Origin of the sequence: Novosphingobium indicum (genome assembly GCF_014645195.1) — a bacterium.
Taxonomy (GTDB): Bacteria; Pseudomonadota; Alphaproteobacteria; order Sphingomonadales; family Sphingomonadaceae; genus Novosphingobium; species Novosphingobium indicum.
Genome location: NZ_BMLK01000014.1, coordinates 57672 through 147680, shown reverse-complemented (window position 1 = coordinate 147680; position 90009 = coordinate 57672). Strand labels below are relative to the sequence as shown.

The 90009-nt window shown below is 64.4% G+C and carries 72 protein-coding genes (1 of these 72 cut by a window edge); 30 read left to right on the top strand and 42 right to left on the bottom strand.

The window, feature by feature from the left end; genetic code table 11:
• The coding region (locus tag IEX64_RS24450; RefSeq protein ID WP_229710446.1) for a hypothetical protein at positions 1–424 on the top strand (424 nt) is incomplete at its 5' end.
• A gap of 38 nt (positions 425–462) precedes the next feature.
• Here IEX64_RS24450 and IEX64_RS15450 read toward each other — a convergent pair.
• From IEX64_RS15450 to fdhD, 4 genes are all read right to left on the bottom strand, one after another.
• On the bottom strand, positions 463–1101 hold the full coding sequence (locus IEX64_RS15450; protein WP_188820954.1) for a YqiJ family protein: 639 nt from the start codon (positions 1099–1101) through the stop codon (positions 463–465).
• Positions 1101–1808, bottom strand: coding sequence for a hypothetical protein (locus tag IEX64_RS15445; protein WP_188820951.1), 708 nt, complete (start codon positions 1806–1808; stop codon positions 1101–1103). Before IEX64_RS15445 ends, IEX64_RS15450 begins: the two co-directional genes overlap by 1 nt.
• 179 nt (positions 1809–1987) lie before the next feature.
• The gene (locus IEX64_RS15440; RefSeq protein ID WP_188820949.1) at positions 1988–3205 is read right to left on the bottom strand and encodes a toxic anion resistance protein; all 1218 of its coding nucleotides are present in this window, start codon (positions 3203–3205) and stop codon (positions 1988–1990) included.
• A 159-nt stretch (positions 3206–3364) separates the two neighbouring features.
• Positions 3365–4153 (bottom strand): formate dehydrogenase accessory sulfurtransferase FdhD, encoded by a 789-nt coding sequence (gene fdhD, locus IEX64_RS15435; protein ID WP_188820947.1) that lies wholly within the window; start codon positions 4151–4153, stop codon positions 3365–3367.
• Between the two features lie 492 nt (positions 4154–4645).
• Here fdhD and accD point away from each other — a divergent pair, with 492 nt between their 5' ends.
• The 9 genes from accD (at position 4646) to IEX64_RS15390 (ending at position 15188) form a co-directional block, all read left to right on the top strand.
• Positions 4646–5494 (top strand): acetyl-CoA carboxylase, carboxyltransferase subunit beta, encoded by an 849-nt coding sequence (gene accD, locus IEX64_RS15430; protein WP_188820945.1) that lies wholly within the window; start codon positions 4646–4648, stop codon positions 5492–5494.
• Positions 5491–5955: an acetyl-CoA carboxylase biotin carboxyl carrier protein gene (gene accB, locus IEX64_RS15425; protein ID WP_188820944.1), complete on the top strand. Its 465-nt coding sequence runs from the start codon at positions 5491–5493 to the stop codon at positions 5953–5955. Before accD ends, accB begins: the two co-directional genes overlap by 4 nt.
• 14 nt (positions 5956–5969) lie before the next feature.
• Positions 5970–7319 carry an acetyl-CoA carboxylase biotin carboxylase subunit gene (gene accC / locus IEX64_RS15420; protein WP_188820942.1) on the top strand — a complete coding sequence of 450 codons (1350 nt, stop codon included), beginning with the start codon at positions 5970–5972 and terminating at the stop codon, positions 7317–7319.
• A gap of 139 nt (positions 7320–7458) precedes the next feature.
• Positions 7459–8406 (top strand): acetyl-CoA carboxylase carboxyltransferase subunit alpha, encoded by a 948-nt coding sequence (locus tag IEX64_RS15415; protein WP_188820940.1) that lies wholly within the window; start codon positions 7459–7461, stop codon positions 8404–8406.
• Between the two features lie 242 nt (positions 8407–8648).
• On the top strand, positions 8649–11294 hold the full coding sequence (locus IEX64_RS15410) for a DUF1592 domain-containing protein (protein WP_188820938.1): 2646 nt from the start codon (positions 8649–8651) through the stop codon (positions 11292–11294).
• Entirely contained in the window at positions 11291–12646 is a 1356-nt protein-coding gene (locus tag IEX64_RS15405) for a DUF1552 domain-containing protein (protein ID WP_229710444.1), read from the top strand. Before IEX64_RS15410 ends, IEX64_RS15405 begins: the two co-directional genes overlap by 4 nt.
• A complete protein-coding gene (locus IEX64_RS15400; RefSeq protein WP_188820936.1) occupies positions 12639–13982 on the top strand; it encodes an ankyrin repeat domain-containing protein in 1344 nt (447 codons plus the stop codon). The genes IEX64_RS15405 and IEX64_RS15400 overlap by 8 nt, the downstream gene beginning before the upstream one ends.
• Before the next feature lie 28 nt (positions 13983–14010).
• Entirely contained in the window at positions 14011–14487 is a 477-nt protein-coding gene (locus tag IEX64_RS15395; protein WP_188820934.1) for a c-type cytochrome, read from the top strand.
• Positions 14488–14504: 17 nt separating this feature from the next.
• Positions 14505–15188 (top strand): cytochrome b/b6 domain-containing protein, encoded by a 684-nt coding sequence (locus IEX64_RS15390; RefSeq protein ID WP_188820932.1) that lies wholly within the window; start codon positions 14505–14507, stop codon positions 15186–15188.
• Positions 15189–15211: 23 nt separating this feature from the next.
• Here IEX64_RS15390 and IEX64_RS15385 read toward each other — a convergent pair whose 3' ends face one another.
• From IEX64_RS15385 to IEX64_RS15365, 5 genes are all read right to left on the bottom strand, one after another.
• The gene (locus tag IEX64_RS15385) at positions 15212–16624 is read right to left on the bottom strand and encodes a uracil-xanthine permease family protein (protein ID WP_229710433.1); all 1413 of its coding nucleotides are present in this window, start codon (positions 16622–16624) and stop codon (positions 15212–15214) included.
• A gap of 35 nt (positions 16625–16659) precedes the next feature.
• On the bottom strand, positions 16660–18021 hold the full coding sequence (locus tag IEX64_RS15380) for an 8-oxoguanine deaminase (RefSeq protein ID WP_229710430.1): 1362 nt from the start codon (positions 18019–18021) through the stop codon (positions 16660–16662).
• A gap of 28 nt (positions 18022–18049) precedes the next feature.
• Positions 18050–19162, bottom strand: coding sequence for a purine nucleoside permease (locus IEX64_RS15375; protein ID WP_188820928.1), 1113 nt, complete (start codon positions 19160–19162; stop codon positions 18050–18052).
• Between the two features lie 65 nt (positions 19163–19227).
• On the bottom strand, positions 19228–21729 hold the full coding sequence (locus IEX64_RS15370) for a TonB-dependent siderophore receptor (protein ID WP_229710420.1): 2502 nt from the start codon (positions 21727–21729) through the stop codon (positions 19228–19230).
• A gap of 154 nt (positions 21730–21883) precedes the next feature.
• Positions 21884–23386 (bottom strand): adenosine deaminase family protein, encoded by a 1503-nt coding sequence (locus tag IEX64_RS15365; RefSeq protein ID WP_229710417.1) that lies wholly within the window; start codon positions 23384–23386, stop codon positions 21884–21886.
• A gap of 312 nt (positions 23387–23698) precedes the next feature.
• On the opposite strand from IEX64_RS15365, the gene IEX64_RS15360 reads away from it, so the two are divergent.
• From IEX64_RS15360 to IEX64_RS15350, 3 genes are all read left to right on the top strand, one after another.
• Positions 23699–24640, top strand: a complete 942-nt coding sequence (locus IEX64_RS15360; protein WP_188820924.1) for a LysR family transcriptional regulator — start codon at positions 23699–23701, stop codon at positions 24638–24640.
• 85 nt (positions 24641–24725) lie between these two features.
• Positions 24726–25259: a phosphoribosyltransferase gene (locus IEX64_RS15355; protein WP_188820922.1), complete on the top strand. Its 534-nt coding sequence runs from the start codon at positions 24726–24728 to the stop codon at positions 25257–25259.
• A gap of 30 nt (positions 25260–25289) precedes the next feature.
• Complete coding sequence (locus tag IEX64_RS15350; protein WP_188820919.1) at positions 25290–25868, top strand: LOG family protein; 579 nt, start codon at positions 25290–25292, stop codon at positions 25866–25868.
• A 153-nt stretch (positions 25869–26021) separates the two neighbouring features.
• On the opposite strand, the gene IEX64_RS15345 is transcribed toward IEX64_RS15350, so the two are convergent.
• The 19 genes from IEX64_RS15345 to IEX64_RS15255 form a co-directional block, all read right to left on the bottom strand.
• Complete coding sequence (locus tag IEX64_RS15345; protein ID WP_229710415.1) at positions 26022–27140, bottom strand: nucleoside hydrolase; 1119 nt, start codon at positions 27138–27140, stop codon at positions 26022–26024.
• Positions 27140–28156, bottom strand: a complete 1017-nt coding sequence (locus IEX64_RS15340) for an adenosine deaminase (RefSeq protein WP_188820917.1) — start codon at positions 28154–28156, stop codon at positions 27140–27142. Before IEX64_RS15340 ends, IEX64_RS15345 begins: the two co-directional genes overlap by 1 nt.
• Entirely contained in the window at positions 28153–29439 is a 1287-nt protein-coding gene (gene guaD / locus IEX64_RS15335; protein ID WP_188820915.1) for a guanine deaminase, read from the bottom strand. The genes IEX64_RS15340 and guaD overlap by 4 nt, the downstream gene beginning before the upstream one ends.
• A 265-nt stretch (positions 29440–29704) precedes the next feature.
• Complete coding sequence (gene xdhC / locus IEX64_RS15330; protein ID WP_188820913.1) at positions 29705–30622, bottom strand: xanthine dehydrogenase accessory protein XdhC; 918 nt, start codon at positions 30620–30622, stop codon at positions 29705–29707.
• Positions 30619–32928, bottom strand: a complete 2310-nt coding sequence (xdhB, locus tag IEX64_RS15325; RefSeq protein WP_188820910.1) for a xanthine dehydrogenase molybdopterin binding subunit — start codon at positions 32926–32928, stop codon at positions 30619–30621. Before xdhB ends, xdhC begins: the two co-directional genes overlap by 4 nt.
• Entirely contained in the window at positions 32921–34345 is a 1425-nt protein-coding gene (gene xdhA, locus IEX64_RS15320; RefSeq protein WP_188820908.1) for a xanthine dehydrogenase small subunit, read from the bottom strand. Before xdhA ends, xdhB begins: the two co-directional genes overlap by 8 nt.
• On the bottom strand, positions 34342–35538 hold the full coding sequence (locus IEX64_RS15315; protein WP_188820906.1) for a urate hydroxylase PuuD: 1197 nt from the start codon (positions 35536–35538) through the stop codon (positions 34342–34344). The genes xdhA and IEX64_RS15315 overlap by 4 nt, the downstream gene beginning before the upstream one ends.
• Before the next feature lies 1 nt (position 35539).
• Positions 35540–35875, bottom strand: coding sequence for a hydroxyisourate hydrolase (gene uraH / locus IEX64_RS15310; RefSeq protein WP_188820904.1), 336 nt, complete (start codon positions 35873–35875; stop codon positions 35540–35542).
• A complete protein-coding gene (gene uraD / locus IEX64_RS15305; RefSeq protein WP_188820902.1) occupies positions 35872–36315 on the bottom strand; it encodes a 2-oxo-4-hydroxy-4-carboxy-5-ureidoimidazoline decarboxylase in 444 nt (147 codons plus the stop codon). The genes uraH and uraD overlap by 4 nt, the downstream gene beginning before the upstream one ends.
• Positions 36312–36692 (bottom strand): oxalurate catabolism protein HpxZ, encoded by a 381-nt coding sequence (hpxZ, locus tag IEX64_RS15300; RefSeq protein WP_188820900.1) that lies wholly within the window; start codon positions 36690–36692, stop codon positions 36312–36314. Before hpxZ ends, uraD begins: the two co-directional genes overlap by 4 nt.
• An 81-nt stretch (positions 36693–36773) precedes the next feature.
• Entirely contained in the window at positions 36774–37679 is a 906-nt protein-coding gene (gene puuE, locus IEX64_RS15295) for an allantoinase PuuE (protein WP_229710454.1), read from the bottom strand.
• Positions 37680–37869: 190 nt separating this feature from the next.
• Positions 37870–39111, bottom strand: coding sequence for a pyridoxal-phosphate-dependent aminotransferase family protein (locus IEX64_RS15290; protein ID WP_188820898.1), 1242 nt, complete (start codon positions 39109–39111; stop codon positions 37870–37872).
• A complete protein-coding gene (locus IEX64_RS15285) occupies positions 39101–40363 on the bottom strand; it encodes an allantoate amidohydrolase (protein WP_188820897.1) in 1263 nt (420 codons plus the stop codon). The genes IEX64_RS15290 and IEX64_RS15285 overlap by 11 nt, the downstream gene beginning before the upstream one ends.
• Before the next feature lie 250 nt (positions 40364–40613).
• Positions 40614–42191, bottom strand: a complete 1578-nt coding sequence (locus tag IEX64_RS15280) for a gamma-glutamyltransferase family protein (RefSeq protein ID WP_188820894.1) — start codon at positions 42189–42191, stop codon at positions 40614–40616.
• Positions 42192–42201: 10 nt separating this feature from the next.
• Positions 42202–43143 (bottom strand): 5'-methylthioadenosine/S-adenosylhomocysteine nucleosidase, encoded by a 942-nt coding sequence (locus IEX64_RS15275; protein ID WP_188820892.1) that lies wholly within the window; start codon positions 43141–43143, stop codon positions 42202–42204.
• Positions 43143–44486, bottom strand: a complete 1344-nt coding sequence (locus IEX64_RS15270) for an NCS2 family permease (protein WP_188820969.1) — start codon at positions 44484–44486, stop codon at positions 43143–43145. The genes IEX64_RS15275 and IEX64_RS15270 overlap by 1 nt, the downstream gene beginning before the upstream one ends.
• 39 nt (positions 44487–44525) lie before the next feature.
• Entirely contained in the window at positions 44526–45884 is a 1359-nt protein-coding gene (locus tag IEX64_RS15265) for an AtzE family amidohydrolase (RefSeq protein ID WP_188820890.1), read from the bottom strand.
• Entirely contained in the window at positions 45881–47020 is a 1140-nt protein-coding gene (locus tag IEX64_RS15260; RefSeq protein WP_188820888.1) for a bile acid:sodium symporter family protein, read from the bottom strand. The genes IEX64_RS15265 and IEX64_RS15260 overlap by 4 nt, the downstream gene beginning before the upstream one ends.
• Before the next feature lie 241 nt (positions 47021–47261).
• A complete protein-coding gene (locus IEX64_RS15255) occupies positions 47262–47723 on the bottom strand; it encodes an Lrp/AsnC family transcriptional regulator (protein ID WP_188820887.1) in 462 nt (153 codons plus the stop codon).
• A 123-nt stretch (positions 47724–47846) separates the two neighbouring features.
• On the opposite strand from IEX64_RS15255, the gene IEX64_RS15250 reads away from it, so the two are divergent.
• From IEX64_RS15250 to IEX64_RS15235, 4 genes are all read left to right on the top strand, one after another.
• Complete coding sequence (locus IEX64_RS15250) at positions 47847–48899, top strand: Leu/Phe/Val dehydrogenase (RefSeq protein ID WP_188820884.1); 1053 nt, start codon at positions 47847–47849, stop codon at positions 48897–48899.
• Positions 48900–49003: 104 nt separating this feature from the next.
• Positions 49004–50386 (top strand): class II fumarate hydratase, encoded by a 1383-nt coding sequence (gene fumC, locus IEX64_RS15245; RefSeq protein ID WP_188820882.1) that lies wholly within the window; start codon positions 49004–49006, stop codon positions 50384–50386.
• Positions 50387–50639: 253 nt separating this feature from the next.
• Positions 50640–51572 carry a formylglycine-generating enzyme family protein gene (locus IEX64_RS15240; protein ID WP_188820966.1) on the top strand — a complete coding sequence of 311 codons (933 nt, stop codon included), beginning with the start codon at positions 50640–50642 and terminating at the stop codon, positions 51570–51572.
• Positions 51573–51702: 130 nt separating this feature from the next.
• Positions 51703–52071 (top strand): hypothetical protein, encoded by a 369-nt coding sequence (locus tag IEX64_RS15235; protein WP_188820880.1) that lies wholly within the window; start codon positions 51703–51705, stop codon positions 52069–52071.
• A gap of 91 nt (positions 52072–52162) precedes the next feature.
• On the opposite strand, the gene maiA is transcribed toward IEX64_RS15235, so the two are convergent.
• The 4 genes from maiA to phhA form a co-directional block, all read right to left on the bottom strand.
• Positions 52163–52804: a maleylacetoacetate isomerase gene (gene maiA / locus IEX64_RS15230; protein ID WP_188820878.1), complete on the bottom strand. Its 642-nt coding sequence runs from the start codon at positions 52802–52804 to the stop codon at positions 52163–52165.
• 16 nt (positions 52805–52820) lie between these two features.
• Entirely contained in the window at positions 52821–53390 is a 570-nt protein-coding gene (locus IEX64_RS15225) for a VOC family protein (protein ID WP_188820876.1), read from the bottom strand.
• Positions 53391–53507: 117 nt separating this feature from the next.
• A complete protein-coding gene (hppD, locus tag IEX64_RS15220; RefSeq protein ID WP_188820874.1) occupies positions 53508–54647 on the bottom strand; it encodes a 4-hydroxyphenylpyruvate dioxygenase in 1140 nt (379 codons plus the stop codon).
• Positions 54644–55519, bottom strand: coding sequence for a phenylalanine 4-monooxygenase (gene phhA, locus IEX64_RS15215; protein ID WP_188820872.1), 876 nt, complete (start codon positions 55517–55519; stop codon positions 54644–54646). Before phhA ends, hppD begins: the two co-directional genes overlap by 4 nt.
• 107 nt (positions 55520–55626) lie before the next feature.
• On the opposite strand from phhA, the gene IEX64_RS15210 reads away from it, so the two are divergent.
• The gene (locus IEX64_RS15210; RefSeq protein WP_188820870.1) at positions 55627–56088 is read left to right on the top strand and encodes an Lrp/AsnC family transcriptional regulator; all 462 of its coding nucleotides are present in this window, start codon (positions 55627–55629) and stop codon (positions 56086–56088) included.
• 18 nt (positions 56089–56106) lie between these two features.
• On the opposite strand, the gene IEX64_RS15205 is transcribed toward IEX64_RS15210, so the two are convergent.
• The 3 genes from IEX64_RS15205 to IEX64_RS15195 form a co-directional block, all read right to left on the bottom strand.
• A complete protein-coding gene (locus tag IEX64_RS15205; RefSeq protein ID WP_188820868.1) occupies positions 56107–60852 on the bottom strand; it encodes an NAD-glutamate dehydrogenase domain-containing protein in 4746 nt (1581 codons plus the stop codon).
• Positions 60853–61092: 240 nt separating this feature from the next.
• A complete protein-coding gene (locus tag IEX64_RS15200; RefSeq protein ID WP_188820865.1) occupies positions 61093–62001 on the bottom strand; it encodes an ROK family protein in 909 nt (302 codons plus the stop codon).
• Entirely contained in the window at positions 61998–63068 is a 1071-nt protein-coding gene (locus IEX64_RS15195; RefSeq protein ID WP_229710448.1) for a glycoside hydrolase family 68 protein, read from the bottom strand. Before IEX64_RS15195 ends, IEX64_RS15200 begins: the two co-directional genes overlap by 4 nt.
• A gap of 227 nt (positions 63069–63295) precedes the next feature.
• Between IEX64_RS15195 and IEX64_RS15190 the strand changes: the two genes are divergently transcribed.
• The 3 genes from IEX64_RS15190 (at position 63296) to msrA (ending at position 66535) form a co-directional block, all read left to right on the top strand.
• Positions 63296–64618: an MFS transporter gene (locus IEX64_RS15190; RefSeq protein ID WP_188820861.1), complete on the top strand. Its 1323-nt coding sequence runs from the start codon at positions 63296–63298 to the stop codon at positions 64616–64618.
• A 49-nt stretch (positions 64619–64667) separates the two neighbouring features.
• Positions 64668–65738: a LacI family DNA-binding transcriptional regulator gene (locus IEX64_RS15185; protein ID WP_188820859.1), complete on the top strand. Its 1071-nt coding sequence runs from the start codon at positions 64668–64670 to the stop codon at positions 65736–65738.
• A gap of 119 nt (positions 65739–65857) precedes the next feature.
• A complete protein-coding gene (gene msrA, locus IEX64_RS15180) occupies positions 65858–66535 on the top strand; it encodes a peptide-methionine (S)-S-oxide reductase MsrA (RefSeq protein ID WP_188820857.1) in 678 nt (225 codons plus the stop codon).
• On the opposite strand, the gene IEX64_RS15175 is transcribed toward msrA, so the two are convergent.
• The 5 genes from IEX64_RS15175 to IEX64_RS15155 all read right to left on the bottom strand — a co-directional run bounded on the left by IEX64_RS15175 (position 66532) and on the right by IEX64_RS15155 (position 75029).
• Positions 66532–67719, bottom strand: coding sequence for a BaiN/RdsA family NAD(P)/FAD-dependent oxidoreductase (locus IEX64_RS15175; RefSeq protein ID WP_188820855.1), 1188 nt, complete (start codon positions 67717–67719; stop codon positions 66532–66534). The genes msrA and IEX64_RS15175 overlap by 4 nt on opposite strands.
• A gap of 58 nt (positions 67720–67777) precedes the next feature.
• Positions 67778–69427: an NAD(P)/FAD-dependent oxidoreductase gene (locus IEX64_RS15170; protein WP_188820852.1), complete on the bottom strand. Its 1650-nt coding sequence runs from the start codon at positions 69425–69427 to the stop codon at positions 67778–67780.
• Between the two features lie 178 nt (positions 69428–69605).
• Positions 69606–71396 carry an acyl-CoA dehydrogenase C-terminal domain-containing protein gene (locus IEX64_RS15165; protein ID WP_188820850.1) on the bottom strand — a complete coding sequence of 597 codons (1791 nt, stop codon included), beginning with the start codon at positions 71394–71396 and terminating at the stop codon, positions 69606–69608.
• Positions 71397–71571: 175 nt separating this feature from the next.
• Entirely contained in the window at positions 71572–73896 is a 2325-nt protein-coding gene (locus IEX64_RS15160; protein WP_188820847.1) for a 3-hydroxyacyl-CoA dehydrogenase/enoyl-CoA hydratase family protein, read from the bottom strand.
• A complete protein-coding gene (locus IEX64_RS15155; RefSeq protein WP_188820845.1) occupies positions 73896–75029 on the bottom strand; it encodes a thiolase family protein in 1134 nt (377 codons plus the stop codon). Before IEX64_RS15155 ends, IEX64_RS15160 begins: the two co-directional genes overlap by 1 nt.
• 211 nt (positions 75030–75240) lie before the next feature.
• Here IEX64_RS15155 and IEX64_RS15150 point away from each other — a divergent pair, with 211 nt between their 5' ends.
• From IEX64_RS15150 to IEX64_RS15115, 8 genes are all read left to right on the top strand, one after another.
• Positions 75241–75675 carry a DUF2147 domain-containing protein gene (locus tag IEX64_RS15150; protein WP_188820843.1) on the top strand — a complete coding sequence of 145 codons (435 nt, stop codon included), beginning with the start codon at positions 75241–75243 and terminating at the stop codon, positions 75673–75675.
• Between the two features lie 45 nt (positions 75676–75720).
• A complete protein-coding gene (locus IEX64_RS15145; protein ID WP_188820841.1) occupies positions 75721–77019 on the top strand; it encodes an OmpP1/FadL family transporter in 1299 nt (432 codons plus the stop codon).
• Entirely contained in the window at positions 77019–78719 is a 1701-nt protein-coding gene (locus tag IEX64_RS15140) for a long-chain-fatty-acid--CoA ligase (protein ID WP_188820839.1), read from the top strand. The genes IEX64_RS15145 and IEX64_RS15140 overlap by 1 nt, the downstream gene beginning before the upstream one ends.
• A gap of 53 nt (positions 78720–78772) precedes the next feature.
• Entirely contained in the window at positions 78773–79177 is a 405-nt protein-coding gene (locus tag IEX64_RS15135; protein ID WP_188820964.1) for a MerR family transcriptional regulator, read from the top strand.
• Complete coding sequence (locus IEX64_RS15130; RefSeq protein WP_188820837.1) at positions 79170–80045, top strand: acyl-CoA thioesterase; 876 nt, start codon at positions 79170–79172, stop codon at positions 80043–80045. The genes IEX64_RS15135 and IEX64_RS15130 overlap by 8 nt, the downstream gene beginning before the upstream one ends.
• Before the next feature lie 165 nt (positions 80046–80210).
• Positions 80211–80789: a hypothetical protein gene (locus tag IEX64_RS15125; RefSeq protein ID WP_188820835.1), complete on the top strand. Its 579-nt coding sequence runs from the start codon at positions 80211–80213 to the stop codon at positions 80787–80789.
• Entirely contained in the window at positions 80786–82120 is a 1335-nt protein-coding gene (locus IEX64_RS15120) for a PepSY-associated TM helix domain-containing protein (protein ID WP_188820834.1), read from the top strand. The genes IEX64_RS15125 and IEX64_RS15120 overlap by 4 nt, the downstream gene beginning before the upstream one ends.
• A gap of 121 nt (positions 82121–82241) precedes the next feature.
• Positions 82242–83474, top strand: coding sequence for a dipeptidase (locus IEX64_RS15115; RefSeq protein WP_188820832.1), 1233 nt, complete (start codon positions 82242–82244; stop codon positions 83472–83474).
• A gap of 6 nt (positions 83475–83480) precedes the next feature.
• On the opposite strand, the gene IEX64_RS15110 is transcribed toward IEX64_RS15115, so the two are convergent.
• Positions 83481–85466 carry a tetratricopeptide repeat-containing sulfotransferase family protein gene (locus IEX64_RS15110; protein ID WP_188820830.1) on the bottom strand — a complete coding sequence of 662 codons (1986 nt, stop codon included), beginning with the start codon at positions 85464–85466 and terminating at the stop codon, positions 83481–83483.
• A 91-nt stretch (positions 85467–85557) separates the two neighbouring features.
• Positions 85558–88212 (bottom strand): TonB-dependent receptor, encoded by a 2655-nt coding sequence (locus IEX64_RS15105; protein ID WP_188820828.1) that lies wholly within the window; start codon positions 88210–88212, stop codon positions 85558–85560.
• Positions 88213–88576: 364 nt separating this feature from the next.
• On the opposite strand from IEX64_RS15105, the gene IEX64_RS15100 reads away from it, so the two are divergent.
• A protein-coding gene (locus tag IEX64_RS15100; protein ID WP_188820826.1) for a BCCT family transporter crosses the window boundary here: on the top strand, positions 88577–90009 show its 5' portion. Its footprint extends 154 nt past the window's final position; the window shows 1433 of its 1587 coding nt (coding positions 1–1433); the start codon lies at positions 88577–88579; its stop codon lies beyond the right edge, outside the window.

Sequence of the window (90009 nt, the reverse complement as noted above, 5' to 3'; positions counted from 1 at the left end):
CCCACGAATGCGCCAACTACTTCAAATCATGCGGGTACGAACCAGAATGATCGAAAACCGCTCTAATGATCAATTGGCGAGAGCCGCCGCTCTCCGGCGATTTGCCGAGTTGATCAAAAAGCGTCAACCGCTTTACAGCCTGACCGCTACCGATTCGAAAAATTGCCGAAGCAAACTCAAGTGGTTCTTCAAAGGTAGAAGCTGGAAAAGACCGTTGCGAACGCCTTTTCTTCAATGCCGTTTCGGTCTTGGAAGTGCCCTTCCCATCACCTACTTCAGACTTAATTTCGGCTGCGTTACTCGGTTTTCGTGCCATGTGCCGCCCCATTATTGCCAGAGCAACATATACAGTCACTTGCGGCAATCAACTTTTGCGGTCACAGCGCCCTTGCGATGGCAATTATTTAATGCCCGTATCAATTGAGACTAACGTGGCGGTTCACGCCTTATTCCTGGGATCGCTCAATCCAGCCGCGGCAGGTAGTGATCGCCGCGCGCGATGGCCTTGAACAGCTCGCCCTCGCGCCGCACGATCAGCACTTTCTCGCTCTGCACGAAACGCTGGTCCGCGTTGTCGGGCTCGAGCATCACGTAGTGCGTCTGGCCGAAATGGTCGGTCACCTTCGCCCGCGCCGGATTGCCCGCAGAGGCCGTGCCGATGACCACTTCCGCCTCGCGACCGACTAGCGCCGAGACGTTGATGGCGGTGGTCTCGTCCTTGGGCAGCATACGTCCCAGCGGGCGGGAAATGGCGCCGGTGGCGGGGAGCGACACGAACGCGGAGCCCGCGCTCACCAACCATGGCGACCACGCCGCGCCAGTGAGCGCTTCCAGAAAGTGTTGCCCGGCCAGCCCGATCACGCCGAAAAGCGAGAGCAGGATCATCAGCCACATCATGAACGGCACGCGGCCGATGCCCAGCAGCGAGAGCAGTCCGGCATCGACGCCCATGTCGCCATCGACGTCCACATCCACGTCGACGTCGGTATCCGCTCCCAGCATGTCGCCGAGGCCGATTACCTGCAGCAGCGCCAGCAGCGCAACGACGGCCAGTGCGACCGAGAACGGCAGCCCTTCCGGCTGCAGCGCCAGGTCGAACATCAGCCACGCTCCCGCGCGTCGACGTACTTCGTTTCAAGGAAGCGGTTACGCGTCGCGAGACCGTCGATATCGTTGCGCGAGAGGTCGACGCTCATAGCCTCGATCTCTTCGGAAATGACGCAAAGGCCATCGACCAGTTGCTCGGACGGCGTGGTGCCACCCGTACCCGGCTTGCTGCGCAGCGCGGGCGGAATGCGGGTGTAGCTGTCCACCAGTCCGGGCAGATGCTCGGACAGCAGCTTGCGCACCTCGCGCGCGGCGGGGCCGGTTTCTTCCAGCATGGCAAGCTGCGGCGCGATCTGTTCGAGGCGCACACCGATCATGTCGATGGCATCGATCGCGGCATTGGGCAGCGCGCGGCGCTTTCCTTCCAGCCACAGTTCAGCCGAACCGGCCAGTTCGGTCAGACTTGCACTTTCAAGGTCACCGGCATTGGTACGCGGCGTGGCGGGATAGACGGCCAACAGCGTGAAGACGGCAATGCCCAGCAGGATCGACAGAACCGTCGCCATGAACGGCAGGCCGCCCAGCGCCAGCGCGGTCACCAGCGTCGCGATCCAGATTCCGGTAAGTGCCAGGAAAGCGCGGCGCAGGCGGCGCAGGCGGAAACGCCAGCGCTCCTTGCGCGCCTCGTACAGACGCGCGGCGCGCTGCCGGCGGGCGGCACGGACGATTTCCTGGGATATGCGGGCGGGCGGGTGTGCCATTGCTATACAGCCTCCACCGGGAAATCCTCCCTGTCGCGCAGCGATGGGGAGGGGGACCGCCCGTGTAGCGGGTGGTGGAGGGGTAAGCCTCCCTCCGTCAGCGACTGCGTCGCTGCCACCTCCCCATTCCGCAAGCGGAACAGGGAGGATTTGAGGATCGTGCGGGTCGTTGCCATCGGTTACTGGTCCAGCGACTCCAACAGGTTCCGGGCGGCGGTGTCATCACCGGCAGCGATGCCTTCCGACTGGCCCTGCGCGCGGGCGATATAGGCCTTGGACTTGCCGATCTCGCCTTCGAGCGAGGTGACGGTCTGCTTCATGGAATCGAGCGCCTTGAGCTTGAAGGTGTCGATCGAATCCATCGTGTCATAGATGTTCTGGAACGCGCGGCTCAGCGTCTCCAGCGGGATCGTCGCGCTGGCGGCCTGCTCGTGGATGCGCGCGGTGTTGTCCTTCAGCATCTGGCCTGTGCTGTCGATGATGTTCGCGGTCGTGGTGTTGAGCGCGGTGATCTGGTCGAGCACCAGCCGCTGGTTGGCCATCGCCTGTGCCACCGTGACCGCCGTGCGCAGCGCGCCGACAGTGGTTGTGGAAGCGCGGTCCACGCCCTTGATCAGTTCGACATTGTTCTTCTTGACGAGATCGAGCGCGAGGTAGCCCTGCACCGAGACGGCCATCTGCGTCAGCAGGTCCTGCGTGCGCTGACGCACGTAGAACAAAGCGGATTCGCGCACGGCCTTTGCCTTCGCCGGATCGGTGTGGTCGAGATCCTCGGCCTTCTTCTCCAGCGCCTCGTCGAGCGCCTTGGACATGAAGACCATCTGTTCCAGCTTGCCCATGGCCGCCCAGAGGTTCTGCCGTTCGACATCGATGGCGGCGTTGTCCATCAGCAGTTCGTCCTTGCCGCCCTGCAGGCGGGTGAGGATCGCGCTGATGTGGCCCTGCGCGCTCTGGTAGCCCTCGAAATAATTGCGCAGCTTCGATCCGAACGGAATGATCCCGAAAATCTTGCGCTTCGAAAGCAAGTCGCCCTTGGTCGAGGGATCGAGGTCCTCGACGGTGCGGCGCAGCTCGGCAAGGTCGGCGCCGACGCCGGTGTCCTTGTCCATCGCCCGGATCGGCCGGTCGAGGAAGCGGTTGGAATGGCCCGCGGCCTCGGCGATCTCGCGCCGACCCATGTTGGTGATCTGATCGACGCGGCGGCCGAACTCGGGCGAATTGGAATCCTGCGTCACCAGATCGTCGACGAATTCGTCAACCCGAACCTGCAGCCTGGTCTTCTGATCCTCGTCCACCGGCACGAGCCCTGCGGCGCGCTCGGGCTGAACGGCCGGCACGGGATCGGGCGGAGTCAGCTTGAGCTCACTCGCGGTATCCTGGTCGGTCATCACGGCCATGCTGGGAAATCCTTGTCTTTCAAAACCCCGGAACGGGAAGAAATCTAAGGTTGACCGCCAAGGACTACAAGCAAAACCGGGGCCATGCCCGGCGACTGCTCGACGAAGGCCCGACGGGGATCGACAATCGGGCAGAAAACGCCCCTTCCTGGGATAGGATCACACCAAAAGCATGGAATCGTCACGCGCCACGACCGCGAGCGAGAGCCCGACCGCCTTGGCCCGCCGTACGGCGAGATCGGTGGGCGCGGAGATCGTGACCAGCAGAGGACAGCCCGCGCGCACCGTCTTTTCGACCAGTTCGTAGGAGCAGCGCGAAGTCATGATGATGAACCCGGCGGCGGGATCGCCTCCCTCGCGCGCCAGATGGCCGACCAGCTTGTCGAGCGCGTTGTGCCGGCCGACGTCCTCGCGCACGGCCAGCACCGCGCCGTCTTCGCTGCAGAAGGCAGCGGCGTGGGTGGCCCGGGTCTGGCGGCCGAGCGGCTGACGGTCGCGCAAGGCCCCGAGTGCGCGGCCGATGGCTTCGGGGCTGGCCTCGCTGCGGCGCTGCAAGGGCGGGAGCGGCCGAAGCGCGGCCTCCACACCCTCGATCCCGCAGATGCCGCACGAACTGTCGCCCACCCGGCGCCGTGCGCGTTCGAGAATGGGACCGAGCCGGTCGGCAGGCAGATTGACGCGGGCGACATGGCCGCTGCCCCATTCTCCGCTCTCGACTTCATGCAGCACCACCTCGCCAACCTCGTCTGCCGCGGCCAAACCCTCGGCCATCAGGAAGCCGGTAACGAAGTCTTCCAGATCGATCGGCGTGGCCATCATCACGGCATAGGCGATGCCGTTGGTCTCGATCGCGACCGGCGCCTCGATGGGAATGGAAAGCGTTTCGTCAGCATCGGACGGCGCGCCATAGGCACTGCGACGCACCTCTATTTCAAATGTTCCGTCCATGATTTCCGGCTGTTCCAGCGCGCTGCTCCTGCTCGACCCCGGTCCGCTTTTGCGGCGGTGCGCCCGGTTCCATAACGCGCGAAACGCAAAAGGTCATGCGGGCGGTCGGCAGGCCCCTTGCCGGAGGGCCGGTGAGAGATTTTTTACAACGATGCGAGGCAAGCCCGGATTTTTCCGTTTGTATCCGAAACCTCAACAATCGGCGCATTTTGTTCCATATGGACCCCAAATCCACATACATTTTGACAAGCCTCATCGCTACAGCGCTACGCCCCAGCGATGGGCTCGCGCCTCAGTTGCCCACAGATGAAGCCAATTTGGCTTGCGGCAGCGAACCCGTTTCCCCTAAACGCGCCCCTCATTCCGGCCGTGCGCACCAGAACAAAGGGGCATGCAGGTCGCCATCCGGAATAGTTCGGGACCGCGCTTTTCGGGACGGTCTCACGGCCCGTCATGCAGACCGGTCCGTTCAACGAGATAGGTACGCATCACATGAGTTGGCTCAGCAAGGTCCGCAATTCGCTTTCCAGTCTGGCGAAGCGTGACACGCCCGACAATCTCTGGATGAAATGCCCGAGCTGCAGCCAGATGCTGTTCGCGAAGGACTTCGAAGCCAACCTCTCCGTCTGCCCGCATTGCCAACACCACGGCCGCATCGGCGCCGAGGCGCGCTTCGACCTGTTGCTGGATGCAGGCTACACCGTGCTTTCCACGCCGAAAGTCCCGGAAAACCCGTTGGGCTTTCGCGATACCAAGAAATATTCCGACCGCCTTCGCGCCGCCCGCGCTAGCAATCCTTATCCCGACGCGTTGACCAACGCCCTCGGCACTATCGAGGGCATGAAGGCCGTGCTTGGCGTGCAGGACTTCAAGTTCATGGGCGGCTCGATGGGCATGGCCGTAGGCGAGGCTTTCGTGGCCGGCGTCGAACGCGCCATTGCCGAGAAGTGCGGCTATGTGATCTGCACCGCGGCGGGCGGCGCCCGCATGCAGGAGGGCATCCTCTCGCTGATGCAGATGCCCAAGACCACCGTGGCCACGCGGCGCCTTGCCGCCGCCGGCCTGCCCTACATCGTCATCCTGACCGATCCCACCACCGGCGGCGTCACCGCGAGCTATGCCATGCTCGGCGACGTGCAGATCGCCGAACCGGGCGCGCTCATCGGCTTTGCCGGCCAGCGCGTGATCCAGGATACCATCCGTGAAAAGCTCCCCGACGGCTTCCAGCGCGCCGAATACCTGTACGACCACGGGATGGTCGACATGGTGGTCCACCGCAAGGACCTGAAAACGACGCTGGCAACGCTGCTGGGCTATCTCAACCGAAAGGAAGTTGCGTGAATATCGATAGCGCTCTGGTTCGCGAGCTGGCCGAACTGCTTGCCGAAACCGGCCTCTCGGAAATCGAGGTGGAGGACGGCGACCGCAAGATCCGCGTCAGCCGCCAGATGGTGCAGCAGATGGCGGCGCAATATGCCGTCGGCGCGCCCGCCATGCCGATGGCTGCCCCGGCAGCGGCACCGGTCGCCGCCGCTCCGGCAACCGAAGCCGCAACTGCCGCCGCTCCGGTCGATGCCGTGAAGTCGCCGATGGTCGGCACCGTCTATCTTGCCCCCGAACCCGGCGCCGCCGATTTCATCTCGGTCGGCAAGGCAGTGAAGGAAGGCGACGTGCTGTTGATCATCGAAGCCATGAAGGTGATGAACCAGATCACCGCGCCCAAGTCCGGCACGGTTACCGCCATTCTCGTCGACAACCAGCAGCCGGTCGAATTCGACCAGCCGCTCGTGGTGATCGGCTGAGGGCGGAGCGCTTCATGGCCATCAAACGCCTCCTGATTGCCAACCGCGGCGAAATCGCCCTGCGCATCCACCGCGCCGCGCACGAGATGGGCATCGAAACGGTCGCGGTGCATTCCACCGCCGATGCCGATGCCATGCATGTACGGCTGGCTGACCATGCCGTGTGCATAGGCCCCGCCTCGGCCTCGGACAGCTATCTCAATGTCGCAGCGATCATCTCGGCGGCCGAGATCACCGACGCCGACGCGATCCATCCCGGCTATGGCTTCCTCTCCGAGAACGCGCGCTTCGCCGAGATCGTCGAGAGCCACGACATCGCCTGGGTCGGCCCCAAGCCCGAGCACATCCGCACCATGGGCGACAAGGTGGAAGCCAAGCGCACCGCCGGAGCGCTGGGCCTGCCGCTGGTGCCCGGTTCGGACGGCGCAATCGAGGACTTCGCCGAAGCGCGCGCGCTGGCTGAAAAGATCGGCTATCCGGTGATCATCAAGGCTGCCTCCGGCGGCGGCGGTCGCGGCATGAAGGTCGTGAACTCGGCCGAGGAACTCGAAAGCCAGATGGGCCAGGCCCGCTCGGAAGCGAAAGCGGCTTTCGGCGATGCCACCGTCTACATGGAAAAGTACCTCGGCAATCCGCGGCACATCGAATTCCAGGTCTTCGGCGACGGCAAGGGCCATGCCGTGCATTTGGGCGAGCGCGACTGCTCGCTGCAGCGCCGCCACCAGAAGGTGCTGGAAGAAGCCCCCTCGCCTGTCATCACGCCGGAAGAACGCGAGCGCATGGGCGGCATCGTCGCCAAGGCGATGGCCGACATGGCCTATCGCGGCGCGGGCACGATCGAGTTCCTCTGGGAAAACGGCGAGTTCTACTTCATCGAGATGAACACCCGCCTACAGGTGGAACATCCCGTCACCGAAGCGATCACCGGCGTCGATCTGGTGCGCGAACAGATCCGCATTGCCGCAGGCAAGCCGCTCTCGTTCACGCAGGACGAACTCGAGTTCAAGGGCCACGCGATCGAATGCCGCATCAATGCGGAAGACCCGTGGACCTTCGCCCCCTCACCCGGTCTCGTGAGCAGCTACCACGCGGCGGGCGGCATGAACGTGCGCGTCGATAGCGGGCTCTACGCCGGATACCGCATCCCGCCCTACTACGATTCCATGATCGGCAAGCTGATCGTCTCCGGCCGCACCCGCGAAGGCGCGATCCTGCGCCTCAAGCGCGCGCTGGAGGAAATGGTGATCGAAGGCGTGAAGACCTCGATCCCGCTGCATCAGGCCCTGCTGGAAGATCCCGAATTCAACAGCGGCGATTACACCATCAAGTGGCTCGAGGAGTGGCTCGCCAAACGCGCGGGCTGATCGGAATGACACTAACCTCTCCGTTCGTGTCGAGCAAAGTAGAGACACCTGGGCGCCAGCGGTTCTCGACTTCGCTCGAACCGAACGGAGGTTGGATCTGGCCCGATAGCTCGGCCAAGACACGACGGACTAGATACGCATGACTTCGTTCCTGGACTTCGAAAAGCCGATTGCCGAACTGGAAGCGCGCATTGCAGAACTGCGCGCCACGGCCGACGGCAGCGACCTCGACATCGGGGCGGAGATCGCCAAGCTCGAAAAGAAGAGCGCGGCGATGCTGACCGGTACCTATGCCAAGCTTTCGCCCTGGCAGAAGACGCAGGTCGCCCGCCATCCGCAGCGCCCGCATTTCGTCGACTACATCCGGCTGGCCTTCAACGATTTCGTGCCGCTCGGCGGCGACCGCCTTTATGGCGAGGATGCCGCGATCATCGGTGGTCTCGCCAAGCTGGACGGGCGCAAGATCATGGTGATCGGCCATGAAAAAGGCCAGGACACCGCCAGCCGCATCAAGCACAATTTCGGCATGGCCAAGCCCGAAGGCTACCGCAAGGCGATCCGCCTGATGGAAATGGCGAGCAAGTTCGGTCTGCCGGTGGTGACGCTGGTGGATACCGCCGGTGCCTTCCCCGGTGTCGAGGCCGAGGAACGCGGACAGGCCGAAGCCATTGCCCGCTCGACCGAGGCCTGCCTTGGCCTTCAGGTGCCGATGGTCGCCGCAATCGTGGGCGAAGGCGGCTCGGGCGGCGCCGTTGCCATCGCCAGCGCCAACCGCGTTCTTATGCTTGAGCATTCGGTCTATTCGGTGATCTCACCAGAGGGCGCCTCCTCGATCCTGTGGCGCACGCCGGACAAGGCCGCCGACGCTGCCACGGCCATGAAAGTGACCGCGCAGGACCTTCTCGACCTTGCGGTGATCGACGGGATCGTGCCCGAACCCGTCGGCGGCGCCCATCGCGATCCCGCCGGAACCGCCCGTGCCCTCGCAGATGCGCTGGGCCGCGAACTGGCCGCGCTCGACGGCAAGGATACCGCCGAGATCGTGCGCCAGCGCGAAGAGCGCTTCCTCGCCATCGGGGCTCTCTGAGACTACGCCTTCGGCTCGCTTTCAGCGGCTTCAGAGAACCGACGTAGGCGCTGCGCCGCGCCGAACCCGTCGCAATTCCGAAGGGCGTGCGAATTATCCGCACACGTAACGCGGATATTGGCAATGGACGCAACACCACCCAACCGATAGTCAAAAGGCCCGACAGTCCCTTGCGCCTTGCAAGGGCATGGCAGTTCGCCCGCGAAGTGGTGGCGAACCGGCGAACGGGGTCGAACTATTCCATGAGCCTGAAACGGCGTCTTCCCATCGGCAGTGGCGTGCTGGCAGCCAGCGCGCTGATCACGGCTGCCACGGTCTATGCTTCGCAGGACAGCGGTGCGGACCCGGCTCGTCCGGCACCTGCGCATTCCGCCACGGCACTGGCGCAGGCCGAAATGATCGAGCCGATGCTCGATAAGTACTGCTCGCGCTGCCACAACGACTTCGACATGGTCGCGAACCTGTCCGTCTACGATCTCAAGGCGGAAGACCTGCGGACCGGTGCCCATGCCGAGGAATGGGAAAAGATCCTGCGCCGCGTCGCGGCCGGAGAAATGCCGCCGCATTCCAAACCGCAACCCGATCCCGCCATGCGCGCCGCCTTCGTGCAGTGGCTGGACAGCTCGCGCGCGAGCTATGCCGCCGCCAATCCCGATCCGGGCCACGCGACGATCCGCCGCTTCAACCGTTACGAATACGCCAATGCGATCCGCGACCTGCTCTCGCTCGACGTCGATTTCAGCCGCGAGCTGCCGCAGGACAATTCTGGCTACGGCTTCGACAACATCGCCGATGTGCTCACCGTCTCGCCGACGCTCATGGAGCGCTACGTCGCGGTAGCGGGCAAAGTCGGGCTACTGGCGACCGGACTGACCTCGCGCCGCGAGTTCGTGACGACCTACCAGGTGCCCAAGGACGGCTCGATCAAGAACTCGGGCGTGCCGGCCTACAACCTGCGCGCCAGCGCGGAGCTGCCGCTGGGATCGCGCGGCGGCGGCGCGTTCAAATATTTCGCCCGCTACGACGGCGAATACGAAATCGCGGCCTGGCTCAACTCAAATACCAACAACGAAACCGACCGGCTGACGGAAGACCGCTACAGCGTGCGGGTGCCGATGAAGGCCGGATCGCACCTCGTGGGCCTCTCGTTCCGCCGCCAGCTCTGGCCCGACGAGAGCGTGCAGACGCTGCGCAATTCCACCGACTATGTGCCGCTCCCGCTCGACAAGCCGACAATGCTGCCGCTTGACGTGTGGATCGATGGCGAGCGGGTGAAGACGGTCGAAGTCCCCTCCTACCGGATGCACGAGCGTTATTCGCAGCGGAACTTCCCGCGTGACGTGCTGCAGATCGACGTCGCGGGTCCATACGAAGCAACCGGCATTCCCGATACGCCGAGCCGCCGCACGATATTCCTGTGCCAGCCGAAACGCACCTCGCAGGAAGAGGCCTGCGCCCGCAAGATCGTCTCCACCCTCGCCCGCCGCGCCTGGCGCCGTCCGGTCGGTGCGTTCGACATTGCCCCGATCATGGGCATCTATGCACAGGAACGCGCCGTCTCGGACTTCGAACACGGTATCGAGGCAGCGCTGGAAGCAATCCTCGTATCGCCCGAATTCCTGTTCGTGGTCGAAAGCGATCCGGCCGGCAGCCTGCCCGGCAGCGTCCATACGATTACCGATCTCGAACTCGCCACCCGGCTCTCGCTGTTCCTGTGGAGCAGTATTCCCGACGAGCGGCTGCTGGCGCTGGCAGAGAAGGACAAGCTGAGCGAGCCCGCGGTGCTCGATGCCGAAATCGCGCGGATGCTGGCCGATCCCAGGGCCGCAGCGCTGACCGACAATTTCGCGGGCCAGTGGCTCTACCTGCGCAATCTCGACCAGCAGCGGCCGGACATCGATGTCTTTCCCGATTTCGACACCCGGCTGAAACAGGCGATGGATACCGAAACCCGGCTATTCTTCGCCAATGTGCTGCGCGCCAACCGGCCGCTTACGGACTTTCTCGAAGCGGACTATACCTACCTGAACCAACGGCTTGCCGAACACTACGGCATTCCCGGCGTGGTCGGCACCGCGTTCCGCAAGGTCGATCTCGATCCGTCCTGGCACCGTGGCGGCCTGCTGGGCCAGGCGAGCATCCTCACCGTCACCTCGTATAACAACCACACCTCGGTAGTGCGGCGCGGCAAATGGATACTCGACAACATTCTCGCCTCGCCGCCGCCGCCACCGCCCGCCGACGTCCCGGCGCTCAAGACCGAGCAGGATGGTCGGGTGCTGAACGCACGCGAGCAGCTCGAACTGCACCGTGCCAATCCGACCTGCGCGGCCTGTCATGTGAAGATGGACCCGCTCGGCTTCGCGCTGGAGAACTTCAACGCCGTGGGCGGTTGGCGCACTATGGATGCGGGCCAGCCGATCGATGCCGGGGCCGTCCTGCCCGATGGCACCAAGTTCTCGGGCATCTCCGGCCTCCAGGCGATCCTGATGGACCGCAAGGACGAATTCGCCCGCGCCTTCACCGAGCGGCTGATGACATACGCGCTCGCGCGCGGCATCGGTCCGCAGGACATGCCCTCGGTCCGCGCGATCGCGGGCGATGCTGCTGCCGACAACTACCGCGTTCGCACGGTGATCAAGGGCATTGTCACCAGTCCGGCCTTCACCAAGCGCAAGACGCCTGAACCCTTCAAAGCCGCTTATGCCGCGCCCGCAAAGTTTCCGCTTCCCAACAAAACCCGTCACCCCCGCGAAAGCGGGGGCCCCGCTTTCTCTTCTTCTACCGCCACAGAAACAAGCGGGGTCCCCGCCTTCGCGGGGACGACGAGTAGGGTAGATGCGGTCAAGCGCGTTGAGCCCGCAACTGCAGGAAGGCCCGTAAATTGAGGATCACCCGCCCAGCCTTCTCCAATCGGCCCCTATCCCGCCGCACCATTCTGCGCGGTGTCGGCACGGCCATGGCGCTGCCGTACCTTGAAGCGATGATGCCGAGCGCGCATGCCGCCGACGTGGCGCAGCGGCCCAAGCGGTTGCAGGTGTTCTACACACCCAACGGCATGACCATGCCCGAGTACCGGCCGACCGGCGACGGCGCGGACTTCACGCTTCCCGCGACGCTCGAACCGCTCGCGCCGCATCGCGAGGCGATCACCGTGATTACAGGCCTCGGCCATCCGCAGGCCGCCGCCATGGGTGACGCACCTGCCGGTCATGGCCGCTCCTGCCCCGCCTTCCTCACCGGAGCCCATGCCCGGCAGACCGAGGGCACCGACATCCGCTGCGGCATCTCGATGGATCAGGTTTTCGCCGCGCATCTGGGCGATGCCACGCAGATCCCCTCGCTCGAACTGAGCATGGATCAGGCGAGCATGGCGGGCAGCTGCGACATCAACTACTCGTGCGCCTATACCAACGGTATCTCGTGGCTGACGCCCACCGTGCCGCTGCCCGTCACTGCCAACCCGCGCGCGGTATTCGAGCGGCTGTTCGGCGACGGCGAAGTGCTCGACGAGAAGAGCCGCCTTGCCCGGCTTCGCAAGCAGGCCTCGATCCTCGACTACGTGATGGAGGATACCGCCCGGCTTTCCGGCAAGCTGGGCATGGCGGACCGCCACAAGCTGGCCGAATATCTCGATGCCACCCGCGCCATCGAGAAACGCGTCCAGCGCGCGGAGGCCTCCCCGCCCAGCCCGCAGGCCAAGGCGATGAAGCAACCCGCCGGCATTCCCGACGACTTCGCCGAGCACATGAAGCTGATGATCGATCTGCAGATTCTCGCGATGCAGGCGGACATTACCCGCGTCGGCACCTTCATGGTCGGACGCGAGATTTCGAACCGGACCTATCCCGAGATCGGCGTGCCGGATTCGCACCACATGCTCAGCCACCACGGCAAGAACCCGGACAAGATGGCCAAGCTGGCGCTTATCAACCGCTATCACATGACCTTCTTCGCCTACATGCTCCAGCGCATGAAGGACACGAAGGACGGCGAGGGATCGCTGTTCGACCGCACGCTGGTCCTGCGCGGATCGGCCTTCGGCGATTCCAATGACCACGACTACATGGACCTTCCCGTCATCGTCTCCGGCGGACTGGTGAAGGGCGGACGCCACATCAAGGTGGAGCACGGCACTTCGATGTCGAACCTGCTGCTGGCGGGGCTCAATCTGCTCGACGTGCCCGCAACCTCGTTCGGCGACAGCACCGGCCCGCTACGGGAACTGACCGATGCTTAGGGCTGCTGCGTACTTGCTGGCAGCCACGGCGATGGCTTCGGCCGCGTCGGCCAAGCCTGCAGGCCCGGCGCCCGATCTTGCCCGCGCCATCGCTGCCGATGATCTCGCCGGCGCCAGGGCCGCGCTTACCACGGGTGCGAACCCGAATGCGGTTTTCGGTTATGGCGAAACCGCGCTTGCCCGCGCCGTCGAGACACAGGACGCGGCCATGGTGTCGCTGTTGCTCGGGCATGGCGCAAAACCCGATACGGCGGATGCCAGGGGCTTCACGCCCCTGATCCTCGCCTGCGAGCGCGGCAATGCGGAGATCGTCTCCGCCCTGCTCGATGCCAAAGCCAGCGTGAATACAGCCGCCCCCGATGGCACCACGCCATTGGCGGTCTGCGCCCGGTTCTCGAAGCCTGCCACTGTCTCGCGGATGCTGGCGCTGGGCGCGAAAACCGGCGCTGCGGATGGGCGCGGCCAGACGCCGCTGATGTGGGCGGCCTCCTCGGGCAATGTCGAGGCCATGGCGGCACTGCTGAAAGCAGGTGCCCAGATCGACAGGACGACCGGGGCCGGGTTCACGCCGCTGTTCTTCGCCATCAAGAGCGGCGTTCCCGCCGCGACGCAGCTGCTCCTCGACGCCGGCGCGGACGTTGCCCATCGTGGCCCGGAAAACACCGGCGCATTGCAACTGGCACTCTACCAGAAGAACTGGCCGGCGGCCGCCATGCTGATTGAGCGCGGCGCGGCCGATCTCACCGAACGCGACCGCAACGGCAACCAGCCGCTCCACGCCGCCGCAGCCGGGGGCGACGGCGAACTGGTCGCTCTGCTGCTGGAAAAAGGCGCCGACCCCAACGGGCTCACGGGTCCTTCGCGCATCACCTGGGTGACCGAGGCCAACTTCGGAATGCCGCCCCCACCCGTTCCCCCCACGCCGCCGCTACTGACGGCGGCCGAGCATGGACAGGCGGATGCAATGAAGATTCTGGCAGACGCGGGGGCGGACAAGGCCTTCGTCGCCGAGAACGGCAACAATGTGGTCGTCGCCGCCGCGCACAGTCACAGTCCGATCGCGCTCGAACAGGCGCTGGCTATGGCGCCCGATGCCAATGTCGCCGATGCGCAAGGCAACACGCCGCTGCATGTCTTGCTCATGGGCGGCTTCCATTCCGACCTGCGGGCCATGTTCAGCGTCCTCGCCCGTCACGGAGCACGCACGGATATTCCGAACGAAAAGGGCCTGACGGCTGCACAGTTCGCCGAAAAGGGGCTGACAGTCGTACGCGAAGCCTATCAACAAGCCTTTGCGGATACCGCATCTCCCATGGTAGCCGTTTCACACGATTGAATTTCCCATCGCAGGACAGGATCGACCCATGACACGAACCAGGACCCTCGCCCTCGCCGCTGCCGGCGTCCTTGGCCTCGCCGCCGTAGCCGGAACCGGCACGCTAGCCAGTGCCGCGCCTTCCGCCAGCACCGTCGTCGCCACGCGGCAGGCGAACTACAAGAAGATGGGCGCTGCGATGAAAACACTGAAGGACGAACTGCAGGGCAGCGCCGACAAAGACAAAATGGTCGCTGCAGCCCGCACGCTCGCCGCCACCGTGCGGGTTCAGAACAAGCTGTTTCCCGACGGAAGCGGCCCCTCGTCTGGCGTAAAAACCGATGCGCTTCCAGCCATCTGGACCAACCGCGACGCTTTCAACGCCGACATGCAGAAGGCCATCGCAGAGGCCGACAAGCTGGTCGCCATTGCCGGCTCAGGTGACAAATCCGCGATAATCGCGCAGTTCAAGGCCACCGGCGCGACCTGCGGCGGCTGCCACCGCCAGTTCCGCGCCGACGACTGACAGGAGCCATCGCAGCGATGAGCGAGAGCGTGACCACCACGGGTTCCACCCGGATCTGGGACCTGCCCCTGCGGCTGTTTCACTGGCTGCTGGTCGCGCTCATCGCGTTTTCCTGGTGGAGCGGCGAGGAGCATTACATGGAGTGGCACCGCCTCTCCGGATACGGCATCCTCGCCCTGCTCGTGTTCCGCCTCTGGTGGGGCTTCACCGGATCGCGTACGGCGCGCTTCAGCCAGTTCGTGCGCGGCCCCGGCGCCGTGCTCGCTTATGCGAAGACACTCTTTTCACCCTCGCGCCACACCGCCGACGGCCATAACCCGCTGGGCGGCTGGAGCGTGATTGCGATGCTCCTTGCCATCGCGGCGATGGTGGTCGCAGGCCTGTTCGCTGTGGACGTGGATGGCTGGGAATCGGGCCCGCTCGCCTATTGGGTGAGCTTCGAGCAGGGCCGCAGCGCTGCCGAGTTCCACGAAACCGTGTTCAACGTGATCATGGCGCTGATCATCCTGCACGTCGCCGCGATCGTCTTCTACCTCGCGGTAAAGCGCATGAACCTCGTGCGCCCGATGATCACCGGACGGCGCGCCAAGTCGGCGGAAGAAGCGGTCGAGGACGCCCGTTGGTCGCCGGCTATGGCACTGATCGGCATCGTCATCGCAGCTGCTGTCGCCTGGTTCGTATCGACCGGCTTTCGCTTCTAACACGAACCGAGTTTCCGTCGGGTTCAGGTAGCAGCTTCCACCTCCCCGTCGCGCCCCGGCACCAGCAGGTTCAGCACCACGGCGCTAACGGCCGCAGGCAGGACCCCTGAGCCGAGCAGGACCCGCAAGGTCTCCGGCAAGTGCTGCAGCGCAGCCGGTTCCAGTTGCAGACCCAGCGCCAGCGACAGCGAAACCCCGAAGATCAGCATGTTACGCTGCGTCCACTCGACATTAGACAGCATCGAGAGCGCGGCCGAAGCGACCATGCCGAACATCACGATCACGCCTCCGCCCAGCACCTCGATGGGAATGGTCGTCACCAGTGCACCGATCTTGGGGACCAGCCCGCACAGGATCAGGAACACCGCTCCGACCGTCACGATATGGCGGCTCATCACGCCGGTAATCGCAATCAGGCCGACGTTCTGACTGAAGCTCGTGTTGGGCAAGGCGCCGAACACTGCCGCGACTGCCGTGCCGACACCGTCGGCGAACGTCGCACCGGACAGTTCCTTGTCAGTCGCCGGTCGTCCGGCTCCACCCTCGCAGATGCCCGAGACGTCACCGACGGTCTCTATGGCGGAGACAACACCCATCAGGCAAAATCCAAGGATCGCCGAAGCGGAGATAGCAAAGCCGAAGTGGAAGGGCCGGGGCACCATGAACCAGCCGACGGTTTGGACCGGCTCCAGCGAGACCTTGCCCATCATCGCCGCCGCGGCATAGCCAACGCACAGCCCGATCAGCACCGAGGCCGTCGACCAGATGCCGCGCGCAAAGAAGCTCAGCGCCAGCGTGGTTCCGGCGACGACGGCCGCCAGCAGCCAGCTTTCGCCTGAGCCGTAACTGGGCGTCCCCGCTGCCGGGACGCCGCCAGCCGCGTACTGTACGCCCACGCGCATGAGCGACAGACCGATCATCAGCACGACGAGACCCGTCACCATCGGCGGCAGTGCAAAACGGATGCGGCCGACGAAGAAGCTCAGCACCATGTGAAACAGGCCACCGAAGATTGCCGCGGTCGTGAGCGCCGCCATCGCTGCAACACCCTGCCCGGCGACGATCGGGATCATCACCGGCAGGAACGCGAAACTCGTTCCCTGCACGATCGGCAGCCGCGCGCCCATGGGACCGGCGCCGATCGTCTGGAAGAGAGTGGCAATACCGGCGAACAGCATCGACATCTGGATCATGTAGATCAGCGCGCTGGTATCGGGGGAACCGTATCCGAACCCGGCAGCCCCCGCGACGATGATCGCGGGCGCCAGATTGCTGACGAACATGGCCAGCACATGCTGGATACCCAGCGGGATGGCCATGGCCATGCCCGGAAAGTAGTCCGGATCGCGCGCCTGCTCGGGAGACATCACCCCGCGGTAGGACTTGGCCGAAGGGATCGGTCCGCCCTCTTCGAGAAGCTGCGGTATCGCGGTCATCGACATTCCTTCGCCAGAGGGGGTGTGCGTTTCGCTCATGCCAGTTCCATCAGACGCGAAAGCGAACGGTTCGCGGCTTCGATCACCCGCCCGCGCTGGAGCGTGACGAGATCGCCGTCTCGCACCACAGCGCGCCCGTTGACAAACACATCGCGCGCGCCGGAGGGCGGAGAGAGCAGCAGCCCGGCCACCTTGTCCCACGCGCCCAAGGACGGAATGTCACCAACATCCCACAAAACGAAATCGGCACGCTTGCCGGGCTCCAGCGATCCGCAATCGCTGCGCCCGAGCACTTGCGCCCCGCCGCGCGTCGCCAGCCACAGGGCTTCGCGCGGATCGAAGGTGTCGGCACCGTTCTGCACACGCTGAAGCAGCATCGCCTGCCGGGCTTCCTGCAACAGGTGCCCGCTGTCGTTAGAAGCCGAGCCATCGACACCGAGCCCCACCGGCACCCCGGCATCGGTCATGGCGCGGATAGGCGCGATTCCCGAGCCGAGCCGGCAGTTCGAGCAGGGACAATGCGCAACGCCGGTGCGGGTCCGGGCGAACAGACCTATCTCCTGCGGATCAAGCTGCACGCAGTGGGCGTGCCAGACGTCAGGCCCGGTCCAGCCCAGATCCTCGGCATACTGACCGGGCCGGCAGCCGAAGCGCTCCAGCGAGAAGGTAACGTCGTCGGCGTCCTCGGCCAGGTGGGTGTGCATCATCACCCCCTTGTCGCGGGCCAGCAGCGCCGCCTCGCGCATCAGGTCGGTGCTGACCGAAAAGGGCGAGCACGGCGCCACCGCAACGCGCAGCATCGCGCCATCGCCGGAATCGTGGAAAGCATCGATCACGCGGATCGTATCGGCAAGGATGGCCTCCTCGTCCTCGACCACGCTGTCGGGCGGCAGGCCTCCCTTGCTCTCGCCGACGCTCATCGAGCCGCGCGTGGCGTGGAACCGCAGGCCCACTTCGCGTGCGGCATGGATGGAATCGTCGAGCCGCACGCCCTCGGGAAAGAGGTAGTGGTGATCCGAGCTCATCGTGCAGCCCGAAAGCGCAAGTTCGGCCAGGCCGAGTTGCGTCGCCGCGAATACGTCTTCGGGCCGGTACTGCGCCCAGATCGGATAGAGCCGCTTGAGCCATCCGAACAGCGAGACGTTAATCGCCCCGGGCAAGGCGCGCGTCAGTGTCTGGTACAAATGATGGTGCGTGTTGACGAGACCCGGCGTTACCACGCAGCCACGCGCATCGATCACTTCGGTCGCTTCATCGGCCAGCGGGGCCAGTTCGGCACTCGTGCCTACCGCTTCCACCACGCCGTCGCGAAACGCCATGGCACCACCGGCAATCTCGCGCCGCGTATCGTCCATGAGGACGAGGCAATCGGCATTGCGGACGAGTGTCAGCCCCACGACAGCGCCTGCCTCGTCCCCCGCGCCATCAGGGTGTCGCGTTTTCGTAAGTGGACCAGTTGTCGAGTATCTCATCCACGACCTTGGAACCCACGGTATAGAGGTTCTCGACCGCGGCCTCGAGCCCGGCATAGCCCTCGTTCTCGCGCAGCAGATAGGTGGCCGGATCGATGCCCGGCGGAGGCATCGTGTAGTTGCTGCCTGCGCGCATCACCAGCACGCGGTCGCGGTCCACCCGGCCGATGTTGTCGAGGTAGGTCACCGCCTGAAGCACGCCGGTATCTTCCATCGCAGAAGTCACGAACTCGCCCCTGCCGCTCGTCCAGTAACGGACCCAGGCATTGGCCCAGTCGGTCATCAGCTTGCCGTGCCAGAAGGTCATCGCCGAGAGCTGCTCGCCTTCCAGCACGAACGGCGGTTCCTGCGCCGGCGGATAGTCGGAGAACTGCGCCCGCTCGGCGGCAATGGCCTCGGAATCGGGAAGCTCGATATTCTTGGTGAGGTTGTAGGCCCACGCTTCCAGCGAGGGGTTGATCTTGAACATCTCGCCGCCCGAAGGATCGGGCTTGCCCTTCATGTCGTTCGGGCCGTTGGTATGGCGCGGGAAATAGCCGAACTTCCAGTCCGCCGGGATTTCGCGCGGATCGATCTCGTGCGCGAGATCTCCGTCGATCACGTAGCGCGCCCAGGCGACCGAACCGATCGAAGCATCTTCCGGATCGATCCCGGCAATGCCGGCAACCAGCCAATAAGCCTTGGTCAGATCGAAGCGCGGGTCGAGCCCCAGCGCCATCGTCGCAGCGGTCGAGCGTGCGGTGCCGATGCCGGTCACCATACCCAGAACCTGCGTTTCGGGATTGTAGTAGAGATCGTGAAACGATTGCGGGAACGGGATGCGCATGGTCAGCCCGCGGCGCTCTTTCCAGAGCTGGAATTCGCCCGCTACGTCACCCTCGTCCTTGCCGATCTCGAACAGCGAGACGACCACGACCTTTACCGGAAGTGGTGTTTCGCAAGGTTCGCCGGGCTCGCACTCGGAAATATCCGGCACCGCCACCGGATCGGCATGAGCCGCTCCGCCGGACAGACACAGGGCCAGACAGGCCCCGACGATGACGGCAGCGCGGTTCAGAAAGTGCATGGAATACCTCTTGGGGAAACGAAGGGCGCCAGCATATACCAGCGCCCTTCTCTCGGTGTGAGGACTTAGAACTTGTAGCTTACAGTCGCCTGGAAGCTACGCGGCTTTTCGGGAAGTGCGATCGTCGAACCGAACAGCTCGGTGAAGTTCGCGCGGAAGTACTTTTCGTTCGTTGCGTTCTTCACGACGAGACGGAACAGCCAGTTGTCCGTCTCGTAGGAAGCGCCCAGATCGACGAGCGTATAGGCCGGCAAGCTCACGACCTGCGACTGCCCGGAGAACACTTCCTCCACGTGAACGATACTGCCGCTGAGCGCGATACCATTGTCGAACGCATAAGTGGCGGTAGCCGAGTAGAGATTCTCCGGAATACCGGCACGCTTGGCGCCGTCCTTGCTGGTGATCAGGTGCAAGGCACCCGGCTGGCCACCGAAGATCAGCGACGGATCGTTCAGGCTGGTGAGGTCTTCTGCGCCAAGGAAGCTGAAGGCCGTACCCGCTTCGAAGAACGTCAGGTTGACGACCTCGGTATGGGTATAGGCAGCGGTGATCAGCAGGTGCTCGTCGACCGACCAGCGCATTTCCGCTTCCCACCCCGTGGTCTTCACCGACTGGTTCACCGTCGAAGACTGGATGTTACGGTCGGTACGCTCCTGTTCGTAGTAGGAAACCGCCGCGTACAACGCTTCGTTGAGGAAGCTGCCCTTGATGCCGCCTTCGTACATTCGCGAAGCAGTCATGAACTGCCCGGCCGCGATATCACCTGCAGCGATTTCCGAGCCCTGCCCCGCGATCACCGTCGACTGACGAGATGCCGTGACATAGGGGATGACGCCGAATGGCAGCTTGTACGAGAGGCTGGCAGTCCACGACCAGTCACCCTGACTGCCCGACGCGGAAACGACGTCCGGCGTGTTGTTCATCTTCGCGGGGTCGTAAGTCGACTTCGCTTCGATGTGATCGTAGCGCAGACCCAGAACCACGTTGAGGCCGAAGTTGAAATCGAGGTCGGTAAGGCCGGCGATACCGTAGTCGGTATAGTTGCCCCACAGATAGTTCGAGTAGTCGCAATCGCACTCGGTCGAGAGCAGGCGATCCGACAGGGCATCGTAGCCCTTCGTCAAGTCGACGCGGTGGAAGTATTCGTAGTTGAAGTCGTCCCCGTGGAAGAAGTCCGTGTAGCGGATCGACGGAGAGAACTGGAACGAGAACTTGCCGGCGTTGTTCTCGAACGTCTTTGAAACGACGATCTTGTCCTCGATCACGTAGGAATCGTGGAACTGCGAGAAACCGTAGGAATTCTCGTTGAGGTTCACGATGCCGTCGTAGAAGAGCTGGTTCTTGATCATCAGGCCACTGTCGGCTTCATAGACGATGTCGAAGTAGGCGGTCTTGGCGGTGTTGTTCAGCAGGTCGTTCTTGCCGGTCAGGACCTTCCTGCGGCTGAGCTTGGTCGTGCCGACATTTGTAAGACCAAGCCACGGATAGTTGGTCGCAAAACAGGCATCGTTGAGACTTGGACCGGGGAACACGCTGCCCCCGCCGCAACCGAACGAACCGAACGGGTTGAAATCGCCGATCGCGGCGAATTCCTGCTGCGAAAGCTGACCGTCTTTGACGCCATCGAAGGTCAGATTGCCCGCGGCATCGCGCATGGCACCATCAACCTGCTGGGCGTCACCGGTAATGTACGTGCCGTTGTCGACAAGGTCCTGGGTCAGACGGTTCCAGCCGCCGTTCTGCTGGCCGCGGAAGCGGTGGTACATGCCGCCGAATTCGATCCGCAGGTTATCGGTAACATTGGTGTCGAACGCAGCCTGCAGGATCGTCTGGTTGGTCGACATGTTGTCGTAGTAGCTGCCGGAGTCCTCGACCTCGGCATAGAGGCTGTAACCGAGCTCGGCCTTCCCCATCCGGATCGGGCCGCGCAGTTCGCCCCTGAGGACACTCTTGTTCCAGCTGCCGGTGGTGTAGCTCAGCTCACCTTCAGGGCTGGACAGCAGCGTACCATCCTGCACGCGTGCCGACTTCGGCACGAAGTTCATGTAGCCGCCGGTCTTGGACGGACCGTAGATCGGCGATGCCGGGCCACGAACGATGTCGACGCGCTCGGATGCCGCGATCGGCGTCGGATAGTTGCCCGGATTGTCGAGACGGCGAACGCCGCGGAAGTAGACTTCACCCGGCGTACCGCGAATGTCGAGCGCGCCGCCGACACCGAAGAAGGAGTTGGTGAAGGTACCCGGCGCCTGCGCAACCAGATCGTAGATGTCGGTAATGCCGAAGCGCTCGATCTGCTCCGAGCTGATCGTCGAGGCCGAGCGCGGCGTTTCAACGATGGTCTTGTCGAACCCGAATACCGAGCCGACGTTCTCGATCGGCAACGCCCCCAGCGAGCCGGTGACAACGATCTCGTCAGGATTGGGTTCTTCGTCTGCAGCAAAGGCCGGCGACGTCAGCGCCGTACAGCAAAAGAGACTGGTCGCGGCCGCCAGCAGCGGCTTGCGAAATCGGTTGCGCTGCATTCCCGCGAACGCGTGCGCGTCTTCGAACTTGTTATTGACCATCGTGAATCACCCCGTTTTTTAGCGCGAACGGAACATTCTCCGTTCTTTCGCCCCTCATTCGAATTGTGATCACCTCTCCCGCATGAGCGCCGTTCTGTGTGCAGCGCGATTGTCCATGCGTGTCATTCAGACCAAGACTTGAGCTTGCGACCTCCTAGGACCCTTGGGATTGTCTGAAGCGGTCGAGGCTGTGCTCGAACCGGTCGAAACGGCTTTCCAGATCGGCCTGCAGGCGGGCCTTTTCACTGGATGCGAGGAAGGACTGGCAGCGCCTGTCAGCCAGCGCAGCGGTACAGGCAGATACCGGCATTTCCGCCCGAGCATCGCGCCAGAAGCTGGCGCCGGGAATGAAGGCATATTCAAGGCTGGCGCGGGCCAGATCCTTGAGCTCGGCGTAGCCCAGCCCCTGTTCCATGGCAGCCCGGCGATATTCGTTGGTCATGTCCGAGCGCAGCACGCCCTCGTCGTCGGTCGAGAGCACCACCGGCACGCCCATGCTCCGGTAGAGGGTGATGGGATGCTCACTGCCCTCGGCGCCGAGAATGACGGCATTGCTGGTGAGATTGACTTCGACCGCAATGCCCTCACGCGCCATGCGGGCCAGCGTTTCGGGCGCCGCGTCCTCATAGGCGATGTCGGTGCCATGGCCGATGCGCCGCGCTCCCGAATCCACGGCGCGGGCGATGTGATCGCTAAGGTCCTTGGGACGCACCAGCCCGAGCGTGAGTTCGCCGGCGTGCATGCTCACGCTAACGGCAGGGTATTTCGCTTCCAGAAAGCGAAACATCGCCATGTGCAGGCCATAGTCGCGCAGCGCCACGGGATCGTCTTCGGGCATGACGATGTTGACGCCCACGAAACGCGGGTCTCGATCCGCAAGCGCGAAACCGGCGATCAGTGAGCGGAAAGCGACTGCCGGCGCCATGCTGCGCCATGCAAAGGTGAGATAGTGCACGGCGACGTCGCAGCCTGCTGCCGCATCTTTCGTGCCGCATGACAGGTCCTGCCGGGCATCGGCCTCGACCCGATCGACCTCAGCCATGGCCTTGCCCAGCAACCCGCGAACCGTGCCGATCTCTCGCGCATAGACCGCACCCAGATCGCCCTCGTCCAGAGGCTCGTCACCGCCGGCCATGGCATATTTCACCAAAGCCGGCGGATTGTTCATGAGCTCCAGGTAGCTGACGTTGTTGCGCGCGGCGCTCTGGCGCGTGGCGGAAAGCCAGCGGCCGGGATCGAGAGGGAAGGCAGCGCCGAGTTTGTCGAAGCTGGAGAAGAACTGGGTATGGCCGGAAACGTCGTCCGCCCCCACGCCCCGCTGATGGCCGCGCGTGGAGAGGGAATCGATCAGCGCGGCGTAAGCGAAGGTTCGATCTTTCGCCATGGTTGCCAGCTTCCGCTCGGCCGGGCACGGCGCAGCCACGATGCGTTCGATCTTCTCGTCCGCACACATGCCTTCCGCCGCAGCGGCTTCGAGAAAGTCCTCGGCATAGATGCTGCCGCCGAGGTGGTTGTGCAGGTCCCCGCCCTTGGGCATTGCCTGGAGGAACATGCGCAGCTGCGCTGCATTGCCGGACATCTCATCGAACAGGGCGGAAGCAGCCGCTTCGCTTTCGGCGTCGGCGCTGGCGATGGAAGGAGAAACCAGAAGAGCCACACAGCCCAGCGCCCATGCGCGCAGGCATGCCTTTGGAAGGCGCTGTGTAAGGCTCGTCAACATTCCCCATACCCCGCAATCGGAAATCCGCGCCCTTCCCGTGCTTTCCCTGCACGACAGAACACGCCCTTCCGAACCGAACGTTCGGCAAGCGGCCGGCATCCGTCACGGGGAGAGATCGTGACATTGGATGCCGGGCCTGCCGCACCTTTCGGTGTCATCAAAAGTGGTAGGCACTTGACTTGGTGCGAGCAAACGCAATGAATCCCACGGTGCGTTGCAAAAATTAGAGCGGGTCAGAAAGACAGCATCATGCCGGCGTTTTCGCGTTTCCTTCGTTACTTCATGGCCGTCGGTCGGCTGGGCTCGATCCGCAAGGCGGCCGACGAACTCAATGTCTCCGCGTCCGCCATCGCCCGGCAGATCCTCAACGTGGAAGCCGAAATCGGCACGCCGCTGTTCGAGCGACTACCCAGCGGCCTGCGATTGACCGCCGCCGGCGAAATCATGATGGCGGCCGGCAATCGCTGGGAAAAGAACATGGTCGATGTTCGCGCCCAGATAGAGGACTTGCGCGGGCTGAAGCGCGGCCACGTGGAAATGGCCATCATCGATGCGCTGGCAAAAGGCCACATCCCGGCCGCGATCCGTTCCATCCAGAGCCGCTATCCCGGCATCAGCGTGGGCGTGAAAGTTCTCGAGAACGACGAAGTCCGAAAGGCCGTCGCCAGTGGGGAAGTCGACTTCGGCATCCTGTTCGAACCGCAATCCTACCGCGACCTGTCGGTGCGCGCCTTCGTGGAAGTCGTGCTCGGCTTCGTTACCCTGCCCGACCATCCGCTCGGCCAGCAGCGCGAGGCGCGCTTCTCCGCCTCCACGGGCATGCCTGTGATCGTGCCGGCCGAACCGCTCGCGGTCTGCCAGCAAGTCGCGGTGCTCGAAGGCGCGACGGGCATGGAACTGGAACGCAAGGTAAGCTCGGACAACATCCAGATGATCACGTCGCTGGTGCTCGAGGGCGTCGGCATCGGCGTACTGACATCGCTCGACGTCATCACCGAAGTGAAAGCCGGCCTGCTTTCCTTCACACGCATTTCCGACGCGCTGCTGAGGCCGATGACGCTGGCGCTTTGTACCAACTCGGCGCGCAACCCGTCTTATGCGGCCAGCATCGTGCTCGGCGAAATCGAGAACGGCTTTGCGCAGCTCAGCTATCCCGTCTCGATGCAGATGCCCGAGGAAAACGGCAGCTGAAGCGCACCGCTGCAATTGCGCATCGCGCATGGCGGCATATAACCGAGGGTTCTTCCCAACATCTGCCGCACAGGATTCGCGACCGATGAGCCAGACCGCCGAACCCGAACTTCACTACCTCGAATACTACGAGGACTTCCTCGCCAAGGTCCGCATCCTCTCGCGCAAGGTGCGCGAGAGCGGATGGATGCCGGACTTCGTGATCGGCGTGGGACGGGGCGGCCTGGTGCCGGCAGTCTATATCTCGCACCAGCTCGAACTGCCGATGCTTTCGATCGACCACTCCTCGAAAGTACCCGGCTTCGCCGACGAGCTGCTGGCCAAAGTCGCTGGGATGACGGCCGAGGGCAAGCGCATGCTCTTCGTCGACGACATCAACGACAGCGGCGGCACCATCGACTATATCCGCGGCCAGCTCGCCGAAAGCGGATGCGACAGCACCAATCTGCGCTTCGCCGTGGTGATCAACAACCAGAGCTCGAAAGTCGAAGTCGACCTGTGGGCCGACATGATCGATCGCACCAAGGACAAGCGCTGGTTCGTCTTCCCCTGGGAATCGGTCGGCACCAAGGACAGCATCGTCGAGGAAGCGCTGTCTGTGCCTGAACGGCTTTCCTGACCCCCCTCTCTTACGAAAGAAACACCCCCCATGCGCATCTGCGTCTACCTCGGCTCCTCTCCGGGCCGGAACCCTCTCTATCGCGAAGCCGCCGAGCAGTTCGGCACCCTGCTCGCCCGGCGCGGCATCGGCCTTGTCTATGGCGGCGGCGAAGTCGGCCTGATGGGCGTGATTGCCGATGCCGTATGCGCGGCGGGCGGCGAAGTGATCGGCGTCATCCCCGAGGCGCTGCGCGCGCGAGAGAAGGATCATCACGGCATCACCGAACTGCACGTCGTGAAGACCATGCACGAACGCAAGGCGATGATGGCCAAACTGGCGGACGGCTTCGTCACTCTGCCCGGCGGCATCGGCACGTTCGAGGAAATGTTCGAAGCCTGGTGCTGGGCGCAGCTGGGCTATCACCAGAAGCCGGTCGGCCTGCTCAACGTGGGTGATTTCTATGACGGCCTCACCCAATTCATCGACAAGATCGTGGAGGAAGGCTTCCTGCAGGAACGCCACCGCGCGATGCTGATGATCGAACGCGAACCCGAGGCCCTGCTCGACCGGATGACGCACTACATGGCACCGGAAACCGAGCACTGGTTGGGCGAAAAGGACCTGTGACCATCACGACGCGGCACATCGCCGAAACCTGCGTGGAGCGGGAATTCGCCGACGCCGGCGAGGCCATGCGCCTGGCCGGTGCCCTCTAGCGCATCCGCTGCAGGTCTTCGATAAGGCCGGTCCAGTCGAGAGCCTCTCGCCATTCCGCGGCGTTTACTCGTCGCTCTGCGCGCCCTGCTGCATCGCCTCGACCATCACCGCTTCGAGCCGCACCGGATCGATGGCGCGCACGACATAGGCCTTCTGCTCACCGAGGTCGGGCTGATAGTGCTCGCGCCAGCTCAGCATATCGCCATAGTTGGCACCGAACTGCGTGTTGTAATCGACGTAGAGATCTTCCGCATTCGTCACCATGGCGGGATCGAGCACATACCCGGCCGCGATCTCATCCCACAGCGGAAAGCCGGGTTCGAGGTCGGAGACAAAAGCGGCCACGTCAGGCTTTGCGGCCTTGGCCACCCGTTCCAGCAGGGTGCGCGTGCGCTGGGTGGCGGTCGAGGGGTCGACGGGAATGATCGTCAACTTGCGCCAGGGACTGCGTGAAACGATGCTCGCAGACTCGGGATCGAAGCGGGCGTTGAATTCACGGCGTGGAGAATTGGCGAATTCGCGCGCGAACTCCTGCGCCTGCTGATCGTCCAGTACCTGATGCGGGTTGAGACTGCCGCCCATGTAGACCAGCTCTCCCACCAGTGAGGCGAATTGAGGATCCAGCCGCTGCGCCAGGGCCAGATTGGTCAGCGGTCCGCAGGCCACGATGGTAATCTCGCCCGGGTACTGGCGTACCATGCGAATGAGGAAGTTGGCCGCGATCTCCGGCGAGGGCTTCAGGGTGGGATTGCCGCCGGGCAGGTTCACCGGATCGTCGGGTCCGTAATAGGCCGGGGTCGTCTGTGCCGTGGGTTCGACCCACTGCTTCATCCACGCGCCTTTCCACGTGAGCTTGCCGTAGATCGCTTCCCAGCGCTTGGTCAGCGCCTCGGAGTTCAGCAGCGGATAAGTGGCACCCTGCGCCACCGGAACATCGGGCCGGCCTGCAATCTCCAGACCGCGCAGCACCATCGCCGTCGCCCGGTTCGCCCATGTGTTGCCCGAGACCGTCGTAATCCCGACGACCTCGACCTCACTGCTTTCCAGCAGCATGAGGTGCATGAGTTGAAAGCCCTCGTCATCGATGATGACCTTGCGGGGGCCGTCCGCGGCATGGGCGGTGCCCAGTGAAAGGACCATGGCAACCCACAGAGCCAGCAGTGTCCGCATGATCCGCAGCATCAACCCTGCGCCTCCACGTAGGCATCGAGCTTTTCCAGATGTTCGGCAATCGCCTTTGGCGGCAGGAACGATCCGGTAAAGCTGTTGCGTGCCAGCGTCACGATGGCTTCGCGATCCAGGCCCCGCGCCTTGGCCACGGCGCGGAAGTTGTCGCCGATATAGCCGCCGAAATAGGCCGGGTCGTCGGAATTGACCGTGGCCTTCAGGCCCAGCGCCAGCATCCGGTCGACAGGATGGTCGGCAAGGTCGTCGACGACGCAGAGCTTGAGGTTGGACAGCGGACAGACCGTCAGCGTCATACCCATCGCTGCCAGCCGCGCGACCAGGTCCGGGTCTTCCAACGAGCGGTTGCCGTGATCGATCCGGTCGACGTGCAGCAGGTCTAGCGCCTGATAGACATATTCGGGTGGCCCTTCCTCTCCGGCATGGGCGGTGATCTTCAGCCCCTTGGCGTGCGCCGCCTCGAAGACCTGCGCGAACTTCACCGGCGGGTGGCCGACTTCGGAACTGTCCAGCCCGACGGCTTCGATTTGGTCGAGCCAGGGTTCTGCCATCGCCAGCGTATCGAATGCCGCCTCTTCGGAGAGGTGCCGCAGGAACGAGAGGATGAGCTTGCTGGTAATACCGTGCTTCGCCTCCGCCTCGGCCATGCCCGAAAGCAGGCCCTCGATCACGTCGGCAAAGGGAATGCCCCGATCCGTGTGCGTCTGCGGGTCGAACATGATCTCGGCATGGACGACGCCGTCTGCCGCAATGCGGTCGAAATAGGCGGCGGCGAGATCGTGAAAATCCTGCCGCGTGCGCAGCACATTGGCCCCGGCGTAGTAGATATCGAGAAAGTCCTGCAGGTTCGAAAAGGCATAGGCTGCCCGCACATCCTCCACCGAGGCATAGGGGATGTCGATGCCGTTGCGTTTCGCCAACTCGAACATCAGTTCGGGCTCAAGGCTGCCTTCGATGTGCAAGTGCAGTTCGGCTTTGGGCAGGCCGGTGATGAAGCTGTCGAGATCGGTCATGAACTGGTCCTTTGCCAAGCGCATTGGCCCAGCACATACGTTCGCGCAACCACGCGATCATCGCCGAGGATCTGCATGGCGAAAAGACGCTCGGCGAGGTCTGCCTCAAGGGTTCGCCGCGCCAGCAGCGGCGTGGCGGCGCAATCGAGCACGACAAAGTCTGCCTCCTGCCCCGGCTCAAGCGCACCGACCTTGTCCGCGATATGAAGAAGTGCGGCGCTGCCCGCCGTCGCCAGGTAGAGCGCCCGGAACGGATCGAGCTTGTCCTCGCGCGCCAGCGCGGCCTGATAGGCGAGCCCGGCCGTATAGAGCATCGAAAACGATGTCCCGGCACCAATGTCGGTGCCAAGCCCCAACCGCACCTTGTGCGCGTCCGCCTTGCCGAAATTGAAAAACCCCGAGCCGAGAAACAGGTTCGAACTCGGACAGATCGCAATGCCCGCGCCGCTTTCGTGCAGCCGACCGCACGCGCGGTCCGACAGGTGGATGCCGTGCGCAAAGACCGAACGCGGCGTAACGAGCCCGAAGCGGTCGTATGCGTCGAGATAATCCACGGCATCGCTGAACCGCTCTTCGACCGCGGCGCATTCACGGACGTTCTCGGCCAGATGCGTGTGCATCAGCACTTCGGGATGCTCGGCCAGCAAGGCCCCGGCATCGGCGAGTTGGGCATCGCTCGACGCGAGTACGAAACGCGGAGTAATGGCATAGCCAAGCCGGCCATGCCCATGCCAGCGCCGGATCAGCGCTTCGGTCTCGGCGCGGCCCGAGGCAACGGTATCCTTCAGCCCTTCCGGCCCCAAGTCCATCAGTACCTTGCCCGAAACGATGCGCATGCGGCGTTCCAACGCGGCTTCGAACAGCGCATCCACCGACTGCTCGTGCACCGTGGGATAGACTAGCGCGCTGGTCGTCCCATTGCGCAGCAATTCATCGAGAAAGAAGGCCGCCACGCCATCGGCATACGCCTTGTCTACGAACGCTTTTTCCGCAGGGAAGATGTGCCGGTCGAGCCAGTCGAGCAATTGCTCCCCATGCGAGGCGATACGGTCGGTTTGCGGATAGTGGACATGGGCGTCCACAAAACCGGGCACGACGAGTCCCGGCAGGGTTTCAACCTCTATTCCCGCGTACTGGTCCGCCAGATCGGCATAGGGGCCACGGGCTATGACGATGCCGTCCTCGATAACAAGCAGTCCATCCGGCTCATGCCGCACGGCATCGGGCGCGTCGCGCGGGTCCTGCCCGACCGAGAGCAATTCGGCGCGGTAGGCACGAATCATTGCACCACCTCCTCAAGAAGGTGGTTCACGCGGCGGCGCGGAGACGCGGAGGGAAAGAGGATTTTGTGCACGCAGAGACGCAGAGGCGCAAAGATGTCGCTCTGCGCCGAAGGCGTCATCCAATATTCCGAGATTGCGTCAAACGCACCGCATGAGGGAGATAGCGGCTTCGCCGCAAACACGCCCCCTCTGCGCCTCCGCGTCTCTGCGTGACTTACTATCCTCCGCGTCGCCGCGCCTCCGCGTGAAACGAAAAAGCCGGCCATCACTGCCCCCGCAACTGCAGGAGCTGCGCCAGTACGGCGATAGCGATCACGTCGGGTTCCTTGCCCACTACGCCGGGCACACCGATGGGTGTGGTCAGGCGCGCCAGCGCTTCTTCCTCGATCCCGTCTGCCTTGAGACGCGAGCGGAAGCGGGCAATCTTGGTAGAAGAGCCGATCAGGCCCACGAAAGCAACGGGATCACGGCTGAGCGCGGCGAGCGTGAGGTGATAGTCCAGCGGGTGATCGTGCGTGAGGATCGCGATCGCCGCATCGGCAGGGGCTTCCTCGATGCAATGCGCGATCTCTTCTTCCGGCATCACCGTCACGCCATCGATCTCGGCCATTTCGGGCCGCGTATCGAACCATGCAAGCTGGAGCGGCAGACCGGTCATGTGGCGGGCTATGGCCTGCCCGACATGCCCGGCCCCGAACAGGTAGACCGGACGCAGGCGCTCCCCCACCGGCTCGACAAAACGCGCGCCGACATCCGGCCGATCACCGCGCGCGGACTGCCGCGTTGCCGTTTCACGCTCGAATACGGTGCGAGAAATCGTGCCGTCGTGCAGCACGGTTTCCAGCATTCGCCCCGGCTCGGCATCGTGCAGCCAGTCCAGCGCGGCAGGATCGACATGTTCGATCAGCAGCCGCACCCGTCCGCCGCAGCATTGGCCCAGCAGCGGACCGAGCGGATAGTCCTGAATGCGCCAGGCACCTTGGGGAAGGCCAAGGATCGCGCGCGCCTGTTCGACCGCGCGGAACTCGAGCTGTCCGCCGCCGATCGTGCCCTGCTGTCCCTCCGCCGTGACCAGCATTCGTGTCCCGGCCCCGCGCGGCGCGGAGCCCTCGGTCGCGAGCACCGAAACCAATGCGCACGGCTCAGGACCCAACCTGCGGAGCCATCCAACCCACTGCGTCATGGTGCCCGGTGCCCGGTAATGGCCTTGAGGATACGCTCGGGCGTCGCAGGCGCATCGAGCTGCGGCAGGTCGGCCTTCCCCGGCGCAGTCGCGGCAATCGCCCGATTGAGCGCGGAGAATACCGAGATCGCCAGCATGAACGGCGGCTCACCCACCGCCTTGGAGCGGTTGATCGTCGGTTCGACATTCTCGCCATCCCACAAGGTGACGGTGAAATGTTTCGCCCGGTCGGAAGCCGTGGGGATCTTGTAGGTCGCGGGCGAGTGTGTGAGCAGGCGGCCCTTGTCGTCCCACACCAGTTCCTCGGTGGTGAGCCAGCCCTGCCCCTGCACGAAGCCGCCCTCGATCTGGCCCATGTCGATCACCGGGTTCAGCGACCGGCCGACATCGTGGAGGATGTCGACCGCCAGCACCTTGTGCTCGCCGGTCAGCGTGTCGATGGCCACTTCGCTCACGGCCGCGCCGTAGGCGAAGTAGTAGAACGGCCGTCCGCGATGCGTCGCCCGGTCATAGGCAATATCAGGCGTTGCGTAAAAGCCGGTGGAGGACAGCGAGATGCGGCCGACATGCGCCTTGCACGCGGCCAGTTCGAAGGAAATCGTCTCGGTGCCCACCAGAATGCCGGCGGGGGTAAACTGCACCTCCGCCTCGTCGCAATTGTGCGTGCGGGCGAGGAAGGCGATCAGGCGCTGACGGATGGTCATCGCCGCGTTGTAGGCAGCCATGCCATTGAGATCGGCCCCGGAGCTGGCCGCCGTGGCCGAGGTGTTGGGCACCTTATCGGTCCGCGTCGCCGTGATCCGCACTTGCGAGAACGGCACGCCGAAAACGTCCGCCACGACCTGCGCGACTTTGACATAGACGCCCTGCCCCATCTCCGTGCCGCCGTGATTCACCTGGATCGAGCCATCGGCATAGACATGCACCAGCGCCCCCGCCTGATTGAGGTGGGTAGTGGTGAAGCTGATCCCGAATTTCACCGGTGTGAGCGCAATGCCCTTCTTGATGACAGGATTGACCGCGTTGAACGCCTCGACCGCCGCAGCCCGCTCGTCGTAGCGCGCGGTTTCGCGCAGGCGGGCGATCATCTGCGGCGCGATGTTGTCCGCCACCTTCATCCCGTACTGGGTGACGTCGCGGCCCGGCCCGTAGAGGTTGGCAAGGCGCACGTCGAGCGGGTCCTTGCCGAGCCTCGCTGCAATGTGATCGATGATCCGCTCTATCGCCAGCATGCCCTGCGGCCCGCCGAAGCCCCGAAAAGCCGTGGCGGAAACGCTGTTGGTCCGCAGCCGCTCGGAGACTATCTCCACATCGGCAAGGTAATAGCAGTTGTCCGCATGGAACATCGCGCGGTCATTGATCGCGGGCGAAAGGTCCTCGGTCGCGCCGCAGTCCGACGCCAGATGCAGCGACAGGGCCAGCAGGTGCCCTTCGTCGTCATAACCGACCTTGTAGGAGACCTCGAAAGGGTGGCGCTTGCCGGTCAGTACCATGTCGTCATCGCGGTCGCAGCGGAACTTCGCCGGCAGCCCGGTCTTGTGCGCGACCAGCGCCGCGGCGGCGGCGAACAGCGAGGCCTGTGTTTCCTTGCCACCGAAGGCGCCGCCCATGCGCCGCACCTCCACCGTCACGTCGGCCGAGCTCAGGCCAAGCAGATCGGCGACGAGGTGCTGAATCTCGCTCGGGTGCTGGGTCGAACTGAGGATATGCACCTGCCCGTCCTCGCCGGGCGTTGCTACGGCCACTTGGCCTTCAAGGTAGAAGTGATCCTGCCCGCCCATTGTGAAACCACCCGAAAGGCGGTGGGGGCAGGACTCCAGCGCCTTGGCCGCATCGCCTCGGGCCATGTGCTGGGTTGTCTCGATCAGCGAATCCGCCGCGCGCGCTTGTTCGACGGAAAGCAGCGCAGGCAGCGGCTCATATTCGATCTTGCCGAGCCGGGCCGCCGTGCGCGCCGCGCGCTGGCTGGTCGCGGCGACGAGGAAAATGGCCTGTCCATGAAACACCACTTCCCCGTCGGCCAGCAGCCGGTCGTCGTGCGCGACCGGACTGACATCATTGGGGCCGGGAATATCGGCAGCCGTGTAGACCGCCACGACACCATCGGCGGCCAGAACCTCCGACAGGTCCATCGAGACGATCCGGGCGCGTGCCATGCTGCTCTGTCCGAAAGCGAGGTGCAGCATGCCCTGCGGCTCGGAAACGTCGTCCGTATAGCGCGCCTCGCCGGTGACGTGCATGTGCGCGCTGTCGTGCGGGTGCGAGGGCTTCTCGAGCACCTTCCAGGCGGGATCGCGCTCAGCCATCGAGAGCCTCCAGATCGAGCACGGAAATTGCGGTGCCCTGCTCGCACAGCCACAAGCGGCGCAGCAGGTTGGCTGCGGCTTCCAGCCGATAAGCCGACGATCCGCGCACGTCGCTGAGCGGCGAAAAATCGCTTTCAAGAGCCTGCGCCGCCGCTTCCATCGTCTCCTGCGTGAAGTACTGGCCAACCAGTGCAGCCTCGCAAGCCGCAGCCCGCTTCGGCGTTGCCGCCATGCCGCCGAAGGCCACACGCGCAGACGTGATCGTGCCCGCATCGACGGTGAGCGCAATGGCGCCGCAGACCGCGGAGATATCGCTGTCGAACCGGCGCGAGAGCTTGGCGATATGGATCACGACGTCAGGGCCGGGCTTCGGAACCCGAACGGATTCGACGAATTCGCCCGGCTGGCGGTCCTGCTTTCCATACTCAAGGAAGTAGTCCTCAAGCGGCATCGTTCGCCGCCCCTTGGCGCTACGCAGGGTCAGTTCGGCGCCCATAGCAATCAGCGCCGGAGGGCCGTCCCCGATAGGCGAGCCATTGGCGATATTGCCGCCGACCGTGCCGGCATTGCGCACCTGCAGGCCGCCGATCCGGCGCACCAGTTCGCCAAGGTCGGGATGCAGCCGCGCGAAGGGCGTGTGGGCATCGGCATAGCGAACGGCCGCGCCTACCATCAGCCCATCATCGGCTTCCTCGATAGCTGCAAGGTCTGTCACATCGCCGAGGAAGATCACGGTCTCGAGCGTCTTCAGCCCCTTGGTCACCCACAGGCCGACATCGGTGGCGCCGGCGACCATGCGCGCATCGGGATGCTCTGCAAGCAGGTCCGCCAGTTCCCCGCAAGTCTTCGGCGCGAACCAGCGCCGGCCTTGCCATTTCCCCGACGCGCTCTCGGCACCCAGTTCGGTAAGCTGCGCGGCAAGCGCGGCATCGTCGCGCGGGAGGCTACTCACCGTCTCGCCCGCCTCCAGAATCGGACCATAACCGGTGCAGCGACACAGGTTGCCCGCAATCACGTCCGCAACGGGCAGATCGGACCCCTTGGCGCCGATGGCACGGCCATAGAGCGACATGACGAACCCCGGCGTGCAAAAGCCGCATTGCGAGGAACCATTCGCGGCCATGCACACCTGCAACGGATTGGGCGCGTCCTGTTCCTTGAGGCTCTCGACCGTCAACAGCGCCTTGCCATGGAGCATCGGCAGGAACTGAATGCAGGCGTTCACCGAACGCCAGACCACGCTGTCTCCCGACGCTTCGCCGACCAGCACGGTGCAGGCCCCGCAGTCGCCCTCGGCGCAGCCTTCCTTGGTGCCGGTGCGGCGCATCTTGTAGCGCAAGTGATCCAGCACGGTTGCGGTCGGATCGACTTCGGCGAGTTCGACCATTTCGCCGTCGAGAATGAAACGAACACTCATTGCGGCGCTCCCTGTGCGATCCATTCACCCAGCTTGCGGCGTTCCTCGTCGGTCATTCCGGTCGCATTCCCCAGCGGCATCGTCTGCGAGTCCACCGCCACACGCCTGATCCTGTCAGTCACTGCATGGACATGGTCGTAGCTATTCAACTCGACGCCCAGCGGCGGGGCGGAGAAGGCTTCGTTCGGGGGGTGTTCGGCATGGCAGCCCACGCAGTGCTTAGCCAGTATGGGCTCTACGTCGCCATAAGTCAGCTTCGTATCCGAAACCGGCTTTGCCGCCCCAGCCTTCTCAACCGAGACATAGGTCACGCTCACCAGCGCCAGAGCCACTGCCAGGGCAATGGCGCCCCCCGTCCGTCGGCCAAGGTGGCGCAAGTTGAAGACGTGCCGCACTGCGACGCCGGTCATGCCCAGCAGCGCGAGCACCAGCCAGGGACGTTCCGCACCGTAAGTCATCGGGTAGTGGTGGCTGATCATGATGAACAGCACCGGCAGCGTCATGTAGTTGTTGTGGAGCGAGCGCTGCTTGGCCTCCAGCCCCAGCCTGGGATCAGGCTCCTCGCCAGCCTTGAGCGCGGCGACGACCTTGCGCTGGTTGGGAATGATCACGAAGAAGACATTGCCCACCATCGCCGAGCCGACGATCGCACCGATATGCAGATAAGCCCCGCGCGAATTGAAGATCGCATCGAGGAATATCGCAATGCCGAGCAGGAACGCAAACCACACCGCGCCCAGCACGCGGTTGTCGCGCCCCAGCGCGGACTTGCAGGCGAGGTGATAGAAGAACCAGCCCACGATGAGCGCGCTCATGCCGATGATCGTGGCATCTTCGCCCGAAAGGTTGGCCTTGGCCGGATCGACAAGGAAATTCCTCGCACCGACGTAATAGACCAGCACCAGAAGCGAAAACCCGCTCAGCCAGGTGAAATAGGATTCCCATTTCGTCCAGTGCAGCTCTTCCGGCAGCGCCTCGGGCGCGGTCTGGTACTTCTGCGAATGGTAGAAGCCGCCGCCATGGACGGCCCAGTCCTCGCCGGTCACACCTTCGGGCGCGGTGCCGGGCTTGGGCTTCTTCAGCCGCAAGTCGAGCCCTACGAAATGGAACGACCCGCCGATCCACGCGATGCCGGCCGTCAGGTGCAGCCAGCGGAACGCGAGGTTGAGCCATTCTGTCAGATCGAAGTGCAAATCAGCTGCCCCGGTAGGTCGAATAGGAGAAGGGCGAGACGAGCAACGGCACGTGATAGTGTCCGCCGCCCTCGGCCATGCCGAAGCCGATCGTCACTTCGTCGATGAACGGCGGCTCGGGCAGCTCGACACCGGCGGCGCGGAAATAGGCCGCGACGCTGAAATGCAGCGCGTACAGACCCGCCGGCAAGGGACCGGGGACGAGATCGGGACAGCGGCCATCGGCATTGGTCATACCGCAGGCGATCTGCCCGTCAGGCCCGACCAGCGCAACGGAAAGCCCCGCCGCGGGGCAGCCGTGCATGGTGTCAAGGACGTGCGTGGAAAGCGTGTTCATGCCGCCTGGTCCTCCAGCCGCAGCCGCACGATCTCGCCGATCTGGCCGAGCGCGGTTTCGATCTCGGCTTCGCGGTCGTTGCCGAGCCGGGCTTCCATCGCCGCGAGAATCCCGGCCTTGTCCGTCAGGCGCACGCAGATGATGAAGGGGAAGCCGAATTTCCCGCGGTAAGCGGCATTGAGCGCGTGGAACTGCTCGTATTCCTCGGGCGTGAGGCGGTCGAGGCCGGCGCTCGCCTGCTCGGAAGCGCTGGCATCGGTGAGCGTCCTGTCGATCGCCGCCTTGCCCGCGAGTTCCGGGTGGGCGCGGATCAGCGCGAGCTGTTCCTCGCTCGTCGCGTCATACATCACCGCCATGAGATCGGCGTGGCGGTTGCCGCTCGAAGCGCGCGCATCGGCGCGTTGCTCGACCCAGGGGCTGTGTTCGAAGAGCGCGGTCACGAAGTCGTCCCCTCGAGGCTTACGTGAGCGGAGACGACTTTCCAGCCATCCACAAACTTGACCCAGCTCTGCGTCTGGCGGCCGCGCCGCTCGGAGCCTTCGCGGAAGAACTCAGCGTCCGCCGTGGCGAAGCTGTCGCCATAAACGGTAATCGCCACCTTGCCGAGCTTGCGCTGCGGCGAGCCGCCGCGGCCCTTGCGAAATTCGCGGATGGCCTCGATCCCGTAAAGCACTTCGCCCACGCCGTAGCGGTTGGTGGTGGGGGCATCGTGGAACAGCGCGTCCATCGCCGGGATGTCGTCCTCCATCAGCGCGCGCTCGTATTCGTGGAACGCTTCGGTGACTTCTGCGTGAAGGACGGGATCGTCGATCTTCATGCCATCACTCCTTGGCTCGCACGTTCAAAAGAAAGCTGGATCCCCGCCGTCGCGGGGATGACGAAGTCAGGGTTGGACAGGCTACGCACCGGCATAGGGATGCACCTCCATCCAGTGGCGGGCGATGTCGATCCGGCGGCAGACCCAGGCGTCGCCGCTGGCCGTGACATGGTCGAGGAAGCGCGCCAGCCAGCGCGCGCGGCCGGGCTTGCCGGCGATGCGGCCGTGGAGGCCCACCGACATCATCCGCCCGCCTTCCTCGCGGAGCTGGTCGAAGGTATCGCGCATGTGGCGGAAGAACTGCTCGCCTTCGGTGAAGCCATTGAGCGCGACGATCTTCATGTCGTTCACGTCGAGCGTATAGGGCACGATCAACTGCGGCCTGTTACCGCGAAGATGGCCGTGCTTGTTGTCCCAATAGGGCAGATCGTCGGCATAGCTGTCCGCATCATAGACAAAGCCGCCCTCTTCGGCGACCAGCCGTGCGGTGTTCGGCGAGGTGCGCCCCTGATACCAACCGAGCGGGCGTGAGCCGGTGAGCTTCTCGTGGAGCGCGACGGCCTCGGCGATGTGGGCGCGTTCGACGTCCTCGGGCACGTACTGGTAGTCGATCCAGCGCAGGCCGTGGCTGGCGATCTCCCAGTCGGCGGCCTGCATCGCCGCGACCGCCTTTGGGTTCATCTCCATGGCCTTCGCGACCCCGAACACGGTGACGGGCAGGCCGCGCTCGGTGAAGATCCGGTGGAGGCGCCAGAACCCGGCGCGGCTGCCGTATTCGTAGAGGCTCTCCATCGCCATCGCCCGGTCCGGGTGGCTACCCGCACCGACCATCTCGGACAGGAACGCCTCGGAGCCCTTGTCGCCATTTAGCACCGAATTCTCGGCGCCTTCCTCATAGTTGATGACGAACTGCACCGCCACGCGCGCGCCGTCCGGCCACTGCGGGTCGGGCGGGGTCTGGCCGTAGCCGACGAGGTCGCGGGGAATCATGCTCATGCGCCTTCCCCCTCGATGGAAGGATAGCGGAGCTTGCGCCCGCAGGGTGCTAGCGCAGCTTGGTTGGGGGTGAAAGCGCCTGGACGAGAGTTCACCCCCAACCAACTCCGGCTAGGGGTCTGCGACCCCAAGCCTGCGTATCCTTCCCCCATCGAGGGGGAAGGGAAAGGTGCCTGTTGCCTCATCCTTCCCACGCCTTGATCGCCGCCGGCACCGCCTCGCCCATGGGGAGCGCGAAGCCCTCCATGCGCAGGCAGGCTTCGAGCGCGGCCAATGTCAGCAGCACCTTGTGCTTCATCGCGTTGTAGCCCATCGCGCCGAGGCGCCAGATTTTGCCCTGCAGCGGACCGAAGGCGGTGCCGATCTCGATCTCGAACAGTTCGCGCATGGCCTTGCGCACCGCCTCGCCGTCGACGCTGTCGGGAATGTAGACGCCGGTGACGTTGGTCATGCGATGGGCATCGTCGCCGAACACGGTGAGGCCCATCGCGCGCAGGCCCGCTGCCATTGCGGCGCCGGCACTGGCATGGCGGGCAAAGCGCGCCTCCAGCCCCTCACCGAGCGCGACGCGGGCACATTCGCGGGCCGCATAGAGCATCGATGTCGCTTCGGTATGATGGTTGAGGCGTTTTTCGGACCAGTAATCCATGATCATGGCAAGGTCGAAATAGTTGGAGCCGATGCGCGGCCCCTTGCCGTCGGCGAGGCCATCCATGCGGATGCCCGCCTCGGTATGGCGGCGCGAGAAGATATGCTCGGCCGCGCGGTCCGAAATCGTGATCGGCGCCGAACCCGAAGGCCCACCGAGGCACTTCTGCAGGCCCCCGGAGACGACATCGATACCCCAGCGATCCGCCGCGACTTCCATGCCGCCGAGGGTCGCCGTGGCATCGACATAGCTGAGCGCGCCTGCCGCCTTGCACAATTCGCCCAGCCCTTCGAGCGGTTGTGCCATGGTGGTCGAGGTATCGCCGTGAATGGTCGCAACGAGGCGGGGCGAGGTGCGTTCGATAGCCGCTGCGATCGCCTCCATCGGCACGACTTCGCCCCAGGGTACGTCCACCGTCTCTATCCTGGCCCCGATCCGGGTGAGGATTTCCGTCAACAGCAGCCCGAAACGCCCGAAGTTGACGACCAGCACGGTGTCGCCCGGCGCCACCATCGAGACCAGCGCTGCCTCGATCCCGGCGCGCGCGGTGCCGTCGATCAGCATTGTCCACTGGTTCTGCGTGCCGAAGATCGGGCGGTACAGCGCCATGATCTGGTTCATGAACCCGGTCATTTCCGGGTCGAACTGGCCCAGCAAGTCGGCGCTCATCGCGCGCAGAACACGCGGGTGCGCGTTGATCGGGCCCGGGCCCATCAGCAGGCGCTGCGGCGGGTCGATCTCGCCGAAGAGAAGAGGATCGAGTTCAGGCGGCATTGCGGTCTCCGGCGCGCGTTCCCAGGCGCTCGATGAAGCCGAGCATGACCTGAAGCGCGATTTCCACGTCCTCAGGCTCGACATGCTCGGCGGGATTGTGGCTCACGCCGCCCTTGCAGCGGATGAACAGCATGGCGGTGGGGCACAGCACGGCCATGTTCATGGCATCGTGTCCCGCCCCCGAAACAAGGCGCCGTACCGGCTGGCCGGCGCCGATCAGCGCCTCGTCCATCAGGTCCATCAGGTCTGCGTCGCAGGGGCTGGCGGGAAGGTCGTGGACGCGCTCGACGGAGATCTCCAGATCGCGGGCTTCGGCGATTTCGCTCAGGCGGGCGAGGATGGCCTCGGCCACGCAGTCGCGCCGTTCCTCCTTGCCCGAACGCACATCGATGGTGAAATGCACAGCACCGGGGATGACGTTGGGCGCGCCGGGCATGGCCTCGATCACACCGACCGTGGCGACGACATCGGAATTGTCCCCCCGCGCGATCTGCTCGACAGCCAGAACCATGGCCGCCGCCCCGGCGAGCGGATCACGGCGCAGGCGCATCGCGGTGGTTCCGGCGTGCCCGGCCATGCCCTTCACTGTAACAGCATAGCGCAGCTGCGCGGCAATGCCGGTGACGGTACCCACGGCCAGACCATCGGCCTCCAGCACCGGCCCTTGCTCGATGTGGGCTTCGAGGTACGCCTCGATCGAGCCCGGTTCGCGGGCGGCAGTTAAGTATTCAGCAATGCCGCCCCCACAAACGGAGGAAAGAGCTTGCTCCAGAGTGACACCCTCCGCATCGGCCATGTCCAGCGCAGACACTTCCAGCGTCCCTGCCACAGCCCGGCTGGTGAGCATGGCGGCCGGAAAGCGCGAGCCTTCCTCATCCCCGAAAGCGTAAATCTCGATGGCAAACGGCATGCGCCGCCCCTGCGCGTGGAGCGCGGCGACGCACTCGATGCCGAGCATGATGCCGAGCGGCCCGTCATATCGCCCGCCGTCGCGCACGCTGTCCAAGTGGCTGCCGATAACCAGCGCAGGCGCGCCAGGGTCGCTGCCCTCGTAGCGACCGACGAGGTTGGCGGCAGCATCGCGGTACGCAGCCATCCCTGCCGCCTCCATCCAGCCGGCAATCTTCTCCTGCGCTGCCGTGTAAGCAGGAGTGAGGTAAGCCCGGTAGAGCCCGTCGGCCATGTCACTGTAGGGCGACACACCCAGCGCATCGCAGCGCGCAACTGCACGGGCTCCGCCTAGCCCCGTCATGCCGTTGTCCTTTCGTGGAAAAGCTCACGCGGAGGCGCAGAGACGCGGAGAAGAGATAAGGTTCGCGCAAAGGCGCAAAGGCGCGAAGAAGATGGTTTGGCGGCGAAGCCGCTTTCCATCCAATCGCTCGCGTTTGACGAAATGGTTAGACGATCAATTGCGCCTGCGGCGCTGCACGACGCCTTCGCGCCTTTGCGCCTTTGCGCGAACCCAGAATCCTCCGCGCTTCCGCGCCTCCGCGCGAACCAAATCACCATGTCGCCACGCCTCCATCGCTGCGCGGATCGGTGGCGCCTTCGAACGCACCGTCCGCCAGCCGCACGACCGCGCCGGCATGGCCCATCGTCGCGGTCAGCGGGCCGACGCGTTCCACATCGTGCCCGGCCTCAGTCAGTTCGGCGTAGAGCGCCTCGTCGAAACCATCTTCCAGCTTGAGCGTGGTCGACTGTTCGCCCCAGGTGCGGCCGAGCAGCCAGCGCGGGGCGCTGATCGCGTCCTGCAGGTCGACACCAAAACGGGCATAGCGGCTGAAGAGCGCGGCCTGCGTCTGCGGCTGGCCCTCGCCGCCCATCGTGCCGTAGGCCATGACCCGGCCATCATCGAACACCGCGAGCGCGGGGTTGAGCGTGTGGAATGGCTTGCGGCCGGGCTTGAGCGCATTCCAACCATCCTCGGCGAGGCGGAAGGAACTGCCGCGGTTCTGCCAGGTAAGCCCGGTCTGCGGCAGGACGAGGCCCGAGCCGAACTCGAAGTAAGTGGACTGGATACAGCTCACCACCCGCCCCTCGCTGTCCGCAGCACCGAACCAGCAGGTATCGCCCCATTTCGGCGGCTGCGGCCATGGCAGTGCCTTTGCCGGATCGATGCGCGCTGCCAGGGCATCGAGCGCACGGGCATCGTCGAGCAGGAACTGGAAGTCGTAATCGGTGTAGGCCGGATCACCGACGTGCGCGTCGCGCAGCAGGAAGGCCTGCTTGGTCGCCTCGACGAGGCCATGGACATGGTCGAACCCGTCTGCCGACGCCGCTTCCAGCCGGTCGAACAGGGCAAGGATCAGCAGCGATGCGAAGCCCTGCGTGGGCGGCGCGCTGTTGTAGAGCCGCGCGCCGGTGATCGGGACATGCAGCGGAGCAGGACGCGTTGCATAATGCGCTGTCAGATCGGCCAGCGTCACCGGACTACCCAGCGCTTCCAAGTCCTCGGCGATCAGCGCGGCAAGGTCCCCGCCGTAGAAGTCATCAAGGCCATTCGCCGCGAGCATCCTCAGAGTGGCGGCGAGTTGCGGCTGGCGCAGCACATCGCCTTCGGCAAGGGGGCGCCCCTCGGGTTGGAAGATCGCGGCATAGGCGCCGGGTTGCGGGCGCAGCTCTGGCCCTTTGGCTTCGGCAATCGCCGCACCGCCGCTGGTGACCGCCACACCCTCCTCGGCATGGCGGATAGCATCGCGCAGCAGGCGATCGAGAGGAATCGTGCAGGATTCGTCCTCCAGCACGGCTTCCCAGCCGGAGATCGTTCCGGCCACGGTGTTTGCCGCCAAGGGCCCGCGATTGGGCACTGCATCGAGCCCTTCGTAGAGCGCAAGGTCCGCTCTGGCCGCTGCGCCGCCGCAGCCGTGGACCGAATGCACCCGGCCCTCGGGCTCGCGGATAACCCAGAAGCCGTCGCCGCCGATCCCGGTCATGTGCGGATAGACCACGGCCAGCGTCGCAGCCACGGCGACACAGGCCTCCACGGCGGTGCCGCCGTCCTTCAGGACGTCGCACCCCGCCCGCGCCGCCAGATGGTGCGGTGCGGTGACCATTCCATGGGTTCCGGTGACGGTCTTCATCCCCGCTTCCTCAATCCGGCAGCGCCGCCAGGAAGGCGCGCACGACATGTGCCGAATTCACCGAGGCGAGATGCTCGAAGGTATCTTCCATGTTCTTCTCCCGATCACCGCCGGCAAGGTCCGACAGGCTGCGAAAGATAATCGTGGGCACCTGATTGGCATAGGCGACTTGCGCTACCGCCGCACTTTCCATGTCGAGCACGCGCGCCTTCCACGCGTGGTGCAGGTACTCGCGGAACTGCGCATTGTCGGCGAAGACGCCTGCGCTCACGCCCGTACCGCCGACGACCACCTTGGGCGCCTTATGCAGGCAAAGCTCGGTATCGGGCAACTGATGCGGCGACGGCGGGACGCAGCGCTCCATGGTGATGGTCGGCGCGATCTGGCGCGCGATGTCGAGAAGCTGCGGGTCCATCCGGAAGGTGTAGTGCCGTTTCGGCGCCTCGTCCGCATTGCCGACGCGCGTGCCGCGCGGGTACATGAAATTCCAGTTCACCGGCGCTTCGGGATCGACGGGCTCGGGCGACTTCCAGCCCTCATCGGCTTTCCGGGCGAAGTTCACTTCCAGATACTGCCCCCAGTTCTCGGCCACGATGACGTCGCCGATGGTCAGGCCGGGATCGACGCCGCCGGCAATGCCCGAAAAGACGATACGCTTGACCGTGAAATGGTCGAGCACGAGCTGCGTGTTCATCGCCGCGTTGACCATCGACACGCCGCTCTGCATCAGCAGCACGGGTTTCCCCTCCAGCGTGCCGGTAAGGTAGGTCCCGCCGTTGAGTTGGTACTCCTGCGGCTCCTCGACGGCGTGAACGAGCGCGTTCCATTCGGGGTAATAGGCCGTCATCACCAGCGTACGCGGGGTCGCGTCGAGTTCCTCCGCCAGCGCCGGAGCCGAGACGAGCGCGAAGAGCGCGAAGAGCGCGGCATGGCAAAGCGCGACAAGGCGCATCAGGCAGCTCCCATCCAGACGAAGCGGACCACGAAGAGCAGTGCGAGCACGAGCAGGAACCAGTCGGTCTTGGTGATCGTCCCGCGCACGATCTTGAGCGCGGCATGCGCGGTGATGCCGAAGGCGAGGCCATTGGCGATCGAGAATGTCAGCGGGATCATCGCCACGGTCAGGAAGGCGGGGATGGCCGAGAGCGGGTCTTCCCATTCGACTTCGGTCAGCGGCAACAGCATGAGACCACCGACGATGATGAGTGCCGGCGCGGTCGCCGCGAGCGGGATCACCTGCGCATAGGGCGCCACGAACATCATCGCGAGGAAGAGCACGCCGGTGACGACGGCAGTCAGGCCCGTGCGCCCGCCTGCCTGCACACCGGCCGCACTCTCGACGTAGCTGGTGACCGTGCTGGTGCCGGCCATCGAGCCGACAATGGTCGCCGTCGCGTCGGTGATCAGAATGCGGTTGAGGCGCGGGATACGGCCATTCTTGTCCATGAGCCCGGCCCGCTTGGTCACCGCGACCAGCGTGCCGATATTGTCGAACAGGTCGACGAAGAGGAACACGAAGAGGATTTCGAGCAGGCCCAGACCATGGCTTCCGGTCAGACCGAACACGCCGCTCAGATCGAGCTGGAAGGCGGTGCCGGTAAGCGCTTCGAGCGAATAGGGCTCGGGGCTGACCGAAACCATGCCCATGGCCCAGCCGGCCAGCGTGGTCACGACAATGCCGATCAGCATCGCCCCGCGCACGTTCCACACGCTCAGCGCGCCGATCACCACAAGCCCGAAAATTGCCAGCGCCGCGCTCGGGTCCTTGAGGTTGCCGAGCGCCACGAAAGTCGCCGGATTGGAGACGACGATGCCGGCATCCTTGAAGCCGATGAAGCCGATGAACAGGCCTATGCCGCCGGCGACCGCTGCGAACAGGTAGTGCGGGATCGAATTGACGATCAGCTGGCGTACGCCGGTCAGCGTCAGGATCAGGAAAGCCACGCCCGAAATGAACACGCAGCCCAGCGCAACCTGCCAGGGCACGCCCATCTGCTGCACGACGGTATAGCTGAAATAGGCATTGAGCCCCATGCCCGGTGCAAGCGCCAGCGGGGTGTTGGAAGCCAGCCCCATCAGGATCGAGGCAAAGGCTGCGGCGAAGCACGTCGCTGCCGCCACGGCGGCTACCGGCAGGCCCGCGCTGCCCAGGATCGCCGGATTGACCAGCACGATGTAGGCCATGGTCAGGAAGGTCGTCACGCCCGCCAGCACTTCGGTACGCACATTCGTGCCGCGTTCGCTCAGCGAAAAATAGCGCTCAAGCCTGCCCGAAGGGGGCGGCGCTTCGGGCATCTGATCCATCGTTTCTGTCTGCGTCACGCGTCTGTCCCCCTAGACCGCCACTGGCGGCGTCCCTGCCACGATAGTTTCCGCCCCCGCAGGCGGTGTCGATCCGATAATGCCCCGTTGTTCCAGTTGCATGGCAAAGCGGAACAGGTCCGCCTCGCCATTCGGCCGGCCGATCAGCTGCAGTCCCAGCGGCAAGCGCCCGGGACGGTAGAGCGGAACCGCGAGAGACGGCAATCCGGTGAACGTGATCGGCTGGGTATGAATGCCCAGATCGGCCCGCGCCGGGACCAGCTTGCCATCGATCTCGATACGCGGATCGTCGACCGGCGGCGCGACGCAGGGCGTTGCCGGCGCCAGCAGCACGTCGAAATCGGCAGTCAGCGCCAGAACCTGCGCGCGATATCCGGCACGAAAGGCTTGCGCTTCCTCGTAGAGGTCCGGCGGCAGCAAGGCGCCCGCGATCAGCCGGTCGCGCGTCGCCGGATCGAATGCCAGTGCATCCTTCGCCAGCGCCTCGCGGTGAAGCGCGCCGCCCTCGCAGGCGGTGATGAGGAAAGCCGCCGAGCGGGCGCGAGCGATGTCCGGCAGCTCAATCAGCGGCGCGTCGGGCGCAATGGCGTCGATGGCGGCGAGTTGCTCAGGATCGGCATTTTCGCGGAAGCGGCCGCCGAGCCGCGCGATCCGTTGCCGCGGCCCCTCTTGAGCGGCCGCGTGGCCGGATAGCACTTCCCAGATGCACGCCATGTCCGCCATGGTCGTGGTGAAGGGCCCGATATCGTCGAAGCTCTTGGCGAAGGGAAAGACGCCTTCGAGCGGCAGGTCCGCATGCGTGGGCTTGAGCCCGTAGGTTCCGGTCAGGCTGGCAGGGACGCGAACCGATCCGTTGGTATCGGAGCCCAGCGAAAAAGGGAGCAGCCCGGCGGCGACAACCGCCGCCGAGCCGCCCGAGGAGCCGCCAGCCAGGCGGGAGGGATCGTGTGGATTTCGAGTGGTGCCATGGGCCGCGTTGATCGTCGCGAAGCCATAGGCGAACTCGTCCATGTTCAGGGTCGCGACCAGAACCGCACCGGCATCGCGCAGGCGCGCGACGGCTTGGGCATCTTCGGTCGCGGGAGGTGCGTCGGCGTAGATCGTCGAGCCTGCCGTGGTGGGCAGACCGGCGACATCGAACAGGTCTTTCACGCCATAGGGCACGCCGGCAAGCGTACCGGGATCGGTACCCTCGGCGACCAGCGCATCGATCCTGGCAGCTTCCTCGCGGGCCCGCTCTTCCAGTACGCGGGTGACGGCCAGCAGCGGGGCAGCACGCGCGGCGATATCGGCAAGGCAGTCTTCGAGCACCTGCGTGGCGCTCACTTTGCCGCTGCGCACAGCGGCGGCGATTTCCAGCGCAGCTTTCACGAGCCCTTCCCCCGCATACGGTCGGCATGGCTGGACAGCAGCGCGAGATTGGCGGCGATACCCGGCGCACAAGGCTCGGGAATGGGCAGACCGACGGCTTCCGCAGCGGCGGCGATCTCATCGGAGGTTTGCGGGATGCGTGCGGGCGCAGCGCTATTCGGCGCCTCGGCCTCGCCCGCGAACCGTGCCGCGAGCCAGGCACAGACGAAAAGCTGGAGCTGGTGGAAGATCATCAGGGGCAGCACGATCATGCCCACCTGCGCCGGGGCGAAAAGGGCGCCGGCCATCGGCACGCCGGAAACGAGGCTCTTCTTGGAACCGCAGAACAGCAGGACGACGGCATCCTCGCGCGGCAGACCGGTCGCGCGCGCCAGCAGCGCGTTGACCCCCATGATGAAGGCCAGGATCACGGCGCTGATCAACAGAAGTTCGAGCAGGTCCGAAAACTCCAGAACCTGCCAGATGCCGTTCACCACGGCCGCACTGAACGCGGAATAGACCACGAGCAGGATCGATCCGCGATCGACCGGCATCAGGATTGCCTTGTGCCTGTCGATCCACTTGCCGATGATCGGCCGCAGGAAGTGCCCGGCGAGAAACGGCACCAGCAGTTGCATGACGATGCTGCGCACCGCGCTCCAGTCCCCGCCCTGCCCGGTCCGCGCAGACTGGATGAACACGCCGACCAGCAGCGGCGTCAGCAGAATGCCGAGCAGATTGGAGAGCGAGGCACTGCACACGGCGGCAGCGACATTGCCGCGCGCCATGGCAGTAAAGGCAATCGAGGACTGCACGGTCGAAGGCAGCAGCGTGAGGAACAGCACGCCCGACAGCAGCAGCGGATTGATCCAGCCTTGCGCCAGCCGCTCGGTCACCAGCCCCGCGACCGGAAACAGCAGGTATGTCGAGGCCAGCACCATCAGGTGCAGCCGCCAGTTGCCGATACCCTTTACGATCGCTTCGCGCGACAGCTTGGCGCCGTGGAGGAAGAACAGCAGCGCAATCGCCGCATCGGCCAGAATGTCGAACCAGCCCGCCGCCGCGCCGCGTACCGGCAACAGCGATGCCGTCGCGACGACGGCGATCAGCCACAGTAGAAACGGGTCTACGGAAGGAACAAACGGCGCACGACGCATGGATACCCTACCTGCCGCCTAGCCCCCTATCGATCAAACGCAATGATCCGCACGGATCGTTGCAAAAATCAGGTCGCCACTCGCCTCCTGACGGAATTCATCGCAGCCCTGACGATCCAATCCCCGTCGCCCCCGCGAAGGCGGGGGTCCCGCTTCCTTGTCGACGCGGTATGCGCGGTGAGAATAGAAGAAAAGCGGGTTCCCCGCCTTCGCGGGGATGACGAATTTGGGTGGAGGTGGCCTAAATCGGCAGCGCCGTCGTCGCCTTGATTTCGGACAGCGCCACGGTCGAGGTGATTTCCTGCACGCCGGGAAGCTGCGAGAGCTTTTCGAAGAAGAACTGCTCGTAGGCATTGATGTCCTCGGCCACGACGCGGATCATGAAGTCCACCGATCCCATCAGCACGTAGCAGTCAAGCACCTCGGGATATTCGCGGATCTTGGCGGCGAATTCGTCGAGGTTGGCACGGCCATGGGCGTTCAGCTTGACCTGCGCGAAAACGTGCGCGTTCATCCCCACCTTGTGGCGGTCGACAATGGCGACGCGGCGCTTGATGAAGCCTTCGCGCTCCAGCCGATCGATACGCCGCCAGCATGGCGAGGCAGACAGCCCTACCCTCTCGGCGATCTGCGCGGTCGTCTGGCTGGCATCGCGCTGCAGCTCGCGAAGAATTTTTCTCTCATATTCATCAAGTCCGGTCATTTCATTCTCATAACATGCACAATAAGAATGGTCTTTGCGAAAATTGGGCCGCAGGCTCGGAAATGAGGTGAGAAATCTCTCTGCCATGCTGCGATTATAGTGGGACCGAGAAGGAGTTCTGAAATGGTCACCGCCGCCCACCGCATGATGCCGCCGATGGAATATGTCCGCCTGCACGACGAAGCCGCCGGGCTCGACGGGGTGATTGCCATCCATTCCACGGCACGCGGGCCGGCTGCCGGCGGCTGCCGTCTCTGGACCTATCCCGATGCCAATGCCGCCATGGTCGATGCCTTCCGCCTTGCCGAAGGCATGAGCTACAAGAACGCCATGGCCGAACTGCCCTTCGGCGGCGGCAAGGCCGTGCTGCGCAGGCCTGCCGGCGATTTCGACCGCAGGGCCCTGTTCGAAGCCTTCGGTGCCGCCGTTGCAAGGCTCGATGGCCGCTACGTGACCGCCGAAGACGTCGGTACCAGCGTTGCCGACATGGAATTCGTGGCCAACAAGACGCGCCATGTCGCCGGCCGTACCTCGCGTCCGGGCTTTGCCGGCGGCGATCCCTCGCCCTGGACCGCGCTCGGCGTGTTCGAGGCGATGAAGGCCGCCGTGCAGTTCCGCTTCGGCAGCGGCCTTTCGGGCGTGACCGTGGCGGTGCAGGGCGTGGGCAATGTCGGCGGCGACCTCTGCCGCAGGCTGCATGAAGCCGGCGCACACCTGATCCTGGCCGACATCAACGCCGAACGGTGCGCGGCCCTCGCCAGGGAATTCGGTGCCGAGGTCGCTTCCATCGACGAGATTGCGCAGGCAGAAGCCGACGTATTCGCCCCTTGCGCCCTCGGCGGCGCGCTGAACGAAAAGAGCGTGGCCGGTCTGAAGGCCGGGCTGGTCTGCGGCGCGGCCAACAACCAACTGGCCGAACCGGGCATTGCCAAGGCGCTGCTCGAACGCGGCATTGCCTATGCGCCGGACTATGTCGCCAACGCCGGCGGCATCATCAACGTATCCGCCGAATACCTCGGCGAAAGCGTCGAGGACGTGCGGAGCCGCGTGCTCAAGATCGGGCCACGCACGGCCGGCATCCTTCAGGCAGCGGCGCGCGACAACCTCCCGCCCTCGGTCGTCGCGGACCGCATGGCCGAACAGCTGATGTCGCGGCCTGTCGCCAAGGTTGCCTGACACCCGGAGCTTTCGCCTCCCCCCCTGCCCCTGCGCGGAACAATGGCGTTCCCGGCTTCCTTCCGGTAACCCGAAGTTCCCCAGCCACAAGAGAGGCGAAAGCGATGGACATGCGCCGCGAATCCGACAGTATTGGCGAGATCGACGTACCCGCAGACGCCTACTGGGGCGCGCAGACCCAGCGCAGTATCGAAAACTTTCCCTTCGGCGATACCGAACGGATGCCGATGGCGATCGTTCACGCCATGGCGCTGGTCAAACAGGCTGCCTCGCGGGTCAACCGCCGCCACGGGCTCGACGCGCCGCTGGCCGACGCCATCGAGCAGGCCGCCGGGGAAGTCGCGCAAGGCCGGCTGGACGACCAGTTCCCGCTGGTGATCTGGCAGACCGGCAGCGGCACCCAGACGAACATGAACGTCAACGAGGTAATCGCCGGGCGCGCCAACGAGATCCTGACCGGGCAGCGCGGCGGCAAGGCGCCGGTCCACCCCAACGATCACGTCAACAAGAGCCAGTCCTCCAACGACAGCTTCCCCACCGCGATGCACGTGGCGGCCGCGCTTGCGGCCACGCACGATCTGGTCCCCGCCATGGAACGGCTGGAAGGCGCGCTGCTGTCCAAGGCCAAGGCGTGGGAAGAGATCGTCAAGATCGGCCGCACCCACCTGCAGGACGCGACACCGGTCACGCTGGGCCAGGAGTTCTCCGGGTACTACGCGCAGATGCGGCTCTCGCGCACGCGCACCACGCCGCTGATCGAGCATGGCCTGTGCCGACTGGCGCAGGGCGGAACGGCAGTCGGCACCGGCCTCAATGCACCGGAAGGCTTCGGCGAGGCCTTCGCGGAAGAAATCGCCAAGCTCACCGGTCTGCCCTTCGTCACTGCGCCCAACAAGTTCGAGGCCTTGGCGACGCACGATACGCTGGTGGAGTTTTCCGGTCGCCTGAACACGCTGGCGGTCGCGCTCAACAAGATCGCCAACGACATCCGCTGGCTCGCGTCCGGCCCGCGCTCCGGCCTCGGCGAACTGGACCTGCCCGCGAACGAGCCGGGCAGCTCGATCATGCCGGGGAAGGTCAATCCCACCCAGTGCGAGATGCTGACGATGGTCGCCGCGCAAGTGATCGGCAACCATCAGGCGGTGACCGTGGGCGGCATGCAGGGCGCGTTCGAACTCAACGTGTTCAAGCCGCTGATCGGCGCCGCGGTGATCCGCTCGATCCACCTGCTCTCCGTCGGCATGACCAGCTTTACCGAGCGCTGCGTCGAAGGGATCGAACCCAACCGCGAGCGGATCGCCGAGCTTGTCGAGCGTTCGCTGATGCTGGTCACGGCGCTGGCGCCCGAAATCGGCTATGACAATGCCGCGAAGATCGCCAAGCACGCGCACGACACCGGCCAGACCCTGCGCGAGGCGGCGCTGGAGCTGGGGCTGGTCGATGCCGCGACATTCGACCGCGTGGTGCGCCCCGAAACAATGGTGTGATCGCCCCTCCCTTGATCGTCATTGCGAGGAGGCGAAGCCGACGCGGCAATCCAGAGCCTGCGAAATCCGCCCTGGATTGCTTCGCCCTGCGGGCTCGCAATGACGAAATAGGTGGAACAGTCATCGTCACCATGGTTCCCCTGAGCTTTCCCACTTCGCCCGTTCCGCCTATGACGCCCTGATTGCCGCCAATCCAATGAGGCCGATGTTGGAAGACCTGAACCCCGCCACGACCGCTGCCGTCACCGAGGGCATGGTCTTCGTGCCCGGCGGCACCTTCACCATGGGCTCCGAGCAGTTCTACCCCGAGGAAGCGCCCCTGCGCCGCGTGGCGGTGGACGGCTTCTGGATCGACGAGACGCCCGTCACCAACCGGCAGTTCGCCCGCTTCGTCGAAGAGACCGGCTATACAACCGTGGCCGAGATCGTCCCCGATCCGAAGGACTATCCCGGCATGCTGCCCGAGATGGCCAAGGCGGGATCGCTCGTATTTCACAAGACCGCGACGCCGGTTGATACGTCAGACCCGAGCAACTGGTGGCGCTTCGAGTTCGGTGCGGACTGGCGCCATCCGCTCGGCCCGGATGCCGACATCGATGCGCTGGACTTGGGGGACCATCCCGTCGTTCAGGTCGCCTATGCCGACGCCGAAGCCTACGCGAAGTGGGCGGGCAAGGACCTGCCGACCGAAGCCGAGTTCGAATATGCCGCACGCGGCGGCCTCGAGGGCAAGGAATACGCCTGGGGCGACGAACTGGCGCCCGATGGCGCAATGCTGGCAAACTACTGGCAGGGCCTGTTCCCCTTCGCCAACCAGTGCCTCGACGGGTGGGAGCGCACCTCCCCGGTCAGGAGCTTCCCGGCCAACGGCTTCGGCCTCTACGACATGATCGCCAACACCTGGGAATGGACCCGCGACTGGTGGAGCGACAAACCGGAAGTCGCGAAGAAGAAGACCAGCGGCTCATGCTGCACCCTCAGCAACCCCCGCGGCGGCAAGCTGAAAGGCAGCTTCGATCCGTCCCAGCCCGGCGTGCGCATCGGCCGCAAGGTCCTCAAAGGCGGCTCGCACTTATGCGCAGCCAACTACTGCCAGCGCTACCGCCCGGCCGCGCGCCATCCGGAGATGGTGGACACAGCGACCAGCCATATCGGCTTTCGCTGTGTGGTGCGCAGTCGCGGGTAATCCAACATCGCCCCCGTTCGTGTCGAGCGAAGCGTCGATCCCCATAGCCGTTTTCACGATTTTAATCCGGAAGCTTCCTTTCCGAAGGGGCCGACATTGCCGACGTTAGGATTTGAGCTACTGAACGCTGATGGAACACGCTCTACTTGTCTCATTTCTCGAAGGGGAGACGACACCGCAGGACTTCACATTTGCTATTCAAGAGGAGGTTGATGCTTGCGAAAAAGGCTTCCGGTCCCCCGCTAACACCGGCTACATCATCATAACGGATGGGCCGCTAACAACTGTCACACGCAAGCACATGAAACGCCTGCTTCAGTGTATGTTTGATGAGAGCATCCTTTGGATGTCCGCGAACTACACCGGCGACTGCCTCATGATGAGCGATGATTTCGAACCTGAAGATGATGAGGTTGCAGAGGCAATCACCTTCGTTGCGGACGACAGTCGACCACCAACCCCCGAAGAGACACGAGCGGCAATAGAAACCTTGGCTTGATCTCCGTACCCCCGACATTCCGGCCGTTCGACGGCCTGTTCGGCCATACCGAAATCCGACCATCATTCAGGATTAAATGGCTCCACGCCGCCTAAGCCTGTTCCGGACTATCCGGCTGGTTATCCGGATGCGCCGCCACGAAAGCGGGGTGCTTCAGACACGCGGCCTCGATCCGCGTCATGTGCGGCATGGCGGAGAGGTCGAAATCGAACCGGCGCGCGTTGTAGAGTTGCGGGATCAGGACGCATTCGAACAGGCCCGGCGCATCGAACAGGTAGTCGTGGCTGCCCAGCGCGGAGAGGCGCGCTTCCAGCGGAACGAGGGTCTTCAGCAACCAGTGGCGATACCAGGTGTCGATCTCGTCCTGCGAATGGCCGAGGTCGGTCTTGAGATACTTCAGCACCGGCAGGTTCAACGGCGCATGCAGTTCGGTCGCGATCGCCAGGCTCAGTTCGCGCATGGTGAAGCGGTCTTCCACGTCCGCCGGCAGTAGCGCGCGATCGGGATAGCGCTCGTCCAGCCATTCGAGGATCGCCATCGACTGGGCATAGACGCGTCCGTCCGCTTCCAGCGCCGGGACGCCCGCGAAGGGATTGAGCTTGCGATAGGCCTCGCTGCGCTGCTCGGCTTCGAGCAGGTTCACCGGCACGATCTCGTAATCCAGTCCCTTGAGGTTCAGCGCGATGCGCAGGCGGTAGCTGGTGGAGCTGCGGTAGTAGGCATAGAGGCGCATGGGGCTGGCTTCCCGGTCAGGTTTCGGCGGCAATCTTCTCGTGCAGCCACGCCGCATGGCGCGGAGCCTTCTTGGTGCGCGACCATTCCTCGAGCATGTCCTCGGCCACGTCCTTGAGGCTGCGCATCTGGTCAGGCGTACCGAACTGCCACGCCAGTTCAAGGCGGTGGCCGTTGGGATCGAAGAAATAGATCGACTTGAACACGCCGTGATGCGTCGGCCCGACCACATCGAGGCCGCGCGCCTCGGCGCGGGCCTTGGCGGCCAGCAGGCTCTCCTCGCTGTCAACCTTGAAGGCGATGTGCTGCACCCAAGCCGGCGTCGCCTCGTCGCGGCCCATGTCGGGCGCGTTGGGCAGTTCGAAAAAGGCCAGCACATTGCCGCCGCCGGCATCCATGAAGATGTGGATGTACGGGTCCGGCTCGCCGGTCGACGGAACCTCGTCCTCCGCGATCGCCAGCATGAAGTCCATGCCGAGCACGTCGCGGTAGAACTCCACGGTCTCTTTCGCGTCTCGGCACCGGTATGCGACGTGGTGGATGCCGCCCAGCACGGGCGCGCGGTCCGCTGCAATGCCTTGTGTCATACTTGCCTCTCCATAATCGTTGGAGCCCGCCAGACCGCGACCCGGAAAAAAAGCACGGCCGGGCGGGCTCCGGGGCTGGCTGCACCTGGGCGCAGCCCCGCCCCCCAGTCGGTGATCTTATTCCGCGGGCTCTTCCACTCCCTCGACCTCGCTCGGGACAGGCTGCAGCACGCCGCGGCGAACCTGATCGCGCTCCATGGATTCGAACAGCGCCTTGAAGTTACCCTCGCCGAACCCTTCGTCGCCCTGACGCTCGATGAACTCGAAGAAGACCGGGCCCACCTGCGCTTCCGCGAAGATCTGCAGCAGCAGGCGCGGTTTGCCGCCGTCTGTGGTGCCGTCGAGCAGGATGCCGCAGGCCTTCAACTCGCTGACCGGCTGACCATGGCCCGGCAGGCGCTCGTCGAGCATGTCGTAGTAGGCTTCGGGCGGCGCGGTCATGAACGGCACGCCCAGCTTCTTCAGGCGGTCCCAGGCCTCAAGCAGGTTGTCGGTGATCAGGGCGATGTGCTGGATGCCCTCGCCGTTGAATTCGCGCAGGAACTCCTCGATCTGGCCTTTTCCGCCCTCGCCCTCTTCGTTGAGCGGGATGCGGATCTTGCCGTCGGGCGCGGTCAGCGCCTTTGAGGTCAGGCCGGTATATTCGCCCTTGATGTCGAAGTAACGGATCTCGCGGAAGTTGAAGAGCTTCTCATAGTAGTCAGCCCAATAGGCCATGCGGCCGCCGTAGACGTTGTGGGTGAGGTGATCGATCCGGTCGAAGCCCGCGCCCTTGGGGTGACGGTCCACGCCCGGCAGGTATTCGAAATCGATGTCATAGATCGAGAGGGCCCCCTCGCTCTTTCCGTTCCCGCCGTCGCGCTCGTAACGGTCGATCAGGTAGATGATCGAGTTGCCGATGCCGCGAATGCCGGGCAGGCGCAGTTCCATCGGGCCGGTCTCGACCTGCACCGGCTCAGCCGAGCGTGCGAGCAGTTCGTCATAGGCCTTGCGCGCGTCGCGCACGCGAAAGCCCATGCCGCAGGCCGAGGGGCCGTGCTCGCGGCTGAAGAACCAGGCCGGGCTGTGCGGCTCGTAATTGGTGATGAAGTTGATCTCGCCCTGGCGCCAGAGCTCGACGTCCTTCGAGCGGTGGCGTGCGATCTTCGTGAAGCCCATGGCTTCGAAGATCGGCTCCAGAACGCCCTTTTCAGGCGCGGAGAATTCCACGAATTCAAAACCGTCGAGGCCAATGGGGTTTTCGAAAAGATCGGTCATGCAGGTGCTCCGGAAAGGGTGATGGGGTGTTCGCCGGGCAGGCTTTCACCCGCCGACAGTGCAGGCGCATCGCGCCATTTTTCGTAGACCGGCCCGAAATCGAGGCCGACCAGATCGTCGATGAGCTGGGGCAGGCTTTCGAGCACGAAATAGGTCTTCTGGAAGTCGTCGATCATGTACCCGGTGCGCATCACGCGGACAGGGTCAAACGGCAGGCGCAGAACGTCCGGATCTTCGATCGAATAGACGGTTTCGGACGCCGAGGAGATGATCCCGGCGCCAAAGACCTTCAGCGCATCGCCTTCGCGCGTGTCTTCTCGCACCAGGCCGAATTCGATGGTGTACCAGTAGATCCGCGCCAGCATCGCCAGTGCGTCCATCTCCATCGCCCGCGCTCCGGCCTTGCCGTAAAGCTCCAGAAAATCGGCAATCGCCGGATCGAGCAGCATCGGCACGTGGCCGAAGAAGTCGTGGAACACGTCCGGCTCGACGAGATAGTCGAGTTCGTGCTCGTCGCGGATCCAGCGCGTTACCGGAAACCGGCGGTGCGCCAGATGATCGAAGAACACGTCGTCGGGAATGAACCCGGGAACCGCCACGAGCTGCCACCCGGTCGCCGGACCGAGAATGGCATTGGCGTCCTCGAAGCGCGGGATGACATCGGCGCAATCGAGCCGGGCAAGGCCCTCGCGGAATGAGGCGCAAGCGTAACGGGCGACAAGGCCCACCTGACGCGCATGGAGGCGGCGCCAGCGATCGTGCATCTCCGAGGTATAGGCATCCCAGTCCTGGCCGACGGTATAGTCGGCAGCAGCACCTTCGTATTCTCCCCGAAGGCCGCTTGTGCTTGTTTGCGTACACGGCTTCTTCATGATGCAGACAATACCACAAGCCGTGCTCGATTATCGTGCGTTTACGGCATATCAATCGAGTGATATTGGTGGATTTCACTATCCAAGATCAACATTTTAGGTGATCCGTGCCACTGGACGAATTCGACCGCAAGATCATCCATTCCCTGCAGGAAGACGCAAGGATGCCGGTGGCACAGGTCGCCGAACGCACCGCGCTCTCGGCCACGCCGGTCAGCCGTCGCATCAAGCGGCTGGAGGACGACGGCGTGATCCTTGGCTATCAGCCGGTCCTCAATGCCCGCCGACTGGGCTTCGAACTCGATGCCTACGTGCTCATCAATCTCGACGGGCACAGCGACGCGAACATCTCGCGCTTCGAGCAGGCCATTCAGGACAATGCCTATGTCATCGCCTGCCACGCGGTGACGGGCGACATGGACTATCTCGTTCACGTCATCGCCCGCGACGTCGAGCACCTCTCGCAGATCACGCTCAAGTCGCTCGTGCGCATACCGGGCGTGCGCGACGTGAAGTCGATCATCGTCCTTGAAACGATCAAGGACGCGCGGGCCCTGCCTCTCGAATAGAAGCCGGGCCCGCCGCCGTTATCGTCCCAGCAGGTTGCGGGCCTGACTGGCGATCTGCGCCAGCATGGCCGGGCTGATCGTCACCGCATTCTCGGCACGGTGAACCATCGAACGGAACGCGGCGATCGAGGTCATGTGGGTGCGCCCCCATTCCTCGGCCGCGGCCAGCGGGTTCTTCTTGCCGAGCCGGGTACCGGCCAGCCGCTTGAGGAAGTCGAGCCGCATCTGCTGGAAATCGCGCGCGAGCCCCGCCACCAGCAGCCGCTCCCACGGATCCGAGGGACTCATGATCGACGCGCTCGCCTGCGCCCAGTCGAGCCCAAGCCCGGCACCGATGCGGGTGAAAGCAGCCACCAGATCGCGCGGCGCGATCCCGGTTTGGGCGGAAAGATCGGCAATGCCCACAGCCCCGTCGAGATCGAAGAGGTTGCCGACGCTCTCGACCACGTCCTCGGGCACACCCATCTCGCGGAAGCCATCCCGCAGCGAAAGCGAGTGCGCCAGTGTGCGTTCGCCGAGCAGATCCACCGTATCGATGGACAGCGCAGCGATACCGTCCTTCAGGCGGTTCTGCAGATCGCACGGTGCAAGCTGACCGGCGCCTGCGCGCAGCAGGTCCGCCATGTGCCCGCGCACGGCAATCGCCACGCGCCCGAACAGCTTGATGCGTGCGGCTTCGGGCATCTCGGCGGTTTCGAGGCGTTCCCACAGGGCATCGAGGCCGAACAGCCGCTCGGCCAGCGAGAATGCTGCCGCGACTTGTGCCAGATCGGCGCCTTCCTCTTCCGCCAGTTCGAAGGGATGGACGATGCCCAGCCGGTTGACGATGCGATTGGCAAGCTGGGTAGCGACGATTTCGCCGGCCAACCGGTGGCCCTTGATGAACTTGGAAAACTTGCTCTGCATCGGCTGCGGGAACGCTTCCAGCAGCATGTCGACCAGACTGTCGTCGCCCGGCAGATCGCTGTGCTCGATGGCATCCTGCAGCAGCAGCTTGCCGCTCGACAGCAGCACGGCGAGTTCGGGCCGGGTCAGCCCCCGCCCGTCCTGCGCGCGGCGCGCCAGCGCTTCGTTGTCACCAAGGCCTTCGGTACGGCGATCGAGATGACCGCCTTCCTCCATCATCTCGATCAGGCGGATGTGCGAGGGCATGGCCTCGGCGCCGCCCCGCTCGGCGATCGACAGCGCCAGCGCCTGCAACCGGTTGTCCTCAAGCACCAGCGCAGCGACCTCATCGGTCATCTCGCGCAGCAGCTCGACGCGCTTCTTCTCCGACAGCTTGCCGGCGCGGCGCGCGGCGGCGAGGGCGATCTTGATATTGACCTCGTTGTCCGAGCAATCGACGCCCGCCGAGTTGTCGATGAAATCGGCGTTGATCCGGCCGCCCTGCCCCTGCCGGCCCTTGAGCGCGAATTCGATGCGCCCGGCCTGGGTCACGCCAAGGTTCGCACCTTCACCGATGACCTTGACCCGCAGTTCATCGGCACTGACGCGCAGGGAGTCGTTGGTCGGATCGCCGACAGTCGCGTTGTTCTCGGTGGAAGCCTTGATGTAGGTGCCGATGCCGCCGAACCAGAGCAGATCGACCGGCGCGCGCAGGATCGCCGAGATCAGCGAATCCGGATCCATGTGCTCGGCATCGATGCCCAGCGCTTCACGGATTTCGGGCGTCAGCGGTATGGACTTCATCGTGCGCGGAAACACGCCGCCGCCCTTCGAGATCAGCGACTTGTCGTAGTCTTCCCAACTCGAATGGGGCAGGTCGAACAGGCGCTTGCGCTCGGCCCAGCTCTGCTCGGGCACAGGATGCGGATCGAGGAAGATGTGGCGGTGGTCGAAAGCGGCAACCAACTTGATTGCCTGCGACAGCAACATGCCGTTGCCGAAGACATCGCCCGACATGTCGCCGCAGCCTGCCACGCGCACCGGATCGGTCTGTACGTCCATGCCCAGTTCGAGGAAGTGCCGCTGCACCGAAACCCAGCCGCCGCGGGCGGTGATGCCCATGGCCTTGTGGTCGTATCCGTTCGATCCGCCACTCGCGAAAGCATCGTCGAGCCAGAAGTCGCGTTCGGCAGCGATACCATTGGCAACGTCGGAGAAGCGCGCGGTGCCCTTGTCCGCGGCCACCACGAAATAGGGATCGTCGCCATCGAGCACCTGAACGCAGGTGGGATGGATCACCTTGCCATCGACGATGTTGTCGGTGATCGAAAGCAGCGTGGAGATGAATATCTCGTAGGCAGCCTGTCCTTCTGCAGCCCAGCCGGCGCGGTCCTGCGCGGGATCGGGAAGCTGCTTGGGATAGAAGCCGCCTTTCGCGCCGGTCGGCACGATGACTGCATTCTTGACGCGCTGCGCCTTCATCAGGCCGAGGATCTCCGTGCGGTAGTCGTCGCGGCGGTCGGACCAGCGCAGGCCGCCGCGCGCGACCGGACCGGCACGCAAGTGGATGCCTTCGACCCGGCGCGAATAGACGAAGATCTCACGCCACGGCACGGGCTTGGGCAGACCGGGAACGAGCGCGGAATCGAACTTGAAGGCCAGTGCCACCTGCCCGGCAGGTGCAAAGGCGTTGGTGCGCTGCATCGCCAGAACGAGATCGCGGTAAGCGCGCAGCAACCGGTCGTCGTTGATCGCGCCGACACCGGCGAGGCCATCGCGAATGGCGTCTTCCGCAGCCTGTTTGGCTTCGACGCGATCGCCGGTGAAGGTCGGATCGTGGATCGCCCGGAACAGGTCGATGAGCGCGACAGTGACCGAAGGCGCACCCTGAAGCGCATCGACCACGGTCGGAATGCCGAAGTGCATGCCCGCCTGCCGCAGGTAGCGATACCAGGCGCGTAGCCAGTTCGCCTCACGCTTGGAGAGCCCCAGCGCGGGGACGAGCCGGTTGAACGCGTCGTTTTCGTTGACGCCATTGAGCACGCCGCACAGAGCGTCCTGAATCATCGGTGCCAGGTTCAGCACGGCTTTGGCATTGGTGCCCACCGGAAGCGCCAGCGTGAAATCGTGGATGGTGCCGATGCGGCCTTGATCCAGAACCGTCGGCACTTCCTCGAGAACGCGGAACCCGAAGTTTTCCAGCGCCGGAACCGCATCCGAAAGCGGCAAGTGGCCATGCGCTTCGTAAATCTTGAGGCGCAGGCGCCCCGCTTCATCGTCCTCGCGGGAATAGAGGCGCGCGTCGCGGTGACCGATCTGGTGCTCGCTGTCGGCGGCATCACCGACCACGATCTTGCGCATATGGCCGATATCGATCGCGGCTTCGGCAGGACCATAGTCGGAATGGTAGGCCAGCGGGAACGCGTCGGCATAGCGCCCTGCCGCAGCGGCGGCGCGCGCCGGTTCGAGCGTCTGCGCCAGCGCCGCCTCGACAGCCTCTGACCAGCCACGCAGCATGACCTGAAGCTGATGGTCGAGTTCGTCCTCGTCGGGCTCGTGAACGCCCTCGCGAATGTCGACGGTAAAGCGCAGCATGGCAAGATTGCCGGATTCGACCTGCAGGCTCCAGTCGAGTGTCGGCGCGTCCGCGGCCTCCTCGATCATCGCCTGAATGCGCTTGCGCATCACGGTGGAGACATTGTCGCGCGGCATCCACACGAACACGAACAGGTGTCGCATCAGCGGCGCGCGCGCGATAATGAGGCGCGGGCGCGGACGATCGACCAGGCTGATCATCGTCGTCGCCAGACGCTCGACATCGCTGCCCCCCAGACCGAGCACGAGGTCATGCGGCAGACTCGTCAGGGCATGGGCCAGAGCCTTGCCGGAATGGCTGACCGGATCGAGGCCCAACTTGCCGGTAAGATTGGCAAGCTGGCGACGCAGACGGGGAACACGATCAGGCGGTGCGACCAGCGAGGCGCTGGTCCAGACACCGGCGTGGACCGATAGCGCGGTTACCTGACCATTCTCGATGACGGGAATCAGGAACAGGTCAAGCGGCACCCGGCGATGGACCGTGCCCATCTGGTTAGCCTTGATCACCATCGGCGCACGCACTTCGCCGGCTGCGACTTCGGCATCGAAAGCCTCGAAAGCGCGTTGGTAGCTGATATCCGAAAGCAGTTCGCTCGATCCGCGCCGGCATATGCCGAGCCGCTGCGAACGGCTGCCGTCGCGCTTGCGCGTGACGTGGCCTAGCTGCGTGAGCATGCCGCCGGCGAACCAGTGCAGCAGCTCCGCCCCCTCTTCATCGGTGACGGCTTCGGCATCGATCTGCATCGCCTCGACCATGCGCGGCCAGTCGGTGACGGCAAAGCGCACATCGGTGAGCGTGGATTCGATGGACTGCAGCAAGGCGCGGCGCTGGCGGGCGTCGATGCGCGGCGTCTCGATGTAGATCATCGATTCCCGATGCGTGCCCTCGGCGCCGATTTCGGGAATGGCAACCAGCGCGCCCTTCGCGTCGCGCTCGACCGACAGCACCGGGTGGGCGAGCGAGTCGATCACCAGCCCGGCCTCGGCAATCGCCGCGGCCACGGAGTCGACCAGAAACGGCATGTCATCGTTGATCAGGGCAATGCGGAGCAGACGGCGCTCTTCACTGGTCGACGCCATCTCGATCACGGGCTCGCCGGGCTTGCGGACCTTTCCGGCGGCCAGCAGAAAACGGGCGGCTTCCTCGACCCATTGCGGATCTGCGGGACCATCCCCGGGAAGCATCGTGTCCTGGATGCGCTGCTCTATGGCCGCCTGAAGCGCGGAGGCGGAGCGCCCACCTTTCTTCGTGAGGTTGGAGGTCAGTCCGTCAGCACTCATTGTTCTCTCCGCGATCCTCTCCACCCGCCACATCCGTGGCATGGTGCGGTAACCTGCCCCCTACTACCAGACGGGGGCGAATAAACGACCCGGCATCCACGGACTTACTTCGCCTTGCCGTGAAGATGCATAAGAACTGACAACGATGCGGCGGTCCAACGGTTGCCTCGCGGCGGTCTCGCACTCGCACTGAAATTTTCACCATGATGTAACATGCTTTTCAGCGCGCGCAATATTAGTTCAACGATCCGTAACACCTTCGAGCGTCGCAGCGCGCTCGGCCAGGATCAGCGAGCCCATCGGCCCTGCGTCATCGCCCAGCTGTGGCGGCACGATCATCCTCGCCAGTGCGTCGGGCGAGCAGTCGCGCAGGTACCCCTGAAGAATGTCGGGCAGCCGGAAAACGGCATCGACGAGCAGATGCGGCTGCTTGTTCGCGGCACCACCACCCACGACAATGCGATGCGGCGACAGCGTCAGCACCAGCATGGCGAGCAACTCGGCCAGATCCTGTGCTACCGGCGCCCACGCGGGATCGTCTGCCATGACTGACGAGGGGTGCCGCTCGAAGCGCGCCTCCAGCGCCGGGCCGCTCAACAGTCCTTCGGCGCAATCCCCATGAAAGCGGCACACGCCTGAAAAGCTGTCTCCGGCCATCCGGCGCAGCCGGACATGGCCGATTTCCGGGTGCAACATCCCGTGGACCGGCTCACCGTTCACCAGCACACCGCCGCCCAGTCCGGTCCCGATCGTCAGGTAGATCATTACCTGGCAGCCGCGGGCTGCGCCGAGACTCCATTCAGCGAGGCCCGCGCCATGCACATCGGTGTCGAGAGCAATCGGCAAGCCCAGAGCCTGCACGATGGGCCCTATCACCGACGCCCCCGTCCAGCCCGGCTTGGGCGTGTCGAGCATCATTCCAAAATCCGGCGCCTCACGCGAAACGCGGATCGGCCCGAAACTGGCTACGCCAATCGCCTTGAGCGGTTCCAGCTGATGCCACTGGGCTATCGTCTCCACCGCCTGCGCGAGCGTGTGCTCAGGCACGGTCGTCGGAAATTCCACACGATCCCGAATGACACCGGGACGGCCACGCACGACTATCGTCTTCGTTCCGCCCAGTTCGATACCGACATAGGTTGCGTTCATGCATACCCGTCTGCCAGCGTCGCAACATCGCCATCAAGCTGCAATTGCAGGAAAGGTGCGAACGTCCCGCCGAAATGCCTGCGCCCCTCCGGCTTTTCGCGAGCCAAGGCATCCTTGATGCCCCAGTAATCGACGAAGCCGCCCACGCTGAGATCAGGCAAGACCCACCAGCTATAGCACTGGAACGGCTCCGTCTCAGGATTGGCAAGGACCAGGCCGTGACCGTTCAGCAGCCGCCAGGGACCAAACAGATCATCTGCCACAGCTCCATAGAGCCCGGTCGGTGCATCGATACCGGGCGCAAAGGCAAAAGCCTGGGTCGACCAGAACAAGTAACAACGCCCCGCATGCTCGATCAGATGCGGCCGCTCCAGCTCGTTGTTGGTGCCCACTGCCTCCACAAGGGGCGCCTGGATTCGAAACATACCCTCGCCGTCGCGCACAGCGCAGCCGATCACCCCGTTGTGGCTATCCCTGCCTTCCGCGGAAGACGCGGTGAAGAGCAGACAATCCACTCCGGTCGATGTGCGGCAGAAGCCGGGATCGCGGAAGGCCTTTATCTCACCGATGCGGCCAGTCGCCTCGTGCTCGTCCATGTAGACAACGCCGTCGGGCCGGACGACCTCGACAGGTTCGGACCAGTCCGAGAAGGCCTCCACGCTGTCCTGCAATTGCGCCGTGGCGGCGAATATCCGCTGCAGGAAAGAGGGAGCGACTTCGCCGCGCGCGCCTGTCGCCGTGAAATAGAGCGTGACGTCCTGCCCATCGGTCACCGCACAGCCGGACCATTCCCTGCTGCCGGGCGTGAAGTCCATCGGGAAAGTAGCCCCAAGGTGCTCGAAGCGCCCTCCGATACGGTGGAAGTGGTGAATGCGGGCCACCCCGTGGCGCACTTCGGGATCGTCATGGACCGGCGCCGCAAGCGCAAACCACAGTTCGCCGCCGCGCCAGGGGAAAGGACTCCCCTCCGCAGTGGCCATCGGCCATGCGTCCCACACATCGACATCGGCAGACGCACGCAGGACGTGATCCTGACCTATCACCGGAGCCCGCTGGCATGCAGTCATATCCAGCAAGGCAAGATCGCACGGGCGCCAGCGCAAGGGCGCGGCAGAGGACTCAGGGAACCGGGGGGAGGTCATGAAAACCTAGTACAAACGATTGTTTGCACTTTGAAGTGAAAGCTCTGCAACTTTTTGTCACACAGTTTTCGATACCTACGCGTTGGGCCGACCTTGAGCGAAAGCCATGGAGAGAATAGAACGGCCAACAACAATAAATGGGAGAGCGCCGGATGCCCGTGCCTTACAAGCCGCGCCTCTCGCTTCTGCGCATCATAGAAATGAACGTGGGCTTTTTCGGCCTGCAATTCAGTTTCGGACTGCAGCAAGCCAACATGGGGCCCATCTACGGGTTCTTGGGCGCCGATGAAGCGACCATGCCATTACTGTGGCTGGCCGGCCCGGTTACCGGGTTGCTTGTGCAACCGGTGGTCGGCGCGATGAGCGACCGTACCCTTTCCCGGCTTGGGCGCCGCACCCCCTACTTCCTGATCGGCGCCGTAATCTGTTCGCTGTGCCTGTTCGCTATGCCCTATTCGTCGACGATCTGGATGGCGGCAGGGCTGCTCTGGCTGCTCGATGCCGGCAACAACGTGACCATGGAGCCGTATCGCGCCTATGTCGCGGACAGGCTCTCGCCCGAGCAACATGCGACCGGGTTCCTGACCCAAAGCGCCTTTACCGGATTCGCGCAGACGCTGTCCTATCTCGCGCCGTCTCTTCTGACGGTCGTGATCGACCGGGAACTACTGCATACGAATGGCATTCCCGTAATCGTTCGCATTGCATTCGTAATCGGCGCGATCCTTTCGATTTCAACCATCCTCTATTCGGTGCTGCGCGTGCCCGAACTGCCGCTGAGCGAAAAGCAGCGCACCCGCATAGCTGCCAGCCCGCTGACCCCGAGGGAAACCCTGCGCGAAATCGGCAGCGCCTTCATGGAAATGCCAAGGCCCATGCGGCAACTGGCGGTCGCCATGCTCTGCCAATGGTACGCGATGTTCGTGTACTGGCAGTACATCGCCTTTGCCCTATCCCGCTCGCTCCACGGCACCGCGGACACGTCCTCTCCCCAGTTCCGCGAGGCCGCGCTATCAGCCCAGCAACTGGGCGCCGTGTACAACGCAATTGCGTTCGTGGCCGCACTCGGTCTCATCCCCATAGTCAGGCGGCTTGGCGCGCGGCGCGTTCATGCGGTGTGTCTGGCTGCCTCTGGTGCAGCCATGCTCACGATCCCGGCGACCGGGTCCTTCACCCTGCTTATGTTCGTCATGGTCGGCATCGGCCTCGGCTGGGCCGGCATGATGGGCAACACCTACGTCATGCTCGCCGATTCGATCCCGCCCGCCAGGACGGGGGTCTACATGGGGGTTTTCAATATTTTCATCGTGGTTCCGATGCTCGTCGAGACCGTAACCATGCCTCTGATCTATCGGCCGCTGCTCGGCGGAGACCCGCGCAACGCCTTGATACTGGCCGGTGTCCTCATGCTTCTAGGTGCCGTCGCAACCCTTCTGGTAGCGGCCGGAGACCCACCCGAACGGTCTGGTAGCTAACTGCACAAGAAACTTCCGCCCGCCGATTCAAGCTGTTAAGAACAAAACGATGACATCGGGGATAGAAAACGGGAACGGAAACAACGGCGATCCGGATAGTACGGGTGCGCCTGTGAAAGTGCGCACGCTTGCCGACCTCGCCCGACTGGCCGGTGTCTCTGCAGGAACCGTGTCGCGCGCACTGGCCGGGAAGTCTCTCGTCAACGCCGAAACGCGCGAACGCATTCAAGCTCTCGCCCGTGAGCACGGCTTCCGCCCCAACCAGATGGCGAGCAAGCTGCGGTCTCGTCGTACGGGTGTGATCGGGGTGGTCATTCCGCTCGGTCACGAAAAGCGCCAGCAGATTTCCGATCCGTTCTTCCTCACCCTCCTTGGCCATCTGGCAGACGAACTGACCGAGCACGGGTACGACCTGATGCTCAGCCGCGTGATCCCGGACGGGACCAGCGACTGGCTGGAGCGGATGACCGGCTCGGGCATGGTCGATGGCGTTCTGCTGATCGGCCAGTCGGATCAGTTCGACATCATCGAAAGCGTGGCAGAAAGCTATCGCCCTCTGGTGGCCTGGGGAAGCTGGCGCGACAACCAGGTTCACTGCGCCGTGGGAACCGACAACATCGCTGGTGGCCGGATTGCGGCAGAACACCTGATTGCCGGGGGCGCGCGCAATCTGGCCTTCATGGGTGAAACCCAGGGGATAGAGATCGACGAGCGTTACCAGGGCGTCGCCGCCGCTGCGACCGAGGCCGGGGCTTCGCTGGTGCATATTCCCATCAGCCTCGCCAGCGCTGAAATGGGCGAGCAGATCAAGGCCGCGACTGCGAACAGCGATCGCGCCATCGACGGCGTCGTGGCTGCGTCCGACCTTATCGCGATGAACGTGCTTCACTGCCTTCGCGATAAGGGCCGCAGCGTACCCGATGAAGTTCAGGTCGTCGGGTTCGATGACCTGCCGCTCGCCTCGCTCACCATGCCGCCGCTTACCACGATCCGGCAGGAAATCGCGGAGGGGGCCAAGGCCATGGTGCAAAAGCTCAAGGCCAAGATCGAAGGCGAAGACACAGACAGTCTGCAGATGCCGCCGCGCCTCATCGTGCGCGGATCGACCCGCTCAAACTGAGTGCAGGCTACCCGCAGGCATTGCCCCAATTGCAACCTTGCCGCTCCCTCGTGAACGGAGCGTAACCTGGCACTATCCCCGAACGAACACCACATGGTAGTGAAACGGGAGAAGCAGCTATGAAATTCCGCCCACTTCCGATCGTGGCCCTGAGCTTTGCCGGCGCCCTTGCCATCGCCGCCGGAAGCGGCACGCTATCGGCGGCGAAACCGCGCGATGTCGCAAACTTTCCTTCGCCCCCCGCCACCAAGACCACGCCCGAGGGCAATCAGGTCGCGGTCCTGGCAGGCGGGTGCTTCTGGGGCATCGAAGGCGTGTTCGAGCATGTGAAGGGCGTGAAGTCGGTGGTGTCCGGCTACGCGGGCGGCACCAAGGCCAACGCCAGCTATTCCAAGGTGTCCTCGGAAAAAACCAGGCACGCCGAGGCGGTGCGCATCGTCTACGACCCAGGCAAGGTGAGCTACGGCACCCTGCTCAAGATCTATTTCTCAGTCGCACACGACCCGACCCAGGTGAACCGGCAGTATCCCGACACCGGTCCAAGCTATCGTTCGGCCATCTTCCCGCAAAACGCGGAGCAGCGGCGGATCGCCGCAGCCTACATCGGCAAGCTGAACAAGGCCAAGGCCTACAGCAAGCCGATCGCGACCAAGCTGGAGAGCGGCAAATTCTACCCCGCCGAAAGCTATCATCAGGACTTCATGCGCAAGAACCCGAACAACGGGTACATCGTGCGCTACGACAAGCCCAAGATCACCGCGCTCAAGACAACCTGGCCGTCGCTCTATCGCCGCTAGAGAGCCAGCCCCGCGGCCCTTGCGCTCGCCCAGGCCCACTGGAAGTTGTAACCGCCCAGCCATCCGGTGACATCCACCGCCTCGCCGATCGCGTAGAGCCCCGGCACCGCGCGCGCTTCCATCGTCTTGGACGATAGCCCGCCAGTTTCGATTCCGCCCGCAGTGACTTCCGCCTTGGCGAAGCCTTCGGACCCGTCCGGCACGAACGGCCAGCGGGCCAGCTTCGTCTCGGCTGCGGCCAGCGCCTTGTCGGAGAGATTGCCGAGATCGCCCGAGATGCCCAGTCGCTCGCACAGCACTTCGGCCAAACGGTCGGGCAGAGCCTCGGACAGGACCTTGCGCAGCGTCGTACGGGGGCGGTCGCGTTTGGCTTCTTTCAGCCAGCCTTCCGCGCAATCCGGCAGCAACTGCGTCGTCACCGTATCGCCGCGCTGCCAGTAACTGGAAATCTGCAGTATCGCCGGCCCCGATAGTCCCCGATGCGTGAAGAGTGCGGCCTCGCGGAACGCCGCCTTGCCCTTCTCCTTGCCACCGATGCGCGCGATGACCTCGGTCGAGACGCCCGAGAGATCGCGGAACAGCGCTTCCTCTCCCGGTAGCGTCAGCGGCACTAGCGCCGGGCGCGGTTGCACCACCTTGAGCCCGAACTGGCGCGCGAGATCGTAAGCGAAGCCCGTCGCGCCCATTTTCGGGATCGAAGGCCCGCCCGTGGCGATGACCAGCGCGGGCGCGGTCGCCTCGGTTCCTCCATAGGTGACGCGGAACTGCCCGTCGCTGTGCACCACATCGCGGATCGCCTCGCCGCATTGCAGATCGACGCCGCCCTTGCCGCATTCGTCGAGCAGCATGGTCACGATCTGCTTCGCGCTATCGTCGCAGAATAGCTGGCCCAGCGTCTTCTCGTGCCAGGCAATGCCGTGGCTTTCGACCAGCGCGAGAAAGTCTGCCGCCGTGTACCGGCTGAGCGCGGACTTCGCAAAGTGCGCATTCTTCGAAAGGTAGCGATCCGGCGCAGTGTGCAGGTTGGTGAAATTGCAGCGCCCGCCGCCGGAAATCAGGATCTTCTTGCCCGGCCTGTCGGCATGGTCGAGCAGCAGTACACGCTTGCCGCGTTGACCGGCCGTGGCGGCGCAGAACAGCCCGGCGGCTCCGGCGCCGAGTACAATAGCGTCGTATTCCATCATGCCCAGCGCCATTCGCCCTTCGACAAGCTCAGGACGAGCGGAAGAAGAAGGGTTGTTTTCATTCTCCGCTCAGGCTGAGCTTGTCGAAGCCCGGCACCAGTTCCAGCGCCAAGGCCTCCGCCACGCGAATGCCATCTACGGCAGCCGACAGAATGCCGCCCGCATAGCCTGCGCCCTCGCCCGCCGGATAAAGCCCCCGCGTATTGAGGCTCTGGAAATCGCGGCCACGGGTGATGCGCACCGGAGAGGACGTACGCGTCTCCACACCAGTCATCACCACGTCGGGATGATCGTAGCCCGGCACCTGCCGCCCGAAAACCGGCAGCGCCTCGCGGATGGACTCGATCACGAAGTCGGGCAGGCACTGCTTGAGATCGGTCAGGTGCACGCCGGGCTGATAGCTGGGCGTCACTTCACCGAACTCGGCGGAAGGCTTGTCCTCAAGGAAGTCGCCCAGCTTCTGACCGGGCGCCTTGTAGTTGGAGCCACCCGCCTTGAAGGCCAGTTCCTCGAACTTGCGCTGAAAGGCGATGCCCGCCAGCGGATCGCCGGGGTAATCGCGTTCAGGATCGATATCGACCACGAGGCCCGAATTGGCGTTGAACTCGGCGCGCGAATACTGGCTCATGCCGTTGGTGACGACGCGGCCTTCCTCGCTGGTGGCGGCGACCACGCGCCCGCCCGGGCACATGCAGAACGAATAGACCGTGCGGCCATTGCTGCACTTGTGCGAGAGCGAATAGGCCGCCGCGCCGAGGATGTCGTTGCCTGCGTTGGGGCCATAGCGGGCCTTGTCGATCCAGCTTTGCGGATGTTCGATGCGCACGCCGATGGCGAAGGGTTTGGCCTCGATGTGCACGCCGCGATCGCGGAGCACATGGAATGTGTCACGCGCCGAATGGCCCACGGCCATGATCACGTGGCTGGCGGGCAGGTATTCGCCGGTCGAGAGATGCAGCCCGGCCAGACGGCGGGTGCCATCCTCGCCCTCTTCCACTTCGAAGTCCTCGACGCGGGTCTGGAAGCGGTATTCGCCGCCAAGCTTCTCGATCGTCTCGCGCATCGACATGACCATGGTGACGAGGCGGAATGTGCCGATGTGCGGATGCGCTTCGGTGAGAATGTCGTCGGGTGCACCGGCCTTCACGAATTCGGTCAGCACCTTGCGACCGAGATGGCGCTGGTCCTTGATACGGCTGTAGAGCTTGCCGTCGGAGAACGTGCCCGCCCCGCCTTCGCCGAACTGCACGTTACTTTCCGGATCGAGCACCGAGCGGCGCCAGAGGCCCCAGGTATCCTTGGTCCGCTCGCGCACGGCCTTGCCGCGTTCGATGATGATCGGCTTGAAGCCCATCTGCGCCAGCACGAGTGCGGCCAGCAGGCCGCAGGGTCCGGCGCCGATCACCACCGGGCGCGGGCCCTCGTAGCCATCAGGCGCGCGCGTGACGAACTTGTAGGAGGTATCGGGCGTGGGCCGGACGTGCGGATCGTCGGCGAAGCGCGCGAGCACTTCGGCCTCGTCGCGCACGATCACGTCGAACGAATAGACCAGCTTGATCGCCGCCTTGCGCCGCGCATCGTTGCCGCGCCTCGCCACGGTCAGGCGTTCGAGATCGCCGGGCGCAATGCCCAGCCGCTCGCAGACCGCCTGTTCGAGGTCGGCAGGCGTATGGTCGAGCGGAAGCGCAAGATCGGTCAGGCGAAGCATGGCGCGCCTTTAGCGGTGATTTGGCCGGGGCGCTATCGTTCCTTCATCCTCCCTGTCGCGCAGCGATGGGGAAGGGGAACGCCGCGCAGCGGTGGTGGAGGGGCACGAAACCCCTCCGTCGTTCGCTGCGCGAATGCCACCTCCCCATTCCCCCTGGGAACAGGGAGGACTGGATGGTTCAGAACGCGTCGGCTTCCAGCTCCATCATCGAGGCCTTGCCCGACTTGATCGCCAGGAACGCAGCGGTCGCCTGCGGCAGGATGCGGTCGAAGTAGAAGCGCGCCGTGGTGATCTTGGCCTTGTAGAAGGCGGTTTCCTCGCTGCCTTCGGCCAGCTTGGCCTGTGCCAGCAGGGCCGCCTTGGCGAAGCAGTAGCCCATGGCGACGAGACCCAGCAGGCGGGTGTACTCGGTCGCGGCGGCAGCGGCTTCTTCCGGGTCCTTCATGCCCTTTTCGGCAATCGTCGCGGTCGAAAGCTGAAGCGCGCCAAAGGCCTTTTCCAGTCCTTCGATCATCTTGCCGAACGTCTCGTGCTCCTTGTTCGCCTCGATGAACTGCGAGACGGGGTGGAAGAACGAGCGCAGGTAGCGGCCCATATGCGCGGGCAGCTTGCGGCCGACGAGGTCGAGCGCCTGAATGCCGTTGGTGCCTTCGTAGATCATGGCGATACGCGCATCGCGCACGTATTGCTCCACGCCGCTCTCGGCGATGTAGCCGTGACCGCCGTAGCACTGCACGCCGAGGTTCGCCGTCTCGAAGCCGAGATCGGTGAAGACGGCCTTCACCACCGGCGTCATCAGCGCGATGAAGTCTTCAGCCCGCTGCTTCACTTCGGGATCGGTCGAGAACTTCTCGGCATCGAGCGCGCGGCTCACCCAGCCCGACAGCGCGCGGCAGCCTTCGTTGTAGGCGCGCATGGTCATGAGCATGCGGCGCACGTCGGGGTGAACGATGATCGGGTCGGCCGGGCCGTCCGGGTTCTTCACGCCCGACAGCGAGCGGCCCTGGACGCGCTCCTTGGCGTACCAGACGGCGGACTGATAGGCTGCCTCGCCCACGCCAAGTCCCTGGATGCCCACCGAGACGCGCTCGGTATTCATCATCTTGAACATGGCCTCCAGACCCTTGTTGGGCTTGCCGACCAGCCAGCCGACGGAATCGTCGAAATTGAGCTGGCAGGTGGCCGAAGCCTTGAGGCCCATCTTGTGCTCGATGGCGGCGACCGAAACGCCGTTGGCTTCACCGGGCGTACCGTCGTCCTTGGGCAGGTACTTGGGCACGAGGAACAGGCTGATGCCCTTCACCCCGGCAGGCGCATCGGGCATGCGCGCGAGAACGAGATGGATGATGTTCTCGGTCAGGTCGTGCTCGCCGGCCGAGATGAAGATCTTGCCGCCGGTCAGCTTGTACGAGCCGTCATCCTGCGGCACCGCTTTGGTGCGCAGCATGCCGAGGTCGGTACCGCAATGCGCCTCGGTAAGGCACATGGTGCCCGACCATTCGCCGGAGACCATCTTGGGCAGGTAGGCCTGCTTGAGCTCGTCGCTGGCATAGGCTTCCATCGCGGTGGTGCCGCCATGGGTGAGGCCTGGATAGAGGCTGAACGAGAGGTTGGCCGAGCAGATCATCTCCTCGGTCATCTTGTTCACCTGCTCGGGCAGGCCCTGCCCACCCCATTCGGGGTCGGACGCCAGGGCGCACCAGCCGCCCTCGCGGAACAGATCGTAGGCTTCCTTGAAACCCTTGGGGGTGCGCACGCCGCCGTTTTCAACGGTGCACCCCTCAATGTCGCCCGAGCGGTTGAGCGGCAGGAGCACTTCCTGCGCGACCTTGGCCGCTTCTTCCAGCACGGCATCGACGAGATCGGGCGTGAATTCCTCCAGCGCCTCGAGATTGCCGAAACCGTCATCGTTGTGAAGCTCGTGCAGCACGAACTTCATGTCGCGCAAAGGTGCTTCGTAGACCTGCATTGTCACTCTCCTCGCGGGCGTCGCATCTCGAATTCCAATCCGTTCGTCATTGCGAGCCCGAAGGGCAAAGCAATCCAGGGCGGTATACGCCCAATCTGGATTGCCGCGCGGCTACGCCGCTCGCAATGACGAAGGTTGGGTGATCAATAGCTGTCGTGCCCGTTTTCCTTTTAAATCAATTCCGCAGCGGCTTGCCGGTTTCCATCATGTGCTCGACCCGGGCGACGGAGCGCGGCTCGCGGACCAGCCGCATGAACGTTTCGCGTTCCAGCTTGAGCAATTCCTGCTCCCTCACGGTATCGAGCGGATCGGCATCGCCGCCCGTCAGCACCGCTGCCAGAGCGTCGGAAACGACCATGTCGTATTCGGTCGCCTTGCCCTGCTTGCGGAAGCCCTGCGCTGCCATGCTCAGCGCCTCGCGGCCGCTGGGCCCCGGCAGACGGAATTCCGGCGCTTCGGGCGGCGTGTAATCATCCACCAGCGAAAGCGCCTTCTGCTTGGCATCGTAGAGCAGACGGTCGCGGTTCATGGTGATCCCGTCGTCGGGGCGCAGGAACAGCATTTCCTTGGCCTGCGCGGCAGACTTGGAGACCGTGGCGGTCGAGACCGTCTCGAACACCTTGGCGACCAGCGGCATCGGCCCACGCGGCATCATCTTGGCATTGCGCGCGCGATCCAGCATCTCGCCATTGCCGCCCCAACCCGGCACGAGACCGACGCCGCATTCGACGAGGCCGGTGTAGAGCTCGGCATGGGCCTGGATCGCGTCACAGTGGAGCAGGATCTCGCACCCGCCGCCGACCGCGAGGCCGGCCGGGGCGCCCACGACCGGGAACGGCGCGTACTTAAGCCCCTTGTAGGCCATCTGCCCGCCCGCGACGAGCTTCTCGATCTCGCTGTAGGCAGCGATATTGAGCGCAAAGAGCGCAAGACCGAGGTTGGCACCCGCCGAGAAGCTGTCGGCGTCGGTATAGACGACCAGCGCCTTGTACTGCGACTGCACCAGCGGAATGGCCTTGACGATGAGCTTCATCACCTCGCCGTCGAGCGCATTCATCTTGCCGGTGAATTCAAGGCAGGCCACACCGTCGCCTACATCCCACAGCGCCGCGGAGCCGTTCTTGAGGAGCGGCTTGGAAGAGAGCTTCACATCGGCAAGGCGCAGCACACCTTCGGGGCGAACCACATCGTGGTATTCGCCGTCGAGCCCGAGGAACTGGCGCTTGCCATCCTCGATCCGGTAGAACGTACGCTCACCGGCAAGCTTGAGGATCTCCGGCACCGGCTGGCCTTCGGCTTCGAGCCGCTCGGTCAGATACCTGGCGCCGAGCGTGTCGATCATCTCGAAGGGACCGGCCTTCCAGTTGTAGCCGAGCTTCATCGCGTCATCGATGGCGACCACATCGGCGGCGGCCGACGGCACGAGGCTGGCGGCATAGGCCAGCGTCCCGCCAAGGACGGCCCAGGCGTAGGCGCCGATATCGCCCTTGCTCTCTACCAGCGCCTGCAGATCACCCTTCGCGGCGCGACCCGAAGGACCGCGGGGGCTGATCTTTTCGCGATATTCGCCGGTCTGCAAGTCGATGGCTTCCTTGCGGCGGCCCATCTCCTTGTTCAGGCGGTAGAATCCGCCCTTGCCCTTGCGACCGGTATAGCCGTCGGCGATCATTTTCTCGATCAGCGGCATGGTGCGCGCGATCGCGTGATAGGGATCGTCCTTGGGCAGCGTCGAGGTGAGGCTCGCCTGCAGGTGCGGCATCAGGTCGATGCCGACCAGATCGACAAGGCCGAAGATGCCGGTCTTGGGTACGCCCATCGGCTTGCCTACGATGGCATCGGCGAGTTCCACGGTCAGCCCCATGTCGAACGCGGCATTGATGCCGAGCTGGATCCAGTAGGTGCCGATGCGGTTGGCGATGAAGCCGGGGGTGTCGTTGGCCTGAACCACCGTCTTGCCCATCGCGACGTCGGCGAACTGCTCGACCTTCGCGGCGACAGCGGCGTCCGTATCGCGACCGGTGACGATCTCCAGCAGGCGCATGTAACGCGGCGGATTGAAGAAGTGCGTGATCAGGAAGTCGCGCTTGAACGCGTCCGAGCGTCCCTCCACGAGGTTGGCGAGCGGGATTGTCGATGTGTTCGACGAAACCGCCGTACCGTCGCGCTTCACCGCTTCGAGCTTGGCGTAGAGGCCCTGCTTGATGTCGAGCCGCTCGATCACCGCCTCGATCACCCAGTCGCACTCGGCGACCTTGTCGAGATGGTCTTCGATATTGCCGGTCTCGACCAGCCTGGCCGCGCTCTTGCTCATGAAGGGCGCAGGCTCGGTCTTGAGCATCTTCGCCACGGCGCCTTCGGCGATGGCGTTGCGATTGCTGCCTTCCTTGGGGACGATATCGAGCAGAACCACCGGCACGCCGGCATTGGCGACCTGCGCGGCGATGCCGGCACCCATGGTGCCCGCACCGATCACGCAGACCTTGCGGATCGTATCAGCCATCACACCGCCTCCAGCACGGTGGCAATGCCCTGTCCGCCGCCAATGCACTGGCTGGCGAGCGCATATTTGCCGCCTTCACGCTTGAGCAGTTCCGCCGCCTTGCCGACGATGCGCCCGCCGGTCGCGCCGAGCGGGTGACCGATGGCGATGGCGCCGCCGTCGATATTGGTCTTGACCGGATCGAGACCGAGATCCTTGATGCAGGCAATCGCCTGCGACGCGAAGGCCTCGTTCAGTTCGACAACGTCGAGATCGGCGGCGGTGATGCCGGCACGCTCCATCGCCTTCTGGCTGGAAATGATCGGGCCAAGGCCCATCGTCTCGGGCGCGCAGCCGCTGATGCTGACCGACTTGATCCGCGCCAGTATCGGCAGGTCGTGCTTGCGGGCATAGTCCTCGGTGGTCACGAGCACGGCGCTCGCGCCGTCCGTGAGCGGCGAAGAGGTGCCGGCAGTCACCGTGCCGTTGGCATCGAAGGCAGGCTTGAGGCCTGCCAAGTCCTCGGCCGTCGTGCCCGGACGGATCGCACCGTCTTCGCTGACGGTTCCGCCCTTGGTTTCGATCGGGACGATCTCGTCCGTGAACTTGCCGGCTTCGCGGGCCGCGGCGGCGCGCTTCTGGCTTTCGACGGCAAGCGCTTCCTGTTCGCTGCGGCTGATCTCATACTTGGCCGCGACATTCTCGGCGGTCTCGCCCATGCTCATGTAGACGGCGCTCTTCTTGGCCAGTGCCGGGTTGGGCATGGGGTTGAAGCCCATCATCGGCACCCGGCTCATCGATTCGACGCCAGCGCAGATGAACGCCTCGCCCGCGCCTAAGGCGATCTGGCCCATGGCGTAGTGAATGGCACTCATCGAAGAGCCGCAGAAACGGTTCACCGTCATGCCGCCCACCGAAATAGGCAGGTCCGCCAGCAAACCGATCAGGCGTGCGACATTGAGGCCCTGCTCGCCTTCGGGAAACGCACAACCCACGACGAGATCCTCGAGGTCAGCGGGATCGACACCGGTCTTTCCGATCAGCCCGCGAATCACCTGCGCGGTCAGGTCGTCGGGACGAACCCGCGCCAGAGCGCCCTTGTTTGCCAAATGAAACGGGGAACGGGCGTAGCCCGCGATCACGATGCTTTGCATGCATTCTCTCCATCCGCGGAAACGGCGCAGACATTCATGCGCCGGATCGTCGCTGTGCTCAAATTCTTCCCTATAGGTGCAATTCTTTCCCTATACGTCAAGCAAATTTTGGTCTAGGAACGCGACATCAGCCCCCGGCCGAGCATCCTCTTGCGATCGCTCCGGACCGGAAAAACAGGGGTCAAGGAGAGAGAAGATTGAAAGGTCGCTCATGACATTACGCAAACCCGCAGGCGCGGCTTTGGTTGCCGCTGCCGCGCTCGCAAACCCGGCTTTCGCGGCCAGCCCGGACTCCGTGCTGGGCAAGTGGCAGACGCCCACACGTCATAGCGTGGTGGAGATCTCCCGCTGCGGCGAATCGATCTGTGGAACACTGATCAATTCGGATGGCATTCGCGAAAATCCCGACCTGCGCGATGTGAACAACAAGGATGAAAGCAAGCGTTCGCGCCGCGTGAAGAGCTTGAAGATGCTCGGCGGTTTCGAGCGCGACGACGACAAGTGGACCAGCGGCTGGGTCTACAATGCGGAAGACGGAGGCACCTACAAGGCAACGATAACCCCCACAGGCACCAACACCCTCAAACTCAAGGGCTGCATCGTCTGGCCCCTGTGCAAGACGCAGACATGGACCCGGATGCCATGATCGTGCGTTGCACCCGATACGAATGACTTTGGGAGATACCAAAAAATGAAAAAGATTTACGGTCGCATACTTCTCTCCGGCACGGCCTCTGCCCTCGCCCTCGGCATGGCCGGAGCCGCCCATGCCCAGGCTTTCTACCTTCAGGAACAATCGGTCCGCGCACAGGGCCGCGCCTTTTCCGGTGAGGCCGCGGACACCGGTGTCGATTCCATCTGGTGGAACCCCGCTGCCATCGCCGGCATGGAAGGCGGCGAGGCTGCCGTGCATGCCAGCGCCATCCTGCCGAGCGGCAAGGTTTCTGACCAGGGTACGGTCATCGTCCGCCCGGGCCAGGCGCCCGCTTCGGTCGGCGGCGATCCGGTTGAGAAAAACCCGATCAACAACGGCCTTCTGCCCTCCGGCGCGGTCGCCTATGGCTTCGGCAAGGTCGCGGTCGGCCTCGCGGTCACTTCGCCCTATTCGTTCACCACGAACTACTCGGCTGACAGCTGGGCCCGCTACACGGCGGACAAGACCAAGCTGCGCACCATCGACATCCAGCCGACGGTCGCCGTGGAACTGTCCCCGGGCCTGAAGCTCGGCGCTGGCCTCAACATCGAATATGCCGACGCGACGCTCAGCAACGCGCTGCCCAACCTCTCGCCGCTGCTGGCAGACGGTCACCAGAAGCTCTCGGGCAACGGCTGGGATTTAGGCTGGTCGGTCGGTGCGCAGTACCACACCGGTCCGCTGTCGCTCGGCCTCTCTTACAAGTCGAGCGTCGAGCACACGCTGAAAGGTGAAGTGGAAACAACCGGCCTGCTCGGACCGCTCGCGGGCCAGAACGGCACTATCGCCACCAAGGCCAGGTTCTCCACCCCCTGGCAGGCCGTGGGCAGCATCCGCTACCGTGCCACCGACAAGCTGACTCTCAACGGCCAGGTCGTGCGCTACGGCTGGAGCGAGTTCGACAGCATCGATCTGGGCGACCCGCTCAATGTGTCGATTCCGGAGAACTACAAGAACAGCTGGAGCTACGCCGTCGGCGCCGATTACATGGTGAGCCCGCAGTGGACGGTCCGCGCCGGTGTGCAATACGCCGGAACGCCGACCCGCGACGGCGAGCGTGACGCGCGCGTGCCGGACTCGGATCGCTGGAACTTCTCGGCCGGCACCAGCTATGCCGTCAGCGACGCCTTCACCGTCGATGCGGCGGCCTCGTACATCTCGTTCAAGGACGCCTCGATCGACCGCACAACGGCTGCCTACGCCGGCACGCCGGTACAAACGCCGATCCTGGTGGACGGCACGCTCACAGACGCATCCGCGCTGGTCTTTTCGCTCGGCGCCCGGGTGAAGTTCTGATGAGCGGCGCGGCGACGATCGGCGGTAGCGACCGTCCGGCATCCTCCTCCTCCCATCAGCCGGAAGAGATGCCGCCGATCGCGCCGCGATTACTTACCGATCTGCTCGACCACGCGGTCGAGCGGCACGGGAAGTGGCCGGCCGTGGATTTCATGGGCCGGCAATGGACTTATGCCGAGATCGGCGAGCTGGCGCGCAAGGCGGCGCGGGGCCTGCAGGATCTCGGCGTAACCAAGGGTACCCGGGTCGGCCTGTGCCTGCCCAATACGCCCTACTACGTCGTATGCTACTTCGCGATCCTGCGGGTCGGCGGCGTCGTGGTGAATTTCAACCCGCTCTACACCGAGCGCGAAATGGCCCACCTCGTCGAGGATTCGGGCGCCGAGGTGATGATCACCTCCGACCTTGCGCTTTCGCTGCCCAAGGTAACGCCGCTGGTCGGCACGGCGAACCTGAAGCGCGTGGTGGTGTGCCCGTTCGCGGATGCCCTGCCCGGCATGAAGCGCCGCGCCTTCCTGCTGTTCAAGCGCAAGGACATCGTCGAGGAGCCGCATGATCTGCGCTTCGTGCGCTTCCTCGACCTGATCGAGCGGGAGGACGATCCCGATCCGGTCGAGCGCGATCCCGACGATCTGGCGGTGCTGCAATATACCGGCGGCACCACCGGCGTGCCCAAGGGCGCCATGCTCACCCACGCCAACCTCGCGGCCAATTCGGCGCAGATGATTTCCCATGTCGGCCACATGCCCGACGAGCAGGAGCGCACGCTGGGCGTGCTGCCGCTGTTCCACGTCTTCGCGCTGACGACGGTGCTCAACTACTCGGTCGATACCGCTGCGGAGATGATCCTGCTGCCGCGCTTCGAGATGAAGTCGTTCCTCGCGACCGCGCGGCGTACCAAGCCGACGCAGTTCTTCGGCGTGCCCACGCTCTACACGGCGCTCAACCACCAGGACCTCAACGGCGAGTTCGACAGCGTGCGCGTCTGCATTTCCGGCGGCGCCCCGCTGCCGCTGGAAGTGCGCAAGGCTTTCGAAGAACGCACCGGCGTGCGTGTGGTCGAGGGCTATGGCCTCTCCGAGGCGAGCCCGATCATCGCCTGCAATCCGCTCGAAGGCACCGTCAAGGACAACTCCTGCGGCCCGCCCTTCCCCGGCACGGCGCTGGAAATCCGCGACCCCGACGAGCCCACCCGCCTGTGCCAGCAGGGCGAAAAGGGCGAGGTATGCGCGCGCGGCCCGCAAGTGATGAAAGGCTACTGGAACCGACCCGAGGAATCGGCCCGCACTTTCATCTACGGCGCGCTGCGCACGGGAGACATTGGCTATCTCGACGAAGACGGATATCTCTTCCTCGTCGACAGGATCAAGGACATGATCCTGTGCGGGGGCTACAACGTCTATCCGAGGATCATCGAGGAAGCCATCTACGAGCATCCGATGGTCGCCGAGGCCGCCGTGATCGGTGTGCCCGACGAATATCGCGGCCAGTCCCCCAAGGCATTCGTGACTCTGCACGAGGGGGACATCTTGAGCGAAGAACATCTGCTGGACTTCCTGCGCGAGCGGCTGAGCAAGATCGAAATGCCGAGCGCCATCGAATTTCGCGACAGCCTGCCCAAGACCATGGTCGGCAAGCTTTCCAAGAAGGAACTGGCCGCAGAGGAAGCCGCGCGCAGGGAAGCGGGACAGGGCGCGTGAGCGAAGGCGCCGCCGCTTCACCTTCGGCCACCCCTGCCCCGGACAACCCGCAAATGCTGGGCATCCAGGATGCGGCGAAGATGCTGGGCGTCACCATGCGCACCTTGCGCTTCTATGAGGACAAGGGCCTGATCGCGCCGCAGCGGGTCGGCACGACGCGCATCTATTCGCGGCGCGAAATCGGCCGGATGCAGCTGATCCTGCGGGGCAAGCGGCTTGGCTTCTCGATTCGCGAGATCAAGGAATTCCTCGACCTCTACGAGGTCGATCCCGAGCATGTGGAACAGGTGCGCACGCTGCGCGTCAAAGTGAACAAGCGGATCGGGGAACTGCGCCAGCAAAAGCGTGCGATCGAGCAGACGCTGGAAGAATTGCTCGTCATCGACCAGCAGGCCCAGGACTGGCTGAACGACGCTCCCGCCACCGAGGCCAACGGCAAGGACATGACCCGTGACTGATCCCCGACAGGCCGCCGTGGAGGAGCTGCACGAACTTCTCGCCATCGAGGAAATCGACACCGATTTCTACCGCGGCCCGGCCGCTGCGGAAGGGCCCGGGCGCGTGTTCGGGGGACAAGTTGTCGCCCAAGCCCTCTCCGCCGCAGCCCAGTCCATGCCCGAAGGTAAACAGGCCCATTCGCTCCACGCCTATTTCCTGCGCGCCGGGGATACGACCCGCCCCATCATCTACCGCGTGTTGCGCGACTTCGATGGCGGCAGCTTCGCCAACCGCCGCGTGGTGGCGATGCAGGGTGGTCTGCCCATCCTCAATCTCGCCGCCTCATTCCACCGCCCTGAGGAGGGCTTTACCCACGCGGCGAACATGCCCGACGTGCCGGGTCCGGAAGCCTGTCCCGACTTCGTCAGCGCGCTTGGGGCCTCTGGGCAATCCATACCCGCCGCAATGCTGGACAGGCTGGCAGCGTTCGATGTGCGCCCCGGGCCGCCCTCGCCCGACGGGCACGGCACGGGGATGCCCAGCCAGTTCCTCTGGTTCCGCCTCGCCCGGCCGATGGATTCCGAAGACCCCGCCATGCAGCGCATCGTCCTCGCTTACGCCAGCGACTTCGCACTGGTGACGACGGCGGTCGTTCCGCATCCGGTCAGCTTCTTCTCGCCCAAGCTTCAGGTCGCCAGCCTCGACCATGCCGTGTGGTTCCATGCGACGCCGCAAGTGGGCGACTGGCTGCTCTATGCCATGGACAGCCCCTGGGCCGGCCATGCACGCGGTTTCGCCAGAGGCTCTATCTTCGACCGTGCGGGTAACCTTGTCGCCAGCATCGCGCAGGAAGGCCTGTGCCGCGTGGTCGACGCCAAAAAGAACTGACCCCGGCAGCCGAAACCCACCCCAAAATCCGCGTTTCCTTCAAGTCATTCTTGATAATGCAACTTACTCGCATTACACGGTCGCCGCAGCAAGGGGATCGGTTATGCAACTCAGCCACTTCATCAAAAGCGCCCGCGTGGCGCCTAGCAGGCGCGACCGGAAGCTGTGACGGACACCCTGCTCCTGACGGCCGCCTGCATCGGTTCCATCGGCGGCGTGGCAACGCTGCGCTACGCCTGGGCTCAGCCCCGACGCTCGAACGTGTTGAATGCGGCAAGCTGGCTGCTTCTCCTCACCGCGACCATTCTCGCGTGGGACACGGCAGGCGCCTGGGGGGTATCGATTGCGTCCCTCGCCGCTATGACGGCAGCGTTCGTTGCGCTGGGCTGGGCCGCCGCGACATCGGCTCCGGCAAAGCAGAAGGCCTCCAACCGGCGCGTGCGGATGCTGCCCGAACAGGGTGAGCCGCTCCGCATCGGCGCCCGGATCACCACGTTCCTGCTGGTCGCCATCGTAGCCGCTCTGCTGTCGGTGGCCTTGGCCATCGCCATCGGTCACGCCGCGCGGCTGGGCGGATGGAGCGAGGCGAACAGCACGGTCGTGGCCTTGGCGAGCATGCCGCTGATCTGGGCGGTGCTCGCTTTCTTCATGACCATGCAGACGCGCCGCAGCGCCCAGATCCAGGTGCTCGCGCTGGCCGGGCTGCCTGTCGTGCCGATATTGGCTCTCGGAGTTCTGTCATGAGCGCAAGCCCGGAACCTTCGACCGTCAAACGCGCGCTCGCGAGCCACGCGGCTGTCGGGCTGATTGCAGGCGCCCTGCTCTACCTTATCTGCCTGACCGGCACGGCAGCCGTCTTCTACGCCGAACTGCAGCGCATCGAACAGCCCGACGCGCCCGAGATGGCCCATGTCGCGCCGCAATCGGTGCAGCGCGCGGTGGAAGCCGTCCTTGCCAGCGAGAAGCCGACGACCGAACACCTCTACGTTCACCTTCCCGCCCACGATCTGCCGCGCACCACGATCACGACCGACAATCAGGCCGTGCACGTAAATGCAGACGGCACGCTTGCAGGACCGGAAGAGATCGCCTGGTCGGACTTTCTGGTCGCGCTCCACTATGCCCTCAACGTGCCGGGGATCGTCGGCGTCGCCGTAGTCGGCGCGCTGGGTGCCATGATCCTGACGCTGGCGATTTCGGGCGTCGTTGCGCATCCGCGCATCTTTCGGGATGCCTTTCGCCTGCGGGCCCGCGATCCCGGCGGGATCGGCCTCGCCGACTGGCACAACCGCCTCAGCGTCTGGACGCTACCCTTCTCCATTGCGATTGCCCTGACCGGCGCGATCATCGGCCTTGGCTCGCTCACCGCCTATGGACTGGCCAATGTCTATCACGATGGCGACGTGGAAGCCGTCTATGCGCCGATCTTCGGACAGGAAGGCGAGGAGGACATGTCTCCCGGCCCGGTTCCCAATGTCGCCCGCGCGCTGGACTACATGCAGGCGCACTACCCCGCCGTCACGCCAACCTACGTCTTCGTCCACGAACCGATGACGCAGGGACAGGCGGTCCAGATCTGGGCCAAGCATCCGCGTCGCCTGATCTTCGCCGAATATTACCACTTCGATGCCAGGGGGGCCTTTCAGGGCACCTCCGGCCTGTCCGACGGCGAGACCGGCAAGCAATTCGCCGCCTCGCTCTACGACCTGCATTTCGGCACCTTCGGAGGCCTGACGGTCAAGCTCGCCTACGTGCTATTCGGTGCCGCGCTCACCGCGATCTGCGCGACCGGGATCTACATCTGGCTCGGCAAGCGCCGGCGCCGCGGCCACGACGAACCGCGCCTGTACAAAGCCTGGGATGCCGTCGTGTGGGGATCGCCGCTTGTGCTGGTCCTGACGCTCGTCATGCGGCTTGCGCTGGGTAACGCCGTTCCCTTCGTTCCCGTGTTCTGGATCGGGTTCGCGCTGATCGTTGCCATGGCCCTGCTGCCTTTCGCACCCGAACGCTTTCGGCGGTGGCTGCTGGGCCTTCTGGGCATGGCCTGCGGCGCCGCGGTGCTCCTCGCGATCTGACCGCCAGAGCGCCTCCGCAGCCGGGGTAGCGCGAAGAGATCGACATTGGCCGCACCATCGATATCTTCGCGCCCTCCCCTCGCGAACGCCCGGTTCGCAATTTCTGCGGAGTAGAGACCCGATGCGAACAGCGGCTCTTCGATTGATGGCAGGCGCGGCGCTCCTGTTTCCCTTACAGGTCGCCCATGCCGCCGAGGACATGCCCTCGGCCGAGGTCATGGCCTTCCAGCGCGAGATGATCACGCTCGACACGCATCTGGACACGCCCGAATCCGTCGATCGCCCCGGCTGGTCGATCATGGAGCGGCACGACATGCGCGAGGACTACACGCAGGTCGATCTGCCCCGCATGAAGGACGGCGAACTGGATGGCGGTTTCTGGGCCATCTACACGCCGCAAGGCCCGCTGGGCGCAGAGCACTACGCGAAGGTACGCGACTTCGCGGTGCTGCGGGGCCTGTCGATCCGGCTGATGATTGCCGCGAACCCCGAGCAGTTCGCACTGGCTCTGACAGCGGACGATGCCGCGCGCATCAATGCCGAAGGCAAGCGCATCGTCTACATGAGCATCGAGAACGCCTACCCGCTGGGCGAGGATGTCTCGATGCTCGACCTGTTCTACAAGATGGGCGTGCGCGAGACGGGCTTCGCCCACTTCGGCAACAACCAGTTCGCCGACAGCTCGACCGATCCGGACGGAGCCAAGTGGCACGGGCTCAGCCCGCTCGGAGAGAAACTGCTCGCCGCAGCCAACCGGCTGGGCATGATCATCGACGGCTCGCATTCGAGCGACGAGGTGCTCGACCAGCTGATTGCAAAGTCGACCACCCCGGTCGTGCTCTCGCACTCGGGCTGCAAGGCAATCTTCGATCATCCGCGCAACGTCGATGATGACCGCCTGCGTGCGCTCGCGGCCAAGGGTGGGGTCATCCAGATCAACAGCTACGGGGGCTATCTCCGCGCCCGCAGTCCCAATCCCGAACGCGCCGCAGCCTACAGGGCGCTTTCCACCGAGATGGGCGAGGAGGCGACCATGACCGCCGAGCAATGGGAAGTGCTTCTCGCCAGGCGGCGCGAAATCGACGCTCGCTATCCCGACACCGACCGCGCCACGTTCGATGACTTCATGAAGCACCTGCTTCATGCACTCGATGTCGTCGGCCCGGACCATGTCGGCATCGGCATGGACTGGGATGGCGGCGGCGGTGTGGTCGGGCTGGAAGACGTCAGCGATCTTCCCCGGATTACCGCAGCCCTGCTCGACGCCGGCTACAGCAAGGAAGACATCGCCAAGATCTGGGGCGGCAATGTGCTGCGCGTCATGCGTACGGTCGAGGCCTCAGCGGAGCGCTGACGCCGGTCAGGGCGCCAGATCGCCAAGCGCATCGCGCAGCGGCTGCAGCCAGGCCTCGTAGGGCTTCCACGCATCGACCCCGGCGCGCGAGATCGGCTGGCGGACCTGTTCCGAACTGGCCGTGCGCACCGCGCGATCGGTCTTGTGGAAGTCCATACAGGCCTGATCGAACGGCACGCCGATATAGTCGAGCATGCGCCGCACCTGCCCTTCGAGATCGTCGATCACGTCCTCGTGCTGAACCCGCAGCACCTTGCCAGGAAGCACCGCATCCCAGTGGTCCATCAGCTTCACGTAGTCGGCATAGTAGCGGCCGACTTGCTCCAGACCGTAGGTAAACTCCTGCCCTTCGGCGAAGAGCTGCTTGAAGCCCGAGAAGCAGCAGTCCATCGGCGTGCGGCGGGCATCGATGATCCTGGCATTGGGCAGGATCAGGTGGATCAGGCCGATGTGCCGGAAGTTGTTGGGCATCTTGTCGATGAACAGCGGCGCGCCCTGACGGTGGATGCTGGTGCTCTCGATGTAGCCCTTGCCCATGCCCGCGAGCTGTTCGCCAGTCAGGTCGTGCAGGATCTGCGGATAGCGTGACTCCCCCGCCCGGCGCCCGCGCAGCCGGTGGGCCAGCGCCAGAATGTCGGGCAGTTCCAGCGTGCCATCGATCATCGGATGCGAGGCGAGGATCTGCTCGAGCAGCGTTGATCCCGCGCGCGGCAGGCCGACGATGAAGATCGGATCGGGCGCGGGATGGCCGTTTCCGGCGTTCTTCTCGAAAAGTTCGTCGGTGCAATGCTGCGCCTGCGCCGCCAGTTCCTCGCTCATGCGGTCGGCGTCGTAGCGGGTCTGCCGGCGCTTGAGGGCATTGCCTTCATCGTAATAACGGAAGGCCTGCGCATAGTCACCCGCATCCTCGCTGGCCTTGGCCATCGCGAAAGTCAGGTGGACGCGGTCCATGAACGCCAGATCGCTGCAGCCAAGCTGGGTGCGCATAGCTTCGAGGTCGGCGGGATCGAAGCGCCATGTCTTGAGATTGGCGAGCGCATACCAGGCATCGCCGTGATCGGCCTTCGCGGCAATCGCAGCGCGATAGGCGGCAACGGCCTCGTCCCCGCCCCGCGCGGTCTTGAGCGCATGGCCCTTGCTGGTCAGCGTGGCCGGATCGCCCGGTACCTTGTGCAGCACCTTGTCGAACAGGGCAAAGGCCCGCTCGTAGTCGCCCGTCTGCATCGCCTCGATGGCAAGGTGCGAGGCGAACAGCGGGTTTTCCGGATCGCGCGCATAGAGCGCCTCGGCCTGTTTGAGCGCGCGAGCGAACTTCTGCCGCTTGCGCAATGTCTGGATGTAGTCGAGCCGCAACTGCATATTATCGGGCGCGAAAGCCACCGCGCTTTCGAGCAGGAATTCGGCATCGTCGAGCACGCCCAGCCGGCTGCCGATTTCCGCCAGCAGGCGCATGCCCTCTACATCGCGAGGATGCTGACGCAGGTAGTGGCGACAGATTTCCTCGGCGCGCAGCAGGCGGCCTTCGTGCAGATGATTGGACACGGCGAGCAGTTCGCGCGGCAATGCGGAAACCCGTTCGGCCTGCGCCCGTGCCGTGGCGGCTTCGGCTGGGCGACCGGTCTGCGCATAGAGATCAACCTGCGCGCGCCAGCTGGCCTCGAGCACCGGATTGTAGCGCACGGCCCGGGCATAGGCGGCTAGTGCGCGTTCGACCTGGCCCTGCGCCCGCGCCAGATGGCCGCGTTCCTGCCAGCACCGCCCGTACTCGGGCATTACCGCGCCCAGCCGATCGAGACACTCGGAGGCTTCCTTGAACCGCTCCAGATAGCGGCAGGCGACGGCGGCCAGATAGAGCGCCTCGGCATTCTCCGGCTCCTGCGCGAGGATCGCCTGCGCACCGGCATGGGCATCTTCGAACCTGCCTCCCCGCAGGGCATCCTGTGCAGCGGCGAGCGTCTCACCCTCGGGGCGCGTCTGATCTGGATCGGCCATCGTTCTTCCTTGCCGCAAACGGGAAGCGGCAGGCAAGGCCCCCCGACCCTGCCTGCCGCCCGATTTTCGTCAGCGTGACGAATGTACCGGCTTAGTAATGCCAGCCCACACGCATACCGACCGTGAGCGGACGGTTGGTGGTGATGCGGGCACGGTCGTAGTAGAAGTTGCCCGAGACCTGCGCGCGCTTGTCGGTCAGGTTCTCACCGTAGACCTCGAAGCTCCACTGGTCCTTCTTGATGCCGGCCGACAGCGAGAACGTCGTGTAGCTGTCGAGCTTCAGACGGTTGATGTCGATGATGTCGGTGTACTTCGAACCCGAGTACACAGCCTGCGGCATCACGTGCGCGACCATGCCGGAATCGCCCAGATCCCATTCGTAACGCACGCGCAGGTTGCCCTGGAACTTCGGCGCATAGGCAAGGCTGGAGCCCTTGGTCACGTCGTTCGTCGGCGTCAGCACCTTGGTGATCTTGGTGTTGAGGAACGAGAACGCGCCTGCAACCGTCAGACCCGGCACGGCGTAGGGTGCGAAAGTAAAGTCACCCTCGACACCGAAGATGCGCGCATCGGCCGCGTTGTCCGAGAAGAACAGGTTGACGATGCTCGTGTCGAAGATCGTCGTCTGCAGGTTCGAGATGTCGACGTAGTAGGCGCTACCATTGAAGCGCACCTGACGGTCGAAACCTTCGGTCTTCCAGCCGAACTCGTAGTTCTTCACTTCGTCGGTATCGAGCGCGAAGGGCACCGTGAAGTTGCCCGACGGCGCGACGGCACCACCCGGACGGTTGAGCAGACCCGGCCGGAAACCTTCCGAATAGGTCATGTACAGCATCACGTCTTCGACCGGCTTGAAGGTAACCGTGCCCTTGAAGATCGTGCCGCTGGTCTTCGCCTTGTCCGGAGCGGACAGGGCGTTGAACACCTGGGTCGCCTGGGCCTGGCTCAGGCCGGCAGCCATGATGTCGTCGATGCTGTCGCCCTGATTGAAGGTCTGACGCAGGTCGGGGTTGCACGAACCGATGAAGGTGTACTGGCCATCGCCGTCGTAGAGATCGGAGATGTTGGTGCCGAACGCGTCCTGGTCGCTGCCGTAGGAGTTACAGAACGAGGAGTTCGCGCTACCGGCCAGATCGACCTTCACGTCGTAGTAACGCGCGCCGAGAGTCAGCGTCAGCACGTCGGGAACGACGTCGAAGGACGCTTCACCGAACAGACCGAACTGCTCGTCGGTGCGCTTCACGTCGTTGCGGAAGATGCCGCCCGGCGGGAACGGCCCCGCATCGCTCTGCCACGCGCCCGGGAACGGATAGTTGTCCGGGAAGCCGTTGAGGCCGAACAGGTCGATGTACTGGCTGCCGGGATAGATGAAGTCGTTACGCTCTTCGAGCGTCAGCTTCGAGTAGAAGCCGCCAGCAGTGACGCGCCAGCGGTTTTCCTGCGGCGTGCTGAAACGCAGTTCCTGCGTGAACTGCTGCGTCTCGCTGTGCGAGGTCACGTAGAGGTTCGGAGCCTGGCAGGTACCCGAAGGATCGGCCGAGCCCGGGTACGACACCGAACCGTCGCATATGTAGTACGGCAGGTACTGACCCACGAAGAGATAGTCGGTGTAGTCGACCTTCTGGTCGGTGCGGCGGTCGGTGTAGGCGCCGGTGTAGACCACATCGAGCATCGCCAGACGGCCCTCGACGGTCCATGCGGTGTTCGAGAAATCGTCCTCGAGACGGTCATCCTCGAAACGCTGGACCGACAGATCGTCGAGCCCCAGTTCCGGATCGGCGAAGAAGACACCGTCCGATTCCACGCTCTGCCGGCTGTGGGCGACCGTGACCTTCCAGTCCGGGTTGATTTCCCACAGCGCGCTGACGCGGAAGCCGGCATACTGGGTGTCGTTGAAGTCCTTCTGGACCAGACCGGTGTTGTCCGCGGCAATGAAGTTGACGTTGGACAGGTCGGCACCAGCCTGGAAACCGGCGCGCTGCGAGCTGACGGGAACGCCATTGTCGCGGATGGTGCCAGCCGGACGGAAGCGCGCGCTTTCAGCAGCGGTGCGGGTGCCATGGACATTGTCGATGTAACCGCCCCGGTCGTCGAGATAGACGACGCCGCGCACGGCCAGCGTATCGCTGACGGGCACGTTGAGCATGACTTCGCCCTTGTAGCTCGGCTCGCCCTTCCTGGTGAAGGACACGCCCGCCTTGGCCGACGCGTCGAAGCCGGCAAGGTCGGGCTTGTTGGTGATCAGGCGAACCACGCCGGCCTGCGAGCTGGCGCCGAACAGCGTGCCCTGCGGACCGGCGAGAACCTCGATGCGCTCAAGGTCGGCGGCATAGACGTCGAGGTTGCGGCCCGGCTGCGAAAGCGGCTGCTCGTCGAGGTACATGGCGACGTTGGGCGCGAGACCGGCGACACCGGCCGTCGTCAGGTTCGGCGTCGTCGAGGCGAGGCCGCGAATGTAAATGGTGCTCTGGCCCGGGCCCGAACCGCCGGCCGTCAGGCTCGGCAGCTGCTCGAGATAATCGTCGAAGGTATCGACGCCCAGGTTGTCGAGTTCCTCACCGCCGAGCGCGTTGACCGACAGCGGAACGTCCTGCAAGTTTTCGGTGCGCTTGGTCGCGGTCACGACGATTTCGACGACACCGCCCTTGCGTTCTGCCGGTGCGGCATCCTGCGCGTGGGCGGTGCCGGTCGCGGCGATAGCGATTGCCAGCGCGCCGATCGACGCGCCGCTGCAATGCTTGAACATGTTCTCTTCCCCTGTGTTGACTACGGGATGCGCCTGACGCGCACGCGCCAGACGGCGCTTCGACGTTGCCGAAACGCTCTAGATACAGAGCCTGGAAACGAGTCCAACCCCGGCTCGACGCGCCCGTTAAACAATCAATTTCAAAAGCGCCAGCCCGTCATTGGTGTGATGCGACATGAAATTTGAGACGTTGCATAATCACAACACCCAACATATTCACCTATAGAAATCCGCACCATCCACATAATGTCATTTCTGATTAGGATTTACTCATTCACAACTCATTTTCTGTATTTGATTATTATTTCAAATAACAAATAAAGCCGCAGTAACAAAAGCGTCATTTTCTTGGGGTCTCATCGGGATGGCAAGTCAATCCAACAATGCAGCAAGTCCCGTTGCGGACTTCAAACCGACCGTATTCTTCGGAGCCATCGCTGCGATAGGGGCGCTGATGGCGTTTGCGCTGCTCAACGCCGATGTCGCGGCCGAGCGATTTGACCAGATACAATCGTTTGCCACACACAACTTCGGCTGGCTGCTGGTCGGAACGGCCAACATCATCCTGATTTTGTGTGCCTATCTCGCGTTCACCCGGCTGGGCGACATCAGGCTGGGCGGTCCGACTGCACGGCCCGCCTATGCCGCAACCAGTTGGTTCGCAATGCTGTTCAGCGCCGGAATGGGTATCGGCCTGCTGTTCTACGGTGTGGCCGAACCGGTCCTGCACTTTTCGAACCCGCCGATTTCCGCCTTCTCCGACCCCGGCGCCACCCTGCCGCAAGGCCTCGCGCGCAATGCACAGCACGCCATGGGGCTGACATATCTGCACTGGGGCCTGCACGCCTGGGCCATCTATGCCGTGATCGGCCTCGGCCTCGCGTTCGTGGCCTACAACAAGGGGCTGACCCTCAGCATCAGCTCTTTCCTTCGTGCTGCTTTCCCCCGCGTACCGATCTGGCTCGTGGACGCGATCGACGTGCTCGCCATAACCGCCACCGTCTGCGGCGTTGCCGCCTCGCTCGGCTTCGGCGCCTCTCAGATCAATGCCGGGCTGGAATTGCTGTTCGGCGTGCCCGAGACCGGCCTCGTCAAGGCGATCATCATTGTCGTCGTCACCGGGCTTGCCACGCTGTCGGTGGCGCTCGGGCTGGACGTCGGTATCAAACGGCTGTCCGAAGCGAACATGGCACTCGCCGTGGGCCTTGCCCTGTTCGTGCTTATCGCGGGCCCGACCGTCTACCTGCTCGACAGCTTCATCCAGAACCTGGGCTACTACGCGCAGCGCTTCATCTATCTTTCGACCTGGACGGAAAGCTATACCAGCGAGGACTGGCAGAGTTCGTGGACGCTGTTCTATTATGCCTGGTGGATCAGCTGGTCGCCGTTTGTCGGCATCTTCATCGCCCGCATTTCCTATGGCCGCACGATCCGCGAGTTCATCGCCGGCGTGCTGCTGGTGCCGAGCCTCTTCACCTTCGCGTGGATGACCATCTTCGGCGACAGCGCCCTGCACATCGAGCTGTTCGGCGCGGGCGGGCTGTCCGAGGCGGTGAACGTCTCGATGCCGGACGCGCTTTTCGCCTTCCTCCATCACTTCCCGCTCAGCCAGATCATGTCCGGGCTGGCGGTCGTGATCGTCGCGACCTTCTTCGTGACCTCGGCGGATTCCGGCGCGCTGGTGACGGCAATGATCGCTTCGGGCGGCCACCACGAAGCCCGCTTCGTGCCGCGCGTGACCTGGGCCATATCGATCGGTGCCCTGTCCGGAGCGCTGCTCTATGCCGGCGGCCTACA

What these genes read in the sequence shown, in the direction of transcription:
- IEX64_RS15145 (WP_188820841.1), top strand. Translation starts at nt 75,721, where the DNA reads ATGAAAAAGATTTACGGTCGCATACTTCTCTCCGGCACGGCCTCTGCC.
- IEX64_RS15235 (WP_188820880.1), top strand. Translation starts at nt 51,703, where the DNA reads ATGGAACACGCTCTACTTGTCTCATTTCTCGAAGGGGAGACGACACCG.
- IEX64_RS15185 (WP_188820859.1), top strand. Translation starts at nt 64,668, where the DNA reads ATGACATCGGGGATAGAAAACGGGAACGGAAACAACGGCGATCCGGAT.
- IEX64_RS15395 (WP_188820934.1), top strand. Translation starts at nt 14,011, where the DNA reads ATGACACGAACCAGGACCCTCGCCCTCGCCGCTGCCGGCGTCCTTGGC.
- IEX64_RS15195 (WP_229710448.1), bottom strand. Translation starts at nt 63,068, where the DNA reads ATGACTGCATGCCAGCGGGCTCCGGTGATAGGTCAGGATCACGTCCTG.
- IEX64_RS15205 (WP_188820868.1), bottom strand. Translation starts at nt 60,852, where the DNA reads ATGAGTGCTGACGGACTGACCTCCAACCTCACGAAGAAAGGTGGGCGC.
- guaD (WP_188820915.1), bottom strand. Translation starts at nt 29,439, where the DNA reads ATGATTCGTGCCTACCGCGCCGAATTGCTCTCGGTCGGGCAGGACCCG.
- IEX64_RS15105 (WP_188820828.1), bottom strand. Translation starts at nt 88,212, where the DNA reads ATGTTCAAGCATTGCAGCGGCGCGTCGATCGGCGCGCTGGCAATCGCT.
- IEX64_RS15345 (WP_229710415.1), bottom strand. Translation starts at nt 27,140, where the DNA reads ATGCTGCGGATCATGCGGACACTGCTGGCTCTGTGGGTTGCCATGGTC.
- IEX64_RS15400 (WP_188820936.1), top strand. Translation starts at nt 12,639, where the DNA reads ATGCTTAGGGCTGCTGCGTACTTGCTGGCAGCCACGGCGATGGCTTCG.
- fdhD (WP_188820947.1), bottom strand. Translation starts at nt 4,153, where the DNA reads ATGGACGGAACATTTGAAATAGAGGTGCGTCGCAGTGCCTATGGCGCG.
- msrA (WP_188820857.1), top strand. Translation starts at nt 65,858, where the DNA reads ATGAAATTCCGCCCACTTCCGATCGTGGCCCTGAGCTTTGCCGGCGCC.
- IEX64_RS15410 (WP_188820938.1), top strand. Translation starts at nt 8,649, where the DNA reads ATGAGCCTGAAACGGCGTCTTCCCATCGGCAGTGGCGTGCTGGCAGCC.
- hppD (WP_188820874.1), bottom strand. Translation starts at nt 54,647, where the DNA reads ATGACCGATCTTTTCGAAAACCCCATTGGCCTCGACGGTTTTGAATTC.
- IEX64_RS15140 (WP_188820839.1), top strand. Translation starts at nt 77,019, where the DNA reads ATGAGCGGCGCGGCGACGATCGGCGGTAGCGACCGTCCGGCATCCTCC.
- accD (WP_188820945.1), top strand. Translation starts at nt 4,646, where the DNA reads ATGAGTTGGCTCAGCAAGGTCCGCAATTCGCTTTCCAGTCTGGCGAAG.
- IEX64_RS15340 (WP_188820917.1), bottom strand. Translation starts at nt 28,156, where the DNA reads ATGACCGATCTCGACAGCTTCATCACCGGCCTGCCCAAAGCCGAACTG.
- xdhB (WP_188820910.1), bottom strand. Translation starts at nt 32,928, where the DNA reads ATGGCTGAGCGCGATCCCGCCTGGAAGGTGCTCGAGAAGCCCTCGCAC.
- IEX64_RS15390 (WP_188820932.1), top strand. Translation starts at nt 14,505, where the DNA reads ATGAGCGAGAGCGTGACCACCACGGGTTCCACCCGGATCTGGGACCTG.
- IEX64_RS15290 (WP_188820898.1), bottom strand. Translation starts at nt 39,111, where the DNA reads ATGCCGCCTGAACTCGATCCTCTTCTCTTCGGCGAGATCGACCCGCCG.
- IEX64_RS15285 (WP_188820897.1), bottom strand. Translation starts at nt 40,363, where the DNA reads ATGACGGGGCTAGGCGGAGCCCGTGCAGTTGCGCGCTGCGATGCGCTG.
- IEX64_RS15280 (WP_188820894.1), bottom strand. Translation starts at nt 42,191, where the DNA reads ATGAAGACCGTCACCGGAACCCATGGAATGGTCACCGCACCGCACCAT.
- IEX64_RS15450 (WP_188820954.1), bottom strand. Translation starts at nt 1,101, where the DNA reads ATGTTCGACCTGGCGCTGCAGCCGGAAGGGCTGCCGTTCTCGGTCGCA.
- IEX64_RS15350 (WP_188820919.1), top strand. Translation starts at nt 25,290, where the DNA reads ATGCGCATCTGCGTCTACCTCGGCTCCTCTCCGGGCCGGAACCCTCTC.
- IEX64_RS15155 (WP_188820845.1), bottom strand. Translation starts at nt 75,029, where the DNA reads ATGCAAAGCATCGTGATCGCGGGCTACGCCCGTTCCCCGTTTCATTTG.
- IEX64_RS15170 (WP_188820852.1), bottom strand. Translation starts at nt 69,427, where the DNA reads ATGCTTCGCCTGACCGATCTTGCGCTTCCGCTCGACCATACGCCTGCC.
- IEX64_RS15200 (WP_188820865.1), bottom strand. Translation starts at nt 62,001, where the DNA reads ATGAACGCAACCTATGTCGGTATCGAACTGGGCGGAACGAAGACGATA.
- IEX64_RS15110 (WP_188820830.1), bottom strand. Translation starts at nt 85,466, where the DNA reads ATGGCCGATCCAGATCAGACGCGCCCCGAGGGTGAGACGCTCGCCGCT.
- accC (WP_188820942.1), top strand. Translation starts at nt 5,970, where the DNA reads ATGGCCATCAAACGCCTCCTGATTGCCAACCGCGGCGAAATCGCCCTG.
- IEX64_RS15240 (WP_188820966.1), top strand. Translation starts at nt 50,640, where the DNA reads ATGGTCTTCGTGCCCGGCGGCACCTTCACCATGGGCTCCGAGCAGTTC.
- IEX64_RS15445 (WP_188820951.1), bottom strand. Translation starts at nt 1,808, where the DNA reads ATGGCACACCCGCCCGCCCGCATATCCCAGGAAATCGTCCGTGCCGCC.
- IEX64_RS15120 (WP_188820834.1), top strand. Translation starts at nt 80,786, where the DNA reads ATGAGCGCAAGCCCGGAACCTTCGACCGTCAAACGCGCGCTCGCGAGC.
- IEX64_RS15225 (WP_188820876.1), bottom strand. Translation starts at nt 53,390, where the DNA reads ATGACACAAGGCATTGCAGCGGACCGCGCGCCCGTGCTGGGCGGCATC.
- IEX64_RS15270 (WP_188820969.1), bottom strand. Translation starts at nt 44,486, where the DNA reads ATGCCCGAAGCGCCGCCCCCTTCGGGCAGGCTTGAGCGCTATTTTTCG.
- fumC (WP_188820882.1), top strand. Translation starts at nt 49,004, where the DNA reads ATGGACATGCGCCGCGAATCCGACAGTATTGGCGAGATCGACGTACCC.
- IEX64_RS15165 (WP_188820850.1), bottom strand. Translation starts at nt 71,396, where the DNA reads ATGCAGGTCTACGAAGCACCTTTGCGCGACATGAAGTTCGTGCTGCAC.
- IEX64_RS15255 (WP_188820887.1), bottom strand. Translation starts at nt 47,723, where the DNA reads ATGACCGGACTTGATGAATATGAGAGAAAAATTCTTCGCGAGCTGCAG.
- IEX64_RS15385 (WP_229710433.1), bottom strand. Translation starts at nt 16,624, where the DNA reads ATGACCGCGATACCGCAGCTTCTCGAAGAGGGCGGACCGATCCCTTCG.
- IEX64_RS15440 (WP_188820949.1), bottom strand. Translation starts at nt 3,205, where the DNA reads ATGGCCGTGATGACCGACCAGGATACCGCGAGTGAGCTCAAGCTGACT.
- IEX64_RS15175 (WP_188820855.1), bottom strand. Translation starts at nt 67,719, where the DNA reads ATGATGGAATACGACGCTATTGTACTCGGCGCCGGAGCCGCCGGGCTG.
- maiA (WP_188820878.1), bottom strand. Translation starts at nt 52,804, where the DNA reads ATGCGCCTCTATGCCTACTACCGCAGCTCCACCAGCTACCGCCTGCGC.
- IEX64_RS15275 (WP_188820892.1), bottom strand. Translation starts at nt 43,143, where the DNA reads ATGCGCCTTGTCGCGCTTTGCCATGCCGCGCTCTTCGCGCTCTTCGCG.
- IEX64_RS15370 (WP_229710420.1), bottom strand. Translation starts at nt 21,729, where the DNA reads ATGGTCAATAACAAGTTCGAAGACGCGCACGCGTTCGCGGGAATGCAG.
- xdhC (WP_188820913.1), bottom strand. Translation starts at nt 30,622, where the DNA reads ATGACGCAGTGGGTTGGATGGCTCCGCAGGTTGGGTCCTGAGCCGTGC.
- IEX64_RS15135 (WP_188820964.1), top strand. Translation starts at nt 78,773, where the DNA reads ATGCTGGGCATCCAGGATGCGGCGAAGATGCTGGGCGTCACCATGCGC.
- IEX64_RS15415 (WP_188820940.1), top strand. Translation starts at nt 7,459, where the DNA reads ATGACTTCGTTCCTGGACTTCGAAAAGCCGATTGCCGAACTGGAAGCG.
- IEX64_RS15150 (WP_188820843.1), top strand. Translation starts at nt 75,241, where the DNA reads ATGACATTACGCAAACCCGCAGGCGCGGCTTTGGTTGCCGCTGCCGCG.
- IEX64_RS15360 (WP_188820924.1), top strand. Translation starts at nt 23,699, where the DNA reads ATGCCGGCGTTTTCGCGTTTCCTTCGTTACTTCATGGCCGTCGGTCGG.
- uraH (WP_188820904.1), bottom strand. Translation starts at nt 35,875, where the DNA reads ATGAACACGCTTTCCACGCACGTCCTTGACACCATGCACGGCTGCCCC.
- IEX64_RS15115 (WP_188820832.1), top strand. Translation starts at nt 82,242, where the DNA reads ATGCGAACAGCGGCTCTTCGATTGATGGCAGGCGCGGCGCTCCTGTTT.
- IEX64_RS15190 (WP_188820861.1), top strand. Translation starts at nt 63,296, where the DNA reads ATGCCCGTGCCTTACAAGCCGCGCCTCTCGCTTCTGCGCATCATAGAA.
- IEX64_RS15250 (WP_188820884.1), top strand. Translation starts at nt 47,847, where the DNA reads ATGGTCACCGCCGCCCACCGCATGATGCCGCCGATGGAATATGTCCGC.
- xdhA (WP_188820908.1), bottom strand. Translation starts at nt 34,345, where the DNA reads ATGAGTGTTCGTTTCATTCTCGACGGCGAAATGGTCGAACTCGCCGAA.
- IEX64_RS15355 (WP_188820922.1), top strand. Translation starts at nt 24,726, where the DNA reads ATGAGCCAGACCGCCGAACCCGAACTTCACTACCTCGAATACTACGAG.
- hpxZ (WP_188820900.1), bottom strand. Translation starts at nt 36,692, where the DNA reads ATGAAGATCGACGATCCCGTCCTTCACGCAGAAGTCACCGAAGCGTTC.
- phhA (WP_188820872.1), bottom strand. Translation starts at nt 55,519, where the DNA reads ATGAAGAAGCCGTGTACGCAAACAAGCACAAGCGGCCTTCGGGGAGAA.
- IEX64_RS15375 (WP_188820928.1), bottom strand. Translation starts at nt 19,162, where the DNA reads ATGCACTTTCTGAACCGCGCTGCCGTCATCGTCGGGGCCTGTCTGGCC.
- IEX64_RS15260 (WP_188820888.1), bottom strand. Translation starts at nt 47,020, where the DNA reads ATGCGTCGTGCGCCGTTTGTTCCTTCCGTAGACCCGTTTCTACTGTGG.
- IEX64_RS15160 (WP_188820847.1), bottom strand. Translation starts at nt 73,896, where the DNA reads ATGGCTGATACGATCCGCAAGGTCTGCGTGATCGGTGCGGGCACCATG.